The organism is Nocardia thraciensis (assembly GCF_054782435.1).
On sequence record NZ_BAAGSM010000051.1, the window covers coordinates 111,639 to 197,570 of the forward strand.

General features: G+C 68.6%; 84 protein-coding genes. 44 read left to right on the forward strand and 40 right to left on the reverse strand.

Annotated elements, in window-relative coordinates; genetic code table 11:
* Positions 1-126: 126 nt before the first annotated feature.
* Positions 127-951: an alpha/beta fold hydrolase gene (locus ACYVLQ_RS31315; protein WP_460701135.1), complete on the reverse strand. Its 825-nt coding sequence runs from the start codon at positions 949-951 to the stop codon at positions 127-129.
* A gap of 58 nt (positions 952-1,009) precedes the next feature.
* On the opposite strand from ACYVLQ_RS31315, the gene ACYVLQ_RS31320 reads away from it, so the two are divergent.
* Positions 1,010-1,747 carry an SDR family NAD(P)-dependent oxidoreductase gene (locus ACYVLQ_RS31320; protein WP_460701136.1) on the forward strand — a complete coding sequence of 246 codons (738 nt, stop codon included), beginning with the start codon at positions 1,010-1,012 and terminating at the stop codon, positions 1,745-1,747.
* 30 nt (positions 1,748-1,777) lie between these two features.
* On the opposite strand, the gene ACYVLQ_RS31325 is transcribed toward ACYVLQ_RS31320, so the two are convergent.
* Together ACYVLQ_RS31325 and ACYVLQ_RS31330 are read right to left on the reverse strand one after the other, a co-directional pair.
* A complete protein-coding gene (locus ACYVLQ_RS31325; RefSeq protein ID WP_460701137.1) occupies positions 1,778-2,971 on the reverse strand; it encodes a L,D-transpeptidase in 1,194 nt (397 codons plus the stop codon).
* A gap of 110 nt (positions 2,972-3,081) precedes the next feature.
* Positions 3,082-4,155, reverse strand: a complete 1,074-nt coding sequence (locus ACYVLQ_RS31330; RefSeq protein WP_460701225.1) for a UDP-N-acetylmuramate dehydrogenase — start codon at positions 4,153-4,155, stop codon at positions 3,082-3,084.
* Between the two features lie 59 nt (positions 4,156-4,214).
* On the opposite strand from ACYVLQ_RS31330, the gene ACYVLQ_RS31335 reads away from it, so the two are divergent.
* From ACYVLQ_RS31335 to ACYVLQ_RS31345, 3 genes are all read left to right on the forward strand, one after another.
* Complete coding sequence (locus ACYVLQ_RS31335; RefSeq protein ID WP_460701138.1) at positions 4,215-4,706, forward strand: DUF2505 domain-containing protein; 492 nt, start codon at positions 4,215-4,217, stop codon at positions 4,704-4,706.
* Between the two features lie 92 nt (positions 4,707-4,798).
* Complete coding sequence (locus ACYVLQ_RS31340) at positions 4,799-5,314, forward strand: DUF2505 domain-containing protein (RefSeq protein WP_460701139.1); 516 nt, start codon at positions 4,799-4,801, stop codon at positions 5,312-5,314.
* Positions 5,284-6,120 carry a class I SAM-dependent methyltransferase gene (locus ACYVLQ_RS31345; RefSeq protein ID WP_460701140.1) on the forward strand — a complete coding sequence of 279 codons (837 nt, stop codon included), beginning with the start codon at positions 5,284-5,286 and terminating at the stop codon, positions 6,118-6,120. The genes ACYVLQ_RS31340 and ACYVLQ_RS31345 overlap by 31 nt, the downstream gene beginning before the upstream one ends.
* A gap of 4 nt (positions 6,121-6,124) precedes the next feature.
* On the opposite strand, the gene ACYVLQ_RS31350 is transcribed toward ACYVLQ_RS31345, so the two are convergent.
* Positions 6,125-6,733 carry a hypothetical protein gene (locus tag ACYVLQ_RS31350; protein ID WP_460701141.1) on the reverse strand — a complete coding sequence of 203 codons (609 nt, stop codon included), beginning with the start codon at positions 6,731-6,733 and terminating at the stop codon, positions 6,125-6,127.
* 116 nt (positions 6,734-6,849) lie between these two features.
* Between ACYVLQ_RS31350 and ACYVLQ_RS31355 the strand changes: the two genes are divergently transcribed.
* Positions 6,850-7,584, forward strand: a complete 735-nt coding sequence (locus tag ACYVLQ_RS31355) for an LmeA family phospholipid-binding protein (protein WP_460701142.1) — start codon at positions 6,850-6,852, stop codon at positions 7,582-7,584.
* A gap of 9 nt (positions 7,585-7,593) precedes the next feature.
* On the opposite strand, the gene deoC is transcribed toward ACYVLQ_RS31355, so the two are convergent.
* Complete coding sequence (deoC, locus tag ACYVLQ_RS31360; protein WP_460701143.1) at positions 7,594-8,280, reverse strand: deoxyribose-phosphate aldolase; 687 nt, start codon at positions 8,278-8,280, stop codon at positions 7,594-7,596.
* 157 nt (positions 8,281-8,437) lie between these two features.
* Here deoC and ACYVLQ_RS31365 point away from each other — a divergent pair, with 157 nt between their 5' ends.
* Together ACYVLQ_RS31365 and purU are read left to right on the forward strand one after the other, a co-directional pair.
* Complete coding sequence (locus tag ACYVLQ_RS31365; RefSeq protein ID WP_460701144.1) at positions 8,438-8,983, forward strand: GNAT family N-acetyltransferase; 546 nt, start codon at positions 8,438-8,440, stop codon at positions 8,981-8,983.
* Between the two features lie 445 nt (positions 8,984-9,428).
* On the forward strand, positions 9,429-10,310 hold the full coding sequence (gene purU, locus ACYVLQ_RS31370) for a formyltetrahydrofolate deformylase (protein WP_460701145.1): 882 nt from the start codon (positions 9,429-9,431) through the stop codon (positions 10,308-10,310).
* 120 nt (positions 10,311-10,430) lie between these two features.
* Here purU and ACYVLQ_RS31375 read toward each other — a convergent pair whose 3' ends face one another.
* From ACYVLQ_RS31375 to ACYVLQ_RS31400, 6 genes are all read right to left on the reverse strand, one after another.
* The gene (locus tag ACYVLQ_RS31375; protein WP_460701146.1) at positions 10,431-11,447 is read right to left on the reverse strand and encodes an alpha/beta fold hydrolase; all 1,017 of its coding nucleotides are present in this window, start codon (positions 11,445-11,447) and stop codon (positions 10,431-10,433) included.
* 447 nt (positions 11,448-11,894) lie between these two features.
* Positions 11,895-12,923: an alpha/beta fold hydrolase gene (locus ACYVLQ_RS31380; RefSeq protein WP_460701147.1), complete on the reverse strand. Its 1,029-nt coding sequence runs from the start codon at positions 12,921-12,923 to the stop codon at positions 11,895-11,897.
* A gap of 129 nt (positions 12,924-13,052) precedes the next feature.
* Positions 13,053-13,349, reverse strand: coding sequence for a DUF2516 family protein (locus tag ACYVLQ_RS31385; RefSeq protein ID WP_460701148.1), 297 nt, complete (start codon positions 13,347-13,349; stop codon positions 13,053-13,055).
* A 63-nt stretch (positions 13,350-13,412) separates the two neighbouring features.
* Complete coding sequence (locus ACYVLQ_RS31390) at positions 13,413-14,081, reverse strand: heparin-binding hemagglutinin (protein WP_460701149.1); 669 nt, start codon at positions 14,079-14,081, stop codon at positions 13,413-13,415.
* Complete coding sequence (locus ACYVLQ_RS31395) at positions 14,078-14,626, reverse strand: helix-turn-helix domain-containing protein (protein ID WP_460701150.1); 549 nt, start codon at positions 14,624-14,626, stop codon at positions 14,078-14,080. Before ACYVLQ_RS31395 ends, ACYVLQ_RS31390 begins: the two co-directional genes overlap by 4 nt.
* A gap of 95 nt (positions 14,627-14,721) precedes the next feature.
* Positions 14,722-15,984: a DUF445 domain-containing protein gene (locus ACYVLQ_RS31400; RefSeq protein WP_460701226.1), complete on the reverse strand. Its 1,263-nt coding sequence runs from the start codon at positions 15,982-15,984 to the stop codon at positions 14,722-14,724.
* Positions 15,985-16,294: 310 nt separating this feature from the next.
* Here ACYVLQ_RS31400 and ACYVLQ_RS31405 point away from each other — a divergent pair, with 310 nt between their 5' ends.
* The 9 genes from ACYVLQ_RS31405 to ACYVLQ_RS31445 all read left to right on the forward strand — a co-directional run bounded on the left by ACYVLQ_RS31405 (position 16,295) and on the right by ACYVLQ_RS31445 (position 24,859).
* Positions 16,295-17,026, forward strand: a complete 732-nt coding sequence (locus ACYVLQ_RS31405) for a TetR/AcrR family transcriptional regulator (protein WP_460701227.1) — start codon at positions 16,295-16,297, stop codon at positions 17,024-17,026.
* A 165-nt stretch (positions 17,027-17,191) separates the two neighbouring features.
* On the forward strand, positions 17,192-18,631 hold the full coding sequence (locus ACYVLQ_RS31410) for an ABC1 kinase family protein (protein WP_460701151.1): 1,440 nt from the start codon (positions 17,192-17,194) through the stop codon (positions 18,629-18,631).
* 502 nt (positions 18,632-19,133) lie between these two features.
* Entirely contained in the window at positions 19,134-20,375 is a 1,242-nt protein-coding gene (locus tag ACYVLQ_RS31415) for a saccharopine dehydrogenase family protein (protein ID WP_460701152.1), read from the forward strand.
* Between the two features lie 398 nt (positions 20,376-20,773).
* Positions 20,774-21,163 carry a hypothetical protein gene (locus ACYVLQ_RS31420; RefSeq protein WP_460701153.1) on the forward strand — a complete coding sequence of 130 codons (390 nt, stop codon included), beginning with the start codon at positions 20,774-20,776 and terminating at the stop codon, positions 21,161-21,163.
* Positions 21,160-21,753: a hypothetical protein gene (locus tag ACYVLQ_RS31425; RefSeq protein WP_460701154.1), complete on the forward strand. Its 594-nt coding sequence runs from the start codon at positions 21,160-21,162 to the stop codon at positions 21,751-21,753. The genes ACYVLQ_RS31420 and ACYVLQ_RS31425 overlap by 4 nt, the downstream gene beginning before the upstream one ends.
* Positions 21,753-22,463: an ESX secretion-associated protein EspG gene (locus ACYVLQ_RS31430; RefSeq protein WP_460701155.1), complete on the forward strand. Its 711-nt coding sequence runs from the start codon at positions 21,753-21,755 to the stop codon at positions 22,461-22,463. The genes ACYVLQ_RS31425 and ACYVLQ_RS31430 overlap by 1 nt, the downstream gene beginning before the upstream one ends.
* Positions 22,464-22,487: 24 nt before the next feature.
* Positions 22,488-23,336: a polyphosphate kinase 2 family protein gene (locus ACYVLQ_RS31435; protein ID WP_460701156.1), complete on the forward strand. Its 849-nt coding sequence runs from the start codon at positions 22,488-22,490 to the stop codon at positions 23,334-23,336.
* A gap of 157 nt (positions 23,337-23,493) precedes the next feature.
* Positions 23,494-24,264 (forward strand): DsbA family protein, encoded by a 771-nt coding sequence (locus tag ACYVLQ_RS31440; protein WP_460701157.1) that lies wholly within the window; start codon positions 23,494-23,496, stop codon positions 24,262-24,264.
* Between the two features lie 37 nt (positions 24,265-24,301).
* Entirely contained in the window at positions 24,302-24,859 is a 558-nt protein-coding gene (locus ACYVLQ_RS31445; RefSeq protein WP_460701158.1) for a vitamin K epoxide reductase family protein, read from the forward strand.
* Positions 24,860-24,862: 3 nt separating this feature from the next.
* Here the strand turns inward: ACYVLQ_RS31445 and ACYVLQ_RS31450 are convergent, their stop codons facing one another.
* Positions 24,863-25,972: a S1C family serine protease gene (locus ACYVLQ_RS31450; protein ID WP_460701159.1), complete on the reverse strand. Its 1,110-nt coding sequence runs from the start codon at positions 25,970-25,972 to the stop codon at positions 24,863-24,865.
* Positions 25,973-26,292: 320 nt separating this feature from the next.
* On the opposite strand from ACYVLQ_RS31450, the gene ACYVLQ_RS31455 reads away from it, so the two are divergent.
* Entirely contained in the window at positions 26,293-27,345 is a 1,053-nt protein-coding gene (locus tag ACYVLQ_RS31455; protein ID WP_460701160.1) for an NAD(P)-dependent alcohol dehydrogenase, read from the forward strand.
* A gap of 26 nt (positions 27,346-27,371) precedes the next feature.
* Here the strand turns inward: ACYVLQ_RS31455 and ACYVLQ_RS31460 are convergent, their stop codons facing one another.
* Entirely contained in the window at positions 27,372-28,676 is a 1,305-nt protein-coding gene (locus tag ACYVLQ_RS31460; protein WP_460701161.1) for a phthiocerol/phthiodiolone dimycocerosyl transferase family protein, read from the reverse strand.
* A gap of 115 nt (positions 28,677-28,791) precedes the next feature.
* On the opposite strand from ACYVLQ_RS31460, the gene ACYVLQ_RS31465 reads away from it, so the two are divergent.
* From ACYVLQ_RS31465 to ACYVLQ_RS31475, 3 genes are all read left to right on the forward strand, one after another.
* The gene (locus ACYVLQ_RS31465) at positions 28,792-29,352 is read left to right on the forward strand and encodes a TetR/AcrR family transcriptional regulator (RefSeq protein WP_460701162.1); all 561 of its coding nucleotides are present in this window, start codon (positions 28,792-28,794) and stop codon (positions 29,350-29,352) included.
* A gap of 435 nt (positions 29,353-29,787) precedes the next feature.
* Complete coding sequence (locus ACYVLQ_RS31470; protein WP_460701163.1) at positions 29,788-30,198, forward strand: hypothetical protein; 411 nt, start codon at positions 29,788-29,790, stop codon at positions 30,196-30,198.
* Between the two features lie 286 nt (positions 30,199-30,484).
* Positions 30,485-31,327 (forward strand): SAM-dependent methyltransferase, encoded by an 843-nt coding sequence (locus tag ACYVLQ_RS31475; protein WP_460701164.1) that lies wholly within the window; start codon positions 30,485-30,487, stop codon positions 31,325-31,327.
* Between the two features lie 23 nt (positions 31,328-31,350).
* Here ACYVLQ_RS31475 and ACYVLQ_RS31480 read toward each other — a convergent pair whose 3' ends face one another.
* From ACYVLQ_RS31480 to aceA, 5 genes are all read right to left on the reverse strand, one after another.
* Positions 31,351-32,265 (reverse strand): esterase/lipase family protein, encoded by a 915-nt coding sequence (locus tag ACYVLQ_RS31480; RefSeq protein WP_460701165.1) that lies wholly within the window; start codon positions 32,263-32,265, stop codon positions 31,351-31,353.
* 158 nt (positions 32,266-32,423) lie between these two features.
* Entirely contained in the window at positions 32,424-32,612 is a 189-nt protein-coding gene (locus ACYVLQ_RS31485; RefSeq protein WP_460701166.1) for an antitoxin, read from the reverse strand.
* 36 nt (positions 32,613-32,648) lie between these two features.
* The gene (gene metE, locus ACYVLQ_RS31490) at positions 32,649-34,961 is read right to left on the reverse strand and encodes a 5-methyltetrahydropteroyltriglutamate--homocysteine S-methyltransferase (RefSeq protein WP_460701167.1); all 2,313 of its coding nucleotides are present in this window, start codon (positions 34,959-34,961) and stop codon (positions 32,649-32,651) included.
* A gap of 341 nt (positions 34,962-35,302) precedes the next feature.
* Complete coding sequence (locus ACYVLQ_RS31495; protein WP_460701168.1) at positions 35,303-36,175, reverse strand: 3-hydroxybutyryl-CoA dehydrogenase; 873 nt, start codon at positions 36,173-36,175, stop codon at positions 35,303-35,305.
* A 197-nt stretch (positions 36,176-36,372) separates the two neighbouring features.
* A complete protein-coding gene (gene aceA / locus ACYVLQ_RS31500) occupies positions 36,373-37,662 on the reverse strand; it encodes an isocitrate lyase (protein ID WP_460701169.1) in 1,290 nt (429 codons plus the stop codon).
* A 488-nt stretch (positions 37,663-38,150) separates the two neighbouring features.
* Between aceA and ACYVLQ_RS31505 the strand changes: the two genes are divergently transcribed.
* Entirely contained in the window at positions 38,151-39,299 is a 1,149-nt protein-coding gene (locus tag ACYVLQ_RS31505; RefSeq protein WP_460701170.1) for an alpha/beta hydrolase, read from the forward strand.
* A 382-nt stretch (positions 39,300-39,681) separates the two neighbouring features.
* Here the strand turns inward: ACYVLQ_RS31505 and uraH are convergent, their stop codons facing one another.
* A complete protein-coding gene (gene uraH, locus ACYVLQ_RS31510; protein WP_460701171.1) occupies positions 39,682-40,002 on the reverse strand; it encodes a hydroxyisourate hydrolase in 321 nt (106 codons plus the stop codon).
* Positions 39,999-40,511, reverse strand: a complete 513-nt coding sequence (gene uraD, locus ACYVLQ_RS31515; protein ID WP_460701172.1) for a 2-oxo-4-hydroxy-4-carboxy-5-ureidoimidazoline decarboxylase — start codon at positions 40,509-40,511, stop codon at positions 39,999-40,001. Before uraD ends, uraH begins: the two co-directional genes overlap by 4 nt.
* Positions 40,512-40,772: 261 nt before the next feature.
* On the opposite strand from uraD, the gene ACYVLQ_RS31520 reads away from it, so the two are divergent.
* Positions 40,773-41,774, forward strand: a complete 1,002-nt coding sequence (locus ACYVLQ_RS31520; RefSeq protein ID WP_460701173.1) for an XdhC family protein — start codon at positions 40,773-40,775, stop codon at positions 41,772-41,774.
* Positions 41,775-41,782: 8 nt separating this feature from the next.
* On the opposite strand, the gene ACYVLQ_RS31525 is transcribed toward ACYVLQ_RS31520, so the two are convergent.
* From ACYVLQ_RS31525 to ACYVLQ_RS31550, 6 genes are all read right to left on the reverse strand, one after another.
* Positions 41,783-42,175, reverse strand: a complete 393-nt coding sequence (locus tag ACYVLQ_RS31525; RefSeq protein WP_460701174.1) for a hypothetical protein — start codon at positions 42,173-42,175, stop codon at positions 41,783-41,785.
* Between the two features lie 96 nt (positions 42,176-42,271).
* Entirely contained in the window at positions 42,272-43,096 is an 825-nt protein-coding gene (locus tag ACYVLQ_RS31530) for a class II fructose-bisphosphate aldolase (RefSeq protein ID WP_460701175.1), read from the reverse strand.
* Complete coding sequence (locus ACYVLQ_RS31535; RefSeq protein ID WP_460701176.1) at positions 43,093-44,043, reverse strand: hexose kinase; 951 nt, start codon at positions 44,041-44,043, stop codon at positions 43,093-43,095. The genes ACYVLQ_RS31530 and ACYVLQ_RS31535 overlap by 4 nt, the downstream gene beginning before the upstream one ends.
* Positions 44,040-45,200 carry an N-acetylglucosamine-6-phosphate deacetylase gene (locus ACYVLQ_RS31540; protein ID WP_460701177.1) on the reverse strand — a complete coding sequence of 387 codons (1,161 nt, stop codon included), beginning with the start codon at positions 45,198-45,200 and terminating at the stop codon, positions 44,040-44,042. The genes ACYVLQ_RS31535 and ACYVLQ_RS31540 overlap by 4 nt, the downstream gene beginning before the upstream one ends.
* 20 nt (positions 45,201-45,220) lie before the next feature.
* Complete coding sequence (locus ACYVLQ_RS31545; protein WP_460701178.1) at positions 45,221-46,147, reverse strand: ROK family protein; 927 nt, start codon at positions 46,145-46,147, stop codon at positions 45,221-45,223.
* A 10-nt stretch (positions 46,148-46,157) separates the two neighbouring features.
* Positions 46,158-47,069, reverse strand: coding sequence for an SIS domain-containing protein (locus ACYVLQ_RS31550; RefSeq protein ID WP_460701179.1), 912 nt, complete (start codon positions 47,067-47,069; stop codon positions 46,158-46,160).
* Between the two features lie 155 nt (positions 47,070-47,224).
* Here ACYVLQ_RS31550 and ACYVLQ_RS31555 point away from each other — a divergent pair, with 155 nt between their 5' ends.
* The 7 genes from ACYVLQ_RS31555 (at position 47,225) to ACYVLQ_RS31585 (ending at position 54,703) form a co-directional block, all read left to right on the forward strand.
* Positions 47,225-48,469 (forward strand): extracellular solute-binding protein, encoded by a 1,245-nt coding sequence (locus ACYVLQ_RS31555; RefSeq protein WP_460701180.1) that lies wholly within the window; start codon positions 47,225-47,227, stop codon positions 48,467-48,469.
* 32 nt (positions 48,470-48,501) lie between these two features.
* The gene (locus ACYVLQ_RS31560; RefSeq protein ID WP_460701181.1) at positions 48,502-49,374 is read left to right on the forward strand and encodes a carbohydrate ABC transporter permease; all 873 of its coding nucleotides are present in this window, start codon (positions 48,502-48,504) and stop codon (positions 49,372-49,374) included.
* Complete coding sequence (locus ACYVLQ_RS31565; protein ID WP_460701182.1) at positions 49,371-50,225, forward strand: carbohydrate ABC transporter permease; 855 nt, start codon at positions 49,371-49,373, stop codon at positions 50,223-50,225. The genes ACYVLQ_RS31560 and ACYVLQ_RS31565 overlap by 4 nt, the downstream gene beginning before the upstream one ends.
* Positions 50,222-51,010 carry a DeoR/GlpR family DNA-binding transcription regulator gene (locus ACYVLQ_RS31570; RefSeq protein WP_460701183.1) on the forward strand — a complete coding sequence of 263 codons (789 nt, stop codon included), beginning with the start codon at positions 50,222-50,224 and terminating at the stop codon, positions 51,008-51,010. Before ACYVLQ_RS31565 ends, ACYVLQ_RS31570 begins: the two co-directional genes overlap by 4 nt.
* Positions 51,011-51,110: 100 nt before the next feature.
* On the forward strand, positions 51,111-52,760 hold the full coding sequence (locus ACYVLQ_RS31575) for an alpha/beta hydrolase (RefSeq protein WP_460701184.1): 1,650 nt from the start codon (positions 51,111-51,113) through the stop codon (positions 52,758-52,760).
* A gap of 144 nt (positions 52,761-52,904) precedes the next feature.
* Positions 52,905-54,104, forward strand: coding sequence for a cation:proton antiporter (locus tag ACYVLQ_RS31580; RefSeq protein WP_460701185.1), 1,200 nt, complete (start codon positions 52,905-52,907; stop codon positions 54,102-54,104).
* A gap of 224 nt (positions 54,105-54,328) precedes the next feature.
* Entirely contained in the window at positions 54,329-54,703 is a 375-nt protein-coding gene (locus ACYVLQ_RS31585) for a DUF4254 domain-containing protein (protein ID WP_460701186.1), read from the forward strand.
* A gap of 142 nt (positions 54,704-54,845) precedes the next feature.
* On the opposite strand, the gene ACYVLQ_RS31590 is transcribed toward ACYVLQ_RS31585, so the two are convergent.
* Positions 54,846-55,235 carry a lipase family protein gene (locus ACYVLQ_RS31590; protein WP_460701187.1) on the reverse strand — a complete coding sequence of 130 codons (390 nt, stop codon included), beginning with the start codon at positions 55,233-55,235 and terminating at the stop codon, positions 54,846-54,848.
* A 464-nt stretch (positions 55,236-55,699) separates the two neighbouring features.
* Positions 55,700-57,322 (reverse strand): ATP-dependent DNA ligase, encoded by a 1,623-nt coding sequence (locus tag ACYVLQ_RS31595; protein ID WP_460701188.1) that lies wholly within the window; start codon positions 57,320-57,322, stop codon positions 55,700-55,702.
* A gap of 92 nt (positions 57,323-57,414) precedes the next feature.
* Between ACYVLQ_RS31595 and ramB the strand changes: the two genes are divergently transcribed.
* From ramB to ACYVLQ_RS31630, 7 genes are all read left to right on the forward strand, one after another.
* Positions 57,415-58,824: an acetate metabolism transcriptional regulator RamB gene (ramB, locus tag ACYVLQ_RS31600; RefSeq protein WP_460701189.1), complete on the forward strand. Its 1,410-nt coding sequence runs from the start codon at positions 57,415-57,417 to the stop codon at positions 58,822-58,824.
* 166 nt (positions 58,825-58,990) lie between these two features.
* Positions 58,991-60,268 carry an urea ABC transporter substrate-binding protein gene (gene urtA / locus ACYVLQ_RS31605; RefSeq protein WP_460701190.1) on the forward strand — a complete coding sequence of 426 codons (1,278 nt, stop codon included), beginning with the start codon at positions 58,991-58,993 and terminating at the stop codon, positions 60,266-60,268.
* A gap of 93 nt (positions 60,269-60,361) precedes the next feature.
* Positions 60,362-61,246: an urea ABC transporter permease subunit UrtB gene (urtB, locus tag ACYVLQ_RS31610; RefSeq protein ID WP_460701191.1), complete on the forward strand. Its 885-nt coding sequence runs from the start codon at positions 60,362-60,364 to the stop codon at positions 61,244-61,246.
* On the forward strand, positions 61,243-62,361 hold the full coding sequence (urtC, locus tag ACYVLQ_RS31615; protein ID WP_460701192.1) for an urea ABC transporter permease subunit UrtC: 1,119 nt from the start codon (positions 61,243-61,245) through the stop codon (positions 62,359-62,361). Before urtB ends, urtC begins: the two co-directional genes overlap by 4 nt.
* Complete coding sequence (gene urtD, locus ACYVLQ_RS31620; RefSeq protein WP_460701193.1) at positions 62,358-63,218, forward strand: urea ABC transporter ATP-binding protein UrtD; 861 nt, start codon at positions 62,358-62,360, stop codon at positions 63,216-63,218. Before urtC ends, urtD begins: the two co-directional genes overlap by 4 nt.
* Positions 63,202-63,894, forward strand: coding sequence for an urea ABC transporter ATP-binding subunit UrtE (gene urtE, locus ACYVLQ_RS31625; RefSeq protein WP_460701194.1), 693 nt, complete (start codon positions 63,202-63,204; stop codon positions 63,892-63,894). Before urtD ends, urtE begins: the two co-directional genes overlap by 17 nt.
* Positions 63,895-63,907: 13 nt before the next feature.
* Entirely contained in the window at positions 63,908-64,642 is a 735-nt protein-coding gene (locus tag ACYVLQ_RS31630; protein ID WP_460701195.1) for a GntR family transcriptional regulator, read from the forward strand.
* On the opposite strand, the gene ACYVLQ_RS31635 is transcribed toward ACYVLQ_RS31630, so the two are convergent.
* Entirely contained in the window at positions 64,611-65,882 is a 1,272-nt protein-coding gene (locus tag ACYVLQ_RS31635; RefSeq protein ID WP_460701196.1) for an MFS transporter, read from the reverse strand. The genes ACYVLQ_RS31630 and ACYVLQ_RS31635 overlap by 32 nt on opposite strands.
* A 72-nt stretch (positions 65,883-65,954) precedes the next feature.
* On the opposite strand from ACYVLQ_RS31635, the gene ACYVLQ_RS31640 reads away from it, so the two are divergent.
* A complete protein-coding gene (locus ACYVLQ_RS31640; RefSeq protein ID WP_460701197.1) occupies positions 65,955-66,767 on the forward strand; it encodes a TetR/AcrR family transcriptional regulator in 813 nt (270 codons plus the stop codon).
* A 5-nt stretch (positions 66,768-66,772) separates the two neighbouring features.
* Here ACYVLQ_RS31640 and ACYVLQ_RS31645 read toward each other — a convergent pair whose 3' ends face one another.
* Together ACYVLQ_RS31645 and ACYVLQ_RS31650 are read right to left on the reverse strand one after the other, a co-directional pair.
* A complete protein-coding gene (locus ACYVLQ_RS31645) occupies positions 66,773-69,496 on the reverse strand; it encodes an ATP-binding protein (protein ID WP_460701198.1) in 2,724 nt (907 codons plus the stop codon).
* Positions 69,497-69,574: 78 nt separating this feature from the next.
* Positions 69,575-70,030 (reverse strand): hypothetical protein, encoded by a 456-nt coding sequence (locus ACYVLQ_RS31650; RefSeq protein ID WP_460701199.1) that lies wholly within the window; start codon positions 70,028-70,030, stop codon positions 69,575-69,577.
* 176 nt (positions 70,031-70,206) lie between these two features.
* On the opposite strand from ACYVLQ_RS31650, the gene ACYVLQ_RS31655 reads away from it, so the two are divergent.
* Both ACYVLQ_RS31655 and ACYVLQ_RS31660 read left to right on the forward strand, forming a co-directional pair.
* Positions 70,207-70,746: a carboxymuconolactone decarboxylase family protein gene (locus tag ACYVLQ_RS31655; RefSeq protein WP_460701200.1), complete on the forward strand. Its 540-nt coding sequence runs from the start codon at positions 70,207-70,209 to the stop codon at positions 70,744-70,746.
* A gap of 65 nt (positions 70,747-70,811) precedes the next feature.
* Positions 70,812-71,705 carry an LLM class flavin-dependent oxidoreductase gene (locus ACYVLQ_RS31660; RefSeq protein ID WP_460701201.1) on the forward strand — a complete coding sequence of 298 codons (894 nt, stop codon included), beginning with the start codon at positions 70,812-70,814 and terminating at the stop codon, positions 71,703-71,705.
* 6 nt (positions 71,706-71,711) lie between these two features.
* On the opposite strand, the gene ACYVLQ_RS31665 is transcribed toward ACYVLQ_RS31660, so the two are convergent.
* On the reverse strand, positions 71,712-72,497 hold the full coding sequence (locus ACYVLQ_RS31665) for a TetR/AcrR family transcriptional regulator C-terminal domain-containing protein (RefSeq protein ID WP_460701202.1): 786 nt from the start codon (positions 72,495-72,497) through the stop codon (positions 71,712-71,714).
* A gap of 153 nt (positions 72,498-72,650) precedes the next feature.
* Here ACYVLQ_RS31665 and ACYVLQ_RS31670 point away from each other — a divergent pair, with 153 nt between their 5' ends.
* Positions 72,651-73,034 (forward strand): VOC family protein, encoded by a 384-nt coding sequence (locus ACYVLQ_RS31670; protein ID WP_460701203.1) that lies wholly within the window; start codon positions 72,651-72,653, stop codon positions 73,032-73,034.
* 30 nt (positions 73,035-73,064) lie between these two features.
* Here the strand turns inward: ACYVLQ_RS31670 and ACYVLQ_RS31675 are convergent, their stop codons facing one another.
* The gene (locus ACYVLQ_RS31675) at positions 73,065-73,919 is read right to left on the reverse strand and encodes an SDR family oxidoreductase (RefSeq protein WP_460701204.1); all 855 of its coding nucleotides are present in this window, start codon (positions 73,917-73,919) and stop codon (positions 73,065-73,067) included.
* Positions 73,920-74,015: 96 nt separating this feature from the next.
* Here ACYVLQ_RS31675 and ACYVLQ_RS31680 point away from each other — a divergent pair, with 96 nt between their 5' ends.
* Positions 74,016-74,414 carry a winged helix-turn-helix transcriptional regulator gene (locus ACYVLQ_RS31680; RefSeq protein ID WP_460701205.1) on the forward strand — a complete coding sequence of 133 codons (399 nt, stop codon included), beginning with the start codon at positions 74,016-74,018 and terminating at the stop codon, positions 74,412-74,414.
* 73 nt (positions 74,415-74,487) lie between these two features.
* On the opposite strand, the gene lpdA is transcribed toward ACYVLQ_RS31680, so the two are convergent.
* Together lpdA and ACYVLQ_RS31690 are read right to left on the reverse strand one after the other, a co-directional pair.
* The gene (lpdA, locus tag ACYVLQ_RS31685) at positions 74,488-75,891 is read right to left on the reverse strand and encodes a dihydrolipoyl dehydrogenase (RefSeq protein WP_460701206.1); all 1,404 of its coding nucleotides are present in this window, start codon (positions 75,889-75,891) and stop codon (positions 74,488-74,490) included.
* Positions 75,892-76,041: 150 nt separating this feature from the next.
* Positions 76,042-77,016, reverse strand: a complete 975-nt coding sequence (locus ACYVLQ_RS31690) for a dipeptidase (RefSeq protein WP_460701207.1) — start codon at positions 77,014-77,016, stop codon at positions 76,042-76,044.
* A 104-nt stretch (positions 77,017-77,120) separates the two neighbouring features.
* On the opposite strand from ACYVLQ_RS31690, the gene ACYVLQ_RS31695 reads away from it, so the two are divergent.
* Positions 77,121-79,187: a prolyl oligopeptidase family serine peptidase gene (locus tag ACYVLQ_RS31695; RefSeq protein WP_460701208.1), complete on the forward strand. Its 2,067-nt coding sequence runs from the start codon at positions 77,121-77,123 to the stop codon at positions 79,185-79,187.
* A gap of 19 nt (positions 79,188-79,206) precedes the next feature.
* On the opposite strand, the gene ACYVLQ_RS31700 is transcribed toward ACYVLQ_RS31695, so the two are convergent.
* From ACYVLQ_RS31700 to ACYVLQ_RS31715, 4 genes are all read right to left on the reverse strand, one after another.
* Entirely contained in the window at positions 79,207-80,067 is an 861-nt protein-coding gene (locus ACYVLQ_RS31700; protein ID WP_460701209.1) for an alpha/beta hydrolase family protein, read from the reverse strand.
* Positions 80,068-80,128: 61 nt separating this feature from the next.
* Positions 80,129-81,835: an NAD-binding protein gene (locus ACYVLQ_RS31705; RefSeq protein WP_460701210.1), complete on the reverse strand. Its 1,707-nt coding sequence runs from the start codon at positions 81,833-81,835 to the stop codon at positions 80,129-80,131.
* Between the two features lie 56 nt (positions 81,836-81,891).
* Positions 81,892-82,524 (reverse strand): TetR/AcrR family transcriptional regulator, encoded by a 633-nt coding sequence (locus ACYVLQ_RS31710; RefSeq protein WP_460701211.1) that lies wholly within the window; start codon positions 82,522-82,524, stop codon positions 81,892-81,894.
* A 343-nt stretch (positions 82,525-82,867) separates the two neighbouring features.
* A complete protein-coding gene (locus tag ACYVLQ_RS31715) occupies positions 82,868-83,653 on the reverse strand; it encodes an HAD-IIA family hydrolase (RefSeq protein ID WP_460701212.1) in 786 nt (261 codons plus the stop codon).
* Between the two features lie 389 nt (positions 83,654-84,042).
* On the opposite strand from ACYVLQ_RS31715, the gene ACYVLQ_RS31720 reads away from it, so the two are divergent.
* Together ACYVLQ_RS31720 and ACYVLQ_RS31725 are read left to right on the forward strand one after the other, a co-directional pair.
* Positions 84,043-84,381: an ArsR/SmtB family transcription factor gene (locus tag ACYVLQ_RS31720; RefSeq protein WP_460701213.1), complete on the forward strand. Its 339-nt coding sequence runs from the start codon at positions 84,043-84,045 to the stop codon at positions 84,379-84,381.
* A 3-nt stretch (positions 84,382-84,384) separates the two neighbouring features.
* A complete protein-coding gene (locus ACYVLQ_RS31725) occupies positions 84,385-84,834 on the forward strand; it encodes an SRPBCC family protein (RefSeq protein ID WP_460701214.1) in 450 nt (149 codons plus the stop codon).
* A gap of 22 nt (positions 84,835-84,856) precedes the next feature.
* On the opposite strand, the gene ACYVLQ_RS31730 is transcribed toward ACYVLQ_RS31725, so the two are convergent.
* The gene (locus ACYVLQ_RS31730; RefSeq protein ID WP_460701215.1) at positions 84,857-85,816 is read right to left on the reverse strand and encodes an NAD(P)H-dependent flavin oxidoreductase; all 960 of its coding nucleotides are present in this window, start codon (positions 85,814-85,816) and stop codon (positions 84,857-84,859) included.
* Between the last annotated feature and the right edge of the window lie 116 nt (positions 85,817-85,932).

Genomic DNA, 85,932 nt, shown 5'->3' on the forward strand with positions numbered 1-85,932 from the left:
GCGATATGCGATCAGCCACACACGCCGCACGCCTATCCAGCACTCCCGGTTCAATTCGCCGCGGGTCGCCCCGCTCACCAGCACAAAACTCAGCGACTACACCTGAGACACCGAACCACGTCGGATTCAGTCCAACTCGGCGACGAACTCCGTGATCTCCGTGGCGAATCGTGCGGGGTCCTCGATGAACAGGCCGTGCTGGGCACCCTCCCAATACGACGTGCGTGCATCCGGTGCGGCCTCGGCGATGTAGCGGCCGTTGTCGATCGGGACCACCGGGTCCGCGGTGCCGTGCAGGACCAGCACCGGCACATCGAGTGCGCGCAGTGTGTCGGTGTTGTCGGCGGTGCGGTAGAAGAGCGCTTTACGCACCCGAGGCGGGGTGGCCAGACTCCCGCCGTACAGCCGCTGCGCGTCCTCCCCCTTGTCCCGCCCGGAGCCGGTGTTGGCATTACCGAAGGCGGCGAAACCGCGCATGGCCTTGCCCGCCCCCTCCTCGAAGACATCGGGAATGGCCTGCCGCATCGCGGGCCCGGGCTCGGCCCCGGCCACCCCGCGCCCGATCCCGGCCTGCGATCCGCTGTAGACGACACCGGCCACCGCCCCGGTCCCATAGGCGGTCAGGTAGTCGCTCAGCACGATCCCGCCGTAGGACCACCCGACCAGCACCGCACCGCTCTCGATGCCTTCCCCCGCCAGCACCGCGGCGATATCGGCGGCCCAGTTCTTCGGATCGTCGTACCCGGTCTCGGGCACGTCCGAGTAGCCGTGCCCGCGCAGGTCGACCGCGATCACCCGGAAACGCTCGGCCAGCAGGTCCGCGGCGGTCCCCCAGCACCGCAGATTCCCGGCCCAGCCGTGCAGCAGTACGAGCGGACGCCCGACGGCCGGACCGGTCACCCGGTACACGATGCTGGTCCCGTCCGCGCTCACCACGTCCCGAATAGCCATGCGGCCAGGCTAACCGGCCCACGCCCCACGGCGAATCGGCCGCACATATGCTCACGTTATGAGCACTCGCACCGCCGTCGTCACGGGAGCCAGTTCGGGAATCGGGGAGGCCACCGCGCGTGAGCTCGCCAAGCAGGGCTACCACGTGTATGTCGGGGCCCGGCGGGTCGATCGGCTGCGGCGGCTGGCCGACGAGATCGGGGGCACCGCGCTGGCCCTGGACGTGACCGACGAGGCGTCGGTGCGGGCGTTCACCGAGGCCGTCGAGCGGGTCGACGTGCTGGTCAACAATGCCGGTGGCGCCAAGGGGCTGGCTTCGGTGGCCGAAGCCGACCTCGACGACTGGCGCTGGATGTGGGAGACGAACGTGCTCGGCACGCTGCGCGTCACGAAGGCGCTACTGCCGCAGCTGATCGACTCCGGCGACGGTCTGATCGTCACCGTCACCTCGGTGGCCGCGTTCGACACCTACGACAACGGCTCCGGCTACACCTCGGCCAAGCACGCGCAGGCCGTGCTGCACCGCACGCTGCGCGGCGAGCTGCTGGGCCAGCCGGTGCGACTGACCGAAATCGCCCCCGGCGCAGTCGAAACCGAATTCTCCCTGGTCCGCTTCGACGGCGACGCCGACCGCGCCGCCAAGGTCTACGAGGGCATCGACCCGCTGGTGGCCCAGGACATCGCCGAGATCATCGGCTTCGTCGCGAGCCGCCCGCCCCACGTCGACCTCGACACCATCGTCGTCAAGCCCCGCGACCAAGCGGGCCCGGGCCGCTTCGCCCGCCGCCCGCAATAGCCCTTTGGTTCAGCCGCAACAACTCCCGGGTCAGTTGCCGCGGACCGGGCCCGGGGGGACCGGGGTGGCCGAGACGACCGCGGAGGGCTCGCCCTGCAGGGCGGACATGCTCTTCCAGGTCTCCCAGTCGATGGTCCAGTCGTAGAGGTCGCCGTCGGCGGCGGACAGTGCGATCGAGGTGCCGGTGATCTCGGCCGGGTCGCCGTACATCGCGGTCGGGAAATAGGCCTGCGCATCGGCGTTGCTCAGGTTGATGCAGCCGTTGGTGACGTTCGAGCTGCCCTGTGCCCCAGAGGATTCCGGGTTGGCGTGAATGAATTCGCCGTTGTTGGAGATGCGTACGGCCCAGCGTTCGCGAACGTTGGTGTAGTACGGCGGATTCGACATCATGAAGTCCTCGTACTTCTCCGTCACCACGTGGATGCCCGAGCGCGTAACATTGCGTGGCTCGTTGCCCTCGCCGTAGCTGCACGGGAAGTCGAAGATCGTCTCGCCGTCGCGGATCACCTGCACCCGGTGGCTGGGCGCGTACCCCTTCACGATCTGGCTGCGGCCGATCTTGAACTCCGAGCTCAGATCGGTGTAGCCGTACGCGCCCTCGCCGAGTTCCAGCCCGTAGAGCTTGCCCGTGAACTTCACGTCGGTGTGCGGCGCCCAGTACTCGCGCGGGCGCCAGTGCGCGCGGGATCCGCCGTTGTCGTCGGGCAGCCACGCCCAGCCGCCCTCGGTCTCCGGCGTGGTGGTGACGGTGAGGGCCTTCTCCACCGCGGCCTTGTTCGCGACGTGACCCTTGAACTGCAGGATGATCGGCGCCGCGATGCCGACCTCCTGACCGTCGCCGATGTTGATGGTGGCCGTCAAGGTCTGCTTGGGCGCGACCGTGGTGAACCTGCCCTCGATAGGAACCGGCTTGCCGTCGGTGCCGATCGCGGTGCCCGACCAGGTGTAGGCGGCGTCGTAGCCGAGCGGCTCGGAGACCTTGAAACTGCTCCCGTCCGGGGCGAGGGCGCCGGTGACCTGCTTCCCGCTGGCGTTGGTCAGGGCGACCTTGTCGATGCGCCCACTGACGACCGATACCGAGACCGGTGCGGTGGGGTTGACATCCGTGCTGCCGTCGCCGGGCTGGAAGGTCACCTTCGCGACCGGTCCGCTGTCCTTCGGCGAGGCATCGCCGCCGCCGTTCGAACATCCGGCCACCAACGCGGCACCCGCCAGCTGAGTCATTCCGATCAGCATGGCCCGTCGGCTGGTAACTCTTCGAATGCTCACTTCCTCGAATTTACCGCGACCCGCGCGGGGGTCGAGCCGCATCCACGCGTGGCGCCCGCCACCCCCTACAGCGCGATGTCCACCGTCACCGGTTCGGGTTCCAACCGGATCCCGAAGCGCTCGGCGACGCCATCGCGGACCTCGCGGGCCAGGTCGATCAGATCCGCGGCCGTCGCGGCGCCGCGATTGGTCAGCGCCAGCGTGTGTTTCGTGGACAGCCGGGCCGGCGCGTCCGGCCCGGGGTAGCCCTTCGCGAACCCCGCACGCTCGATCAGCCAGCCCGCCGAGAACTTCACGCCCCCGACCGCCGGATAGGTCGGAACTGTGATATCGCCCACATGATCGGCGATCGCCGCCCGCACCTTTTCCACCCGCTCCTCGGGCACCACCGGGTTGGTGAAGAACGAGCCCGCGCTCCAGGTGTCGTGGTCGTCCGGATCGAGCACCATGCCCTTGCCCGCGCGCAGTCGCAGCACCGCCTCGCGCACCCGCGCCGTCGGACGCGTGTCCCCCTCGCCCGCGCCGAGGGCGTTCGCGAGTTCGCGATAGCGCAGCGGCGCGCTGACCCCGTCTGGGTCGAGGGCGAACTCCACCTCCAGCACCACGGCACGGTCGCTGTGCTTGAGCAGCGAGGTGCGGTATCCGAAACCGAGTTCATCCGGTGCGGCCCAGCGGATCTCGCCGCTCGCGCGGTCGAGCAGCCGCACCCGGCGCAGCAGATGTTCGACCTCCACACCATAGGCGCCGACGTTCTGCACCGGCGTCGCGCCCGCGGAACCCGGAATCCCGGACAGGCATTCCAGGCCGCCGCGCCCCGCCGCGACCGTTGCCGCCACCACGCCGTCCCAGTCCGCGCCCGCCTCGGCGACCACCCGGTCGGCGCCGATCTCGACCCGCTCGGTCGCGATGCGCACGACGACCCCTCCGAATCCGGTGTCGGAGATCAGGAGATTCGATCCTCCCGCGAGCAACAGCAGCGGAATTCCGGCCGCGTCGAGGGTGCGCACCGTCGCGACGAGCGCCTCGGTGGTCGCGCATTCGGCCACCGTCGCCGGACCGCCGACCCGCAGCGTGGTCAGCTCCGCCAGCGGAACCGAATTGCGCACCCGCGCACCGGTCGCGGTCAGCAGCTCGCGCATTTCGTCGAACGGGACCACTCGAGATGTACGCACAGCGAAAGACGGTAGCGTGTTCCCCCATGGCGACACCTCTGGCGTACACGGCTCAGTACACGCATCCGGCCGACGCAGTCCGTGCCGCGTTCGCCGACGAGCAGTACTGGAAGGACAGGATCGAGGAGGTCGGCGGCCCCGGCGCCCGGCTCGACTCGTTCGAGGCGTCCGTTGATCAGGAGCAGGTGCACGTCGAGATGGTGCAGTCCATCCCGGCCTCGGAGCTGCCCAGCGCCATCACCTCGGTGCGGCCGGGCGACCTGATCATCCCCCGCACCGAGAGCTACTCCGGCTTCTCGGGCACCTTCACCGCACAGGTGCGGGACGCGCCCGCGCAGGTGCGCGGCACCGTCGCACTCAGTGCGGAGGGCGAGACGTCGCGCGCCGTCATCCAGGGCTCGGTCGAGGTCGGCATCCCGTTGTTCGGCAAGAAGATCGAGGCCGTCGTCGCGGAGAAGCTGCTGGAACTGCTCGCCTCGGAGACGGAATTCACCAACACCTGGATCGCGACCCGCTGACGGAGCCGACTGGCGACCCACGGCGGTGAGGCGCGCCCGCTAACCTGCCGCGACTCCCGCACGGGAGATCGAACACAGTAATCTAGCTCCCCATGGCTCGCCGACTGGACTATTCAGCCCGCTACCCGCTGCACACCACCAAAGAGGTGTACGCGGCGCTGTCCGACCGCGACTACTGGAATGCGCGGATGGAGGAGATGCGCAAGTACTCCCCCAACGAGGTGACCGCCCTGACGGCCACCGACAGCGGCATCGAGGTCGAAATCGAGCACGTCCTGCCGCGCGACATGCTCCCGGACATCGCGCAGACGGTGATGCGCAAGGATATGACGATCTCCCGCAGAGAGACCTACGGCCCGTACGGCCCGGAGGTCACCGGCGAGTACGTGGCCTCCATCCCCGCCGGGCCGGGCAGCCTGGACGGAACCATGCGCCTATTCCCCACCGAGACCGGTTGCACGCTGCGAACCTCGTCGACGGCGAAGGTATTCATCCCCATGCTGGGCCCGAAGCTGGAACAGATGATGCTGATCAACCTCGTGGATCTGCTGCGAGCCGAGGCCGAATTCACGGCGCAGTGGCTGGAAGAGCAGAACCCCACCGCCTGACGCCCGCCCCGTCCCGCACCCGGGGCACACCGGTCGGAACGATTACCCGCGGCACCACCGGAGTGAACCGGCTACGCCGCGGCGACCGCTGGCTGATCCACGACGAACTGGTGACCGCGCGGCTGCGTGCCGCCGCGGACCCGCTGGTCGTGGATCTGGGATACGGGGCGAGCCCGGTGACGACGCTGGAGCTGGCGCAGCGGCTGCGACGGGTGCGCACCGATGTGCGGGTAGTGGGTCTGGAGATCGATCCGGAGCGGGTGGTGCCGGGGCGCGACGGCGTGGTCTTCGCGCGCGGCGGATTCGAGCTGGCGGGTCAGCGCCCGATCCTGGTGCGCGCGTTCAACGTTCTGCGCCAGTACCCGGAGTCGGCGGTCGCCGCGGCGTGGGCGCGGGTGCTGAGCGGGCTGGCGCCCGGCGGGCTGCTGGTCGACGGCACCTGCGACGAGTTCGGCCGCCGCTGCGCCTGGGTGCTGCTCGAGCGGTCCGGTCCGGTCGCGCTGACGCTGGCGTGGGATCCCTTCACCGTCGAGCGCCCCTCCGATGTCGCCGAGCGGCTGCCGAAGGCGCTGATTCACCGCAATGTTCCGGGCGAGCGCGTGCATACGCTGCTCACCGCCGCCGACCGTGCCTGGGCCCGCGCCGCCCCGCTGTCGGCCTACGGCCCCCGGGTGCGCTGGCGCGAAAGCGCTCGGCTGCTGCGCGAGGAGGGTTTCCCGGTCCGCCGCTATCGCCGCCGCATGCGCGACTGCGTCCTGTCGGTGCCGTGGGAGACTGTGGCGCCCAAGGGTTTCCGAGCTATCTGAGAACTCAGGCCCGCGCCAGTGCGTGCCGGATCCGCTCGGCGGTGCGCGGCGGCAAAACCGCGGCGGCCGACCGGATCTCGGCGCTCGCGCAGCGATGAATGGCGACGGCATCGGCCACCACCTCGTCCAACGCGGCCTGTCCGATGCCCGTCTCGGCGAGATCCAGGACCGTCCGCACCGGCGTCGTGACCAGGAACGTTCCCGCCGATTCGACGTCCCGGTGGTGCAGCGCCCGACGCAGCACCACCAGCCGCGGCGCGCTGGGCACCCGCGCACCGCTGGACGACAGGTGCAGGAACCGCGGCCGCAGGCGGCCCAGCCCGTGCAGTTCGGCCGCGCTGTGGTGGGAGACCGCGGCCGCTCCCTCGAACCACGCCGACCACATCGCGTATTCGTCGAGCGGCCCGGCGGGCCAGTCCGCCAGCCGCAGCAGCCCGACCCCGGCGCGGGTCACCGAGCCGTCGCCGAGTGCCGCACGCACCCTGTCCTCGCAGCCGGTGCGCAGCACGAGGCGGGTGGTGAAGTATCCCGCGTGCCGGGCGGCCAATTGCCGCAGCACCCACCAGCCCTGCTCCGGGTTGCGGATTCGACTGGCGGCGGCTTCCCCGGACATGTGACCCAGGCTACGCCGGGCGGTTGTGCGGCATGTCACAATCGCCGGGCGTCCTCGAGTCGGCCCCTCACCCGTCCCACAGAGCGAGCTCAGAAAGCTCGGGAAGAATCGGTGGCATGAGTTCGAACCCTCCCGGCACCCGGAACCTGCGGCGGATCATCCTGATCGTCGGACTCGTCCTCGTCCTCGCCGTGGTCGGCACCGTGGCCGCCGCCGAGACCTACTACCGCCATCGGACCGCGAACTGCATCGCCACGCAGGTGGAGCGGGACCTGGGTTCCAAGGTGTCGGTGAGCTTCGGCCCGAAGCCGTTGCTGCTCACGGCAATCGACCACAGGGTCCAGTACGTCGACGTCGACAGCGACGACGCCAAGTTCGGGCCTGCCGTCGATATGAAGGTGCACGCGCGGCTCGACGACATCACGCTGGTCGACAACGGCCGCGGCGGCGCCGAGATCGGCAACAGCACCGCCGAGGCCACGTGGAGCAACGACGGCATCGCGCAGACGCTGAAGGGGCTGGTCTCCGGGGTCCAGTCCGATCCGGCCGCCGGGGTGCTGGACGTCAAGGTGCTCGGCGGCATTGCCGACCTGCAGGTGAAGCCGCAGATCATCGGCGACCGGATCGAGGTGACCACGCAGTCCGCTCAGCTGTTCGGATTCGGCCTGCCCACCGACCTGGTGGACGGCATCGTGGATCTGATGACCGAGAGCCTGCAGAGCTACCCGATGGGCCTGAAGCCGACCGAGGTCAAGGTCACCGACAACGGCATCGCGGTCTCGCTGGCGGGCGGCCCCACCAAGCTGGAACCCGCGCCGGATGCGCAGAGCACCGAGTCGAAATCCTGCTGACCTGCGGGGTTATTCGGGGAATTCCGCCAGCACCTCGCGTGAGCGGGACAGCCCGAGGCGCGTGGCGCCGGCCTCGATCAACTCGGCGGCCGCGGCGGCGGTCCGGATGCCGCCGCTGGCCTTGATGCCCAGCCGCCCGCCCACGGTGTCGGCCATCAGCCGCACCGCGTGCACGCTCGCACCGCCCGCGGGGTGAAAGCCGGTGGAGGTCTTCACGAAATCGGCCCCGGCCCGCTCGGCGGCGCGGCACACCTCGACGATCGCGCCGTCCGGCAGCGCCGCCGCCTCGATGATCACCTTGAGCACCGTCCGGTCGCCCACGGCCTCGCGTACCGTGACGATGTCCGACAGCACGGCGTTGTAATCCCCGACGAGTGCCGCGCCGATATCGATGACCATATCGACCTCGGCCGCGCCCTGCTCCGCCGCCAGCCGCGCCTCGGTGCCCTTGACCAGCGAATGATGCTTCCCGGAGGGAAATCCCGCGACGGTGGCGACCACCAGGCCGGGCGCCCGGACGGGCAGCATCGCGGGCGACAGGCACACCGCGTACACGCCCAGTCCCCGCGCCTCCTCGATGGTGGCGGTGACGTCGGCCGCGGTGGCCTCCGGCGCGAGCAGGGTGTGGTCGATCATCGCCGCCACCTCCCCGCGGGTGAGTGCACGCGTTCCTGGTTCGGGGGCGGTATCGGCCATGGGCACAGAGTCTGGCACAGCCACGGGGTGAATTTCGTTGCGGGCGGTGTCGGCCGTCGCGCACACTCGTAAGGGTCGGTCCACCTACGGTCCGGCGCAACACGGTTCCCGCCGCACCCGTGCGGATGTGCCCACTCGCTGGGGAGGAGACGTCACCGTGCTGATCCGTCGCGAACGGCCCGGCGACATCCCCGCGATCGATGCGGTTCACCGCCGCGCCTTCGCCCTCGACTATCCGAACGGCCAGCCCGACGATGCCCCGCGCGCCGCCGCCGATCCGGCCGAGGTGGCGCTGGTCCACCGGTTGCGCAGCGATTCCGGCTGGATTCCGACGCTGTCGATGGTGGCGCAGGTCCGCGACCGAGTTGTCGGCCACGTCTGCCTGACCCGCGCCGGTGTCGGGCCGTTCCCCGTGCTGGCGCTGGGCCCGATCGGGGTGCTGCCCGACCACCAGGGCAAGCGGGTCGGCTCCGCGCTCATGCACGCCGCCCTGGGCGCCGCCGACGCCCTGGACGAGCCGCTGGTCGGCCTGCTCGGCAGCCTCGACTACTACCCTCATTTCGGATTCGCCCCCGGCGCCCGCCTCGGCATCACCCCCGACGAACCGACCTGGACCTCCCACTTCCAGGTCCGCCCTCTCACCACCTACGAACCCGGCATCACCGGCGAATTCCATTACGCCGAACCGTTTTACGCGCTCTAGACCCGTTCCCGGCACCCTGGTACCCGGCACGCCGCCTCCCTTTATTTCCGGCATCCCACCCCTACTTCCGCCGCGCCTCCCCTATTTCCGGCATGCCGTCCCCATTCCCGGCATGCCACCTCTCTCATGTTTCCGGCATGCTTTTGGCCGGAATCCACGCAGGAGATTCCGGCCAAAAGCACGCCGGAATGACAAGAGGACGACGCGTCAGCGCCTCGGAATGACAAGTGGACGACGCGTCAGCGCCTCGGAATGACACGGGACGACACGTCAGCTCTCCGGAATCACTCGGGACGACACGTCAGCACCCCGGAACCACTCGGGACGACACCTCAGCACCCCAGAACCACACGGCACGACACCTCAGCACCCCAGAACCACACAGGACGACACCTCGGAATGGCCGGGGATGACCACCCGCGACGCGTCCTGGGAGAATCGGCCCATGAGTTCGACCACCGACGACCACCGCTACGTGCTGATGCTGGGCTGCCCCGACCGGCCCGGCATCATCGCCCGGATCACCTCGTTCATCGCCGACTTCGGGGGGTCCATCGTGGAGGCGGGGTACCACTCCGACGTCGACTCGGGCTGGTTCTTCACCCGTCAGGCCATCAAGGCGTCGACGGTGCCGTTCGGGCTGGCCGAGCTGCGGGACCGGTTCGCCGCGGTGGCGGCCGAGCTGGGGTCCGACACCGAGTGGCAACTGCTGGATTCCGGGGCCCGGCGACGCGCGGTGCTGCTGGTCAGCAGGGACGGGCACTGCCTGCACGACCTGCTGGGCCGCGCGGGCAGCGGCGAGTTGCCCGCGACCATCGAGGCGGTGATCGGTAACCATCCGGACCTGGCGGAGATGGCGCGGGCGCACGGTGTGAAATTCCACCACGTGCCGTTCCCGCAGGATCCGGCCGAGCGCGGGCCCGCCTTCGAGCAGGTCCGGGAGCTGGTAGACGCGCACGATCCGGATGCCGTGGTACTGGCGCGGTTCATGCAGGTGCTGCCGCCGGAGCTGTGCGCGCACTGGTCGGGCCGGGCGATCAACATCCACCACAGCTTCCTGCCGTCGTTCGTCGGTGCGCGCCCGTACCACCAGGCCTTCGCCCGCGGCGTCAAGCTGATCGGCGCCACCTGCCACTACGTCACCGCGGAGCTAGATGCCGGTCCGATCATCGAACAGGATGTGACGCGCATCGACCACGCCGACACCGTCGGCGACATGGTCCGCCAGGGCCGCGATATCGAGCGCGTCGTGCTCGCCCGCGGCCTGCGCTGGCACCTCGAGGGGCGCGTGCTGGTACACGGCCGCCGGACCGTCGTCTTCAATTAGTTCCGGCCAAAAGCACGCCGCAATACCCGAACGCACACCGCAGTACCTGAGCGCACACCGAATACCTGAGCGCACACCGAATACCTGAGGGCACGCCGGAAATACCTGAGCTTGCGAAGGTCAGCTGGCGACGGCGCGGGAACCGTGGCGGCCGATGCGCACCATGCGGTGCAGTTCGGCGTTGAATTCCTGGGGCGCTTCGATATTCGGCAGGTGCCCGGTCGGCAAGATCGTGTAGCGGTCCAGGTTGCCGGATTCGGCGAGCACGTCGGCGATCTCGCGCGAGTGGATCTCGGGCAGCAGCTTGTCGAACTCGCCCGCGATCACGCTGGTGGGCACCGTGATGGCGGCGGCCGCGGCACCCAGGTCGAGCTTCGCCAGGTCGCGCGCGACGGCGGCGCGCACCGCCGGTCGGCACGACCGCACGATCGCCAGGCCGAACGCGGCCTGATCGGCATCGGAGGCGCGATTCATGATGCGGGACTTGAACACCGTGCGCACCGCGGCCGAGCCGGGCAGCGGCACCGGCGCCCCGAATACCGCCTGCGCCGCCCACACCGGCATCGCGACAACATCGCTGACCAGCGGAACAATCTTGGCGCGTGCGGGAATCTGCTTGGCTGCCGTGGTCACCAGCACCACCGCCGACGCCCGCTGCTCGACCTGCTCGGGATACTGCTGCGCCCAGGCCTGGATGGTCATGCCGCCCATGCTGTGGCCGACGAGCACCGCCCGCTGCCCGGGCCGCAGTACCGCGTCCAGGACGTCGGACAGATCGCTGGCCAGCTGGCCTGGACCGAACGGCCGGGTGCCGACCCCGCTCTCACCGTGCCCGCGCTGGTCGTAGGCGACCACGCGGTACTCGCCCGCGAAGGCGTTGATCTGCGGGTTCCAGTATTCGATGCAGCAGGACCAGCCGTGGATCAGCACGATCACGTTGCCGTCGGCCGGGCCGTAGGCATGCACCCGCAGCCGGGCGCCGTCGGCGGTGGTGACGGGGACGATCTCGGGCGACGGGGCGGAATTCAGAGACGCGGTGGCATAGGTGCGGGCGCGCAACCGCGCGCGGTATGTGGCGGTCAGCGCGTCGGCGCCGCTTCGCAGGCCGTTCACCGGGTCGGGCAGCTTCACCAGCATGAGCACTCCTTTGTGTCCTCCCGCACACTACCGCGCTAGCAGCAGTGCTTGCTAGTGCAAGCAGCGAATCGGCGCAGGGACCGGCTACGCTGCGTGCATCCCGCATTCATCGAATACCCATTCCGCCGCAACGACATTCGCGGACGAACCTGGCGATGAAACTCTGTTATCTACAACACATATCGACCGGCGGCTCATCCGCGATAACTCCCGGACGAATAACGAATTGCGAACGGTTCCAGACGCTTCCGTCACGACGTCCCGCTCGATTCCGGCGTTCGCCGGAATGACGGGCCGGTATGCCGGAACGACGGGAACCGTACGCCGGAACGACCGGAACCGTACGCCGGAACGACCGGAACCGTACGCCGGAACGACCGGAACCGTACGCCGACAGGACAGGGCTGACCGGGACGCCGACAGGACAGTGCGGTACCCCCGGCGTGACTAGGCGCTGACCTCCCGCGCGACATGGGTCGCCGACAGCACCTGCGCCAGCACCTCGTTGAACTCCTCGTAGGCCTCCACATTGCCCAAGTGCCCGGTCGGCAGGATCTCGAATCGCTCGAGACTGCCTGCGGCCCGCAGCATTTCGGCAATCCGCTCGGCGTGCACGACCGGCGTCAGGTCGTCGAATTCGCCCGCGATCAGAGTGGTCGGCACCGTAAGCCGCTCCGCCGAGCGGCCGAGCGTGAGGTCGGCGAGCAGCAGCCCGAACTTCGCGCGGACGGCGGCCGGACACGAGCGCACGATCGACAGCGCGTAGTCGGCGACATCGCCGGTGGTGGCCAGGCTCATCACCTGCCGTCGAAAGATCCATTTCACGGGCGCGATCGGCGGGAACACAACCGCGGTGCCCAGCAGGAAGCGGCCGATGGCGAACGGCAGCGACACCAGCCCGCGGTTGAATACGGGCAGCACGGTGGTCTCGGCGACCAGGTCTCCGGGCGAGGTGTTGGTCAGCAGCACCGCCGCGGCGCGCTGGGCCACCTGCTCCGGATACCGCCCGGCCCAGGCCTGAATCGTCATGCCGCCCAAGCTGTGTCCGACCAGCACCGCGCGCTGCCCCGGCCGCAAGGTGGCGGCCAGCACGGCGGCCAGGTCGTCGGCCAGCAGATCGGTGGTCAGCGGGCTGTCGCCCAGTTCGGTCTCGCCGTGCCCGCGCTGGTCGTAGGCGACCACGCGACAGTCCCCGGCGAAGGCGTTGATCTGCGGGTTCCAGTATTCGATGCAGCACGTCCAGCCGTGCACCAGCACGATGACGTCACCGTCGGCGGGCCCGTACGAGTGCACTCGCAGCGCGGCGCCGTCGGGGGCGGTCACCGGCACGACCTCCGTCGGCGCGGCAGGCGGATTGAGCGCGGCGGTCCCGTAGTCCCGCACGCGCAAGGTGGCGCGATGGACGCGCAGCAGGTCCTGAATCCGGCCCGCCATCTGTGCCACCGGCCGGACCGGAGTAGGCAGCGTTGCCCGCATGGAACACTCCTTTGTGTGTTACTTACAAGAACAGTAACCCGCTGGAGTGGGTGCTAGCTAGTGCAAGCACGAAAAATCCGCCGCACCGACATCGCATCGGTGCGGCGGAAAGATCTCGGGTCGAGCCTCCTACCAGCGCGGACCGCGCTGCACCTCGTCCACCTTGGGCCGCACATCGGCCAGGTAGACACCGGTGGCGACGACCGCGACGATGCCGATCAACCCGACCGGCGTCTGCGCCAGGAACAGCAGCAGCAGGGCGACGGCCAGAATGGTGACCCAGATCGGCTTGGTCAGCTTGTCGACGGCGGTGAACGCGTCGGAGCGCTGCCGGATGGCGTGGACCAGCGCAAAGATGGTCGCGCCCAGCGCGGCGAGCCACAACACGAACACGATGGCACCAGTCACGGAGTACACAGTCCCCATGATAGGCAACGCCCTCGCATATCAGGACATGCGAGGGCGTCGCGGGCGGCTCGGGGAACCGCCCTACTTCTTCGGGGCCGTGGCCTTCTTCGCCCGCGCGGGCGCCGCCTTGGCCGGGGCCTTCTTCGCGGGGGCCTTCTTGGCGGGACCATTGGCGGCCGGGGTGGGCTCGGTGGTCACCTTCACGACCTCGGCGTCGACGACCGGCTCGCTCTCGGTGGCCTCCTCGGTCACCTTCTGGCCCAGCAGGCCGCGGGTCTGGTCGGCCACCTTGCCGAAGACGTCCTCGGCGCGGGTGGCGACATCGTCGAGGATGCCCTCGACCCGGCCGAACTGCTCGTCGAAGGTGGTGTTCTCCGAGCGCAGCCGCCCCACGGTCTCCTCGCCGCGGGCGGCCAGGTCCTGGTAGTAGTCCAGCACCTGGTGGTAGTACTGGTCGACCAGGCGGCGCAGTTCCTCGGGGGTGAGCCGCTCGCGCAGTTCGGCGACGTCGTCCGGCAGTTCGGAAGGCAGGCCGGTCAGCCGCTGGCGCAGCGACTCGAACTGCTCCTGCACATCGGCAGGCAGGTTCGACAGGCGCTCACGGGCCTCGTCCACCCGGCCGGTCACATCGGCGGTGGCGGCACGCTCGCGTACCTTCTCGACCAGATCGTTCACGGCGGTGTACAGCGCGTCGCCCGCGCCGACTGTCGCGTAGAGCGGCTTCGTCACGGTGGCATTCGGTTCGGTCATGATGTTTCGTTCTCCTGGCGTGGCGGAACTTCGGTAGTGCTGCCATCGGTGGCGTGCGGAACCTCGTTGTCCCTGATCCCCCCGGGAACGCCCCCCTGGGTATCCGTAGCGTCCCCTCCGATGTCGTTCCCCGCGTTTTCCCGGCGGAACGATTCGTAGATGTCCAGCAGCACCTGCTTCTGCCGCTCGGTGATTCCCGTATCGGCCAGCAGGGCGTCCCGGACGGGGCTCGGCGGCCTCTGTTCGAGATAACCGGCCCGCATGTACAAGACCTCCGAGGAGACCCGCAGACCCTTCGCGATCTGCGCGAGCACCTCGGCGGACGGATTACGCAACCCTCTCTCGATCTGACTGAGATACGGATTGCTCACCCCCGCCAGCTGTGCGAGCTGACGCAGCGAAACCTGCGCGGCCTCTCGCTGCGATCGGATGAAGCTTCCGATGTCGTGCGCCGCGTTGGCTACGCGGCCCACCCCTCCTCCGGCCGCAGACGTCTCTGCGAATTCCCCGGTGTTCTGGTCGGAAACCTCGGGCTCCTGTGCCATCACTCACCTTCCGGCGGTTGTACGGTCGATTCTAAAACAGGGTGCTAACTCTTGCAAGCACCCCTGCTAGCACTACCCCGGCAAACTTGCGGCGGCTACGCCGACCACCCCGGGAAGAGCACATGGGAAACGGCGTAGATCGCCAGTCCGGCCAGCGATCCGACGACGGTTCCGTTGATGCGGATGAATTGCAGATCGCGCCCGGCCTGCAATTCGATCTTGCGGCTCGCCTCATCGGCATCCCATCGGGCAACCGTATCGCTGATGAGGGTGGCGATCTCGGAGCCGTAATTGGCGACCAGATAGCGGACCCCGCGCTCGACCCAGGAATCCACCCGCTCCCGCAGCTCCGACTCGCCGACCAGACGCTCCCCGAGCTGTTGCACATTCTCGGTGAGTTTGCGGCGCAGCGTGCTGTTCGGGTCGTCGGCCGATTCCAAGATCATTCGTTTGGCCGCGCGCCAGGTCGCCCGGGCCATTCCGGTGATCTCCTCGCGGCCCATGATCTCGGCCTTCACCCGCTCGGCCTTGATGATCATGGCCTCGTCGTACTGCAGATCGTGCGCGAACTCCTCGAGGAAGCGATCGGCCGCCAGCCGTACCTCGTGATCCGGCTGGGAGCGAATCTTCCAGGTGAATTCCACCAGTTCGCGATAAATCCGCTCGGACAGCAGGACGTTGACGAATTTCGGCGCCCACGACGGCGCGTCCCGCATCACGATCCGGTCGATGGTCTCCTGGCTGCCCAGCGCCCACTGATGCGCCCGCTCGGCCAGCAGGTCCAGCAGCGGCGCCTGCCGGTTCTCGGCCAGCAGTTCCGCGAGCACCCGGCCCAGCGGCGGCCCCCACTGCGGCTCGGCGATGCGCTTGACGATGGTGTTGTCGATGACCTGCTCGACATCCTCGTCGCGCAGCGCACCGATCACCGCGCGCAGGATCGTCGACGACTCCTCCGACACCCGCGCGGCGTGATTCGCATCGGCCATCCAGCGTCCGAGCCGCAGCGAGATCTGCGCCGAATTGACCTTCTCCGCCACGGTGTCCGGCGACAGGAAATTCGCCCGCACGAAATCACCGAGGCTGGCGCCCAGTTGATCTTTCTTCTTGCGAATGATCGCGGTGTGCGGAATCGGCAGCCCGAGCGGATGCCGGAACAGCGCCGTCACCGCGAACCAGTCGGCCAGCGCGCCGACCATGCCCGCCTCGGAGGCGGCCCGCACATAACCGACCCAGCTCCCGCCCCCGCCACGCGAACCCAGCCAGCAGCAGAACAGGTACACCAGCGTCGCGCCGACGAGGAATCCGGTGGCGACGATCTTCATCTTGCGCAGATCCCGCTTCTTACCGGACTCGTCCATGAGGTCCGCGAACGACGCCGGTCCGGCGGCGGGCCCGGGCAGCGCGCGTCGGCCCGGCGGCGGGCCTGTGTTGTTTCCCACTCCGGCAGCGGATTCGACGGCCGTCTCCGAATCCGCGCCCGTGGTGGATGCACTGCTGGCAGATCGCTCCATATTTCCCATTCTGGTCGCAACGACCGACCCGCTCGGTTAGACCCGCCCACCCCCTACTCCCGCACGGCGGCGTCAGGTCGGTGGCCGAAGTCCGAACACGGCCGTGGCGAAGGACCTAAGCTGGGGTGGCCCGTACCCCCGGAACAAGGAGTCCGTCCTGTCCACCGAAGATCTTGTCGAGGTCGGCAAGCCGTCCGCCAGAACAGCTCCGGCACGGTCGGGCCGGGTGGACGGCCGCAAGAAACGCTGGCATCAGCACAAGATCAATCGCCGCGAGGAACTGGTCGACGGCACCCTGGCCGCCATCCGCAAGCGCGGCGGCGACGTCGGCATGGACGAGATCGCGGCCGAGATCGGGGTGTCGAAAACCGTTCTCTACCGATACTTCTCGGATAAGAGCGACCTGACCCGCGCCACCATGGAGCGGTTCGTCGAGACCACCCTGATGCCGCGCATCTACGAGGCCATCAGCGACGATCTGGACGAGTACGAGCTGGTCCGCAACACCCTCGCCGCCTACGTGCACACCGTCGACGCCGATACCGACGTGTACCGGTTCATCATGGGCAACGGCTCCACCACCGACAAGTCCACGCTCGCCGACTTCGAGAAGCTGTTCGCCGACGTCGTGGCCGCGGTGCTGCAGGACAAGGCCTTCGACCGCGGCGTCGAGACCGAGGGCATTCAGCTCTACGCGTACGTCCTCGTCGGCGGCGTCCAGCTGGCCACCGACTGGTGGATCACCAACCGCACCCTCTCGGCCGACAAGATGCTCGACCACATGACGATGATGGCGTGGAGCGCCATCGAGGGCATGGTCCGCGCCGGCGGCTCCCCGGAGAAGTTCAACGCCGTGCAGCACCAGCTGCCCGAACCCGAACCTTCTTGACCAAGTCCCATGTGACGTGGAATCTGATACCGGGCTGTCGGGTTCAGTCCGGGAGACACCGGACCATAGGCTGACGGACCGGGCAACTGATTTCGCGAGTACATGGGTAACTTCTCGCGGGACCGACTTTGTATGGCCAGAAACGCGGAGAGGCGGGCTAGCTTGATGGCTAAAGAGCTGCCGACGTCTCGGTTGGCCAGGGGTACGAAGCTGGGCGTGGCCGTGGCGGGCAACGTCATCCGCGCACAGCGCACCCGCCGGTCGATGCGTGGCCGCTCGGAGGCCGTGCGGGCGCGGATGGCCGAGGAGTCGATGATCCGCGCGACCGAGCAGATGGTCATGGTGCTGGGCACCATGAAGGGTGTCGCCATGAAGCTCGGCCAGATGCTGTCGGTGCTCGATATGGATCTCGTGCCCGACGAACACCGCGAACGCTTCCAGCGCCGGTTGGCCGTGCTGCGCGACAGCGCGCCGAACGTCTCCTCCGAGACCATGTGCGCGGTGATCGAGGAGGATTTCGGCCGCCCGATCGGCGAGCTGTTCGCCGAATTCGAGCCGGAGCCGATCGCGGCCGCGTCCATCGGGCAGGTGTACCGAGCGCGGCTGCACGACGGGCGGCAGGTCGCGGTGAAGGTCCAGTACCCGGGCATCGACGTCGCCGTGCGCGCCGACCTGAAAAACCTGTCCATGTTCCGGCGCGTGCTGCAGACCGCGATGCCCTGGGTGACGCCCGCGGTGCTCGACGAACTGCGGCTGAACCTGGAGAGCGAACTCGACTACGTCGCCGAGGCCCACACCCAGCGCCAGATCGCCGACCTCTACGCCGACCACCCGTTCATCGTGGTGCCCGCCACGATGCCGGAGCTGTCGAGCACCCGGGTGCTGGTGAGCGAGTACTTCCCCGGCCGCAACTTCGAGCAGATCCGCCAGCTGCCCGCCGCCGAGCGCGACCGGGTCGGCGAGATCATCTACCGCTTCTACGTGGGCTCGCTGTTCAGCTTCAACGAGTTCTGCGGCGATCCGCATCCGGGCAATCTGCTGCTCGGCGAGGACGGGCGGGTGGCGTTCCTGGATTTCGGGCTGTTCAACCGGATGGACCCCAAGCACGTCCAGGCCGAGATCGCCGGGATCCGGGCCGCGGCCGAGGACCGCGCCGAGGACCTGTGGCAGATCATGATCGACCGGGGCGTCATCGACGAGCCCGAGGCGGTCACGCCGGAGGAATGCCTGGAATACGTGCTGGCCGCGTGCGAGTGGGCGGTGGTGGACGAGGAACTGACCATCACACCCGAACTGGCCAGCGGCGCATTCGTTCTCGCGGTGGATCCGCGGGCGGGCGAATTCGCGGGCATGAAGGAGCAGAACCTGCCGCCGGAGCACCTGTTCTCGCGCCGCGCGGATTTCCTCACCTTCGGGGTGCTGGGCCAGCTGGAGGCGACCGCGAACTGGCATCGCATCGCCCGCGAGTGGCTCTACGGCGATCCGCCGGTCACCGAGCTGGGCAAGGCGCACCACGCCTGGCTCGCGCAGCGGCCGGATCTCGTCAAACAGACCACTCCGGCGCGTAAGAAGGCGAGCGCCACCAAGCGCCGCCGCAAACCTTGATCCGTCATCCGGCGCCTCGATCCATCATCCCGGCGCCCTCGATCCATCATCCCCGGCACCTTCGACCCGTCAACCCCGGCACCCCCGACCCGTCAACCCCGGCGCGCTCGACCCGTCAACCCGGCGCGCTCGACCCGTCGACCCCGGCACCCCCGACCCGTCAACCCCGGCGCGCTCGATCCGTCATCCCGGCGCGCTTTTCGCCGGGATCTCGCGTGGATTCCGGCCAAAAGCACGCCGGAATGACGGTAGGCCGATCACGCCGGAATGACGGTAGGGCGGAGCCGAATGACACGGTAGAGCGGAGCCGAAGGACGGTGGGCGGAACCGAAGGACGGCAGGCGGAACCGATGGACGGCAAGCGGAACCGATGGACGGCAGGCGGAACCGATGGACGGCAGGCGGAACCGAATGACGGCAAGCGGAACCGAAGGACGGTAGGCGGAGCCGTATGACGGCAAGGCAGAGTCGGAAAGACAATGGACGGCAGATGGGAAAGTTCATGGCAGACAGGGAATTCGACCTCGTACTGTTCGGCGCTACCGGTTTCGTCGGCGCGCTCACCGGGCGGTACCTGGCGCAGGCGGCGCCGGCGGGGGCTCGCATCGCCCTGGCCGGGCGCTCCGCCGAGAAGCTGACGCGGGTCCGCGACGAGCTGGGCCCGGCGGCCGCGGAATGGCCGCTGCTGGTGGCCGATTCGACGGATCAGGCGGCGCTGGACGATCTCGCCGCCCGGACCGAGGTCGTCGTCTCCACGGTCGGCCCCTACCTGCGCTACGGCCTGGCGCTGGTGCAGGCGTGCGCGGAGGCCGGAACGCACTACGCCGATCTGACCGGCGAGCCGCTGTTCATCCGCGAATGCATCGACCGGTTCCACGATCGCGCCGTGGAGACGGGTGCGAAAATCGTGAATTCCTGTGGCTACGACTCGATTCCGTCCGATCTGAGCGTGTACCGCCTGTACCGGCGCTCGGTCGAGGACAACACCGGCGAACTCACCGACACCACCCTCGTGGCCTGGCTCAAGGGCGGCGCCAGCGGCGGCACCATCGACTCCGGGCGCGCGATGATGGAGGCGATCGCCGCCGACCCGTCGAAGGGATCGGTGATGGCGCACCCGTATTCGCTGAGCCCGGACAAGGCCATGGAGCCCGACGTCGGACGGCAGTCCGATCAGGCACTGGCGCGGGCCTCGAGCATCGACCCGAGCCTCGATGGCTGGGTGGCGACCTTCGTCATGGCCGCCCACAACACGAAGATCGTGCGGCGCAGCAACGGCCTGCTGGGCTGGGTGTACGGCAAGAACTTCCGCTACCGCGAGGTGATGAGCGCGGGCAAGTCACCCGCCGCGCCGCTGGTGGCGGCCGGTATGGCGGGCGGCATCGTGGCGACCATGGCGGCGGGCGCGGTGCTCTCGCGCGTATCCGCGGGCCGCAAGCTGCTCGACCGGGTGCTGCCCAAGCCCGGCACCGGACCGAGCGAGGCGGCCCGCCGCAGCGGCTGGTTCACGATGAAGACGTTCGCGCGGACCACCTCCGGCGCCAAGTACGTGTGCACCTTCGCCGGGGAGGGCGATCCGGGCTACCAGGCCACGTCGGTGCTGCTCGGCGAGTCCGGGCTCAGCCTGGCATTCGACGAATTGCCCGAGCTCGCAGGCATTCTCACCCCGGCGGCGGCCATGGCCGACCCGCTCACCGAGCGGCTGCGCGCCGCCGGGATGACCATCGAGGTGGACAGGGCCTGACAACCAGCGGCTAGTGCCGGAAACTCCCCAGCGACGAGGAGTCACCATGCGATTGATGCTCGACCCGGAGGCGGCCCGGTGAATCTCGCGCGGCGGAACATGAATCACCCCGCCTTCGCGCTGGTCTACGCGCACTGAACCCGCTGCGCCGCAACCACTTCGTTGGCGCACTCACGCCAATGTCGCGTCGATTCCGCCGCGCTGCCACCCGGCCTTGGCGACGCCGCGAGCGGCCATCGACCCGAATCGCGGCGGAAGTAGCCGTCGCACAACGGGTTCCACAGTCCACATCGCTGGATCGTGTGGCGCGTCACAAATTCGATCCGCGTCGCCGGTGACCACACTCCGGTACTGTCCCAAATGGGACAGGTGGGATGGTGGCGGAAGGGGAGCACCGGGTGGGTGTACCGGACACCGGTCAGCAGGCCGCCCGCAAACTGTATGCCGCGGCAACGGGTTCCGGGGACCAAGCCTTCGAGATCGCCGAGGACGTGGCGCGCAACCTGGCCGCCGCCTGCGATCGGCTCGTCGACGACCTGCAGCACGCGCGGCACACCGAACACCTGCTGACGACGATCCCCGGGTTCCCGGAGCTGCCCTCCGGGCAGGAACTGGCCCGCGGATTCGGCAACAAGGGGCGCGAATTTCTCGACACCGTGCTCGCCTTCCAGGAGACAGCGCTGCTGTTCAAGGCCGCATATCTGGCCGCGGGTAGACGCTTCGCCGAGGCCGAGGCCGCCAATCGCGCGGCCCTGGAATTGGCGGCCGCCCGGCTGGAGGACCGATGAGCCCCGACGACCCGCCCCCCTCCGCCGACATAGACCCGCCCTATGTCCCGGATCGGGAAGTATTCGGCTCCTACACCCATCGGGAACTGTGGGACCTGGTGCACGAGGCGCTCGACCCCGGCGCCCTGGGCCAGGCGGCCGAGGCGTGGCGCGGCAACGCCGACCTGGTCGGCGAGGCCTTCCGCACCTTCTCGGCGACCGCGAACGCCGAATTCGCGCGCTGGAGCGGGCGGGCCCGCGATGCGGCGCTGCGGGCCACCCTCGATTTCGCCGCCCGCGGCGCCGCGGTGCCCGAGATCTGCGCCGCGGTGCAGCGGCTACTGGAGGCCGATGCCGAAGCGGCGCAGGTGATCCGGGATGCGATCCCACCGCCGCCGCAGCCGTACCGACCGCTGGAGGATCCGGTCGCCGAGGCGGTGCACGGCGGCCGACGGCGCATGGAATACGACATGCGGGCCGCGTCGGTCCAGGCCGACGTGCGCGATGTCATGACCTTCGTCTACAACCCGACCCTGCCCGCGTCCGGGGACCGCGTACCCCGGTTCGCACCGGCGCCGCGCGGTCCGGGCTCGAGTGGGGGTCACGAGTAGTGAAGTGGGTGCTCACCCCGGACGAGTTCACACACGTCTGGGCCACCGAAACGGGCCTGGATCGCCGCCCTTACCCCGTAAATATGATCCCGGCCGCCACCGCGCGCACCGAATCCGAGTACGCCGCGCTGGGTTTGCGCCATCGTTACGCCCGCAACACCGACCCGGACCTGACCGCCGCCCTGATGCTGTGCGCCCGCTCCGACGCCACCACCATCACCGTCACCGGGGAACGGTCGGGCGGCGCGCGGGACGAGCCGGAGCGGATCCTCGCCTTCGCCGCCGTGGTCCATCGTCACGCGGGCGTCCTCGTCGCCGGATCCGACACCGTCACCGTCACCGTGTCCCACGCCCGGACCCTCGGCGACAAGCTGGTCGAGGTGATCGGCTCGGCCCCGCCCGGGCGGCACGCCACCATGCGCGAACCACAGGACGCGGTGCTGAACCAGGAGGGGCCCGCCGTTCCCGACAACGGTCAGGGCCCCGCGCGCCTGCGCCGCAAACTCCGCGAGCCGGTCGACGCGCGCGGGTTCATCACCGTCTCCGTGGCCCCGGACAACCCGATGTCGCCCCCCACTCGCCACCGCACCTGGCTCGATTTCGCGGGCGACGGCCGCTATCTGCTCACCACGGCCGCCGACCTGAGCCTGACGCCGGTATCGGACACCGATTTCGCGACTCAGCTGATGAGGTTGGCGGGCATCAGGTAGCGACAGGGTAGATACTGCACTGTTATGGCTAAGTCTCCCTGGTCCAAACCGGTCACCCAGGCATTGCGGGCCGACGGGCTCGAGCTCGCCACCCTCGACACCTCCGCGACCCCGGGCTTCAAGGGCAACAAGAGGGCGGGCGAGCAGTTGCTCGCGGAGCGCGGCCAGGTCCTGTCGGACCTGCAGGAGAAGCTGTTCGCCAACGGCCGCTCCGGCGACCCGCGCAGCGTGCTGCTGGTGCTGCAGGGCATGGATACCGCGGGCAAGGGCGGCATCGTCCGGCATGTGATCGGCTCGGTGGATCCGCAGGGTGTCGACCACGCCGCATTCGGGGTCCCGACCGCCGAGGAGAAGCGCCACAACTATCTGTGGCGGATCCGCAGGCAGTTGCCGCGCGGCGGGCAGATCGGGGTCTTCGACCGCTCGCACTACGAGGACGTGCTGGTGGTTCGGGTGCACAATCTGGTCGCGCCGGAAGTGTGGGGCAAGCGCTACGACGAGATCAACAAGTTCGAGCGCAAGATCGTCGACTCCGGCACCACGCTGATCAAGGTGGCCATGTTCGTCTCGCTGGACGAGCAGCGCAAGCGCCTCGCCGAGCGGCTGAACCGGCCCGACAAGTACTGGAAATTCAACCCGAACGACATCGACGAGCGCGGCTTCTGGCCCGCGTATCAGGAGGCCTACCAGGCCGTCCTGGACCGCACCTCGACCGATTACGCCCCGTGGCACGTGCTGCCCGCCGACCGCAAGTGGTACTCCCGGCTGGCCGTCACCGAGCTGCTGATCGAAGCACTGCAGAACTTGAAACTGGACTGGCCCGCGGCGCAGTTCGACGTCGAGGAGCAGAAGAAACGCCTCGCGGCGTCTTGACCGCCTCTCGGGGGATTCTCAGGTTCGCCCGTAATCATGTGGTCCGGGCCCCTCGCATTTCGGGCGGCGGCGTCGCCCCCGCGCGGCATCCGCCCCGTACCATCGCAGGCGGCACCGGATGGCTGTCCGCACGTAGACACAGGAAGGCGACTCGAAGGTGAGCAAGAATCCGCGTGGTAAGAACCCGCTGGCCGGGGTGCAGCGTGCCGATCGGACACGCACCATCGCGATCCAGGTGGGTGTCGGGGCCGTGCTGGTCGCGCTCATCGCCGCCATCGGCATCAGCATCGCGGTCAAGAACAACAAGAAGAACGATCCGGGGCCGACGCCGACGGTGACCGCCCAGGCCGCGCCCGGCGGGGTCGAGGGCTCGATCACCGACAACGGCGCGATCCGGATCGGCAAGCCCGGCGCCAAGGCCACCGTGCGCGTGATCGCCGACCTGCAGTGCCCGGCCTGCCAGATGTTCGAGCAGGCCAACGGCAAGACGATCGAGGACGAGGTGAACGCCGGAACGGCCGTCGTCGAGTACAACATCGTCGGCTTCCTCGACAAGATGTCGGGCGGCACCCGGTACTCCTCGCGCGCCGCGAACGCCGCCTACGCCGTGGCCGAGTCGGATCCGACGAAGTTCATGCCATGGCTGAGCAGCATGTTCCAGCAGCAGCCGCCGGAGAACGGCACCGGCCTGACCGACGACCAGATCATCCAGATCACGCAGTCGGCGGGTATCGCCGATCCCGCGGTCGCGGAGACCATCAAGAGCGACAAGTACGACAAGTACGTGCAGAAGGTCACCAAGGACGTGGCGGGCGAGGGCATCCAGTCCACCCCCTCGGTGTTCGTGAACGGCAAGCAGATCAAGAGCTCGCAGGAGCTCATGCAGCCCGACGGCCTGCGCCCGACCATCGAGGCCGCCGCGAAGTAGTTCGCGGATATCCGGCACGAGAAGGGAGTAGAGCGGGATGACCACACGTTCCGCGTGGATCCTGCTGATCGGCGGGCTCGCGGGCTGGATCGCCTCGGTCACGCTGACCGTGGAGCGGTTCAAACTGTTCATGGACCCCGACTACCGACCCTCGTGCAGCATCAATCCGATCCTGTCGTGCGGATCGGTGATGGCCACCGACCAGGCCTCGGTATTCGGATTTCCGAATCCGCTCATCGGGGTGGTCGGCTTCTCGGTGGTGGTCACGCTGGCCGTGCTGGCCGTCGCCGGGGTCGGGTTCCCGCGCTGGATCTGGGGTGGGCTGTGGCTGGGTCTGGTGCTCGGCATCGGGTTCATCTGCTGGCTGATCTTCCAGAGCCTGTACCGGATCAACGCGCTATGCCCGTACTGCATGGTGGTGTGGGCCGCCACCCCGATCCTGCTGGCGGTGGTCACCGATCAGCTGTGGGGCGGCGCGCGCGGCGTCCTGCGGATCGTCGCGGAGTGGCGCTGGACCGTCGTGGTCGTTTTCTACGCGGTGGTCCTGGTGCTGGTGTTCCTGCGTTTCCAGGACTACTGGATGTCGCTGTTCTGACGGTCAGTTCGGCGGCCCGACGGCCAGCACGACCGCGACAGTGCGCCTGGAGCCGTCCGGCCCGGTCAGTTCGAGCCGCACGGTGTCATCGGGTTTGCGCAGGTTGAGCACGGCCTTCAGGGACCGCACCGAGGTGACCGCCCGGCCATCGATGCCGGTGATGACCTCCCCCTCGGCGAGCCCGGCCGCATAGGCGGGCATGCCGTACACCGCGGATTCGATGCGGGCCCCCGACGGTTTCGCGTCCGAGGTGATCACACCGAGCGTGGCGGTCGGCCCGACGTGCACGCTCTCGCTGGCCAGCCCGGAGCGGATCTGCCGCACCACGTTCATCGCGGTATCGATCGGCACCGCGTAACCGCTGGCCCGCCCGGACGCCTTGGCCATATCCCCCGAGGCCGCGGTGATCACGCCGACCACCGATCCGTGACTGTCTGCGAGCGCACCGCCGGACTGCCCGGAGGTCACCGGCGCGGCGATCTCGACCATCCCGGTGAGCGCCTTGCGCGAGTAGTCGGCCGAGTTGCGCGCGACGATCGAGGCGTCCAGGGCCGTCACGGTTCCGGGCGTCGCGGTCGGCGAGCCCGTGCCGCCCGCGTTGCCGATGGCCAGCACCTCGTCGCCGACGCGCAGCACCGCTGAACTGCCGATGCGGGCGACCGGCAGGCCCGCCGCGCGCGGCATCTCCAGCAGCGCGATATCGGCGTCGGCGTCGTAGCCGAGCACGGTGGCCGGATACTGCCCGCCCGTGCCGATATCGCCGACGGTGATGGATTCGGCGCCCTTGACCACATGATGGCTGGTGAGCACCTGGCCGTCGGCGGTGAGCACGATGCCCGACCCGGCCGCGGTCATCCCGGTGGGGCGCACCGAGACGTTGATATTCGCCAGCTCCGGCTCGACCGCCGCGGCGACCGCGGCCGCGTCCATGGGTGGCAGCGGAGGAGCGAGCAGCGTCGCGGTGGAGTCGGTGATCCCGAAGACCCAGCGCGGCAGTTCCCCCCGATACCCCAGGAAGGCGACCACGGCCAGCATCGCCGCGAGCAGAACCGCGACCGTCCGGCCCATTCGACCGGTGCGTCCGGTCCCGCCGTCCCACCGTTCGTCGTACATGGCCACTCCCGCCTCGTGCACGCCCGTCGGGGCACGGCGATTGTGTTTCTATATGTAGCAGCACTGCGGGGTCCGGCGCGACGGTTCCCGCAACTGTCAATGATTCAGCGCCGCAACGACGAACAGGAACGCCGCGGCTAAGCCCGCGAAGTAGCCGAGGTACAGCCCGGCCAGGTTGGACGGTATGTGGATGAGCGGTGCCGCGCCGATCGGCATGTGACATATGGGGGCACATTCCGGGCAAATCAGACCGGTGAGTTCGGTCGCAGCGCGCGGCGCGGCGTTTGCGAAGCGAACCATGCGGGAGTAGGCATGGACGCATGACCACCGCAGCCGCCTACTCCGTCTCGGCCCCCGAGGGCCCGTTCACGAAGACCACGATCGAGCGCCGCGAACTCGGTCCGCGCGACATTCTGATCGACATCAAGTACGCGGGCATCTGCCACTCCGACATCCACACCGCCCGCGACGAATGGCACGGCACCACCTACCCCTGCGTACCCGGTCACGAGATCGCCGGGCTGGTTGCGGCGGTCGGGTCCGGCGTGACCAAGTACCGGGTCGGCGACCGGGTCGGCGTCGGCTGCATGGTCGATTCCTGCGGGCAGTGCGGGCCGTGCCGGGCCGGTGAGGAGCAGTACTGTGCCCGCGGCGCCACCATGACCTACAACACGGCCGTACCCGAGGAGTTCCAGCCCGGCGGGACCACCCTGGGCGGCTATTCCACCCAGGTGGTCGTGACGGAGAACTTCGTGGTGTCCATTCCGGAGGGCATCGGGCTGGACGAGGCCGCGCCGCTGCTGTGCGCGGGCGTCACCCTGTTCTCCCCGCTGCGGCACTGGAACGCCGGACCCGGCAAACAGGTGGCGATCATCGGCATGGGCGGGCTCGGGCATGTCGGCGTCAAGATCGCCGCGGCGATGGGCGCCGAGGTCACGGTGCTCAGCAGCTCGCTGAGCAAGCAGGAGGACGGCCGCCGGTTCGGGGCGCGGCACTACTACGCCACCCGCGACAAGGAGACCTTTCGCGAGCTGCGGGGCAAATTCGACCTGATCCTCAACACCGTTTCCGCCGATCTCCCGATGGACCGGTACATGAAGCTGCTGAACCTGGACGGGACCCTGGTAATCCTCGGCCTGCCCGACAACCCCCTGCAGGTGCAGCCGTTCACGCTCGCCGGATTCCGCCGCTCGCTGGCCGGATCGATGATCGGCGGTATTCCGCAGACCCAGGAGATGTTGAACTTCTGCGCCGAGCACGGCATCGGCGCCGAGATCGAGGTCATCTCCGCCGACCGCATCGACGAGGCCTACGACCGGGTGGTCGCCAGCGACGTGCGGTATCGGTTCGTCATCGACGCGGCGACCATGTGAGACGTCCCTCCGGTCTATTACACGAATTACCCTGCGCTTCCGGCGAATTCGCTCCGTGCGGTATCCGCCGCGACGTGGTGTAGCGACTGCGACAGTGCGCGGCGCACTTCGCCCATCTGGGTTCGGCTGTGGTCGGCGGTGTCGTATTCGACCTGCACCGTCAGGCGGCCGCCCAGGGTGAACGCGGTGGCCTTCGGCGGCATGCCCGGGTTCATCGCGAAGATATTGTCGCGCAACAGCTTTACGCCCGGTGGAACCTCGTGTGTGGGCACCCTGCCGATATTGGACAGGGCGAAGGTGGGCTGCGAGGAGAGCATCGCCGCGCTCTGCTCGTCGCGAATATGGCGGCCCGCCACCATCAAGCGGGCGGGATCGCGGCGGTCCAGGGCGGCGCGCACGTCGGCGTCCACGATCCGGCCCAGCTCGACCGGTCCGTCGGCAGCCGCCACCGACAGCGCCGTCCCCCAGCCCGACGCGCAGTTGAGCAAGGTGTCGTCGGACAGCCGGGGATCCAGCGTCGAGCGCAGGTCGGCCGCGTAACCGCAGACCATCGGCAGCGGTCCGGCGGCGTCGAAGCGGCCGCGCACGGCGACCATCGCGCAGCCGCTCAACAGGCTGTTCACCGTGATCCCGGCGGACCGCGCGGCCGCCACGAATGCCGTTGTCTCGCTTGCCGACAACTCGATTCGCTCGGCGGCGAGGAATCCCCGGACCCCCGCGGCGCTCGCGACGCGCGGCAGCTGTGCGGGCGCTTCGGCCATCATGGCGCGCATCCGATCGAGCAGTTCTTCGACCTCCGGCCCCGAAATCGTGGCGGCGAGACGATCATCCACCGCCTGCGGGAGTTCTTCGGCGGCGGCCACCGGCAGCGGTGCGCCGCGCAGGCGCGCGGTGTAACGCCGCCACATCTCGTCCAGCAGCGCGAAAGCCGAACGGCCGTCGACGATTCCGTGATGGATGACCAGCACGACGCGGCTCTGCTCGCCGTCGCGCAGCAGCACCGCGCGGAACAGGCCCTCGCCCCAGTCCGGCGGCTCGTTGGCGAGCCGGACGTACTCGATCTCGTCCCCTTCGGCCACCACCAGCGGCGGCCGGTACCCGCTCCGGTGGCGCAGCAGCGGCACACCGGCGTCGTCGACAGGCAGGCAGGCGAGCAGCGGGTGCCGGGCGGCCAGGTCCGCCAGCACCGCGCGCAGCGCCTCGGCGTCGATATCGCCCTCGACGGTCGATCCGATGTACAGCGGCATGCCGCCGACCGGGACCGAACCGAACCGGGCGTCGGCCCGGAAGTAGCCGGATTCGAAGGGGGACTGGGGACGTTGCGTGGCCATCGGGGCACCTCTCGGTTCGTTCTGGAGCACTACCGAGACCATACAAGCGTTTCAAACATTTGTCACAAACCTGTGTATGAAACATCTGTTTGTAGCCCCTTGCTACCCTGCTGACGTGGGAACACGTGACGACCTCCTGACCGCGGCCAAGCAGTGCCTGGCCGAGCGTGGCTACGCCCGGACGACGGTGCGCGACATCGTGGCCGCCTCGGGCAGCAATCTCGCCGCGATCAACTACCACTTCGGCACCCGCGACGCGCTGCTGAGCCAGGCGATGGTCGAGTCCACGACCGTCGCAGTTCAGCGCATCCTCGACACCCTCGACGCCGATCAGGAGGGCGAGCCGGCGGTGCGCCTGGAAAAGTTCCTGCGCAAACTGATCGCCAGCTTCACCGACGACCGCGCCCTGTGGGCCGCCAACATCGAAAGCCTCGCCCAAGCCCAACATCTCGGCGACATCCGCACCGACTTCTCCGCCAAACAGCAGGAAGCCCGACAATCCCTGTCCCACATGCTGTTACCCGCGGCCGACGACGACCCCGACGACGACATCGGCGCCCTCCTGCTCACCCTGCTGGACGGCTTGCTGGTGCAGTGGCTACTGGATCCGGAGGCGGCGCCGGGGGCGGAACGGATCGTGGGAGGCCTCCGGACGATCGCGCGGGTGATCAGATAGGGCGTGGAACCCGGTCAGCCATACCTCAGCAACCATTACAGTTGCGTGAAGACGAACCCCCATGGGCGGCAGCGCATTACATACCCGCTAAAGTCTTGTCCGGTCGGCCATCCGGGTCGACAAATGGAGGGGTCCACGTGCGTTTCATCGATCGACAAGTCATGCACCACAGAGATTTTCGATCGCGTGTAGCCGACTATTGTTGCGGAGCAGCGCTCGACGCGACTCCTCCGAGCGCACGGAGGGACGGCAAACACTCGAGTTGCCGCGTCCGATGCCATCAGATATGAATGTGTCCGTTCGAATCACACGTTGGCGCTCATTCGAACTCGGGGGGAATCCTTTGGGGGGAATCGGGCGTCAGGAGGGGAAATCATAATGTTCCGTGGAACTTTCGGGTCCGTAGGCCGCAAGCTGATCGTCGCGGCACTGCCTTTGGCCGCCGCCGCCACCTTCGCCGGGGCCGGTACCGCGTCGGCGACCAGCACCGTCGAGCAGGCGGCGCCCGCGCCGGTCGTCGCGCCGATTACCGCCGCAACCACCACCGATGACTCCGTGTCGACCGCTTCCGAGCCGGTCGCCGAGGAGATTGCGGCGGCCGGAACGGCCGGCGCGCAGGATATCGCTACCAATCCGAACGCTCAGTATCCGGATCCGGTCTGGAACGGCGCGGCCGTCGGCGCCGGCGTGGGCGCGCTCGCCGGTGGCGTTTCCGGCCTGATGGGTTTGATCGCAATTCCGATCACCGTTCCGCTCGGCGCTCTCTCCGGCGCACTGGGCGGCGCTCTCATCGGAGCCGTTGTCGGAGCTCTCGCGCCGGATGTGGTGCCTCAGGTCCTGCCCTGATGAATTGAAGAATGCTGTGGGCCCGGTATACCGAAATGGTGCCGGGTCCATCGCATTCGGAAAACGCGAGTCTGAAACAGACTATTGCCCACGGCTTCTCGCTGTTGTGATCTGCTCGCGCAGAGGGGTCCGGGTGCTGTTCTGGACGGAAGGACCGAAAGCGCCATCCCGTCGAGGGGCGCGGGAATATTCTGGTGCGTGACGCAGGAGTCGGTCGCCGCGGGGCGTGGCCGCGGCGGTGTGCGACAGCGCGTGTCGCGCGGCCACTGCGGAGAGGGCAGCGCACATGACGGAGAGCAGTGGCCGGGGTAGTCCCCGGCCGCCGACCAGGATTGATACCAGCGTCGCGCACGAGGCGCGGGTCTATGACTACTGGCTCGGGGGGCGGGACAACTACCCAGCCGACCGGGCGCTCGGTGATGCGATCGCCGGTCATATCCCCGCTATTCGCAGCATGGCGCGCGCCAATCGCGCCTTCCTCGCCCGTGCGGTGCGCTATGCGATCACCGAGGCGGGGATCAACCAGTTTCTCGATATCGGCACGGGCATCCCGACCGCGGGCAATACGCACGAGGTGGCGCAGCAGCACGACCCCACGGCCCGCGTCGTGTACGTGGACAACGATCCGATCGTGCTGGCGCACGCCCGCGCGCTGATGCGGGGCATGCCCGAAGGCCGCACCGCCTTCATTCACGCCGATCTGCACGACCCCGAATCGATCCTGACCGCTCCAGCACTCGAATCCACGCTGGACCTCGATCGCCCCGTCGCCCTGATGCTGGTCGCGGTGCTGATGTACTTCCGCGACGAGGACAACCTGCACGGAATCGTCGAACAGCTGCTGAACGCGCTGCCCTCCGGCAGCCGCCTCGTAATCACCCACCCCACTGCGGATTTCGATCCGAAGGCCATGGCGCGGGTGGTGGCCTCCTCCGAGCACGCCGGTATCCCGTTCCGGCCGCGCAGCCGCACCGAGACCGAAAGTCTGTTCACCGGAACGAAAATCGTGCATCCCGGCGTCATCCCCGTCCTGGGCTGGCGCCCCGATCTGGCCGACGCTCCCCCGGCGAACGGCGATATCGACCTCGAATCGGCTTGGTACTGGGCAGGCGTAGGCCACAAGCCCTGACGCCCCAACAGCTTCCCGCAGTGTCAGGCCGGGCAGCGCGCACCTGAGTGGCGTGGGTCGAGCGCGTTGTGGATGATCTGGATGACCGCGGGTGAGGTGGGAAGCTTGGCGTGGCCGAAAGTGTCGCTCGCGCAGACGTTCTGGACCCAGATGTTGTCCACGGCCGCACCCGGACCGGCCCGCAGGAAGGTCGTCTCCGGCGGCGTGGTGATCTCGTCGACCCGGCTGGCGATGACGGTGTAGTGCACACCGGGTTCGGTGTCGCCGCCCGCGTTGAGCGCCCGGAGAAATTCGCTGCCAACGACCTGCTGGGCGGCGGCCGGACCGAGCACCCGCGCCACCGCGAGCTCCCCCGGACCGGCCGCGCTCCCCGTGGGCAGCAGATATCCGAGATTGCTGAGGGTGGTCCCGTGGTTGGTGGCCCCGACGGTGATCAGCCGTCGCACCGTATTGCGTTCGGGGGCAGCGGGATCGGCCCCACCGCCGAAGCGCAGGTACTGCCGCGCCACCAGACCGCCCTGCGAATGCGCGACGATATCCACCTGCCTCGCACCGGTCGACGCGCGGACGCGGTCCAGGAATCCAGCCAGCTCACGGGCCGAGGCACGGATATCACCCGTCCCGTACACCCCCGGCTGCGAACCGTAGACGCTCGAGATGTCGCGGCCGTAGTTCAGTGCGAAGACGCAGTGGCCCGCCGCTTTCAGCTTCGGCGCCAGCACATCCCAGCTGTTCTGATTCCCCCAGGTGCCGTGCACGAGTACGACGGGAACCGGATGCGCCATCGACGGCGGGCATTGCCAATCATTCGCTCCGGAGGGAGCAACGCTCCCGTCCCGCCCGTGCACGAAGTCCGCCACCGGATCCGCCTGCGCCCCGGCAGACATCCCCACCGTGCACAAACCCAGTACGGAAAGCAGCACGGCCAGCGAACGCATCACTCATCCCTTCCACACCGAAGAGCAGTAACGGATCGATTGCCGATGCTATGACGGTGAGGCCGGGAAGCCGTGTATGCGCGCGCCGAAACGCCGAACGGGTACCAAAACGACGACGGCCCGGGCGCCTGTGCGCCCGGGCCGTCGCTGCGGTCGGTCTAGTACTTGCGGCGCTGGTCCCGCAAGGTCTTCTTGGCCGTCTGCTGTGCCTTGTCGACCTGCCGGGCGTACTTGCCCTTGGTCTGCTTGTCGACGGCGTCACCGACCTTGTCGATGACCGGGTCGAGCTTGTCGGCGTGTTTACCGGCCATAGCGGCCGCCTTCTTCAGACTGTCGAACATTCCCATGACCGCATCTCCTGTCGCGAAACTGGTCCTCCCAGGCTAGCTGTCCGACGAGCCCAGTTCGGCCCGCCGGCGCACCCGGCGCGCGGCCGCGACCATATTGCGCAGCGACGGCTCGAGCTGCCAGCCGTGCCGGGTCTTCAAGCCGCCGTCGGGATTCGCCCACAGCCGCTCCGGACTGACCGCCTCGGCCGCCGCGGTGAGCAGGCCGTCGATCTCGTCGATGTCCGGGATGCGCGCCGAACGGCTTTCGTACACACCCGGTCCCACGCCGTGCGACAGGCCGTTGCCCTCCTCGGCGTCCTCCTTCAGCGCCTTCAGCACCCATTCCAGGGAGCGGGTGGCGACGATGGCGGTGACGTCGGCATCGAGTTCCTCGATCGCCCGCACGATCTCCGCCCGCCCGGAATAGGCGATGTGCGTATGGATCTGGGTCTCCGGTTTGACCCCGGAGGTAGCCAGCCGGAAGGCGTTCACGGCCCAGCGCAGGTATTCGGTGCGGCCGTCGGGACGCAGCGGCAGCAGTTCGCGGACGGCGGGCTCGTCGACCTGGATGATCGAGACCCCGGCCTGCTCCAGATCCACCACCTCGTCCCGGATGGCCAGCGCCACCTGGTCCGCGGTCTCGTACAGCGGTTGGTCCTGCCGCACGAACGACCGCGCCACCATCGTGACCGGGCCCGTCACAATGCCTTTCACGGGTTTGTCGGTCAGCGACTGCGCGTAGGAGGTCCACTCCACCGACATCGGCTTCGGGCGCGAGACGTCGCCGTAGAGGATCGGCGGGCGCACGCACCGCGAGCCGTACACCTGCACCCAGCCGAAGTGCGTGGTGGCGAACCCGTCGAGCAGTTCGGCGAAATACTGGATCATGTCGTTGCGCTCGTGCTCGCCGTGCACCAGCACGTCCAGGCCGATGTCCTCCTGCAGCCTGATCGTCGACTCGATCTCGGCCTCGATCCGCTTGCGGTACTCGTCGTAGGACAGTCGGCCCTCGCCGAGTTCGTATCGGGCTTGGCGCACGGCGGCGGTCTGCGGGAACGAGCCTAGTGTGGTCGCGGGGACCACCGGAAGATTCAGCTTGGCGCGCTGGGCTTCGCGGCGCACCGCGTAGGGCTCGCGCTCGCGCATCTGCGGCGTCAGCGCGTAAACCCGTTGCCGCACAGCGTGTTTCTGCTTGAAGTGCACCTCACCGGGCCGCTTGCGCCACTTGTCCGAGGGGCCCTCGGTCAGCGCCTTCGCCAGCGAGACCACCTCGAGCACCTTCTGTTTCGCGAAGGCGAGGCGGTCGGCGACATTGCCGTCGATGTCGTATTCGACCAGCACGTCGTAGGGCACGTGCAGCAGCGTCGTCCCGGTGGACACCACCAGGTCGGGGCACACCTGCGCGAGCTCGTTGAGGTACTGCAGGGTGACGTAGCGGTCGGCGCGCCACACATTGGTGCCGCCGATCACGCCCGCGTACAGCCGCTTGCGCCGGATTCCGGGAATCTGCGCCAGGTCCTCCGGGCGCATCCGGTAGCTGGCCAGGTCGAGGCCGATGGCCTCCACGGCGGTTCCGGCGAGGATCCGCACGGCCTCACCGAAATCGCCGTACTGGCCGGTGACCAGGATGCGCGGCCGCAGCGGCGCGGTCGAAAGTCGTTGGTACGCCTGCTCGAACGCCGCCAGTTCCTCGGGCGTGCGCTCGCTGGTGAAGCAGGGCTCGTCCAGCTGAACGCAGGTGGAACCGCGCTTGGCGAGCAGCTCGAACAGCTCCTCGTACACCGGGAGCAGCCGGTCCAGCAGGGTCAGCGTGTCGAATTCGGATTCGCCCGGCACCTGCCCGGCCTTCGACAGCAGCAGCAGCGACAGCGGGCCCAGGACGACCGGCCGCTGCTCGATACCGGCGGCCTTGGCCCGGTCCCACTCGTCGAGCAGGGCCTCGGGATGCAGGGAGAACTCGGTGTCGGCGTCGAGTTCGGGCTGACGGTAGTGGTAGTTGGTGCCGAACAGGCGCACCAGCTCCAGCGGCGGCAGGTCCGGACGGCCGCGCGCCATCAGGAAGTAGAAGTCCAGCGGGTGCAGGTCTGCCCGGTACGGCTCGAACCGCTTGGGCACCGCGCCGAACAGCAGCGCGTTGTCGAGAATGTGGTCGTAGAAGGAGAAGGTGTTGCCCGGCACCTGGGTGAGCCCCGCCGCGTGCAGTTCGGCGAACTGGGTCTCCTGGATCTCGCGGCCTACCGCCTCGAGCTCCTCCCGCGGCAGGGAACCACGCCAGTACGACTCCAGCGCGCGCTTGAGTTCCCGGTGCGGTCCGATCCTCGGATAGCCGAGAATGCTCGATCCGAATCCGTCGGTGACGTTGACCATGAGCGGGACACTCCTTCCGAGCCGCGGGTCCAGCCCGACCCTTTCCGCAGCTTATGCCCGGTGCCGTAGGCGCACCCATCGTCTGGGGTGCGCGTTTTCTCGTTGCGACCCTGTTGTTTCGGCCCCAGGGGGCCGAAACAACAGGGAATGAAGTTGGCCGACCTTCCGAAACAACAGGGAATGTTCGCTCTCATCGCGGTGCTCACGCGGCCGATTCCCGATCCTCGCGGTGGCCGACCTCCTCCCGTTCTTGGGGCTGGCCGTCTCATTCTGGTCTCGCGGTGTGGGCCGACTCTTGTTTCCCGTGCTCGCGGCCCCCTGGGGCCGCGAGCACGGGAACCTCACCGGTTGTTGTACTGGTAGAAGCCCGCGCCGGACTTCTTGCCGAGGAGGCCTGCCTCGACCATGCGCATCAGGAGGGGCGGGGCGGAGTACAGGGGCTCCTTGAATTCGGCGTACATGGAGTCGGCGATGGACTTCACGGTGTCGAGGCCGACGAGGTCGGTGAGGGCGAGCGGGCCCATGGGGTGGGCGCAGCCGAGCACCATCGCCTTATCGACGTCCTCCTTGGTGGCGAAGCCCGACTCGACCATGCGGATGGCCGACAGCAGGTACGGTACGAGCAGCGCGTTCACGACGAAACCGGAGCGGTCGGCGGAGCGCACGACCTGCTTGCCCAGCACCTCGGCGGCGAAGTTCTCGGCGCGCTTGGAGACGGCGTCGCTGGTCTTGAGCGTGGTCACCAGCTCCACCAGCGGCAGCACCGGCACGGGGTTGAAGAAGTGCATACCGACTACACGGTCGGGGTTGGCGGTGGCCATCGCGATCTTCATGATCGGAATGGACGAGGTGTTGGAGGCCAGCACAGCGTTCGGATCGGTGACGACCTTGTCCAGCTCGGCGAAGATCGAGGTCTTCACCTCCTCGTTCTCCAGGACGGCCTCGACCACCAGCTGGCGGTCGGCGAAGTCGCCGAGATCGGAGGTGAAGCGCAGCCGCCACGCGGTCTGCTCGCGCTCCCGCTCGGTGATCTTGCCGCTGGACACACCGCGGTCGAGCGAGCGCAGAATGCGGGCGCGACCAGCGGCGGCCAATTCCCGCGTCTGTTCGAACACGAGCACGTCGACATGCGCCCGCGCACACACCTCCGCGATCCCGGCGCCCATCTGTCCGGCGCCGATAATGCCGACGCGCTGAATCTTTTCGCTGCTCACGTCCCGCTCCTGCTGGTTGTTCGGTCACGGTGGGGGTGGGGCGAAGGAGCGAGCCGGTGAGCCCGGTCCTTCGACGGGGAACGTTATAAGGATGCCCTCCCCACTGGGGCTGTTCAGTGGGAAGGGCGGTGAGGCGGCTGCCCCGCCGTCACCCCGGGCGACGCCGGGGCGACGGAGTTACCCGATGGGACGGGAACTCAGTGGAACTGGCCCTCTTCGGTCGAGCCCTTCAGCGCGGTGGTCGAGCTGTCGGGATCGACGGTGGTGGCGATGGCGTCGAAGTAGCCGGCGCCCACCTCGCGCTGGTGCTTGGTGGCGGTGTAGCCGCGCTCCTCGGCCGCGAACTCGCGCTCCTGCAGATCGACGTAGGCGGTCATGCCCTCGCGGGCGTAGCCGTAGGCCAGGTCGAACATGCTGTAGTTCAGCGCGTGGAAGCCCGCCAGGGTGATGAACTGGAACTTGAAGCCCATCGCGCCCAGTTCCTTCTGGAACTTCGCGATGGTGGCGTCGTCCAGGTGCTTCTTCCAGTTGAAGGACGGCGAGCAGTTGTAGGCCAGCAGCTGGTCCGGGAACTCGCTCTTGACGGCCTCGGCGAACTTGCGCGCCAGCTCGAGGTCGGGGGTGCCGGTCTCCATCCAGATCAGGTCGGAGAACGGGGCGTAGGCCTTGGCCCGCGCGATGCAGGGCTCGATGCCGTTCTTGACGTGGTAGAAGCCCTCGGCGGTGCGCTCACCGGTGATGAACGGCTTGTCGCGCTCGTCCACGTCGGAGGTGATCAGGGTGGCGGCCTCGGCGTCGGTGCGGGCGATGACCACGGTCGGGGTGCCTGCCACGTCGGCGGCCAGGCGGGCGGAGGTCAGGGTGCGGATGTGCTGCGAGGTCGGGATCAGGACCTTGCCGCCCAGGTGTCCACACTTCTTCTCCGACGCCAGCTGGTCCTCCCAGTGGGTGCCGGCGGCGCCCGCGGCGATCATGGCCTTCTGCAACTCGTAGACGTTCAGCGCGCCACCGAAACCGGCCTCACCGTCGGCGACGATCGGGACGAGCCAGTTGTCGACGGAGGTGTCGCCCTCGGCGCGGGAGATCTCGTCGGCGCGCAGCAGCGCGTTGTTGATGCGGCGCACCACGGACGGAACCGAGTTGGCGGGGTAGAGGCTCTGGTCGGGGTAGGTGTGGCCGGAGAGGTTCGCATCGCCGGCGACCTGCCAACCGGACAGGTAGATGGCCTTCAGACCCGCGCGGACCTGCTGCACGGCCATGTTGCCGGTCAGCGCGCCCAGGGCGTTGATGTAGTCCACGCCGCCGTTGACCTGCTCCCACAGGATCTCGGCGCCACGGCGGGCGAGCGTGTGCTCCTCCACGACGGTGCCCTGCAGCTTGGCAACCTGCTCGGCGGTGTAGTTACGGGTGATGCCCTTCCAGCGCGGGTTGGTGTCCCAGTCCTGCTGGATTTCCGCAGCGGTCTTCGGGGTGCCGGCAGTCGACATCTCTGACTCCACTTCTTTGTTCGGTCGTGCCCCATGTTCGGAATCCGTCGCGATGTCCGAACTCTGCTGGAGCGGCAATTTGCAGCCTTGCTAGGCCCATCGGGTGTACTTCCACACGATGGCACACCAGAAAATTGCCGTCTACCTGTTGCTAATGTGAATCTCTGCTAGCTGGACCAGGGCATTTGCTAAGTCTGCAAAATTTGCCCGGCAATTGCATGCCAATAGTCTACTCCCGAGTAGGTCTGACGTGGGGTTTTGCGTAACGCCCGTACTGTTTCGGTGAGATCGGCCACCGCAGCATTTCGCGGTGCGCCATTCCCGCTTGTGAGGACCTTCACAAGTTCGGGCGGACGCAGTCGGTGTGCGCCCGGCCACTTTCCGGCGCACCGCGGACCGAGGAGCGATGGGCGCTCGTCCCAGTGCCAGACTGGGTGCTCGCACCGCGGACGGGGAGGCATCGGTGCCGAACCGGCGAAAGGAACGCGATGCGGAAAACGATCATCGTCGCGGTCAGTGCGCTGCTGGCCGCCCTGGGAGTCCTGACCCTGCCGACGGGCGCGGGCGCGGCGCCCGGTGCGAGCGGCACCGGAAACGTGGAATCCGTGCAGCCGCTGACGGCGCGGGCCACGCTGCCGGGCTCGGTGAACTCCGAGCGGATGCTCTACACCTCCACGACCGTCCGGGACGAGCCCGCCGTGGCCAGCGCCGCGGTCTACTTCCCGCCCGGGACGCCGCCGCCCGGGGGCTGGCCGGTCGTCGCGTGGGCGCACGGCACCGTCGGACTGGGCGACGACTGCGCCTACAGCGTCGGCGGGCCCGGCGACGTCGAACGCGATTGGGCCTATCTCGGGACGTGGCTGAAACAGGGGTACGCGATCGTCGCCGCCGACTACGCGGGATTGGGGACACCGGGCGATCACCCGTATCTCAACGGCGTCGTCGAGGCGCACAATGTCGTGGACGCGGTCAAGGCCGCGACTCGGCACTATCCGTCCGTGTCGAACAAGTGGGTCGTGGTCGGGCAGTCCCAGGGCGGGGGCGCGGCCGTCGAAACCGCGCGCTACGCAACCGAATTCGGCGGGCCGGAGCTGGACTACCGCGGCGCGGTGGGCACCGGGGTCCCGGCCTATATCGAGGACATCATCACCCCGCTGGGGCCGGGCGTCCCGCCGGTGGAGCTGAGCCCGCACAGCACCGGGTACACGCTGTACATCCTCAACGGCCTGCGCACCACCTATCCCGAGCTGAACATCGAGTCGTTCCTGACCGACTCCGGTCGGGACTGGCTGGAGCGAGCGCGCACCGAATGCCTGCTGCCGCTCGGCGACGAGCTGGCTGCGCGAAATGTGGTGGTAGGCAACCTCTTCACCCGGCCGCTGGCGCAGATCCCCAACCTGCACGGGCTGCTGGCCCGCTATCTGGGCCTGCCCGAATCCGGTTACGACAAGCCGCTTTTCCTGGGACAGGGACTGCGCGACACCGACGTGATCACGCCGGAGACCCTGCGGTTCGCGGCGGTGCTGACGGCGAATCGCCAACCGGTGACACTGAAGACATACCCCACCGACCACAGTGACACGGTGAACGCCTCACTGCCGGACACGATTCCGTTCGTCCGCGCCCTGTTCGACTGAATACCCAGGAACGACGGAAGAGCCTCGCCGAGCAGGTGACGCGCGGCATCCGCCGAGTCCCGACCACCTCATCGTCGCCGTCCTGCCGAACAGGACGAAAACGCCTCCGGCTCAGGTGAATCGCCGCTCTCACCGTCGTAGTCGGATGTCGCGAACGCCCGCGGCGCTAGCAGACATTGCACCTGGACCAGGCTCATACCCAACTCCACCGTGCACGCGACCGCCAGATGGTCGCCCCAATCGCCCTCGGCCCCTTGCGGATCGAGCACCACCATCATGCCGACCGGCCATCGGGCCGCGAGTCTTCGTCAGCGGAGCCACCAGCACCGCCGGCCGGTCGTGTCATTCCTCGCCGCGCCCGGTGCGGCGAGCCGCACGGGCCTCAGCTACCGCGATACGTCGAGTACGAGAACGGCGACAGCAGCAGCGGCACGTGGTAGTGCCGCTCGCCGCCGACCGCGAACGCTATGGTGACCTCCGGGTAGAAGGCGGCGACCTGGAGGGCGGCGAAATAGTCGCCGGTGCCGAAACGTAGCCGGTAGGTGCCGGGTGTCAGGTCGCCGCCGAGTCCGGCTACGCGGCCGTCCTCGTCGGTGTGCGCGGCGGCCCGTTCCGTACCGTCCATGCCGAACAGCGTCACCGCGACACCGCTCGCCGGGGCGCCGCGAACCGCGTCGAGGACGTGCGTGCTGAGGGTGCTCATGAACGTTCCCCGATCTCGCGCACCAGGCGGCGCAGCCGGATTCGGTTGATCTTGCCCAATTCCTCGCGCACGATATCCCTTTCGGTGCGTGGGTCGTTGTCCAGCCTGGATACCAGGATGTCGAGCAGTTCGGCGGCGGACCGGCCCGTGGCGCACACCAGATAGACGTGCCCGAATCGCGCCTCGTACTCCCGATTGCGCTCCGCCAGCTCGGCGCGGATCGCGTCGCCCGCGGTGACCACCGCGACCTGTTCGCGCGCCGAATCCGGGCCGTCGGGCCGGTCGCCGATGCGCGGATGGCCGGACAGGGCGCGATCGAGTTCCTCCTCGGACAACCCGGCCAGGGCGTCGTCGGCGGCGGACAGCAGCGCGGATACGGTGCCGAAGGGCCGCCCGGCAGCGACCGCGCGCGCCCATTCCGGCGAGGCACAGCAGGTCAGCAGCAGCTGCACGACCTCGGATTCGGGCAGCGTGTCGAGGGTGACCGGGTCGGTCTCGGAATTGCTCATCGCCTCCAGCATCGGCCACCGCAACCCGCCGGTGCCAATCGGGCGGCGAATATGGCGCCGTCTTCCACAACCACCCCGGCCATCCGGTTGTGCTCGCTCACGAACACTGGGATGCGGTGCTCAAGAGAGCGCAAGGAAATTTCGGAGCTCGGGCATTTCTGGACGCTAGACCGGATATCGTGGCCGTCACGTGCGACGATCTGGCAACGGGACAGGACCACGACTACCCGGCCACTCGCGCACCCTGATCGGGAGTTTGTGATGCGTGACATCGTCGATGACCTCATGCGGGTGTGGCACAGCGGCCGGACGGGCGGCCTGGCGACCCTGGTCCGGACGTTCGGCCCGTCCCCGCTGCCGGTCGGTTCGATGATGCTGCTGGACCCCGACGGCGCCGTCTACGGGTCGGTCTCCGACGGCTGCTACGAGTCCGCGGTGTACGAGGCCACCGCGCATTCCGCCCGCACCGGCCACCGCGAGCTGCGCCGGTTCGACAGCAGCTCCGGACTCGACGGGGGATCGGACTGCGGCACCATCGACGTATTCCTGGAGCCGTTCTCCCGTCACCACTTTCCCGAATTCGCCGAGGTCGCCAGCGAGATCGACGCGCAGCACCCGGTCACCGTGTTCACGGTGGTGTGGCATTCGGATCCCTCGGTGATCGGGCAGCACCTGGTCACCGATCGGCGTCACAACACCGAGCTGGTGTCGCTGCCGGAATCGGATGTCTTCGTCTCCTCCTACACCGCGCCGCCGCGGCTGATCATCTTCGGCGCCAACTCCTTTGCCGCCGCGCTGACGGCGCAGGGGCGGATGCTCGGATACCGGGTCACCGTCTGCGATCCGCAGGAGGTCTTCGCCGCGCCGAATTCGTTCCCCGGCGCCGAGGTGGTGGCCGACTGGCCGCACCGATACCTGAACGCGCAGGCCGCCGCCGGTCGAATCGACTCCCGCACGGCGCTGGTGGCGGCATCGCAGGATCCGAAGTTCGAGATCCCGCTGCTGACCGTGGCGCTGCGACTACCCGAGTTCGGCTATCTGGGCGCCCTCGGCTCGCACGCCGTGCACACGCGCCGGGTGGAGGCCCTGCAGGCCGGTGGGTTCGATACCGACACCCTGTCGCGGCTGCGCGCGCCCGCCGGAATCGATATCGGCGCGCGCACTCCCGCGGAGATCGCGGTCTCCGTCGCCGCCGAAATGCTAGCCGCCCGCTCCGGGGAGCCCCTGACCTCGCACACCCGCACCGCCGTTCCGGTCCCCTGAGCGCGCGCTCACCAGCCGGGGTCGAACCAGTCGCGCGCCGCGCGCCGGAACAGCAGGGCGATCACGACTATCGAACTGGCCGGGCCGAGCCAGCCGGGGGGATGTCCGGCCGTGATCGACGGCACGGTCCACAGCATGTTCAGCACGGCGAGCAGAATCGCTCCCACGCGGATGCCGCCCCCGACCGCGCCGAACCCCAGCGCCGTCAGCCCGAGCAACCAAGTCGGCACGAACGACAGCGAGGTGATCATCGCGGAACGCCCGCCGAACAGCCAGGCCGCCGACGCCGTACAGATCAGGCCGACCGCGGCCATGCCCAGCGCCACCAGCTGTGCGGCCCGGACCGCACCGGGCATCCGGTACTCTCCCGCGTCTGCGGGATCGCGCCCAGCCTCGGACATCGGTCCTCCCCTCTCGGCTGCGGGGCTGGTTGGACGCCAAACTGTACCGTGCGGTTCATACGCTCCCGGGGCAACGCGCGGACCCGCGCCGGGCGGTTATTCCAGCACATGCAGTAGCCGCTGCACCTCCCGTCGCACCGCCTCCCGGCCGGGGCCCAGGTATTTCCTGGGGTCCGACAGCGCCGGATCGGCGGCGAGCGCCTCCCGGACCGCCTGCGCCATCACGATATTCAGCCGGGTGGCAATGTTGATCTTCGTCATGCCGTGCCGGACCGCCGCGCGCAGGCCCTCGTCCGGAACGCCGGAGGACCCGTGCAGCACCAGCGGGACCGGCACCTTCCGGGCCAGCCGGGCGATCAGCTCCTCGTCGAGGACGGCCTCCCGGGTCTGCATGGCGTGCGAGGAGCCCACCGCCACCGCGAGCGCGTCCACCATCGTCGCGGCGACGAAGGCGACGGCCTCGTCCGGGTCGGTCCGCACGCCCGGAGCGTGCGCGCCGTCCTTACCGCCGACCTCGCCTAGCTCGGCCTCCACGAACACGCCGCGCTCGTGACACCACCGGGCTATTTCCGCCGTGCTGTCCACATTCTCGGCGTACTCCAGGGCGGAGCCGTCGTACATCACCGATGTGACACCGAGATCGACCGCGGCCCTGATCAATTCGGGTGACGTCGCGTGGTCCAGATGGACGGCCAGCCGAGCGGGGCTCCGGTCCGCGAGCGCGAGGCAGGCGCGGGCCAGCGGCGCCACGCCGCCGTGGTAGCCCACCGTGTTCTGCGAGATCTGCAGGATCGCAGGGCGTTTCGCGAAGGTGGCCGCGGCCGCGATGGCCTCGGCATGCTCCAGGGCGATCACGTTGAAGGCGGCCAGCCCGCCGGGCCGGGCGGCGGCGATCAGATCGGGCACGGGGCGCAGGGTCACGAGGCGGCCTCCCGGGCGGTATCGGACAGGGCGGTGACGACGACCGCGGGAGTCAGCCGATCGCGCAGCGTGCGGTCGATCTCCCCGGCCAGGGGGATGACCACGGCGGCCGCCGATGTCGCCACGGCGTCGGTGAGCAGGGCGGGCCAGTCCGGCGCCGGGTCGGCGGCCAGGGCGGCGATCACCGCGGCGGCCGCGGCATCGCCTGCGCCCGTGGGGTTTCCGGATACCGGCTCGGGCAGCGCCGCGGACCAGGCTCCGGATCCGGTGACCGCGATCATGCCGTCGGCGCCTCGGGTGGCGATCACCGCGCGCACACCGCGGTCGAGCAGCGGCCGCACCGCCGACACCACCTCCTCGGCCGTGGCCGCCGGTGCGCCCGTGAGGCGCTCCAGTTCGTCGCGGTTGGGCATCAGCACCACGCCCGGCACCTCGGCGACCATCCGCAGCGCCCGACCGTCGACATCGCAGACGGTGGGCACCCCGGCCGCCAGCGCCGTGCGAGCCAGCTGAGCCGGAACAGAGTCGCCGATACCGCCGGGCACCGAACCCGATACCACCATGCCGCCGGTATCCGGCAGCAGGCCCGTCACCCGGACCAGGAGCTGCTCGACGGCGTAGGGATCGCCGACCCGTGCGCCGGGCTCCCAGAGCGCGGTCGCGGTGCCGTCGCCGGATTCGCTGATCACGACCGTGCGCCGCACCCACGGCAGCGCGTGCACGAAGTCGACCGGCAGTTCCAGCTCGGCGGCGGACGCGAAGACGTGATCTGCGAAACCCGTTGCCCGGGAGTATTTTCCGAGCTGGTTCAGCACCCGGGTGACGTTGATCCCCTTGCCGCCGATCCGCTGCTCCACCGACAGCACCCTATGCTCCCTGCCCCGCTCGAACCGCTCCATGCGGTAGGTCATGTCGTAGGCGGGGTTCAAGGTCACGGTGAGGATCACGTCAACCACTGTCCACGGCGCAGCACACGACGCAACCCCAGGTCCGAATCCAGGACGATCGCGTCCGCCCGCAGGCCCGGGCGCAAGTCGCCGATATCGTCCAGGCCGAGCGCCGCGGCCGGGGTGGCGGTCGCCGCGCGGACCGCGGCGGCCAGGGGCACCCCGCACTCGCGCACGGCCCAGCGCAGGCAGCGCAGCAGGGTGGCGGTGCCGCCCGCGATCGAGCCCGTGGCGACGCGTGCTATCCCGTCGACGACCCGCACCGACTGCGGGCCGAGCCGGTACTCGCCATCCGCCAGCCCGGCGGCCTGCATGGCGTCGGTGATCAGCGCGACCCGGTCCGATGCCGCGGCGAAAACCAGGGCGCCGAAGCCGGCTTCGACATGCACGCCGTCACCGATCAGCTCCACGACCGCCTCACCCTGTGCGGCGACCGCCAGACCGGCCGCGACCGGACCCGGAGCCCGGTGATGCAGAGGCGGCATGCCGTTGGCCAGATGGGTGACCACGGTGCCGAATCCGTTCGGCGCCAGGGCAGACCGGAAGGCCGCGTACTCGGCATCGCTGTGTCCGAGGGCCACTACGACGCCGCGCTCGGCAAGCAGCTTCGCGGCCGCGTCGAAGCCCTGGCGCTCCGGAGCCAGGGTCATCACGCGGAGCCGCCCGCCCGCGGCCTCCAGCAGCCGCTCGAGCAATACCGGATCCGGATCCGTGAGATATCTGGGATCCTGTGCGCCACAGCGTGCTTCGGACAGGAACGGGCCCTCGATGTGAATGCCCGCGACCACACCGTCCGCGGCGAGGGTGCGCAGCGTCGCCGTCTGCGCCACCATGTCGTCCGGCGCGCCGGTCACCACGCTCGCCACCACGCTCGTCGAACCCTGCCGCTGATGGAACTCCGCGGCGGCCCGCGCCTCCTCGATGTCGGTGGTATCGAACCGATGCCCGTACCCGCCGTGATTGTGAATGTCCACCAGCCCGGGCACGATCGTACCGAGGAACGCGGGGGCCTCGGAACCACGGTGTGCCGCAGACCATTCCGGCAGTGTCGTGACGGCCTCGATGTCCTCACCCCGCACGGATACCACGCCGTCGGCGATCGAATGCGACGCCGATACGATCTGTCCGCGCACATGGAGGACCGTGCCCTCGCTCACCGCACCTGCTCGGGCGGGACTCATCCCAAAACCCCCGCGCGGGCGTAGCGCGCCGCGCCGACCAGGCCCGCTCGGACGCCGAACTCGCCCAGCACCACGCGCGGCGCGGGAGCCACGCGGAGCAATCCGGCGAGGCGGTCCCGCAGAGATCGGGTGAGCACGGTGCCCGCACCGGCCAGGCCGCCGCCGAGCACGATCAGTTCCGGGCAGGTGGCGTGGACGATGCCGAAAAGGCCCTCGGCGAGGGCGTCCACGGCGTCGTCGAGCACGGCCCGGGCGTCCGGGTCGGTGTCCAAGGCGGCGAAAACCGCTTCCGCACCGGGGATCTCGCGCCCGGTGCGGGCGCTGTAGGCGCGGGCGATGGCGGCGCCGGAGGCCACGGTTTCCACACAGCCGATATTGCCGCACGGGCACCGCGATCCGTCGCGGTGACGCACCGGGATGTGGCCGTACTCACCGGCCTGCCCGGCGGCGCCGCGCACCAGCCGCCCGCCCACCGACAGCGTGCCGCTGATGCCGGTCCCGAGGATCAGCACGCAGACGTCGTCGCAGCCGCGGCCCGCGCCGTAGCGCCATTCTGCCCAGCCCGCGACGGCGACATCGTGTTCGATCAGCACCGGAATCCCCCACCGGTCGCGAAAGCGGTTGCCCACCTTTACATCACGCCAGCTGACATTGCTGCTGAACACCGCCAGCGAGCGGGCCGGGTCGACGATGCCGGGCAGCACCACGGCCGCGCGGGCCACTCGCCGCCGCTGCGCCGCCCGCAGCTCTGCCAGCAGTTCCGCCCCGAGTTCGCCCATGGCATCGAACGCCGCCTCGCCGGAGGGAGTCGCCACGTTGCCCGAACTCAGCACGGAACCGGCCACATCGGTGATCTCGCCCTTGATCGTGGTCCCGCCGACATCTACGGCGAGCACCAGATCCGAGGGTCCGACGGTGGTCACGGCCTGCCCGTCACTCGAGGATCACCGAACGGTTCAGGCCGCGCGGCCGGTCGGGATCCAAACCCAGATCGGCGGCGCGCAGCACACACAACCGGTGCACGCGGACGAGGTCGGCCATGGGGTCGATATCGCGATGTTCGACATGCGCTCCGGTGGCCGCGATATCGTCGGCGAGGCCGTCGATCACCGGCCCGAGCGCCCACACCGCCCGGCCGGGCGCGGCGATGCTGATCGGCCCGTGCCGGTATTCGGTGGCCAGGTAGCCCTCGGTCCAGGCCTGACAGGACTCGCGCAGCTTCAGCCCGGCCTCGTCGGCCAGGGCGGCTGCGAAACCCATGCCCACGAAGCTGATCTGCTCGGCGTGCCGCACGCCCGCGACCGACTCCTCGAGGTCCTCCGCCAGTACCGCGCGGGCCTGGGCGATCACCGGGGTCAGGTCCTCGCCCAGGTGTCGGCGCAGGATCGCCAGCGTCGTCGTCGCGAATCGGGTCTGCACCACCGACCGTTCGTCGACCGCGTCGATCAGGATCGGATCGCCCAGTTCCAGCACGGGAGTTCCGGGGCTGGAACAGATCACGGTGCGCGGCACGCCCGCCGGAAGCGCGCGCATCGCATCCACCACCTCGGTGGTCGTTCCGGAGCGGCAGATCACCAGGTAGCGGTCGTAGTCGCGCCCGGTGGGGACCTGACCGGCGGGCCAGGCATCGGTCAGGCCCTGGCCCGCGGACTCGCGCAAGGCCGCGAAGGCGCGGGACATGAAAAGCGAGGTGCCACAACCGATGACGGCCACCCGCTCACCCGGCGCCGGGAGCAGCGCGGAGTGTTCGGCGGCGATCGACGCGGCGCGCGTCCAGTCGTCAGGCTGGGTGGCCACCTCGGCGGCCAGGTGGGTTTCGGGGATTCGCTCGGCTGAGGTCGGCACGACACCAGGATCGACCCGATGATCGTTCATGTCAACTTTACATTCGAAACGGTCACATTCGATCACCGGTGGCGCTAACCTCTGTGCAATCGAATCGTTCGCATCATCATCCGCGGTTCGTATCGCAGGGTGTGCACTTTGGAAAGGTTCAACTCGTGAAACGTCCACTCCGCGGCGCGTTCTCGTCGATAGCGCTGTTCACCGGCCTGGCCTTGGCGATGTCCTCCTGTGGGTTCGGCGGCAACTCGTCGGACGACTCGGATCCGAACACCCTGTCCTTCCTGGCCGCGTCCTACAGCGACGGCACCAAGGCCTCCTGGGAGCAGATTACCGCCGACTTCCACGCGCAGAATCCGGACATCAAGGTGAATGTGCAGGTGGAGTCGTGGGATTCGATCAACGACGTGGTACGCACCAAGCTCCAGTCGAAGTCGACCACCCCCGACCTGCTCAACATCGACGCCTACTCCACCTTCGCCACCGACGGCCAGCTCTACCCTGCCTCCGAGGTGGTCTCCCCCGCGGTGCTCGCCGACATCCAGCCCGGCTTCGCGAAGAACGCGTCGATCGGCGGAACCCAGTGGGCGCTACCGCTGTTCGCGTCCACCCGCACGCTGTTCTACAACACCGAACTGCTGGCCCGGGCGGGCGTCGCGGCACCACCGAAGACCTGGGCCGAGCTGACCGACACGGCCAAGCGGATCCAGGCGCTCGGCGGCGGCGTCTCCGGGTACGGCCTGCCGCTGGGCAGCGAGGAGGCCCAGGGCGAGACCTCGATCTGGACCTTCGGCGCGGGCGGGAACTGGAGCGACGGCGATAAGATCACCGTCGACACCGCGGCCAACACCGAGGGCGTGCAGGCAATGAAGTCCGTCGCCGAATCGGGTGTGACACAGCCGAATCCGGGCGCCACCGACCGCAAGGACGTCATCAACTCGTTCATCCAGGGCAAGATCGGCATGATCGAGGGCCTGCCGCCGGTGATCGGCATGATCGCGCAGAAGAATCCGGGCCTGAAATACGCGACCGCGCCGTCGCCCACCAAGTCCGGTGACCCGGTGACCCTCGGCGTCGCCGACCACCTGATGGCCTTCAAGAAGGACGGCAAGAAGACAGGGGCGATCAGGAAGTTCCTCGACTACTTCTACTCCGCCCCGGTCTACTCCAAGTTCGTGCAGAGCGAGCACTTCATTCCGATCACCACCAGCGGCACCCAGGCGATGGCCGAGGATCCGGTGGTCAAGGCGTTCTCCACCACGCTGCCCGTGGCGAAGTTCTACCCGAGCAACAATCCGAAGTGGGGCGCCGCCCAGGGCGCCATCCGCCAGCAGATGGGCACCGTCGCGCAGGGCGCCGATCCGGCCGCGGTGCTGCAGAAGATTCAGCAGGCGGCGAGTTGAGGGGCGTCGCCGTGAAATCCGGGTCCCGGTCCATGGCAACGCTCCGGGCGCTGCCGTGGATCGGCCCGGTGCTGATCCTGATCGCGGGTGTGGTCGCGTTCCCGGCGGGCTACATGCTGTGGACGTCCACGCGCACTCTGAGCGCCTACGGGCAGGATCGCGGTCCGGCCGGGTTGGCGAACTTCCGCAAGCTGTTCGCCATCGACGAGTTGGGCAGCGTGCTGCTGCACACGGTGGCGTGGGTGGTGGCGGTCGTGGTGATCACGCTCGTACTCTCGGCGGGCCTGGCGCAGTTCCTGAACAAGAACTTCCCGGGCCGCACCGCGGTGCGCATGGCGATTCTGGTGCCGTGGGCCGCGTCGGTGGTGATGACGACGACGATCTTCGCCTACATGCTCGACCCGGACGTGGGTATCGCCAATCGGTTCCTGGTCGACATCGGCGTGCTGGACCGGGGCTTCGGTTTCACCAAGGAGGCGGGCCCGGCGTTCCTGGTGGCGATCGGGGTGGCGGTGTTCGTGTCGATCCCGTTCACGACCTACACGATCCTGGCCGGGCTGCAGGCGATTCCCTCGGAGATCGAGGAGGCGGGGCGGGTGGACGGCGCGGGCGTATGGCAGCGCTACCGGCATCTGACACTGCCGCAGCTGCGTCCCGCGATCGCCGTGGCGACGGTCATCAACATCATCAACGTGTTCAACTCGCTGCCGATCCTGCAGGTGCTGACCGGCAGCATCGCGGGCTTCTCCGCCGACACCACGACCACGTTGACGTTCAAGCTGATTCGGCAGAACCAGGAGGTCGCGACGGCGGCCGCGATGAGCGTGCTGAACTTCGCGCTGATCGTCGTGATTATCGCGATCTACGTGAAACTGATTCGCCCGGCCGGGGAGGTGACGCGATGAGGGCGCCTGCTCCCGCGGCCGGAAAGAAGCCCCGGCGTCGCTGGGATCTGACCCTTGTCGGCGTCGTGATCGCGGCGATCTTCCTGATCCCGTACGTCGTGATGGTGCTCGGCTCGCTCAAGCCGCGCTCGGAGATCCTGCGGATACCGCCGACTTATCTCCCGGAGCGGTGGAGCCCCGGCAACTACTCCACCATGTGGAGCACACCGGAGACTCCGCTGTCGTTCAACATGGTCAGCACCGTGGTGATCTCGGTCTTCGCCACCGTGGTGGTGCTGCTGGTCGCCATCCCCGCCGCGTATTACACGGCGCGGCGGCGCTTTCCGGGCAAGGTCGCGTTCCTGGGCCTGGTGCTGGTGACCCAGATGCTGCAGCCGACCGTGCTGGTGACGGGCCTGATCCGGGAGTTCTTCACGCTCGGCATCAACGACACCTGGCTGGCGATGATCCTGGTGAACGCGGCATTCAACTTGTCGTTCGCGGTGTGGATCCTGCACAGCTTCTTCGCGTCGGTACCCGTGGAGGTCGAGGAGGCCGCCCAGCTGGACGGCCTGAGCAGGCTGCAGACCCTGACCAGGGTGAGCCTGCCACTGGTGTGGCCGGGCATCGTCACCGCGACCATCTTCGCGTTCGTATCGTGCTGGAACGAGTTCGCGGCCAGCCTGGTGATCCTGACCACGCCGGAGAACCAGCCGCTGTCGGTGGCCTTGACGAAGTTCATCGGGCAATACGACACGGCTTGGCAATACGTCTTCGCCATCTCTACGGTCGGCATCGTGCCCGTTGTCATCCTGTTCGCGCTCATCGAGAAACGCCTGGTCGCCGGGCTGACCGCCGGGAGCGTGAAATGACCGCTGCGGCCGATCGGTCCCAGCGCTGGAACCGGCTGCTGGAACTGCTGGCCGATACCGGACGGCTGTCGGTGGAGGAGGCTGCCGCGGTGCTCGGCGTCTCCCCCGCCACCATCCGCCGCGACTTCACCGCGCTGGCCGATCAGCAGCTGGCCACCCGCACACACGGCGGCATCGTCGCCACGTCGGTCGCCTACGAGCTGCCCGCCCGGTATCGCAGCGGCGACGCGGCCAAGCAGCGTGTCGCCGAATACGCTGCGGGACTGGTGGATCCGGCCGAGGTGGTGGGTCTCAACGGCGGCACCACCACCACGGCGGTGGCCCGTGCACTGGCCGGGCGCCCGGACCTGCCGACCTCGTCCGACAATCAGACGACCATCGTCACCAACGCGCTCAATATCGCCAGCGAGATGGTCTTGCGCCCGCAGCTGCGCACCATCTGCCTGGGCGGGATGGCGCGGCGCGAGTCCTACGAATTGCACGGCCCGCTGGCCGAACGCGCCCTGGCCGAATTGCATTTGGACACGGCCATTCTCGGCGTGAACGCGATATCGGCCGTCGGCGGCGCCCAGTGCCGCCACCTGGACGAGGCGGGCGTGAACGCCGAAATGGCGCGCCGCGCAACCCGTGTCATCGCGGTGGCCACCGCCGAGAAGCTGGAGCAGACGGCCCTGGCCCGCATCTGTCCCATCGAGGAGATCGACATCCTCGTGATCGACAATGCCGCCGAGCCCACCGCGGTGGCCGCCATTCGTGAGGCGGGGGTACGGGTAGAGCTGGTGTGAGCGAACTCGACACTTGACCATGCCGCTACGGCACAGCCGAGACTGGCGCCCGAATCGGCACACCCCGTGCCGTGGAATCGGTGCCGGAGGAGTGACGGCCATGACGAGGAGTTCCACCCACAGCCCGGAGAACGCGGACCGCGGCAGGTCCGCGCGCTCTGTCGGCCTGCGCCGATTCGGCCCGCGCCGCGCGGCTGCGGCTGCCACGGCGTTCCTGCTCGCATCGGCATTCGTCGCCTGCTCTCAACCGGCGCCCCCGGCGCACCGCCAGCCGTCGCCGGAGCTGCAGCGCTTCTACGACCAGCGATTGTCGTTCGAACCGTGCGCGGGGTACGCCACCACGACCGCCGACGAGAAGGCATTCTCCAGCAACCCGGCGTTCCAGTGCGCACGAGTGGAGGTGCCCCTGGATTACGAAGACCCGGCAGGCCGGACCGCGCGGATCGCACTGCTCAAAGCACCCGCACGCGGCGAGAAGGTCGGATCGCTGCTGCTCAACCCCGGTGGCCCCGGCGGACCGGGCTCGAGCATGGCCGCCGTCGCGTCGAAGACCTGGGCGACCAGTCCGGTCACCGAGAAGTTCGACCTCATCGGCTTCGACCCCCGCGGAGTCGGCGCCTCCACCCCGGCCGTCGACTGCTTCACCGATGCGGAAACCGACGCCGGAGACGCCGTGACCACGGTCGCCGTCGGCGCGGGCACCTGGACCGAGCAGGACACCCGCGGGCTGGTCGACCGGTGTGCCGAGCGTTCCGGCGGCCGGGATGTGCTCGCCCACGTCGGAACCCGTGACGCGGCACGCGATATGGACATCCTGCGCACGGCGCTGGGCGACAAGAAGCTGACCTACCTCGGCCAGAGCTACGGCACCCGGCTCGGCGCGGTCTACGCCGAAATGTTCCCCCGGAACGTGCGAGCCATGGTCCTCGACGGCGCCATCGATCCGCGTTCGGGGACCGTCGAACGACGGATCTCGCAATTCACCAGCTTCCAGCGGTCTTTCGACGCGATGGCCACCGACTGTGCGGCCCGACCCGACTGCCCGCTGGGTACCGATCCCGGCAAGGCCACCGAGAAATTCCAGAACATTGTCCGGCCACTGCTCGACCGGCCGGTAGCCACCGCCGACGGACGACAGCTGGGCTTCGACGACGTCTACGGCTCGGTGACCGCAGGACTGTACGACTCCGCGGCCTGGCCCGCGATCACCCAGGGCATCGCCGAGCTCGAGACGGGACGTGGCGACACCCTCGCCGCGCTGGGCGACGCCTTCGCCGGGCGCGGCCCCGACGGGCGCTACGGCAATTTCAACGAGGCGCTCTACGCGATCAACTGCATGGACGAACAGCGGCGCACCCCGGATCAGGAAACCGATCTCAAGCGCCGAATCCAGCACGCGGCCCCGTTCACCGACACCGGGCGAGGCGCCGACGGCGCCCGCGACGGCTGCGAATTCTGGCCAGCCGCACCGACACTCGACTATCCCTACGCCACCGGCATCGAGGACCTGCCCGACACCTTGACGATCTCGATCACCGGCGACCCGGCCACCCCCTATGACGGCGGCGTCAGCCTGGCTTCAGCGCTCGGCGGCTCCATGCTCACCGTCGAGGGCGAGCAGCACACCATCGCCCTGTCCGGCGCCAGCGAGTGCGTGAACGACGCCGTCGCCGGATACCTGGTCGATCTGCAGGCCCCGCCCGCCGACGCCCGCTGCACGCTACCGGCGCCGCCCAAGCCGGGCGGGTGACCGCACGGCCGCGGCACCGTCGACCGAGAGCGACCGTGGGCGGTCCATCCACGAGGTTCCAGACGGGTTCGTGCGGCACGACTGCCCCACCGACGAGTTGTGTCGTGCCCGGAGGTCGGGTGGTTGCCGTGCGACGATGGCCCGATGTTCCTGGCGGCGGAGCAGGTGGCAGGCGCGACGTCCTCGGCGATCGTGTCGTTGTTCTGGATCGCCGCGGCCGCGGTGGCCGCTCCCCTGCTCGCCCGGATGTCGCGCGGGTTCGTGCCGGATGTGGTGATCCTGCTCGTGCTGGGGATGCTGTTCGGGCCCAACGTATTCGAGCTGGCGGGTAGCGAGGGCGGCGTCGATCTCCTGAGCGAGCTGGGGCTGGGGATGCTCTTCCTGCTGGCCGGTTACGAGTTGGACCCGCGGTTGCTGCGGGGCAGGTCCGGACGGGTGGCGTGGTCGACCTGGCTGGTGTGCCTGGTGCTGGCGTGGGCGCTGGTCTGGCTGGTGGCGCGGGACGCCGGTTTCACCGCGCAAGTGGCGGTCGCGATCGCGCTCACCTCGACCGCGCTCGGCACCCTGCTGCCGATCGTGAAACAGGACGGCGTGCTCGAACAGCCTTTGGGCCGTGCGGTTCTCGCACACGGGGCGGTGGGTGAGCTCGGTCCGATCGTCGCGATGTCGGTGCTGCTGACCAGTCGGAACACCGCGGCGGCGGTGATCGTGCTGCTGCTGTTCGTGGCCGCGGCGGCGCTGGTGTGGCTGGTGCCCACGCGCCTGTTCGAGCGGTTCCCCCGCCTGGCCCGGGTCGTCACCGCGCTGGAGGGCGGGACGGCACAGTTGCCGGTGCGGGTGGTCTTCCTGCTGCTGTTGACCCTGATGGCGGTCGCGGACGAATTCGATCTCGATGTCGTACTGGGCGCGTTCGCCGCGGGCCTGATCCTGCGCAGCCTCGTCGCCGAGCAGTATCCGCATATCGAATCATCGTTGGAGACAGTGGGTTACGGCGTGCTGATCCCCATCTTCTTCGTCGTATCCGGGATGGGCATCGACCCCGCCGCGGTGGCACGGAATCCGCTCACCTGGGTGGTGTTCGTGCTCGCGATCGCCGCGGCGCGCGGGGTCCCGGTATGGTTCAGCGAACGGTTCATACCACACGGCGCGAACCTGGATTACGGTCGCGAGCGCATTCAGCTGGCCCTGTACGCGGCGACCGGCCTGCCGATCATCGTCGCGGTCACCCAGGTCGCCACGGGCGCCGAACTGATGAGCCCGGATCTGGCGTCCGCATTGGTTGCGGCGGGCGCCACCACCGTGTTGATATTCCCGCTCCTCGCCAAGGCGATCGGGCGGAACTGAAAAGTCCGCGCCCCGACCGGCTTTCGGGTGACGAGGCGGAAAACAGAACTGACGTGGGCGGCAGCGGTCCGGCCGACACCGCGCGGCGAACAAGATCACAGCGCGCCATCGAATGTCGTTGCTGATCGGAAACATTCGGCGGGCAAGATGGCGCCGTGGAATCGCTCCCACCCAAACACAGCCTCTTGGAGGCATGCCGCGGGTCCGCAGCCGAGGATCATTTCGTGCTGCGCTGTGCCTGCCGGCTGGCCGAGCTGCACGAGCAGCGGCTCGCCTCGACGCCGACCGCCGCACACGGCATCGATAGACATCGCGCCCAGTTGGTGCACGACATAGATCATTGGGTCGCAACGGAATTACCGCGCGCACGCGGCGGCGTGCGCCTACACACCGAGACGGTCGGCACCGTGATCGATCGACTGGCCCAGTACTCCGCGCTGTCGTACTTCACGCTCGCCGACGCGCCCGAATGGATGGTTCGCGACGCCTCCCGGCGGCTGTCGGAACTGGCGGCCGCCTACGACGATCTCGCCGCGGAGATCTCCGCCGGTCTATGCCGCCTACCCAACCTCAGCGGACACCACTCCTACGACCACTGACCCGAAAGAATTGCCGCCGGCGGCGCGGACTTCAGCGCCGCCGGCAGCGGGAAAATGGCCGAGCCCCGTCAACCCCGAGTCTGCCCGGCAACCTTGGCGACAACCGCAACGCCAGCTGAGAACCGCCTGATAATGCGGCCGGTCAGCGGCCCGCTTCCGTGCAGCCGGGTGGAACCAGTTGGCCTGCGAACAGGCCGTCGACCCAGGCGCTGGTGGCGGGGATGGCCAGGGCGCCGACGGTGAAATGCTCGCCGGGCATCGGGTCGAGGCGGGTGCGGGCGCCGCGTCGGCACCAGTCGGCATGCAGGTTCCGCGCCTGCTCGAAGGGAATCCAGAACTCGTGCACGCCGTGGTAGATCAGGGCGGGCGCTTTGGGGGCGATCGCGCCGAGCCGGTTGTCCGCCAGGATCTTTCGGACCATCGGATGGGCGCTCGGATCCGGTACATCGGTGAGCTGCTCGACCTTCAGTGAGGCGATCACGCCCAGTATCGCCTCGCCGCCGACGCAGATATCGCGGAAGGCGTGCGCCAACCGCCACTCGTCGTCGTTGAGCAGCGCCAGCAGCTCGGGATACTCCCTGGCGGGGCGTAGAACCTGTCGTCGAGCGGGGTCGGAAGAATGGACGCGAGTTCGTGCGGCGGGTTGACCAGATTCTCCAGGAGGTCGGCACGCGCGACCGACCGTCCCGTATCGAATACGACCGGAGTCAGCACCGATACCGCCGTCACCACCGCCGCCGCCCATATCCGGGCGACCGCCCGCCTCCTACCTGCCAAGTCCTGATCACTCCCGATGTGCCAGCACGCCGCAGCGCATCCGCCCGGTTGTCGCCCATTCCTCGACCAGCTTTACATGCCTACTGGTTGGTTTCTGATTTTGAGTCCGGCGCGCCGCCTATCGAGTGGTTCCACGCGGGCTCCGCCCGCGCCTGCTCGCACCCGGAGCGGTGGCCCACGCCCACCGCGCCCATCCGCTGGCAGTTCCGCCGGGGCCGCTCACTCGGCGACGGGTGGATCCGACTGCGCGGCCGACACCGGCAGCAGGGCGCGGACGGCATCGATGGCGTCGGCCTCGGCAGGCTCCTTGTCGGGCCGATAGCGAACCACCCGCGCGAAGCGGAGCGCGACGCCGCCCGGGTAACGCGGGCTCACCTGAACCCCGTCGAGCGCGATCTCGACCACCAGCTCGGGCCGCAGGTAGACGGTGTGCTCGTCACGGGCACGCTCGTGGTGGGGGAATTCCGAGGTCTGCCACCGCAGCAGCGCATCGGTGAGCCCCTTGAAGGTCTTGCCGACCATCACCGGATCGCCGCCGTCCGAATCGCGCGCGCCCAGGTGCAGATTCGACAGGTAGCCGGTGCGGCGGCCGTAACCCCATTCGGCGCCGAGCACGAGCAGATCCAGCGTGTGGGTGGGTTTGATCTTCTGCCAGGCCCTGCCCCGCCGCCCGGCGGCGTACGGCGCGGCCAGGGACTTGACCACGACGCCCTCGTGCCCGGCGGCCAGCGCGCCGTCGAAATACGCCGCCGCCGCTTCGGCATCGGGATGGGTCAGCGACGGGATACTGTGCGCGGCGGCTACTTTCGCCAGCGCCGCGCGGCGCTCGGAGAGCGGCGCATCCAGCAGATCGGCGCCGTCCAGATGCAGGCAGTCGAAGAAGTACGGGTGCAGCAGCAGTTCGCGGGTCGATGACGCCGCGGGGACGGCCTGGCCGAGGGCGGCGGCCTCGCTGACCGCCGGATCCGCCCCGGGCCGGACGGCGTCGGGGGTGATCGCGAAGCGGCTCATCGTCTCCTGGAACGGGCGCGGGCGACCGGCATCCGTGAGGGCCAGCGTCTCCCCGTCGAGAACCACGCTCTCGCAGTCCAATCCGGTGACGAGCTCCACCAGCTCCGGCACGTTGCCAGTGATGTCGCGCAGCGTGCGCGTGAAGACCCACACCCGCGATCCCTTGCGGTGCACCTGAATTCGCGCGCCGTCGAGCTTGTGCTCGACGCTCACGTCGCCGCCGAATTCGGTGAAGGCCTCCTCGAGCGTGGCGCCCGGGGAGGCGAGCATGGGCTGAATCGGCCTGCCCACCTCCAACCGGAACTCCGCCAGCGCGGGCGCGCCGCCGGTCATCGCCGCCGCGGCCGTCACCGGCAGGCGGCCGGAGAGCATATGCGCGCGACGGACCAGATCGATCGGCACCTGTGCCGCCGCCGCGACCGCCTCGGCCACGATCGCGGTCAGGGCGCCCTGGCGCAGTTCGCCGGTCAGCAGTCGGACGAGGAAGTCACGCTCCTCGGCGGTGGCCGCGGACAGCAGCCCCACCAGCAGTTCCTGCCGACGGGCCGCCGAGCCGGAACCGCCGGTGCGGGCCAGCTCGCTCAGCACCGCGTCCACCGCCGGTACGGTCAGGCTCGGTTCGGCGGCGGGATCGACCGCGACGGCGACCAGCGTGCGCCAGCCCGTGCCGATACGGCCCTGCAGTAGATCCCCCGACACCCACGCCACGACCTGGGCGAGCTCGTCCGGCCCGGCGTGGCCCAGCAGCTCGGCCAGCGTGGCGATCTTGGTCTTGCGTGACGACGTCGCCCGCACGGCCCGCGACGCCGCAACGACTTGCGACAACAGCACGGTTCGACGGTAGCGCGGGGGTGTGACACATCGCTCGCTCGTTCTGCTAATCAGAGGTTTGCAGACCTGCGAAACCGCCCTAAACTGGACATATGGCCAAGACTTACGTCGGCGCGCGGCTGCGACAGCTGCGCACCGAACGAGGGCTGAGCCAGGTCTCGCTCGCCAAGAAGCTGGAGATCTCGGCGAGTTACCTCAATCAGATCGAACACGATGTCCGCCCGCTCACCGTACCGGTGCTGCTGCGCATCAGCGAGGTGTTCGGGGTCGACGCCGGATTCTTCTCCTCCCAGGACGACACCCGGCTCATCGCCGAGCTGCAGGAAGTGGTGATGGACCAAGAGCTCGGCATCGAGGCCGACGCCCAGGAGATCGCCGATATGGTCTCCGCGCACCCGAGCCTGGCCCGCGCGATGGTCAATATGCACCGCCGCTTCCGCAACACCACCGCCCAGTTGGCCGCCGCCACCGAGGACCGCTTCGCCGACGGCAGCGGGTCCGGGGCCATCTCCCGCCCGCACGAGGAGGTGCGCGACTTCTTCTATCAGCGGCAGAACTACATTCACGAATTGGATACCGCCGCAGAGGAACTCGCCACCCGGATGCGTTTCCACGGCGGCGATCTCAAGCGCGAGATCGCCCGTCGGCTCACCACCGCGCACGGGGTGCAGATCGTCGAGCGCATCGATCTCGGCGAGGGCGTGCTGCACCGCTTCGACACCGAGGCCCGGCGGCTGGAGATCGCTCCGCACCTGTCGGGCGGGCAGCGGGTGTTCAAGCTCGCGGCCGAACTGGGCTATCTGGAATGCGGCGAACTGATCGAAGAGCTGGTCGAGGAGGGAAATTTCGCCTCCGACGATTCCCGCACCCTCGCCCAGCTGGGGCTGGCCAACTACTTCGCCGCCGCCCTGGTGCTGCCCTATTCGTACTTCCACGAGGTTGCCGAGAACTTCCGCTACGACATCGAACGGCTGTCGGCCTTCTTCACCCAGAGCTATGAGACCGTCTGCCACCGGCTTTCGACGCTGCAGCGGCCGAAGCTGCGCGGGGTGCCGTTCTCGTTCGTGCGCGTCGACCGCGCCGGGAATATGTCGAAACGGCAGTCCGCCACCGGTTTTCACTTTTCTTCCAGTGGCGGCACCTGCCCGCTGTGGAACGTCTACGAGACCTTCGCCTATCCGGGGCGGATCATGACCCAGATCGCCCAGATGCCCGACGGCCGCAAGTATTTGTGGATCGCGCGCACCGTGGAGCGGCGGGCCACCCGCTACGGCGAGCCCAGCAAGACCTTCGCCATCGGGCTCGGCTGCGAGCTGCGGCACGCGGGCCGGGTCGTGTACGCCGACGGGCTGGATCTCAACGATCCCCAGGCCACCCCGATCGGCGCGGGTTGCCGTGTCTGCGAACGGACCAACTGCCCGCAGCGGGCCTTCCCGCCGCTGGGCAAGTCGCTCGACATCAGCGAACACCGCAGCTCCATATCCCCGTACGTGCTGCGATAGTCCGCCGGAATACGAGAATTCACATTCCCGAAACGTCGGCAACACGGTTGTCACCGGGAAATATTCGGGCGCAACACTTCCCACTTACTCTTCGGCGCACGGATACAGCCGCTGTATACAACGCGGGTGTCGCCGCACTCTTGATGAAGTGAGAAGGGTTCCGCCCATGTCAGATTCTCGTGACGCTCGTCGTCACCGCTCCCGCCGCCTGGTCAGGATCGTGGCCGTACCGACCGCCGTCGCGCTGTCGGCCCTGCTGCTGACCGCCTGCGGCGCCCGCGACGACGCCGAAACCGGCTCGGCCGCAACGTCGTGCGTCGACACCTCGAAGGATACGATCAAGATCGGATCTCTGCACTCGCTCACCGGCACCATGGCCATCAGCGAGGTCACCGTCGCCAACTCCACCAAGCTGGCGGTCGATCAGGTCAATGCCGCGGGCGGGGTGCTGGGCAAGCAGATCCAGATCGTGCCCGAGGACGGCGCGTCGGATCCGAAGACCTTCGCCGAGAAGGCCGAGAAGCTGATCAGCTCCGACTGTGTCGCAGCGGTTTTCGGCGGCTGGACCTCGGCCAGCCGCAAGGCGATGAAACCCAAGTTCGAGGCGCTGAACTCGCTGCTGTTCTATCCCGTGCAATATGAGGGCCTGGAGGATAGCAAGAACATCTTCTACACCGGCGCCACCACGAACCAGCAGATCCTGCCCGCGCTGGACTATTTGAAGCAGAAAGGCGTCAAGTCGCTGTATCTGGTCGGCAGCGATTATGTGTTCCCGCAGACCGCCAACCGCGAGATCAAAGCCTACGCGGCGGCGAACGGGATGGAGATCAAGGGCGAGGACTACGCGCCGCTGGGTTCCACCGATTTCTCCACAATCGTCAACAAGGTGCGAAATGCCAAGGCGGGCGCGATATTCAACACACTCAACGGCGACTCGAACGTGGCCTTCTTTCGCGAGTACGCCAACGCGGGCCTGAAAGCGGCCGATATGCCGGTGATTTCGGTATCGATCGCCGAGGAGGAGGTCACGGGCATCGGCCCGCAGAACATCGCCGGTCAGCTGACGGCCTGGAACTACTACCAGACCGTCGACAGCCCGCAGAACAAGGCGTTCGTCAACGCCTACAAGTCCGTCCACGGCGCCGACAAGCCCACCTCCGACCCGATGGAGGCCGCCTACACCTCGGTCTTCCTGTGGAAGAACATGGTCGAGAAGGCGAAGTCGTTCGCGGTGGCCGACGTGCAGAATGCCGCCGACGGAGTCAGCTTCGACGCCCCCGAGGGCACCGTGACCGTCGACGGATCCAACCACCACATCACCAAGACCGCGCGGATCGGCGAGATCCACGCGGACGGCCTGATCTACACGGTGTGGGACTCCGGCAAGCCGATTGCGCCGGACCCGTATCTGAGGTCCTACGAGTGGGCCAAGGGCCTGAGGTAGCCGAAGGCCGTCGATGAGGGGCGGTGTGGTCCCGTCCCCGTATAGGGAGGACGGGACCACACCGGTGGATCGAGCGAAATCGAGGTAATGCCCATGGAAGTGGTGATCGGCCAGCTGTTCACCGGCCTGAGTCTGGGATCCATTCTGCTGCTGGCGGCGCTGGGCCTGTCGTTGACCTTCGGTCAGATGGGCGTGATCAATATGGCGCACGGCGAATTCATCATGGCGGGCTGCTATACGACCTTCGTCGTGCAGCAGGTGGTACACGCGACGGGTGTGGCGCTCATCGTGTCGCTGTTCGCGGGATTCCTGGTCGGCGGAGCGCTGGGCGCCGCACTGGAAATGGGACTGATCCGCTGGATGTACGAGCGGCCGCTGGATACCCTGCTGGTGTCCTTCGGCGTCGGACTGATCCTGCAGCAGTTGGCGCGCAACATATTCGGCGCACCGGCCAAGAATGTGGTCGTGCCCGAATGGCTCTCCGGCGGCCTCACCATCGCCGGGGCCGTGGTACCCAAGACTCGCATCTTCATCCTGGTCCTGGCCGCCGCCGCGGTCGTCGCGCTGGCCGCCGCACTGCGGGCGACTCCGCTGGGGCGGCGCATCCGGGCCGTCGTACAGAACCGCGACCTCGCCGAAACCAGCGGCGTATCCAGCCGTTCGACCGATGTGGGCACGTTCTTCATCGGGTCGGGGCTGGCGGCGGTGGCCGGTGTCGCGCTCACGCTGATCGGATCGACCAGCCCGACGATCGGACAGAGCTATCTCGTCGACGCGTTCCTGGTCGTCGTGATCGGCGGGCTCGGTCAGATCAAGGGCACCGTGCTGGCGGCTTTCGCACTGGGACTGCTGAATTCGTTCATCGAGTACTCCACCACCGCATCCGTGGCGAAGGTGATCGTGTTCGTGCTCATCGTGGTCTTCCTGCAGGTGCGGCCGCAAGGGCTGTTCACCGTTCGGACGAGGAGCCTGGCATGAGCGGGCACGTGCGGACGCTCGGCGGTTTCGCCATCGCCGCGGTGCTGCTGTTCGCGGTGGCGCCCGTCGCACTGAGCGACTTCCGGTTGAGCCTGCTGGCCAAGTTCCTGTGCTTCGCCATCGTCGCGGTCGGCATCGGATTGGCCTGGGGCCGAGGCGGCATGCTCACCCTCGGCCAAGGGGTGTTCTTCGGGATCGGCGCGTACATCATGGCGATGCACATGCAGCTGGCCGATGCCGCGCGGCTGAAGCAGGACGTGCCGGAGTTCATGCAGATCGCCGGAATAGCCGAATTGCCCTCGTACTGGGTGCCTTTCGCGTCCGCTCCGGTGGCGATCCTGGCCGTGCTGGTGCTGCCCGCCCTGCTCGCCGCGCTGCTCGGGTTCGGGGTGTTCAAGCGACGGGTCAAGGGGGCGTACTTCGCGATCCTGTCCCAGGCGCTGACCGCCGCGCTGGCCGTCCTGCTGACCGGGCAGCAGACCATCGGCGGCTTCACCGGGCTCAGCGATTTCCGCGCGTTCTTCGGGTTCCGGCTCGACGATCCCGTGAATCGGCGGATGCTGTTCTTCATCGCGGCCGCGGCGCTGCTGCTCGTCACGGCGGTGGCGCGGCAGCTGATACACAGTCGCTACGGGGAACTGCTGGTGGCGGTGCGCGACCAGGAGGAGCGGGTGCGGTTCCTCGGCTACGACCCCGCCAATATCAAGATCGTCGCGTATGTGGCGGCAGCCTTCTTCGCCGGTATCGCGGGGGCGTTGTTCACACCCATCGTCGGCATCATCTCTCCGGCCGACATCGGGGTGGTGCCGTCGATCGTCTTCCTCATCGGCGTCGCGATCGGTGGCCGCACCACGCTGCTCGGCCCGGTGCTCGGCGCCATCGGCGTCGCCTGGGCGCAGACCACGTTCTCCGAGCACTTCCCGTCCGGGTGGACCTACCTGCAGGGCGTGCTGTTCATCGTGGTGGTCGGGTTCGTTCCGGCCGGTCTGGCCGGGATATGGCCGACGGCAAAGGGATTGGCCGATCGGTTCCGACGCCCGGCGATCCCGGTGTCGGCGACTGCCCCGGCCGGAGCGGGGAACGTCCAGGCGGAGCGGAAGGTCGAGGCGCGATGACCGACGACGAAGTGAACCAGGCCGCATCGGGATCGACCGCACCTGCCCGCGGGCCGAAGTTCGGCGGCACCGGAGGGATGGACAGCGAGTATCTCGAAATCCGGGGTCTCTCGGTCGATTTCGACGGATTCAAGGCAGTGTCCGACGTCGATCTGACCGTGCTGCAAGGCGATCTGCGCTTTCTGATCGGACCCAACGGAGCGGGTAAGACCACACTTATCGACGCGATCACCGGCCTGGTTCCCGCGACCGGCTCGGCACAGAAGTCGGGCGTGGAACTGTTGCGCCGCAAGGTGCATCAGATCGCCCGACTCGGCGTCGGCCGCACCTTTCAGACCGCCAGCGTGTTCCAGCAGCTCACGGTGCTGCAGAATCTCGATATCGCCGCGGGCGCCGGGCGCTCGCCGCTCACCCTGCTTCGGCGGCGCCGGGACGTGCTCCCCGTCATCGACTCCGCCTTGGAGACAACGGGTTTGCAAAGCATGCGCGACAAACCGGCCGGGGTGCTCGCGCACGGGCAGAAACAATGGCTCGAGATCGGCATGCTGCTGGTGCAGAACGCCTCGGTGCTGCTGCTCGACGAGCCGGTCGCCGGGATGAGCGCCGAGGAGCGCGAGGAGACGGGGAATCTGTTGCGCCGCATAGGTTCCGACCGGGTCGTCATCGTTGTCGAACATGACATGGACTTCATGCGGGCATATGCCAGCTCGGTGACGGTCCTGGCCGGTGGCCGGGTGCTCAGCGAGGGCACGGTCGAGCAGGTGCAGGCCGATCCGAAGGTGCAGCAGGTGTACCTGGGCACCGCGGCCGCCGTCGAAACCTACGCCGAGGAGGCAGCGGATGCTGGAACTAGTTGACGTCCATACCGGTTACGGCCGCACAGAAGTGATCCACGGCGTTTCGCTGACCGTGCCGGACGACGGGGTCGCCGCCGTCATGGGCCACAACGGCGCCGGTAAGACGACCCTGCTGCGTGCCGCCGTCGGGTTGCTACCGGTGCGGTCCGGTCAGATCCGCTTCGACGGCGAGACGGTCACGAGGCTCGCACCGTCGCGCCGAGTGCGGCGCGGGATGGCCTATGTCCCGCAGGGACAGCAGTGTTTTCCCCAGCTGACGGCCGCGGAGAATCTGCAGGTGGTCGCCGATGGGCGCAGGCGCGGCAAAGCGCTGATCGATGAGGCGCTGCACCTGTTTCCGGCGCTGCGCGAACTGCTCGACCGCAAGGCGGGGCTGCTGTCCGGCGGCCAGCGCCAGCAGCTGGCCATCGCGCGGGCCCTCGTCACGGAGCCCAGGCTGCTGATCCTCGACGAACCCACCGAAGGCATCCAGCCGTCCGTGGTCGCCGAAATCGAGCGTACGGTCCTCGAACTCACGCGCCGCGGTGGTCTGAGCGTGTTGCTGGTCGAGCAGCACATCGGCTTCGCCTTGCAGGCGGCGGGGCGCTACCACGTGCTGCAATCCGGCCGGATCGCCTCCTCGGGAGCGGGCGGGGCGGACGCGGCAGCCGCCGTCCGCGCGGCGATGGCCATCTGACGGGAAAGACGAGATGGCGCGCAGGGGGCGTATCTCGTTGGGAGAGCGGGTCTACCGCTCGCTGTGCCGGGACCTGGCGGCGGGCGCGCTCGACCCGACCGTGCGGCTCGGCGAGGAACGCCTCGCCGAGACGTACCGGGTCTCGCGGACACCCGTGCGAGAGGCGTTGGCCCGCTTGCTCTCCGATGGCCTGGTGGAACGCCACGGCGACGGGCTGTATCCGTACCGGCCGCGTCTCGACGAGCTGGGCGATCTGTACGAATTGCGAATAGTTCTGGAGACGCGAGGAATTCAGCGCGTCCGATTCGCCGCTGGCCGCGATCCGGCGATCATCACTGTCGCGCGGTCGAATACGACATCGCACGATCAATTGGCGGTCCGGCGGGAGCTGGATCGCTGGCGCGCACTGCGCGACGACCCGCCGGACGCGGGGGCCGAACTCGTCGCCGCGGACGAGCGGTTCCACACCACATTGCTGACGGCGGCGGGCAATTCGGCGCTGGCCGAGGCGCTGACCACCGTGTACGCCAAAATTCGCCCGATCCGCTCGCTGGACGTGCCGACCCCGGAACGAGTCGCGGCAATGACCGCCGATCACATCGCGATCGCCGAGCGCATCCTCGCCGGCGACCTGGACCACGCCCTGGACACCTTGCTCACCCATATCCTGCGCTCCCGGGCCAACGTGCTGACCCGCGCCCGCAGCGCCCTCGAACTCACCAAACTCGGCCAGGCCCTGCGGGATTGAGGACATGAGGGCCGCTTCGCTGCGGGGTTGTCCGCACCCGCTGCAGGCGCATGCCGACCAGGGTCAGGCCGAAGGCCGTCACGAGCATCGCCGCCAGCGACCACGCGAGGATCGAAAACCCGTGCGGCGCAGCGGCCGCCGCCACCAGGGGTCCCACGGTCGCACCCACGTAGAAGCTGAACATCGCCACCGACATGGCAGCGGCACGGGCCTCACCGCCCAACTCACCGGCGCTCTGCAGGACCGCGGGAGCGATCGTGCCCAGCCCGCCCACCAGAACGGCGAGCAGCACGGTCAGCAGCGCGAGGTGACTGCCCGCGAACGCGGCGAGCACCATCGCGGTCGCCGCGATCAGCACGCCGAGCACGATCTGGCCCGGCTTGGACAACCGCGCCAGCGGCACGGCCAGCACCGGCAGCAGCGCCATCACCGGCAGCGCTCCGGCCCGCAGCGTCAGCAGTTCCCCGGAACCGTGCACCAGACCCGTGAGCTCGATCCCCGTATAGATCCCGACCATGACCGCCATGGCCAGCGCCCCGGCCACCAGCATCGGCAGCAGCGGCCGGATCCGCAGCACCGCGGGAATCGCCGAATAACTGTGCAGCAGTGGCTGATCCGCGCCCGTCGGAGCATCCGCGAGCATGACCGCCCGCAGCAGCATCGCCAGCGCCGCGAACGCCGCGGCCGACACGACGAACACCGCGCGCCACGGGAACGAGGCGACCATGGTCTGGGCGGCGATCTGCGCCACGACCGTCGCGGCCAGGAACGAGGTGGAGACCGACATGGTCGCCACGGGGCGGTGCGCGGGATCGATCCGGGTTCCGATGTAGGCCATAATCGCGGGCGGGATCGATCCGACGATCAGTCCCTGCGCGATGCGCAGGGCGATCGCGACGGGAGCCGAGAACGCCATGCCGGTCAACAGGGTGACCACCGCGGCGATCAGCATGCCGGTCACCAGCACCCGGCGGTGCCCGAACCGGTCCGACAGTGGGCCGAACAGGACGAACCCGCCCGCATAGCCGAAGGCGAAGGCGCTGATGATCCAGGTCATCACGCTCGGCCCCACCTGCCAGTCCGACTGCATGGCCGAGAACATGGGGATCGGCACGTACATCTGGCCGGTGGCGAGCAGGGCGGACAGCACGAAAACCGGCAGTGTGCGTCCCGTGTGGGCACGGGGTAACGCACCCGCGGAGGGCGAGACGACCTGGTCCGTGACGATAGTTGGCGCCATGGCGACGACGGTAAGCGCATTCCGCCAAGGAGTCAACCGAATAGTTGGTTGGAGGCTGGTAAAGTTCTCCCCATGACCGCTCCGACCAAGCGCAGCGACGCGACCCGGCAGGCGCTGCTGCGCGCCGCCCGCGACGAGTTCGCCGAATACGGCCTGGCTGGCGCGCGCGTCGATCGCATCGCCGAGGCCGCCGGGGTGAACAAGGAACGCATCTACGGCCTGTTCGGCAGCAAGGACAAGCTGTTCGACGTCATCCTCATCGAGTCGCTGGACGAGTTCAGCGACGTCGTCCAGCCGCTGGCCGACACCGAGCCCGGCGACTACGTGGGCAAGCTGTTCCGCTACCACCGCGACAATCCCCAACTGCTGCGGCTGCTGCTGTGGGAGGCGCTGCACCGCGGCGCCGACGCGCACGATGTCGACGGCCGCCGGGACGAGTTGTACGCCCGCAAATTCGCCCGCGCCCAGGAACAATTCGGTGTGGACGAACGCGTGGCGGGCCGACTCCTGCTGGCGCTGTGCGGCCTGGCCGCCTGGACCCACGCGGTGCCGCAGACCACCCGGCTGCTACTCGGCCCCGCGGCCGCGGATTCCGCGGCAACGCAGGAGTTCCTGCAGGAGTTCGCCCGCGCCGCCATGCGCCGCGAGCCGCAACCGGTCAACCATTTGACCACCAGGTCCGTCGAACCCGGCACGCCCGTCGATGCGATCGATGGCGCCGTCGAGCGCCTGCGCGCCGCACAGGCCGAGGCCGAGGCCGCACGCGAGCAACTCGCCGCCGCGTTGCGCGGAGCCCACGCGGCGGGAGCGAGCGCCAACGAACTGGCCCGGCGGGTCGCCGGGACCATATCCCGCCCGGTCGTGCTGAAACTCCTTGCCGAGTAACGACATCAGAAGCTGAATCGCGCGAGCTCGGTGCGCTTGGCGATCTCGAGCTTCGGGTAAGCGCGGTACAGGTGATGGCCGACGGTACGGGGGCTGAGAAACAGCTGGGCGGCGATGTCACGGTTGCTGAGTCCGGCCGCGGCGAGCCGAACGACCTGCAATTCCTGCGCGGTGAGCCGCGAGACGGGGTCGTGATGGTGCGGCCGCGCAACGGGCCGGTCGCCGAGCACGCCGAGTTCGGCGCGGGCCCGCTCGGCCCAGGCGGCGGCCCCGAGTCGTTCGAACGCGTGCAGCGCTTCGCGCAGCCGGGTGTGCGCGTCGGTGCGGCGGCGTTGCCGACGGAGCCATTCGCCGTACAGCAACGCGGTACGCGCGTAGTCGTACGGGCACTCGGCCTCCCGGTGCAGCCGGAGGGCGGTGTCGAATCGGATCTCGGCCTCGGCGTCGGCGGACAGCAGTGCGTGGCACCGTTGGACCAACGCCTCCGCGTACGGCTGTCCGATATGTTCGGCCCAGTCGGTGAATTCGGGCAGGTACCGATCCGCCTGCGCCGTTCGGTCGCTGCGAACGGCCGATTCCACCTGGTCGGGGATGGCTCGGATCAGGAAGTCGCGGCGCAGCGGCCCGGAGGTCGCGGTTTCCAGATGATCGGCGGCCGCATCATAGCGCCCCCGGCCGAGGTCGAGCAGTCCCAGCGCCCAGGTGGCGAGGGCGGCGTTGGTGGGGTGCCGGTTCCGGTTGCGCAGCATGGTCTCGGCGTGGGCGCGGCACCGCTCGGCGTCACCGGCCACGGCGGCCAGCCAGGCGGGCACGGCGGTCATGATGATCGCCTGGGTGTCCTGGCCGAGGTCTGTGGACACCGAGAGCGCTTCGGACACCACGGTTTCCGCGTCGCGAAAGCGCCCGCGCAACAGCAGGGCGATGGCCAGCGGCTCCTGGGAGTAGGGCAGCCAGCCCAGGGCGCCCGTCCGGCGGGCGTCGGCGACCACCGCCTCCAGCACCTCGATCGCGGCCCGATCGTCGGTGATGAGGGCGAGGTATCCGGCGAGTACGCGCTCCACCATGCCACGCACGCGCCCGTCCCGCGCTGCCGCGACCAGCGACCGCATGCCGTCCACTCCCTCGCCGGTGCGACCGTCGAAATAGCGGCCCAGCCCGATCATTCCGTCGACCACCGGCCGCAACTCGGAGCCGGGCTCCACCCGCACGTCCGAGAGCAGCTGCGCCGCGGCCCGCACCAGGTCGTGCGCACCGCCGTCCTTGGCGCATCCGATGGCATCGGTCAGCATCGAGACCGCTTGCGCCGGACGGGTTTCGACGATCGGCGCGGCGCCGCTCACCATCAGGGCGGCCGCCGCGGCCGGTGACTCCCGCTCGTAGGCGACCTGGGCTCGAATCCAGGTGGCCTCGGCGTGGATCGACTTGCTGGTGGTGACATCCACTGCGGCCGAGGCACATTCGTCGGCCCGGTCGAGCGCCCCGGCGTCGTAGGCGGCACGGGCGGCGCCCGCCAGTCGTCGGCCGCGATCGTCCGGATCGATGCTGAGTTGCGCGCTGCGCTCGAGCGCGTGCGCGACCGCGGACGACCCGCCACGCTGAGCGGCGCGCCGAGCCGTCAGCTCCAAGGCGGCCGCGACCGTCTCGTCCTCCGCGGTGGTGGCCGCGGCCAGATGCCAGACGCGGTGGTCGGCGTATCGGTCCTCGGTCAGCGTGTCGGCCAAGGCCTGGTGGGCGGAGAGCCGCCAGCCGCGGGGCGCGCCCTGGTAGGCGGCGGTGCGGATGAGCGGGTGCCGGAACGCGATCCCGCGACCGTTCTGTTCGATCAGATCGCACCGTTCGGCCGGGTCCAGATCGGCGCCGGTCAACTCGAGCTGTTCGGCCGCGCGGACGACCACCGCCGGATCCGCCGTATCGTCGGCCGCGGCCAGGACCAGAATCCGTTGCGTGCGCTCCGGGAGTTCGCGGATGCGCGCATGAAAGGCGTCCTGAACCTGCCTGGTCACCGGCAGCGGTTCCACGGGCAGCGACCAGGCACCGTCGCCGCGCTCCCGGCTGGTGAGCGCGGCGGTGAACTCGATGATGGCGAGCGGATTTCCGCGCGCTTCGGCCAGAATGCGCGCACGTGTCGGACCGGCCAGATCGTGCGCGCGCTGGTTCAGCAGCGTCGTCGCGTCGACGCGATCCAAGGCGGGCAATGTCATCGTGTCGAGCCCGGCGGCCGGTAAGCGCCCGGTGTCCGCCCGCGCGGTAAACAGCATGGCGACCGGCTCGTGCCGCAACCGCCGGGCGGCGAACAACAGCGCGCCCAGCGACGCCTGGTCGAACCAGTGTGCGTCGTCGACCAGGCAGATCAGCGGCACGTCGCCGGTCAGCTCGGACAGCAGCGAGAGGGTCGCCACGTCGGTCAGCAACCGTTCGCCGACACCACCGTCGGTCAGCCCGAACGCCGACCTCAGGGACTGCGCCTGCGGTGCGGGAATCTCCTCGAGACGGTCCAGATACGGGTGGAACAGCATGTGCAGACCGGCGAAGGGGATGTCGACCTCGGATTCGATCCCCTGGCCGCGCAGCACCCGCAGCCCCGGTGCCGCCTGCTCGGCGTGGTCCAGCAGGGCGGTCTTGCCGATCCCCGCCTCACCCAGGATCACCAGCGCGCCGCCGACGCCGTCTCGGGCGTCGGCCAGCAGCCGGTCGATCCGCGCCAGCTCGTCCACACGCCCGAGAACCACCTGCGAACAGTAACAATTCGACGCTTGCGAGCCCAGGGGAAACGGGCCCGTGCATGCTCGTGCACGGGCCCGCCGTCGTCAGTTGTCGCCGTGTCCCGGCTCGACGCGAGTCATGGTGGAGTCGTAGCCGCCGCCTCCGGGGTACACCCATGCCCCGTCCAGCACATCGCCCGCTTCGTCGAACGAACCCCGGAAGTACGCCGGTGATCCCTTCTCGCCGCCCCAGATGGTGAGCACATCGCCCTCCATCTCGTACACGTAGTCCAGCGTGTCGCCCTTGTTGCCGTAGAAACGGCTCTTGATGTCGGCGCCGGGCGCCTCGGCGCCGAACGGCTTCTCCCGCCCGATCACCTCGATGCCTTCGATTCGCTCGCCGTACTGCTCCAGCTGGATGTCCTGCAGGAGGAAGCGCTCACCGGTCATCCAGCGGTAGGTGACGATGCCCTCGGCCCCGCCGGTGACCTTCCACGTTCCGATCAGCCGGTCAAGCGCGGCCAGTTCGGGGTCCGAGGCCTGAATATTCTGCTCGTTCATCGTCGGTCATCTCCTCTATGTGTCACCGCGGTCGCGGTGTGTTTCACGAGCAAGACGGTATGACCGGGGCTATCAGTACCCGCATCGGTCGAAATACTGGTGTGGCCGGGGCTGGTCGGCGAACATCGTTGTTCACAATGTCTGGTTCCGGCCCGAGCACGCTGTTAGCGTGAGGCATGGTGTCGACGAAGCCACGCATCGAACCGGGCCGCCTGCGTGAACTGGGGCCCGTCAACTGGGTTGTCTGGCAGCTACTTTCACGTGCCGCCGGTACGCCCGACGCGCACTTGTTCAGCACCCTCGGCCGCACCGGCGGGCTGTTCCGCGGCTGGCTGCACTACTCCGGGCGGTTGATGCCCGGCGGAAAACTGCCGCGCTACGAGACCGAGCTGGTGATCCTGCGCGTGGCGCACCTGCGCCGGTGCGAGTACGAGACGGATCACCACATTCGCCTGGGCAAGCGGGCCGGGGTCACCCGCGAGATCCTGGACCGCCTGCGCATCGGCCCGGAGGCGCCCGGCTGGCCCGCCAAGGAGCGCGCACTGTTGTCGGCCGTCGACCAGTTGGTGCGGGCCCGCGATATCGATGACAGCACCTGGTCGGCCCTCGCCGCTCACTACGACGAGCGCCGACTCATCGAAATCGTGCTGCTGGTCAACCAGTACGAGGGCCTGGCCAGCACCATCACCACCCTGCGCGTGCAGACCGACCACTAGCGCGGGACCGGGAACGACCCGAAATCCGATCGATGTTGTCGGTGCCGTCTGGTACCGATCAATGTATGACGATCCTGGGCGCGGTATCTCTTCCACAGGTTCCACCGGAGCGTTTGCGCGAAGTGGCGCGCGTGGCCGAACAGTCCGGCCTCGAGGAGTTGTGGCTGTGGGAGGACTGCTTCCTCGGCGGTGGAATCGCCACGACCGCCACGGTGCTCGCGAACACCGAGCGGTTGCGCGTCGGGATCGGCGTACTGCCGGTGCCGCTGCGCAATGTGGCCGCCACGACCATGGAGATCGCCACGTTGGAACGACTTCACCCGGGTCGCGGCGTGTGGTGCGTCGGCCACGGCGTGCAGGACTGGATGGGGCAGATCGGCGCGCGGGTCGAATCCCCGGTCACCCTGCTGCGTGAGTACATCGACGCCCTGCGCGGCCTGCTCGCGGGTGAGCGGCGCACCGTCGACGGGCGCTATATCCAGCTCGACGATGTAGCACTCGACTGGCCCCCGGCGCAGGCGCCCGACATCATCTCCGCCGCAACGGGCCCCCGCACGCTGCGTTTGGTCGGCGAGATCGCCGACGGCGCCATCCTCACCGCGGGCACCTCCGTCGCCGCGCTGCGCCGGGCCGTCGCCTTGCTGAACGAGGGCCGAGCCAAGGGCGGCCGCTCCGGCGACGGGCGCGTGATTGCCAACCTCTCGACGGCGACCGGCCCCGATGCCCTGGAGCGCCTCCGCGCCGACATGCTCCGGATGGGCCGCGAATCCGTCGACGGCATCGGAACCACCGACGAGGAGGGCGTCGGCGTCGCGGGCGATGCGCATGCCGTCGCGGACGCCGTCGCCCGCCTCGCCGGGGCGGGTGCCGACACGGTCATCCTGCAACCCACGGCGGACGCCGACCCTGTCGAGTTCATCCGCTTCGCCGCCGAGCAGGTCCGCCCCCTAGTGCCCTGAAGCCGTTCAGCGCGTGGGCTTTTCGATCAGGGCGGCTAGGCCGTCGAGTACGCGGGCCAGCCCGAAGTCCCAGGCGTGGTCGGCGGAGTAGGCGCTGTTGTGAGCCTGGCCCGCGGCCGCTCCGACGCGGGCCGCGAGGGGATAGCGGTCGGTGTCGAATAGGCGCTCCAGGACGGGCGCGGTGCGCTCCCACCACTCGCGGTCGGACATGCCGCTGTCGGCCGCGGCGCGCGCGGTGTCGATCGCGATGCGGGCGACCGACGTGACGAATCCGAGCAGGTAGGTGAGTGCGGCGTCCATCTCGATGTCGTCGAGGCCGAGTCCGTCGAAGGCCCGCAGTTCGTGGTCGTACTTGGCGGCCACGCCCGGTCCGAGCGGCGGACGGGTGGTGGGGACGTAGGCGACCCAGGGATGGCGCGAGAGCAGCTCGCGGTTCTCCGCCGCCACCGTGGAAACCCTTTCCCGCCAAGGTAATTCGGTGAGCTCCGCGCGAGCCATCTGCCCGTAGACCGAATCGAGCATCAGATCCAGCAACTCCGCCTTGCCCGGCACATAGGTATAGGTGGCCATCGGCGTCAACCCCAATCGGGCCGCCACCGCCCGCATCGTCAATGCCTCGAGCCCCTCGGCATCGGCGATCTCGACCGCCGCCGCCGCCACCTCGTCGACACTGCTGCGCTGCTTCGGTCCCCGCCCCGACCTCCGGGCGGGCTCGCGCCACAACAGCTCCAGCGTGCGCGCCGGATCACCCGCGCTGCTTCGTGCGCCACCCCCTCCACGGCGACCGCCCACTCTCCACGCACCTCCGCCTCGGTCGTATCGGCGTGATCATGCCCACAATGCGCCGCGCCGAAAAATTCTCTACAAAGTACAGTGTACTAGGTACAGAGTTATTCGGCATGCCGGTCCGGCCGGGACCCGTCTGCCGGATCACGAGGAGGCACCATGAACATCACCGCATCCGCCCTCTCCCTGAACGTGCCCGATCCGGAGGCGTCGGCGAAGTTCCTCACCGAGCACTTCGGCTTCGAGGAACAGATGTCCGCCGACGGTTTCGTCTCGCTGACCCGCCCCGATGCCGGTTTCAACATCATCTACCTGCGCACGGGCTTGCCGACCTTCAAGCCGGAGCGCATCGCGGGCGCCGCGGGCCAGGGCACGCTGGTGGCCTTCGTCGTCGACGACATCGAAACCGAGTACCAGCGCGTCCGACGCGAGGGCGTGCCGATCGTGACCCCGCTCGAAACCGAACCGTGGGGCGAGCGCTACTTCCAAACCCTCGACCCCAACGGCATCGTCATCCAGCTCGTCCAGTGGGTGAGCGAGTAGGGCGTCACGGTCGGAAACCTCAGCCGACAGCTACCCGTTCAACGCCGCCCGAAATACCTCGGCAGCCGATGTCGACGAATGCCCGAGCAGCTTCTGCAGGTCGCCGCTTGTCACATCGAGCAGCCCGGCTCGAACGCCGGTGTCGGCGTCGGCCAGCACCTTGGCGTAATCGCCGGGCAGGCCCGACTTCTCCAACGCCGCGGCGTAATCGTCCTGCGGGAGATCCTGGTACCGCACCGCCTTGCCGGACACCTCCGATATCACCTGCGCCAGATCCGCATACGTCAGGCGCTCGTCACCACCCAGCTCGTAGACCTGTCCGGCGTGCCCGTCGGTGCCGAGTACTGCGGCGGCCGCCTCCGCGTAGTCGGCCCGCGCCGCGCCCGCCACGCGGCCCGCACCGGCCGCGCCGTACAGCACACCGCTCTCCACGGCCGGCGCGAGTCCGCCGAGGTAGTTCTCCCAGTACCAGCCGTTGCGCAGAATCACATGCGGCACAGCAGCTTTCGCGAGAACATCTTCGGTGCCGCGATGCTCCTGCGCCAGAATCATCTCGTTCTCGGCGGCGCGTGGAATGCTGGTATACGCGAGCAATTCCACCCCTGCCCGTTCGGCTGCGCGAATGACGTTGGTGTGCTGGTCCACTCGGGCACCGAACTCGTTGCCGGAGACGAGCAGCACCCGATTCACCCCGGCGAGCGCCCGGTCCAGGGCCTCGGCGTCGTCATAGGGCGCCTGCCGGACATCGACACCGCGCTCGGCGAGATCGGCCACCTTCGACAGATTCCGGACGATCGCGACGACCGGCCCGTCCCCCCGGCGCAGCAGCGCCTCCACGACGAGACGGCCCAACTGTCCACTGGCTGCGGTGACTGCGACGGTCATGTCCTACCTCCTAGTTGCGTACGGAATATCTAGCACTAACTAATAGTTAGTACACGATATTCCAGTACTACCAGACGAATGAGTAGCATCAGGCATATGACCATCCGGCAGACCACCGCGGCGGACGCCTCCGACCCGATGCTGGAGGCCGACGTCTTCGCCCGAAACTGCACCTCGCGCCCGGTGCTGCAGAACGTCGCGAGTCGCTGGGGCGTCCTCGCCCTGGTGGCCCTGCGCGAGGGCCCCTACCGCTTCAGCGCCCTGCGGCGCCGAGTGGACGGCGTCAGCGAGCGCATGCTGTCGCAAACCCTGCAGGCCCTCGAACGCGACGGCATGATCCACCGCGAGGTCCAGCAGTCCATCCCACCCCGCGTCGAATACACCCTCACCGACCTCGGCGCCCAGGTAGCCGAACACCTCGAGGCCCTGATCGTGACGCTGGAGACCAACATGGGGAAGGTCTACGAGGCCCAGGCGGCCTACCGCCGGGATTGAGTACAGACAGCAAGACGCCCTCCGGTCCGTAACCGAAGGGCGCCTTCGCCGGTCGTCGTCCCGGCACCGTCGATCAGAAGTTGATCATGTGGCCCGCCAACCCGTGGATGGCCTCCTGCAGGGCCTCGCTCAGGGTCGGGTGGGTGTGGACGTTGCGGGCGAGCTCGTTGACCGTGAGGTCCCACTTCTGGGCCAGGGTCAGTTCCGGGAGCAGTTCGGAGACGTCGGGGCCGATGAGGTGGCCACCGAGCAGTTCGCCGTACTTGTTGTCGGAGATCAGCTTCACGAAACCGGTGGCGTCGCCGAGGCCGTGCGCCTTGCCGTTGGCGGTGAACGGGAAGTTCGCGACCTTCACGTCGTAACCCTCGTCGCGGGCCTGCTGCTCGGTGAGACCGAAGCTCGCGACCTGCGGCTGGCAGAAGGTGGCGCGCGGCATCATCCGGTAGTCGCCCAGCGTCATGGTCTCGGCGCCGCCGATGGTCTCCGCCGCGACCACGCCCTGCGCCTCCGCGACGTGCGCCAACTGCAGCTTGGCGGTGACGTCGCCGATGGCGTAGATATGCGGCACGTTGGTGCGCATGTAGTCGTCGATGGCGATGGCGCCGCGGTCGGTCAGCTGCACGCCGGTGTTCTCCAGGCCGTAACCCTCCACCCGCGGCGCGAAACCGACGGCCTGCAGCACCTTGTCGACGGTGACGGTCTCGACCGCGCCGGATTTGTTGTCCTTGATCGAGACGGTGACCTTGGTGCCGTTGTCCTCGATGGACTGCACCGACGCACCGGTGGTGATGGTGACGCCGAGCTTCTTGTACGCCTTGGTGATCTCCTTGGAGACGTCGGCGTCCTCGTTCGGCAGGGCGCGGTCGAGGAACTCCACGATGCGCACGTCCACGCCGTAGTTCTTCAGGACGTAGGCGAACTCCATACCGATGGCGCCCGCGCCCACGACCAGGATCGAGCCCGGCAGATCGCGGGTGAGGATCTGCTCCTCGTAGGTGACGACGTTCGCGGACAGCGAGGTGCCCGGCAGCAGCTTGGTGACGGTTCCGGTGGCGATGATGGCGTTGTCGAAGGTGATCGACTCCTCGCCGCCCTTGGTGAGCGCGACCGACAGCGAGTTCGGGCCGGTGAACGTCCCCTTGCCGTCGAACTCGTCGATCTTGTTCTTCTTCATCAGGAAGTGGACGCCCTTGACGCGGCCGTCGGCGACCTTGCGGCTGCGGTCGAACGCCGCGCCGAAGTCGAAGCTCGCCTCGCCGGTGATACCGAACGTCTTCGCTTCCTTGGTGAACAGGTGCGCCAGCTCCGCGTTGCGCAGCAGGGCCTTGGACGGGATACAGCCCACGTTCAGGCACACACCGCCCCAGTATTTCTGCTCGACGATCGCTGTTCGCAGGCCGAGTTGAGCGGCGCGGATCGCGGCGACGTAACCGCCGGGACCAGCACCGAGAACGACGACATCGTAGTGGGAAGTCACGCCTGCGAGCCTAACTCCGCTGCCCGCCGCGAGCCCACCCACCTCCGATAAGTTGCGGTAAGTTCATCGACTCGCGCGATCGCCCGGTTTGCCCGGCTCGCTACCGTAGGGGCGTAGTGGCAGTGCGGCGGGAATGGGGAGGGGCAATGACTAGCGCCACACCTGTCGCGCCACCCGCAGGAAATTCCCGCCGAACACCGCCGCCCGATCCGCCTCGGTGAAGCCGCGCCGGGCCAGCACCGCATCCAGTCCGGGCACCTCCGCGGCGCCGAGCAGATCCTCCGGCGGCGTCCACCGCAGCGGGCCCCAGCGGGTGTAGTCCTCGGAGAAATTCTCCGGGGCGGCGGCGATCTCGGCATTGAACTGGTCGCCGTCGAAGGAGAAGTCCGAACCGACGCCGATGTGCTCGATGCCGACCAGCTCCGCACCGTAGGCGAGATGATCGGCCATCGCCTCGATACGGGCGGCGCGCTCGTCGGAACCGTTGCAGCCCAGGAAGTTTCCGACGCCGTTGATGCCGATCACGCCGCCCGTGCGAGCGCACGCGCGGGCTTGGGCGTTGGTGATGTTGCGCGGATGCACCCAGAGCGCCGCGAAATTGGAGTGACTGTAGATCATCGGCGCGGTGGTGACCTCGGCGATATCGAGGCCGGTACGCACCGAGCAGTGCGAGCCGTCGGCGAATACGCCCACCTCGTTGAGCGTGCGAATGAGGTCGCGGCCATAGGCGGTGAGGCCTGTGTCGGCGGTGTCGAGGCACCCGCCCCCGGCGGCATTGGACTGGTTGTAACTGGGCAGCAGCGAGCGCACGCCCAGGTCGTGGAAGAGCTTGACGTTGTCGAGATCACCACCCAGCGGACCGGAATCCTCCAGATCGAATGCCAGGGCGATGGTCCGATCGTCACCGACGGTGTCGTCGACGGACTCGACGAGCCGGAAACGCCCGTCCGCCACCGCATCCCGGCGGAACTGCCGCACCAGGGCGAGCGCGTCCGCCGTCGACTGCGGGGCGTACCCGACATTCACCGACAGGTACGAACCGAGGGGGTAGCGCGCCAGCTCGGCGATGTCCGCGGACGGCAGCAACGGCAGACAGCAGTGCTGTTCCCAGAAAAAGTGCGGCAACCCGGACCTCCTGAGCACGGTGGCAGCGACGCCGCAATCGTAGGGGCAATATCCGCCGGAGATGACCGGAGACGGTGCACCGGCGGGAAACGACGTGGGCAACAATGTCAGGCATGAGTGTCGAGGAGCAGCAGAACGATCCCCACCTGTGGCTGGAGGAAGTCACCTCCGACCGCGCGCTGGACTGGGCCCGCGCGCACAACGAGGTGGTGGTCGACCGTTTCGCCACCTCCGACCGGTTCTCCGAGCTGGAGCATCGCATCCTCGACATGCTCGACACCGATACGCGCATCCCCTACCCGGCGCGCCGCGGTCGCTGGCTGTACAACTTCTGGCGCGACGCCGAGCATCCGAAGGGGCTGTGGCGGCGCACCACCTACGCCGAATACCGCACCGAGAACCCGAGCTGGGAGGTGCTGATCGACCTCGACGAGCTGGCCGCGAACGAGGAGGAGAACTGGGTCTGGGGCGGCGCCGCGGTGCTGCGCCCCGAGCAGTCCCTGGCGCTGATCAGCCTGTCCCGCGGCGGGGCCGACGCCAAGGTGGTCCGCGAATTCGACATGGCGACGAAACAGTTCCGCGCGGAGGCCGACGGCGGCTTCTATCTCCCGGAGGCCAAATCGCAGCTGCGCTGGATCGACGCCGACACCGTCTATGTCGGAACGGATTTCGGCCCCGGATCACTGACCGAGTCGGGCTATCCGCGAATCGCCAAGCGCTGGCGGCGCGGCACGCCCCTGGCGCAGGCGGAGACGGTGTTCGAGGGTGAGCCCGGCGATGTCATGGTGTCGGCCGGTTACGACCGCACTCCCGGTTACGAGCGGCACTATGTGGCGCGGGCGACCGACTTCTTCAACGAATCGGTATATCTGCTGGAAGAGGGCGACACCCTCCGCCATCTCGAGGTGCCGACCGACGCGTCGGAGTCCTGGTACAGGGACTGGCTGCTGGTCCGGCTGAAGTCACCGTGGGAGGTGGGCGGCGCCGCCTATCCGGCGGGCGCCCTGCTCGCCATCGAATTGAACGAATTCCTCGATGGCGCAAGGAATTTCGAGGTTGTTTTCACTCCCGATGCCCACACCTCCCTGCACGGCTACGGCTGGACCGAGAACCACTTGCTGCTCATCACCCTCGAGGACGTGCAGACCAAACTCTACGTGCTCACCCCCGGCGCGGACGGCTGGGCCCGCGAACCGCTGGCCGACGCCCCGCCGATGGCCACCACCAATGTCATGAACCTCGACCCGCTCGAGGGCGGCGACGAATTCATGCTCACCACAAGCGGTTTCACCACCCCTGCCACCCTGCTGTCCGGATCGGTGGGCGGACCGACGGAACCGCTGAAGCAGGAACCCGGATTCTTCGACGCCGACGGCATCGAGACCGAGCAGTTCTTCGCCCGCTCCGACGACGGAACGCCGGTGCCGTACTTCGTGATTCGCCACCGCGACCGGAAGGGCGAGCCGGGGCCGACGGTGATGTCCGGTTACGGCGGCTTCGAGGTGTCGCGTACCCCGGCCTACAGCGGCGCCTCCGGCATGGGCTGGCTCGAGCGTGGCGGCACCTGGGTGATGACCAATATCCGCGGCGGCGGCGAGTACGGCCCCGAATGGCACACCCAGGCGCAGAAGGAGAACCGCTACCGCGTCTACGAGGACTTCTCCTCGATCGCCAGGGACCTGGTGACACGCGGGATCACCACCCCGCAGCAGCTGGGAGCGGTGGGCGGCAGCAACGGCGGCCTGCTCATGGGCGTCATGCTCACCCGCTACCCGGAACTGTTCGGCGCCATCGTCTGCCAGGTTCCGCTGCTGGATATGAAGCGCTATCACCTGCTGCTGGCCGGCGCCTCCTGGGTGGCCGAGTACGGCGACCCGGACGATCCGGAGGAGTGGGAGTACATCAGCAAGTACTCGCCGTATCAGAACACCCGAGCCGACCGGGCCTATCCCCCGATCCTGCTGACCACCTCCACCCGCGACGACCGCGTCCATCCCGGCCATGCCCGGAAGATGGCCGCGCGCCTGGCCGAGGAGGGCCACACCACCTGGTATCACGAGAATATCGAGGGCGGTCACGGCGGCGCGGCCGATAACAAGCAGATGTCGTTCCAGGCCGCGCTGATCTACGAGTTCTTCACCCAGATGCTGATGGAGGACCGGAAAGGCTGAACGCCACAGCGCTTTTCGATCACAGGTCCCGGATCCACCGCTCGATGCGGTCGACGGTGGTCCCGGGATCGGTGATCCAGCCGTTGTGCCCGTGCGGCTCGGGCTGGTGCCAGGTGGTGGTGCGGGCGTCGGGCAGTTTCTCGAGCAGGTGGGCGGCGGAGCTGCGGGGCGTCAGATCGTCGCCTTCCAGCGTGATCGACAGGACCGGCAGCTTCAGGCGGGCGATGCGTTCCTCGTAGTCGATATCGGCGTCGACCGGGACGAACCGGCCCGTGCGCGCCAGCCGCGCCCAGTCGGAGATCAGCACCTTGGACTGCCGCCCGAACCCGCCCGCGGTGATCCGGTCGCCCGGCCAGAAACCGGCCAGGTTGGCGGTCAGCGAGATGGCGGCCGGGCCCAGCAGCATCGCCGAGCGCGCGAGGCCGCCGTAGCCGCGGAAGTAGGGCGTCCCGGATGCGACGAGGATCAGCCCGCCCAGCCGTCCGCGGACGCGTGCCGCGTACATCACGCCGAGTTGCCCGCCCATGCTGTGTCCCAGCAGAATCGGGGTGCTCGCGGGAAAGCGCTCGCGCACCACCTCGAAGATCGCCGGGAAGTCGACCGACACGAGTTCCTGGTAGCCGTACGCGCTGCTGGGGCTCGGCTTGGGGCGGCTGTCGCCGTTGCCGCGCAGTTCCCCGATCGCCACGTCGAAGCCGCGGCCCGCCAGCTCCCGCGCGAAGTCCCCGTAGAAGACGCCCGGCACGCCGAGCCCGGGGATGATCACGATCACCGCGCGCGGCGTGTCCGGGGTGATCGGATGCCGATGCGCGCCGCGGGCGGGCACCAGCCGCACCGGCACCGTGCTCCCGTCGCTCACCTGGATCGGAATCGTCTCCATGCGCGCACGCTACCGCGCGGCGGGCGCGCACCGCCGCATCGCATCCTCGCCGTACGACCGATCACGCGACGGCCGGATCCGGCTCGATCGGATCATCTTCGCCCGGCCGGGGCGATTCACCGCCCGCGCTCTGCTCCAGCAGGTGATCGAGGCCGGTGCGATTCGATACCACCACGAGCTGATTGCCGGCCTCCAGCAGGGTCTCCTGGTCCGGCTGCCACTCCAGTTCGGCGCCGACGATCGGCTGCAGGGCCAGCACCCGGGTGTGCACGGGCAGGCCCGCGGTCCGGATCGGCTTGCCGACCAGCGCCGACCCGGCCTCCACCGGAACCTCGGCGACCATGAGGGTGCCGCCGTTGATCGACAGCGTCGCGATCACGCGACGCTCGGCCATGGCCGCGGCGAAGCCCTCCGCGGCGAGCTGAAAGACGCTGCGCACCAACACCGATCCGCCGAGGCTGCGTTCGACCCGCTGGGCCAGGTCGTCGTCGGACAGGCGCAGCACCACCTGCAGGTCCTCGCGGTGAGACTGATGGTAGGACTGACCGAGCAGCGCGGCCTCGAGATTCACGGCGTCGCTGCTGGTGACCAGCACCAGGGCCCGGGCCCGCGACACCCCGGCCGCCTCCAGCGTGTCCTCCCAGGTGGCCTGGCCTATCACCACCGGCACACCCAGCGTGCGCGCCAACGCGATGCCGCGCGCGTTCTCGTCGTAGTCCAATCCGACCACGCGCACACCGAGATCGCAGAGCTGCTCCAGCACGCGCATGCCGACATTGCCCAGTCCGGCCACCACCACGTGATCGCTGAAATCCGAAGGCTCCGGCCCGATCTGCTCCGACAGTTGAGCGCGCAGCACCCCGCCCACCACCATCGCGGTGACGACCGGAGTCAGGGCGAGACCGATGAATACGACCGCGACCTGCAGCACCTTGAAGATCGGCTCGCGATCGCGCTCCGGCTGCGCCGCACCCGCGGCATCGAGCAGCGTCTCGTATACCGCGTCGCCCCAGGCGTTTCCGAACACCACCATCAGCCCGCAGCCCAGCACGACCAGGGTCAGCATGGCCAGCATGAGCCGAACCAGGTTGTTGCGGACCAGATATCGGAACCGCAGCAGCCATCGTCTGCGCCCGTTCAGCTGGTATGGCGCGCGGCCCGCCAGCGCGAGCGCCCGGGAATCGCTGCGGGTCGACGCCAGCATACGAATATCCCCCGACGGCGATTCCGCCAGCCCGCACACCACGGTGCCGTCCGGAATGCCGGAGGGACCCGTGACATACAGCGTCCGCTCGCCCAGCCGCAGATAGTCCAGGGCCTTCTCACCCAGCGCCGCCGCGATGAACGACGGCGCGGCCATCTCGGAGATCGACAGCACCACGCAATCCGCGAACAGCGTGCGGATGCGAAAACCCAAGCCGGTGTTGAACATTCGAATCACCAGCCGAATGTCCGGGTTGAGTTCGTAAGCCCGCAGCGCGGCGTGGAAGTTCTCCACGTCCGCCTGATCGACGAGCGTCAGCGCCCGCGCCTCGGCGACACCGGCCACCCGCAGCGTCTCCTCGTCCAGCCTTTCCGCGCACAGCACGCGCACCCGCTCCAGCCGCTCCAACTGCGGGACGTAGCCGCCCCGCCGGTTCGGGATCACGACGGTCACCACGCCGTCGGCGAACCGGTCGACCAGTTGCACGGCCAACTGATATACGAGCGGATTATCCCCGCAGACAACAAAACTCGGGGAGTGCTCCCCCACCTCAACGCCTGTCACACTGGAATGCTAGAGCGAATCACAAGCACACGACCAGGTTTGCGAGCGAACACAACTCAGGCGCTGACGGCGCCGATGATCACCCGGCGCAGCACCCGGATCACATCGTCGAGGGGTGCGCGCGGTTCCGCGCCGCTCCAGGCATCGACCACATAGTTGACCGCGCCGATGATCGCCAGCACGCGCATCTCATAATCGCCGGGCGGGATTTCTCCCTGTAGCGCGGCATCTTCTGCCGCACTCGCCAGCAGCGAGCCCCACGCCCGGCGTAATTCCAGCCGGAATTTTTCCACAGTGGGTCCCGCACCGACCACTTCGACCAATGCGACGCGCGCCTTACGCGGATCCCGCCCGATCGATTCGACGTAGGCGCGCACGGCCGCGTCGATGATCTCGACCGCGTTCCGATCGGCCTGCTCGGCCAGCGCCGCGGCCACCGCTTCCCGCGATTGCCGGTCGATCTGTTCGTAGAGCTCGAGTAGCAGCGATTCGCGCCCGGTGAACTCCTCGTAGAACTGTCGTGAGGAGAGTCCGGCATCTTTGCAGATGGCGCCGACCGAACTATTTCCATAGCCGTCGCGCGCGAACACCGTCAGCCCGGACTCCAGAAAACGCGCACGTCGCTGCCGCTGCCGGTCTTCTACGGGCTGCCCGGCGTACATCCTGCCCGCGTTCGTTTCCTGTGACATCGCGCCAGACAATACCTAAGCACCCGATCCGCAAGGTAAGGATCGGCCGCTTCGTTAACTGCGCGAATTCCGATAACGATAGCTGAAAGTTGTCTACCGAACTCGTACGGATTTCGCGACGCGCCCGGCGGTAGATATCCAATTGTCGGCCGGACACAGACCGGAACGGCGAGGGCCCAACCCCCTCATCCGGATCAGGCCCTCGCTGCCACCGCCGGTGAGTCGCACTCCGAAACGGAGTTACCAGCGGTTTGCCTGCCCATCCTGACGATACTCACCGCCGGGCGATTTCGGGATATTTTGAAGGAGGTTTCTAGAAGTATTTCTGGTTACCGGCGCGTTTTCACTTGGAGAACTCCGCGCGCAGCAGAGCGGGCAACTCGGCCACGGAATCGAGGACGTGATTCGGCTTCTCCGGAGCATCGTCGAGCACGGCCCGCCGGAATTTCCCGGTTCGCACCAGCGCCCCGGTCAACCCGGCGCGCTGGGCCGCCAGCACATCCGAGTACAGATCGTCGCCGATCATCAGCAACTGTTCCGGGCGCAGGCTCAACAACTCGGCGCAGGCGTGGAAGCCGGTCGCGGCGGGCTTGCCGATCACCGTGATTCGCGATCGCCCGGCCGCCTCGAGGCCCGGCAGGTACGCCCCGGTGTCGATCCGCAGGCCGTCGTCCGTCGCCCACATCATGCCGCCCTGCATGGCGACCACGGGCACGCCGTCCAGCATCGCCTCGACCACCCGGCTCAACGCCCGATGCGTGAATTCGGTTCCGGCGCCGCCGATGACGATCACGTCCGGATCTTTCGCCTCCAGGGTCAGTCCGCCCAGATCCTCGTCGATATCCCCGTGGTTGAGCACCCAGACACGCGCGTCCGGATGATGGCGGCGCAGATACTCGGCGGTGAGCCGCGCGGCCGTGACGATCTCCGACTGCTCCACCGAAAACCCTGCGGCACCGAGCCTTTCGGCAATCTCCGCGCAGGTGGCCGAGGTGGTGTTGGTGAGGAAGGCCCGGCGCAGCCCGGCCTCGCGCAGCTCGCGCACGGCCGCGGCGGCGCCGGGAAGGGCCCGCCACGAGGTCACCAGCACGCCGTCGATGTCGTACAGCACGCCCTGGATGCCGGACATGACTTCAGCCTACCGGCCAAGATCGTCCCGCAGCGGGCGTCAGGCGCGCGGCGACAACCCAGTTGCGGGGCGACCTTGCTCGCGATCAGCTCGATCGATCTCAGCGTCGCCTCATGCCCGGTGCATGGCCGGATAGACCTGCACGGCGATATCGGTCGACCGGGCCAACGCGGTATCCGCCGACATGCCTCGGCGACATCGTCCGAGTTGCCTATGTACGAATCGCGCAGCGCCTCGGCCACGGTCCGGGCCGGATCGGGCCCAGCGCAGTCACCGAGTTCCGTCGTCACCCGGGGCACCCCACCGCTGCGCGAGGGTTGCCGAGGACGGGTGCCGAAATAGTTAAGGGACTACTTGACTATCAGTCTAGGCGTCATATACTCAAGTAGGTGCTTAACCGATCGGAGCGACTGGACCTCATCTTCCGCGCGCTCGCCGACCCCACCCGTCGGGCCCTGTTAGAGCGGCTGACCAGCGGTCCGGCGGCGGTCAGCACGCTGGCGCAGCCGCTGGACATGTCGCTGGCGGCGGTCGTCCAGCATCTGCAGGTACTGCAGGAGGCCGGACTGGTCCACTCCGAGAAGGTCGGCAGGGTTCGCACCTGCCAGCTGGCACCCGATGCGCTGCGCTCGGCCGAACAGTGGCTGCACGCGCGCCGCACCGGCTGGGAGCACCGGCTCGACGCGCTCGGCGCGGTGCTCGCCGAGAACACCGATGACAAGGAGTAGGTCATGACACAGCATTCCGTCGTCCACGCCACGTTCAACCACGAGCGCGAATACCCCGCCGCCCCGGCCGAGGTCTTCGCCGCCTGGTCCGACCCGCAGATCAAGGCCCGCTGGTTCGCGGGCGGCAATGCCCGGCACGAGCTCGACTTCCGGGTCGGCGGCCGCGAACTCGCCGCAGGCACCCACGACGGCAACGAACTCGTCTTCGAGACCACCTACCACGAGATCGTCCCCGGCGAGCGCATCGCCTACACCTCCACGATGCGCAGCGGCGACACGGTGACGACGGTATCGGTCACCACCGTGGAATTCACTGCGGCACAGTCGGGTACGCGCCTCACCCTCACCGAGCACGGCGCCTATCTCGACGGCCACGAGAAGCCGGAGTGGCGCGAGCACGGCACCGGCGACCAGCTCGACGCCCTGGGCAAGGAACTGACCGCCGGTCGATGAATCTCCTCCGTCGACGCGGATTTCACCGGCACCAGCTCCTGAGGGTCCGCTCGGCATCGGACGCCAGGGCCGGGACGATATCCGCAGCGGGTTCGATCGCGGTCACAAGACCGACACCCTCACCCGCCCAGACGGGGAGCGCAGCAAGATCGTTGCGGGCCGCGAGTTCTCGATATGCGTTCCGGGCGGCCGCGTCGGCACGCAGTTCGTCGTCGCGGTCGCGCCACTCGTCCAGGAAGTCGTTGCGGAGCGTGCGGGCCGGGTAGCGTTCCGGCCAGGGGGACTCACGAGCGATATCCAGGGTGCGGTTGCGTTCCGTATCCTCCCCGTCAGCCTCGAGCAGGGCCTTGCTGACCTCGGCCGATACCTGCGCCTCCGGGCTTGCCTCGAATCTGGTGCCGATCAGCGCACCCGACGCGCCCAATGACAGCGCGGCGGCCAGTCCGCGGCCGTCCGCGATGCCACCGGCCGCTAGCACCGGTATCGCATCGCCCAGGTCGACCACCGCGGGGACGAACGACACCGTGCCCATCGGCTTTCCACCGCTGTGCCCACCGGCATCGCGGCCCTGAGCGACGATGATGTCGGCGCCGACGTCCACCGCTCGGCGCGCCTCGTCCATATCGGTCACTTGGACAATCAGTTTCGCCCCCGCGTCCCGTACGCGATCCGCGAAAGGGGCCGGATCGCCGAAGGACAGCAGAACGGCGCTCGGCTCGAATTCCAGCGCCCAGGCAAGGACATCGGGTGTCACGCCCCACACGAGAAAGCCGATCCCCCAGGGCTTCTCGGTGGTACGGCGGACGAGCGACAACTCGGGCTCGAGCCGCTCCCGGTCGCCCCCGCCACCACCGATCAATCCGAGTCCGCCGCCCTCGGACACGGCCGCCGCCAATGCGCCCCCGGCCACGCCTCCCATAGGAGCCAGCGCGATCGGGTGATCGATCGACATGTACTCGGTGAACGTGGTTCGCAAGGTCATATCACCAGCCTGACAGGACATCCACAGCGCGTCGCGGATAACGATCCGAGATATGGCGAAGGCCCCCAACTGTGTTGGGGGCCTTCGTGAACGATTGTTCCGGCGGTGTCCTACTC

Bases quoted from the DNA above. Each gene is read 5' to 3' on its own strand.
- ACYVLQ_RS31315 (WP_460701135.1), bottom strand. From the start codon at position 951: ATGGCTATTCGGGACGTGGTGAGCGCGGACGGGACCAGCATCGTGTAC.
- ACYVLQ_RS31320 (WP_460701136.1), top strand. From the start codon at position 1,010: ATGAGCACTCGCACCGCCGTCGTCACGGGAGCCAGTTCGGGAATCGGG.
- ACYVLQ_RS31325 (WP_460701137.1), bottom strand. From the start codon at position 2,971: ATGACTCAGCTGGCGGGTGCCGCGTTGGTGGCCGGATGTTCGAACGGC.
- ACYVLQ_RS31330 (WP_460701225.1), bottom strand. From the start codon at position 4,155: ATGCGCGAGCTGCTGACCGCGACCGGTGCGCGGGTGCGCAATTCGGTT.
- ACYVLQ_RS31335 (WP_460701138.1), top strand. From the start codon at position 4,215: ATGGCGACACCTCTGGCGTACACGGCTCAGTACACGCATCCGGCCGAC.
- ACYVLQ_RS31340 (WP_460701139.1), top strand. From the start codon at position 4,799: ATGGCTCGCCGACTGGACTATTCAGCCCGCTACCCGCTGCACACCACC.
- ACYVLQ_RS31350 (WP_460701141.1), bottom strand. From the start codon at position 6,733: ATGTCCGGGGAAGCCGCCGCCAGTCGAATCCGCAACCCGGAGCAGGGC.
- ACYVLQ_RS31355 (WP_460701142.1), top strand. From the start codon at position 6,850: ATGAGTTCGAACCCTCCCGGCACCCGGAACCTGCGGCGGATCATCCTG.
- deoC (WP_460701143.1), bottom strand. From the start codon at position 8,280: ATGGCCGATACCGCCCCCGAACCAGGAACGCGTGCACTCACCCGCGGG.
- purU (WP_460701145.1), top strand. From the start codon at position 9,429: ATGAGTTCGACCACCGACGACCACCGCTACGTGCTGATGCTGGGCTGC.
- ACYVLQ_RS31375 (WP_460701146.1), bottom strand. From the start codon at position 11,447: ATGCTGGTGAAGCTGCCCGACCCGGTGAACGGCCTGCGAAGCGGCGCC.
- ACYVLQ_RS31380 (WP_460701147.1), bottom strand. From the start codon at position 12,923: ATGCGGGCAACGCTGCCTACTCCGGTCCGGCCGGTGGCACAGATGGCG.
- ACYVLQ_RS31385 (WP_460701148.1), bottom strand. From the start codon at position 13,349: ATGGGGACTGTGTACTCCGTGACTGGTGCCATCGTGTTCGTGTTGTGG.
- ACYVLQ_RS31390 (WP_460701149.1), bottom strand. From the start codon at position 14,081: ATGACCGAACCGAATGCCACCGTGACGAAGCCGCTCTACGCGACAGTC.
- ACYVLQ_RS31395 (WP_460701150.1), bottom strand. From the start codon at position 14,626: ATGGCACAGGAGCCCGAGGTTTCCGACCAGAACACCGGGGAATTCGCA.
- ACYVLQ_RS31400 (WP_460701226.1), bottom strand. From the start codon at position 15,984: ATGGACGAGTCCGGTAAGAAGCGGGATCTGCGCAAGATGAAGATCGTC.
- ACYVLQ_RS31410 (WP_460701151.1), top strand. From the start codon at position 17,192: ATGGCTAAAGAGCTGCCGACGTCTCGGTTGGCCAGGGGTACGAAGCTG.
- ACYVLQ_RS31415 (WP_460701152.1), top strand. From the start codon at position 19,134: ATGGCAGACAGGGAATTCGACCTCGTACTGTTCGGCGCTACCGGTTTC.
- ACYVLQ_RS31425 (WP_460701154.1), top strand. From the start codon at position 21,160: ATGAGCCCCGACGACCCGCCCCCCTCCGCCGACATAGACCCGCCCTAT.
- ACYVLQ_RS31435 (WP_460701156.1), top strand. From the start codon at position 22,488: ATGGCTAAGTCTCCCTGGTCCAAACCGGTCACCCAGGCATTGCGGGCC.
- ACYVLQ_RS31445 (WP_460701158.1), top strand. From the start codon at position 24,302: ATGACCACACGTTCCGCGTGGATCCTGCTGATCGGCGGGCTCGCGGGC.
- ACYVLQ_RS31450 (WP_460701159.1), bottom strand. From the start codon at position 25,972: ATGTACGACGAACGGTGGGACGGCGGGACCGGACGCACCGGTCGAATG.
- ACYVLQ_RS31455 (WP_460701160.1), top strand. From the start codon at position 26,293: ATGACCACCGCAGCCGCCTACTCCGTCTCGGCCCCCGAGGGCCCGTTC.
- ACYVLQ_RS31460 (WP_460701161.1), bottom strand. From the start codon at position 28,676: ATGGCCACGCAACGTCCCCAGTCCCCCTTCGAATCCGGCTACTTCCGG.
- ACYVLQ_RS31475 (WP_460701164.1), top strand. From the start codon at position 30,485: ATGACGGAGAGCAGTGGCCGGGGTAGTCCCCGGCCGCCGACCAGGATT.
- ACYVLQ_RS31480 (WP_460701165.1), bottom strand. From the start codon at position 32,265: ATGCGTTCGCTGGCCGTGCTGCTTTCCGTACTGGGTTTGTGCACGGTG.
- ACYVLQ_RS31485 (WP_460701166.1), bottom strand. From the start codon at position 32,612: ATGGGAATGTTCGACAGTCTGAAGAAGGCGGCCGCTATGGCCGGTAAA.
- metE (WP_460701167.1), bottom strand. From the start codon at position 34,961: ATGGTCAACGTCACCGACGGATTCGGATCGAGCATTCTCGGCTATCCG.
- aceA (WP_460701169.1), bottom strand. From the start codon at position 37,662: ATGTCGACTGCCGGCACCCCGAAGACCGCTGCGGAAATCCAGCAGGAC.
- ACYVLQ_RS31505 (WP_460701170.1), top strand. From the start codon at position 38,151: ATGCGGAAAACGATCATCGTCGCGGTCAGTGCGCTGCTGGCCGCCCTG.
- uraH (WP_460701171.1), bottom strand. From the start codon at position 40,002: ATGAGCACCCTCAGCACGCACGTCCTCGACGCGGTTCGCGGCGCCCCG.
- uraD (WP_460701172.1), bottom strand. From the start codon at position 40,511: ATGAGCAATTCCGAGACCGACCCGGTCACCCTCGACACGCTGCCCGAA.
- ACYVLQ_RS31520 (WP_460701173.1), top strand. From the start codon at position 40,773: ATGCGTGACATCGTCGATGACCTCATGCGGGTGTGGCACAGCGGCCGG.
- ACYVLQ_RS31525 (WP_460701174.1), bottom strand. From the start codon at position 42,175: ATGTCCGAGGCTGGGCGCGATCCCGCAGACGCGGGAGAGTACCGGATG.
- ACYVLQ_RS31560 (WP_460701181.1), top strand. From the start codon at position 48,502: ATGGCAACGCTCCGGGCGCTGCCGTGGATCGGCCCGGTGCTGATCCTG.
- ACYVLQ_RS31565 (WP_460701182.1), top strand. From the start codon at position 49,371: ATGAGGGCGCCTGCTCCCGCGGCCGGAAAGAAGCCCCGGCGTCGCTGG.
- ACYVLQ_RS31570 (WP_460701183.1), top strand. From the start codon at position 50,222: ATGACCGCTGCGGCCGATCGGTCCCAGCGCTGGAACCGGCTGCTGGAA.
- ACYVLQ_RS31575 (WP_460701184.1), top strand. From the start codon at position 51,111: ATGACGAGGAGTTCCACCCACAGCCCGGAGAACGCGGACCGCGGCAGG.
- ACYVLQ_RS31580 (WP_460701185.1), top strand. From the start codon at position 52,905: ATGTTCCTGGCGGCGGAGCAGGTGGCAGGCGCGACGTCCTCGGCGATC.
- ramB (WP_460701189.1), top strand. From the start codon at position 57,415: ATGGCCAAGACTTACGTCGGCGCGCGGCTGCGACAGCTGCGCACCGAA.
- urtA (WP_460701190.1), top strand. From the start codon at position 58,991: ATGTCAGATTCTCGTGACGCTCGTCGTCACCGCTCCCGCCGCCTGGTC.
- urtB (WP_460701191.1), top strand. From the start codon at position 60,362: ATGGAAGTGGTGATCGGCCAGCTGTTCACCGGCCTGAGTCTGGGATCC.
- urtC (WP_460701192.1), top strand. From the start codon at position 61,243: ATGAGCGGGCACGTGCGGACGCTCGGCGGTTTCGCCATCGCCGCGGTG.
- urtD (WP_460701193.1), top strand. From the start codon at position 62,358: ATGACCGACGACGAAGTGAACCAGGCCGCATCGGGATCGACCGCACCT.
- urtE (WP_460701194.1), top strand. From the start codon at position 63,202: ATGCTGGAACTAGTTGACGTCCATACCGGTTACGGCCGCACAGAAGTG.
- ACYVLQ_RS31630 (WP_460701195.1), top strand. From the start codon at position 63,908: ATGGCGCGCAGGGGGCGTATCTCGTTGGGAGAGCGGGTCTACCGCTCG.
- ACYVLQ_RS31635 (WP_460701196.1), bottom strand. From the start codon at position 65,882: ATGGCGCCAACTATCGTCACGGACCAGGTCGTCTCGCCCTCCGCGGGT.
- ACYVLQ_RS31640 (WP_460701197.1), top strand. From the start codon at position 65,955: ATGACCGCTCCGACCAAGCGCAGCGACGCGACCCGGCAGGCGCTGCTG.
- ACYVLQ_RS31650 (WP_460701199.1), bottom strand. From the start codon at position 70,030: ATGAACGAGCAGAATATTCAGGCCTCGGACCCCGAACTGGCCGCGCTT.
- ACYVLQ_RS31655 (WP_460701200.1), top strand. From the start codon at position 70,207: ATGGTGTCGACGAAGCCACGCATCGAACCGGGCCGCCTGCGTGAACTG.
- ACYVLQ_RS31660 (WP_460701201.1), top strand. From the start codon at position 70,812: ATGACGATCCTGGGCGCGGTATCTCTTCCACAGGTTCCACCGGAGCGT.
- ACYVLQ_RS31670 (WP_460701203.1), top strand. From the start codon at position 72,651: ATGAACATCACCGCATCCGCCCTCTCCCTGAACGTGCCCGATCCGGAG.
- ACYVLQ_RS31675 (WP_460701204.1), bottom strand. From the start codon at position 73,919: ATGACCGTCGCAGTCACCGCAGCCAGTGGACAGTTGGGCCGTCTCGTC.
- ACYVLQ_RS31680 (WP_460701205.1), top strand. From the start codon at position 74,016: ATGACCATCCGGCAGACCACCGCGGCGGACGCCTCCGACCCGATGCTG.
- ACYVLQ_RS31695 (WP_460701208.1), top strand. From the start codon at position 77,121: ATGTCAGGCATGAGTGTCGAGGAGCAGCAGAACGATCCCCACCTGTGG.
- ACYVLQ_RS31700 (WP_460701209.1), bottom strand. From the start codon at position 80,067: ATGGAGACGATTCCGATCCAGGTGAGCGACGGGAGCACGGTGCCGGTG.
- ACYVLQ_RS31710 (WP_460701211.1), bottom strand. From the start codon at position 82,524: ATGTCACAGGAAACGAACGCGGGCAGGATGTACGCCGGGCAGCCCGTA.
- ACYVLQ_RS31715 (WP_460701212.1), bottom strand. From the start codon at position 83,653: ATGTCCGGCATCCAGGGCGTGCTGTACGACATCGACGGCGTGCTGGTG.
- ACYVLQ_RS31725 (WP_460701214.1), top strand. From the start codon at position 84,385: ATGACACAGCATTCCGTCGTCCACGCCACGTTCAACCACGAGCGCGAA.
- ACYVLQ_RS31730 (WP_460701215.1), bottom strand. From the start codon at position 85,816: ATGACCTTGCGAACCACGTTCACCGAGTACATGTCGATCGATCACCCG.